We start from the raw sequence: 112,683 nt of genomic DNA, 5'->3' as shown, positions 1-112,683 counted from the left end.
ATGGAAGGTTGCATCTTGCGGACCACCAGGCCGGGACGAATTTTGAGGCAGAATCCCCGAATCTTCCAAATTCCCCTAGCCTCCCCAGTTTTTTATACATAAGAAACATATGATACACGTACGTCAACTTGTTTTTTATAGATAGATGATCATACCAGAGGTTGCTTCATGAGAACGGATACGACCTTCAAGCGAGCCTTCAACGATATGATCGATCTTCTTCGGACGCTCGATCTTGGAGCGGAACTGCCCTCCGAAAACGCACTGCGCGCCCAGCTTGGCGTGAGCAGAACGACGGTGCGGAAGGTGCTGGCGAGCATGTCCGCCCGTGGGGTCATCGTATCTGAAGTGCACAGGCGGATCATCCGTGAGCACCCGCAGCAGATAGAGCGCTATCCGAAGGAAGAGACCTTAGCCATTTCGGAACAGGTTGAGACGAGCTTCATGGAGTGGATGCTGCGCGACAATGCCTGTCCCGGCACTGAGATCAATGAGGCGGAACTCGCAAGGAAATTCGGGGTCGCCACAACGATCGTGCGTGAGTTTCTCAATCGATTTCAGAAATATGGGCTGATCGAGAAACGCCAGAATGCAGGCTGGGTTTTCAAAGGTTTCACCGCGAATTTCGCGCTCGAACTGTTCGAGATCAGGGAAATGTTCGAAATGCGCTCCGCGCGATTGTTCGCGAGCCTGCCCGACGGCTCGCCCATCTGGAAGCAGGTCCGTGCCATGCGGGCGGCACATTTGGAGCTGCTCGCGGATATCGACGCCCGTTTTCAGGATTTCTCGGAGCTCGACAGCCGATTCCATCGGCTCATTGCCGTGGTCGCGCCAAACCGCTTTATCGAAAGCTTCCAGGACGTGATAGCCATCATCTTCCACTATCACTATCAGTGGAACAAGCGCGATGAGCGGACGCGCAATGAGGTCGCCATCAGGGAGCATCTCGCCCTGATCGACGCCCTGGAAAGCCGCAATATCGCCTCGATCGATCAGGCTTGCCGCGCGCATCTCACCTCCGCCCGCGAAACGTTACTCCGCTCGATCGCGTGACGTCACCGCGTTTCGCAGCACTCGTTACAGCGGTTCAGCCTTGCGTGGAATGGCTTTATCGCCGGTCTTCATCTCCCGCAAACGCCGCTCGCGGCAGGCGACGATCGCCCGGTCGATGATCAGGCTCGGGGCCAGGTGATCCTCGAAGACCATGTCGACCTCGATCACCCGGCACTTTTCGGCGAGCTGTGCCGCCTTGCCGGGATGGCCGGAGAGGCGGACGAAATCCTTGGATGTCGTGACGATCAGCAGGCCCTGACGCTCGGCGGTCGTCAGGATGTCGTCGATCTCCTCCTCGGTCAGGTGCTCATGATCACCGAAAGTCTTGGCGACGGCGATCTCGGCGCCGCGCGATTCGACCGTGCGGAAGAATTTGGCGGGATCGGCGATGCCGGCGAAGGCGAGCACCTTCATGCCGGCAAGCGTGTTGTCGCCGCGCACTTTCAGCGATGCGGTGAAATAGGGCTTTGCGGCGCGCGCCGCCATGCGGACGATCCTGTCGGCGGCATTGCCGCCGCCGACCTTCAACAGCGCCGTCGCCGAACGCAGCTGCTGGCGGATCGGCGCGCGGATCGGGCCGCCCGGCACGATATGGCCGTTGCCGAGGCCGCGGGTCGCGTCGATGACCAGCAAGGCATAGTCGATCGCCAGCCGGGCGCTCTGGAAACCGTCGTCCATGATGATGAGATCGGCGCCCTCCGCCACGAGACGCTGCGCCCCGTCGACGCGCCGGCGGGAAATCACCGTCAGCGCCTCCTGGGCAAGCAGCAGCGGCTCATCGCCGACGGCGACCGCCCGGTGATGATCGCGGTCGACCACCGTCGTCACATCGAGCGAGCCGCCGTAACCCCGGCTGAGAAAGCCCGGTTTCAGCCCTTTCGCCTTGGCGGCGCGGGCGATCGTCAGCGCCGTCGGCGTCTTGCCGGCGCCGCCGACGGTGAAGTTGCCGATGCAGATGACCGGAATGGCAACGGAGGCGCGGCGCGCATGGGCCATGCGGTAGCCGGCGATACGACCGTAGAGAAAGGAAACCGGCGCCAGCAGCCAGGCCCGCCAATCGGCTTTCCTCCACCAGAACGGCGGCGCTTCGGATATCATCTTGCCGTTCCGCTCCCCTGCCCGCCTTGCGGCAGCCAGCCCCTTGCTTTTCGACCGGCCGGATTGAGAAGCCAAAATCAATGAAAATGCAAGCCCTTACCCCTCAGGCGGGCTGCAGATCCGGCAGCAGCGTCTCGATGGCGGTGATATCTTCGAGCACATGATCGGCGGCCGCGGCAAGCGAATCGCGCGAACCGGTGCCGGTCAGCACCGCAATCCTCAGTCCGGTGCCGGCATTCAGCCCCATGTGCAGATCGTGATTGTTGTCGCCGACCATCGCGACTTCCGCAGGCGAAAGACCGGTCGCGGCGCAGAAGCCGAGCACCATGCCCGGCTCCGGCTTGACGCCGAAACCGCTGTCGTAACCGGCGATATAATCGACATAGCCCGCGAAGCCGAAACGTTCCGCCGTCTGGCGGATCGACCGTTCATTGTCGCTGGAGGCGACACCGAGCTTGAAGCCGCGCTGATGCAGCCTGGCGAAGAAGCCGGCGAGGTCGGTCACCGGCACGGAAAATTCGGCAGCGTTGGAAAACAGCTCGTCGAGGCGTACCGTCAGTTCGCCGACATCGACCATCGAGCCCGCGGCAACCAGACCCTCGGCAATCTGTCGGGTATTGCCGGCGGCCAGCAGGCTGTCGGGAACGATATGGCCGGTCAAAGGATCCATGCCGCAGGCAGACAGCAGCCGGTCGGCGAGAAGCGGGTCCCCTTCAGCGGCAATGCGGGCAAGCTCACGGTTTACCGGTAGCCAGCTCTCGTCATAGTCGAGCAGCGTGCCGTCCTTGTCGAAGAGAATGCCTTTGATATGGGATGCTGCCGCCATGCTCTATCCTCAGACCTGGGCCACGGCCTTGGGCAGCAGCCGCGCCTTCACCGTCAGCGGATTAATATAGGGTTCCAGCCCCTTGACGGTCGCGGTCAGCGCGCCGCGCATCTCGTGCACGGCGGTGATACCGGCCTCGATCATGTTGCGGCGGGCTTCGTCGTTGATCAAAAGGTAATGCACGCCCTTGGCCAGCATTTCGGTATCTCGCACCATGCGGGCGCTGCCGCTGCGGGCAAGCTTCTGATAGGCGTCGCGGAAATTCTGCACATGGCCGCCGGAGAGAACGGCGCAGCCGAGCATGGCGGGCTCCAGCGGGTTCTGGCCGCCTTCGGCAAAGAGCGAGCGGCCGACGAAGGCGATTTCCGTCAGTCTCAAATAGAGGCCCATTTCGCCGATCGTATCGCCGAGGAAAATATCGACATCGGCCGACAAGACATCGTCGCGGGTGCGGCGGGCGACCTTCAGCCCCAGCTTGACCAGCGCCGCCTCAATCTCGTCGCAGCGCTCCGGGTGACGCGGCACGATGATCGTCAGCTGACGATCGCGCTCCCTCAGCGCCCGATGGACGATGGCAGCGGCATTCTCCTCGCCGTCGAAGGTCGAGATCGCCGCCCAAGTCTTGCGGTCGCCGATCTGCTTCTTGTAGCGGGCAAGGACAGCGCTGTCATAGGGCGGCGCGTCGGTATCGACCTTCAGATTTCCCGAGGTGATGACGGGAACGGCGCCGAGATCGCGGAAACGTTCGGCATCGATATCCGACTGGGCGATGACGAGGGCGAGATTCTCGAACAAGGCTTCGGCGATGGCCGGGCGGCGGCGCCAGCGGGCAAAGGAACGGTCCGACATGCGGGCATTGATCAGGATCTGCGGAATGCGGCGGCGGCCAAGCTCCAGTACCGTTGCCGGCCAGATTTCGGATTCGGCGATGATGGCGCAATCGGGCTGCCAGTAATCGAGGAAGCGGCTGACCGAGGGCTTCAGGTCGAGCGGCACATATTGGTGGATCGCGTCCTGACCGAGCCGCTCGGCGGCGAGCTTGGCGGAGGTGATGGTGCCTGTGGTCAAAATGACATGGATGTCGCGGCGGCGGATTTCGCGGATCAGCGGGATGACGGCATTGGTTTCACCGACGCTTGCGGCATGGAACCAGACGAGCGGGCCCTGCGGCCGGTTGGCGCTCGGATAGCCGAAGCGTTCCAGGCGGCGCGCCCGGTCTTCCTTGCCCTTGGCCGTGCGGTAGGTGATATAGAGGCCGACGACAGGAGAGGCCACGGTTCCCGCCAGACGGTATGCGCTCAGACCGAAGCGCGCCATCCGGGAGCTCATCGCGCCAGTCTCCGATCCAAGATCGATATCAAACCCATTCCCCCATTATCGTTGCGGCCGCAATGACCGATCAATTTGTTCAGAATGCGTCAAACGATCCGGATCGACCGGCGCCCGATGCACGAAAGGCCGCCCGCCGAGCGGTCGATCGGCCGACGGCACCTGCCAGGGTCAGTTGCCCTTGGCCTGCGGATCGAGCAAACGATGCATGTGGACGATGAAGTAGCGCATATGCGCATTGTCGACCGTCTGCTGCGCCTTCGACTTCCAGGCCGACAGCGCCGTGGCATAATCCGGGAAAATGCCGACGATATCGAGACCCTTCAGATCGCGGAACTGGACCTCATCGAGGCTTTCCAGTTCGCCGCCAAAAACGAGATGCAAAAGCTGCTTCTTGTCACCGGAGTCAGTCATTTTTTGTTCTCTTTCTGCTATTCTCCTCCGCCACCCCATCTGCGGGATTTTGACGGAAACGTCAACTGTCTCGTCGTCCCGCAAAGGCCGCGAGAAACTCGCTGATGCGGGGCGCGGGGGCTGCGCAGAGGACGTTGTGGGTCACGTCGGCACTGTTGTAGGCGATCGGGCTGCCTTCGAGATCGACGAGGCTACCGCCGGCGCGGCTAAGGATCAGATCGGCGGCGGCCAGATCCCAATCATGCGAATTGCTCTTGACGAAGGTGCCTTCAAGGCGACCGTCCGCCACCATGGCGATGCGATAGGCAAGCGAGGGAATGTGTTTCTGGCGGCTGACCCGGTCGCGAAATTCCGGTGGAAAGGTCTTCAACAGGTCCTCGCCGATCGCCAGGCGGCTCGTCTCCTCCGGTCCGGCAGCGGAGACGGTGAAGGGCACGCCATTCTTCGTCGCCAAGCCACCGTCGACCGCCTCATAGAGTTCCTCGAGCGCCGGCGCATAGAGCACGCCGGCGACCGGCCGACCGCGATGAACGACCGCGACGCTGACGCACCAGACCTTCTGCCCGCCGAGAAAGGCGCGCGTGCCGTCAATCGGGTCGACGATGAACAGCGTCTCATGCGAGAGGCGGCCGGCATCATCGTCGGTTTCTTCAGACAGCCAGCCATAATCCGGCCGGGCCTTGCGCAGAATGGTCTCGAGCGTCTTGTTGGCGGCGAAATCGGCGGCGCTGACGGGGGAGCGGTCGCCGTTTTTCCACCAGACCTCGGGAGACTGGTTGAAGAAGCCGAACGCGACCGCCCCAGCCTCTTTCGCAGCATCGGCGATCAGCGTGAGATCGCTCGGCCAAAGGGCCTTTTCCCTATCGCTCATTCCGTCAAATCCGTTTCCTGCCGTCCGTTTCTCACTGACCGTTTCGTACTGGCCGTTTCTTACTGGCCTGCCAGCGTCATGCCTTCGATGGCGAAGGTCGGGGCCGCGACGCCGAACTTGCGGTCGATGTCGTTGGCCGGCGTCAGGCGCATGAACATCTCCTTGAGGTTCGAGGCGATCGTCACCTCGGAGACCGGGAAGGTCAGTTCGCCGTTCTCGACCCAAAAGCCGGTGGCGCCACGGCTGTATTCGCCGGTGATCATGTTGACGCCGTGGCCGATCAGTTCGGTGACGTAAAAGCCGTTGCCGACGCTACGGATCAGTTCCTCGGGCGTGATGTCGCCGGGTTCGAGCGCAAGATTGGTGGAGGACGGCGAGACGGCGGTGCCGCCGCGCACGCCGCGGCCGTTGGTCTGAAGACCGAGTTCGCGCCCGGTCGAGGTCGACAGGAACCAGTGCTTGAGGACACCGTCCTCGATCATCACCAGCCGCTCGCCCGATACGCCCTCGCCGTCGAAGGGGCGCGAGGAGGGGCCGCGCACGACCAGCGGATCGTCGGTGATCGACAGGCCCGATTTCAGCACCTGCTGACCCATCCTGTCGCGCAGGAAACTCGACTTGCGGGCGACGGCGGCGCCATTGATCGCGCCGGCGATATGGCCGACGAAGCCGCGGGCGACGCGCGGGTCGAAGATGACGGTGACGTCCTTGCCGGTCGGCACCTGGCGCGGATTGATGCGCTTGACCACCCGTTCGCCGGCGCGGCGGCCGATCTCGGCAGGATTGTCGAGTTCGGCATAATAGAGCCGGCTGTCGTAGTCATAATCGCGCTCCATGCCGGTGCCTTCGCCAGCGATGACGCTGACGGAATGGCCGAAACGCGAGGCCATGTAGCTGCCTTCGAAACCGTGCGAGGTGGCGAGAACCAGGCCGCCCATGCCGGCCGAGGCGCCGGCACCAGAGGAATTGGTGACACCCTTGACCGCAAGGGCCGCGGTCTCGGCGGCAAGCCCCGCCTCGCGCAGCATCTCGGAGGAGACCGCGGTGGCATCGAGCAATTGCAGGTCGGGATAGGACTTCGAAAGGCTTGCCTCATCCGCGAGGCAGGCGAAGGGGTCTTCCGGCGAGACTTTGGCCATGGCGACCGCACGTTCGGCAAGCGCCTGCAGATCGAAGCCCGGATTGGCCGAAACGCTGGCGACGCGCTTGCCGATGAAGACGCGCAGCGAAAAATCGTCGCTTTCGGAGGATTCCGTGCCCTCGACCTTGCCGAGGCGAACGCTGACCGATTGCGAGCGCGACCGGACGACGACGGCATCGGCGGCATCGGCCCCCGCCTTCCTGGCCAGATCGATCAATTGACTTGCGCGGGAAAGAAGTGTCGAGGAATCGATTTCTGAGGACATGATTTGGCCTTTCCTTCGGCTTCCATTTATTGTGCACTCTCCCAAGCATCAAGGCCGCCGCCGCCGATTCTTTGTCGGGGCTGCCGGCCTGTTCCCCGCCGTCGAAAGAATTCGCCCTGATGTCCGCGCCCAATGCCTTTTTTTCCGAAACGATCCTGCTGCTCGGCGGAGCAGTGGTCGCCGCGCCGATCTTCAAGAAGCTCGGGCTCGGCACGGTGCTCGGCTATCTCGCAGCCGGCATCGTCATCGGTCCCGTCTTCCACGGCATCACCGACGGCGAACAGATCCTTGCCGTCGCCGAACTCGGCGTCGTCTTCCTGCTCTTCATCATCGGGTTGGAGCTGAAACCCAGCCGCCTGTGGCAGATGCGCCGTGACATTTTCGGCCTCGGCACGGCGCAGGTGGTGGTGACCGGGCTGGCGCTGACCGCACTCGCCTGGTTTTCTGAAGTGCTCGACTGGCGCGGCAGCATCGTCGCCGGCTTTGGCCTGGCGCTGTCTTCGACGGCCTTCGCCATGCAGATCCTCGAGGGCGACGGCGACGTCAACACCAGATACGGACAGCGCTCCTTCTCGATGCTTTTGTTCCAGGATCTGGCGATCGTGCCGCTCTTGGCGCTGATCACCGTGCTCGACGGCGGCGGCAAGAGCAGCCACGCGCCGCTTGCCGATTTCGCGGTCGCCGTCGGCGCGGTCGCGGCGATGGTCGTCATGGGGCGTTACCTGCTGACGCCGCTCTTCCAGGTGATCGCTAGGACCGGCGCGCGCGAGGCGATGATCGCCGCTGCCCTCTTCGTCGTCATGGGATCGGCGAGCCTGATGCAGCTTGCCGGGCTTTCGATGGCGATGGGCGCCTTCCTCTCCGGCGTGATGCTCGCCGAATCCTCCTACCGGCACGAGCTGGAGGCCGATATCGAGCCCTTCCGCGGCGTGCTGCTCGCCATCTTCTTCATCGCCGTCGGCCTGTCGCTGCAGCTCGACGTGCTTGCCGACAACGCGCTCTTCGTCATCGTCGCGGTGCCGATCATCATGGCGGTCAAGGCGATCGTCATCTACGGGCTCTGCCGGATCTCGGGGTCTCCGCACGATGATGCGATCCGCATTGCCTTCCTGCTGCCGCAGGGCGGCGAATTCGGCTTCGTGCTGTTTACCGCGGCGGCAACCGTCGGGCTGATGGCGGCGAGCACGGCATCGCTGCTGGTGGCGATCGTCACGCTGTCCATGGCGCTGACGCCGATCGGCGCGGCACTTTCGAAGCGGCTGTTGCGTGGCGACGAACATGAGGAGTTGGACGAGGACTTCGAAGGCGCCGGCGCCGACGTGCTGATGGTCGGCTTCTCGCGTTTCGGCCAGATCGCCGCCCAGATCCTGCTTGCCGGCGGGCGCAGCGTCACCGTCATCGATTTTTCGGCGGACCGCATCCGCCAGGCCTCCGCCTTCGGCTTCCGCATCTATTTCGGCGATGGCGCCCGCAAGGACGTGCTGCGCTCGGCCGGCATCGACCGGGCAAAGATCGTGCTCGTCTGCACGCAGAAGAAGGAGATCACCGACAAGGTGGTCGAACTGGTGCAGGCGGACTATCCGCACACACGGCTCTACGTTCGCTCCTACGACCGCATCCACTCGATCGAGCTGCGCAACAAGGGCGTCGATTACGAACTGCGCGAAACGCTGGAATCCGGGCTGCTCTTCGGGCGGCGGACGCTGGAGGCGCTCGGCGTTTCCGAAGTCGACGCCTATGAGATCGGCGAGGATATCCGCAAGCGCGACGAAGCGCGTCTGGTGCTGCAAGTGTCCGAAGGGCTGCAAGCCGGCCGCGACATGCTGTTTTCCCATCCCGTCCGCCCCGAACCGCTGGTCAAGCCGAAACGCGCCGCCGATCCCTTCGAAGACGATCCGCTGGCGGGCACCGTGGATGCGACGGCGGAGGCCTGATCGCCGCTGGGCCGGCTTGTTAATTTGACGCATTGAATATGAACCCGGCGGCGTTTATCAGCGGGCGATCGGAGAGGGACAGTTGATCAAACGGGCGAGACAGATCGAGCAATGGGCACTGCGCATCCTGTGCGCGGCCGCGCTCGTTTTTATCGCATTCGCCCATCAGGCTCCCAACGCCGCCGCCGGCCGGTCCGGTCCGGCTGAACTCGCCCAATATGTGCTGCCCGATGGAACGCTGCCGACGCTTTGCGTCACCGTCAGCGACAAGTCCGATCAAGGCCAGCACGACAAAACCCATTCGCATGGTTGCGAGGCCTGCCGGATCGGCGCCTCGACGCTGCTGCCGGCGCCGATGGATGTGGCAGGCGCTCCCGTAGGCTTTGCGGTCGCGGTCGAACTGCCGATCCGGGCCGAGGTCTTTCATCGCCAGCTTTTCCCGCCCAACTCAGGTCCCCGCGCTCCCCCTTCCGATCCGTTCCTGACCTGAACCTCGTGTTGCGGCAGGCGCCGTGACGCGCCTTCAACGCCGGCTGAACTGCGCTCCCGCAGCCTGTCGCCGATACGGATCCATCTTCATGTCGACTATCACTGCCGCCGAACCGGCGCAGCACGCCGCCAGCGGCGTTTCGCTCTACCGCGCCATCTGGCGCTGGCATTTCTTTGCCGGGCTTCTCGTCATACCCTTCATGCTCAATCTGGCCGTGACCGGGTCGCTCTATCTCTTCAAGGACGAGATCAACGCAACCATCTTCGGCTACCGCTACATCGTCCAGCCCTCCGGCCAGGCGCTGCCGGCCGAGCGGATCGCAGCGATCGCCGCTGCCGCGGTGCCGGGCTCGTCCGCAAGCTCCTACAAGGAACCGGCCCTGCCCGAGCGATCGGCCATCGTCACCGTCGCCGGCGATGCCGGCGCGACGCTGGTCTTCGTCAACCCCTATGACGGCAAGGTGCTCGATGTGGTCGGATCGACCGACGAGTTCAATCATGTCGTCAAGCGCATCCACAGCCTGGCCTATTTCGGCGGCATACCGAACCGGCTGATCGAGGTCACCGGCGGCTTTGCCATGGTGCTCGTCGTCACCGGCATCTATCTGTGGTGGCCGCGCCGCCAGACGGGCGGTGTCGTCAGCGTGCGGGGAACGCCCGGCCGCCGGGTTTTCTGGCGTGACCTGCATGCGGTCACAGGTGCCTTCGCCGGCGTCCTGATCTTCTTCCTGGCGATATCAGGCATGCCGTGGTCGGGCTATTGGGGGGCGAACGCCAATGCCTGGCTGACCGAACACGGCCTCGGCTATCCCGTTCAGCTCTGGGACGACGTGCCGAAGTCGCAGAAGGTCACCGAGGACATCCTGCCGAAGAGCGGCTGGATCGTCGCGAAGGCGCCGGTTCCGCTTTCGGATATCGCCGCTGCGCAATCGGCCGAGCCGATCGGCCTCGACAAAGCAGTGGCGATTGCCAAGCGGCTGGGCATGGCGCCGGGCTTCGACATGGCGATCCCCTCCGACGAGACCGGCGTCTATACCGCCTCGCTCTATCCCGACGATCTCGCCGACGAACGCACGATCCATATCGACCAGTATTCGGGCAAACCGTTGATCGATATCGGCTTCAATCAGTATCCGTTCCTCGGCAAGGCGATCGAGTGGGGCATCAATGTCCACCAGGGACAGGAATGGGGGCGTTTCAACCAGCTGCTGATGCTCGCGACCTGCCTCGCAATAATTCTGAGCTGCGTGACCGGTGTCATCATGTGGTGGAAACGGCGCCCGGCCGGCCGGCTCGGCGTGCCGACCATGCCGCCGAAGCGCTCGGTCTATTACGGCCTGTGGCTGATTACCGGGATCTTTGCCCTCGCCTTCCCGATGAGCGGCCTCGCCATCGTAGCCATGATCGCCTTCGACCAGATCGTCGTGCGGTTAATCCCCGTGTTGAAACGCGTTCTCGCCTGAGGAGACCAAAAGATGAAGACGATCGTTGCTCTTCTTGCCTGCGTGCTGCTCGCATCCATGGCCTCCGCAGACGACGATCCGCAGCAGGCGATCCCGGCCAGGCTGAAGCTGATGTTCGAAACGGTGGACAAGCCCCTGGACCTCACGCCGGTCGTCGCCGTTCAGGCCGATTGGGCGATCGTCGGCTGGCGGCAGGACGGACGCGGCGGACGCGCTCTGATGAAAAAGGCGCATCATGGCTGGAGCATCTATCTCTGCAGCGGCGACAGTCTGAAGGATGCCGGTACGCTGGAGAAGATCGGGCTTTCGGCGAATGACGCGACCGCGCTGGCTGCGAAACTGCGGGATGCCGAGGCAAACATCGATTCCTCCACGCTTGCACTGCTCTCGAGCTTCGAGGGCACGGTCATGATGATGAACGAGGCATCGAATGGCGCGGGCGGCGGCCATGAGGGCCACGCCCAATAGCGCTTCAGCGCTTCAGCCGCGCTTCGATTTCCCGGTCGAGGGCGAATTTCAGTTCGTCCTTGACGCCGGCGGACATGGCCAGGACTTCGCGGGCCTTGAGGAAATCCATGACGCCGGTGCGGCCGACGGCCGGGCGCAGGAAGATGTGCGGCTGGCAGAGCTTCAGCTTCAGCGTGATCGCCGTCTGCATCATCAATTGGCCGGAGCCGAAGATGCTCTCCATGCGGTTCGGAATATGCGTGCCGTCGCCTTCCGGCGCGCCGACGACATCGATGCCGACGACGATGTCGGCAAGATCCATCAGCGGTTCATAGGGTACCGGATTGCTGATGCCGCCGTCGATCATCACCCGGCCGCGCAGGCGCACCGGCATGAAGACGGCGGGAATGGCGGAAGAGGCGGCAAGCGCCGGAAACAGCTCGCCCTCTTCGATGATGACTTCGTTCTGCCCGTAATAATCCGTGGTGATGACCTTCATCGGCACCAGCAGATCCTCGAAGCGGGCCGGCAGCTCGGCCGGCAGAAAGGCTTTCAGGATCCGCTCCAGATTGAACTGGCCGATGCGGATACCCTTGGCCACCGCATCGCGCACCGTCGCCGGCCGCAGGCCCCAGATGCGGGCGACGACCGCCGTCTTGTTGCCGACCGTCGTCAGCGCATGTTCGCGGATTTCGGCCCCGGACATGCCGGCGGCCATGCCGGCCCCCATGATCGCGCCCATCGACGAACCCGATATCGCCACCGGGCGGATGCCGAGTTCGTCGAACGTCTCGATGATATGGATGTGGGCAAGTCCGCGCGCGCCGCCGCCGCCGAAAGCGACGGCGACCGTCGGAAGGTCGCTGATCGCAGGCAGTTTCGGGCTGATGATCTCTGCCTGCTGCACGCCCGCCCCCGCTTATTGCGGCTGATACCGGAAGAAATGCACCCTCGTATCGCCAAAGATGCGGTCTTCGAGGAAAACATAGGAAGGATGCACGGAAACGACAATATCGGCGCGTTCTTCGAGCACCGCGATCGCACCGGGCCTGAGCCAGCCGCCTGCGGCCGCGGCCGCCATCGCCTTTTCGCCGAGGCCTTTACCATAGGGCGGGTCGGCAAACAGCACGTCGAAGGCTTCGAGATTGCCGACGCTGCCGAGATCGGTCGCATCGCGGCGCAGGATACGCGTGCGGCCGTGCAGGCCGAGCGCATCGATGTTTTCCCAGAGCAGCGCCCTGCCTTCGACGCTGTTTTCAACGAAGAGCGCATGGCGACAGCCGCGTGACACGGCTTCGAGGCCAACGGCGCCGGTTCCGGCAAAAAGGTCGAGTATCCGGGTGCCGTCGACGCATTCCGGATAGGCATGGCTCAATATGTTGAACAGGCTCTCGCGCGTCCGGTCGGCAGTCGGCCGGATCTCGTTGGATTTTGGCACGGCGAGAGGCCGTCCGCGAAACTCACCGCCGACGATCCGCACCGCGCGTCATTCCCTTTCCTTTTGCACCACCTCTGGACGGGCCGCCCGCAGGCCTGTCGCCGCCCGGCCTGTCATTGCCCGACCTGTCACTGCCTGGCTTGGCGCCCTTCGGCTTACCGGAAAAACTCTTCGGCCCGCCCGGCTTGGCGCCAAAGCCCTTGCCGCGCGGCTTATCGCCCGAAGGCCGGCCACCCGCAGATTTGTCGCCGAAGGATTTTTCGCCACGCGGACGCTCGGAGCGGCCTTCGCCGGCAAAACTTCTGGCTGCGCGCGGGCGCTCGTCGCCGTCCTCGCGCGGTCTGCGATCACCACGCGGCTTGTCGCCGAAGGGGCGGTCGCCACGCGAGGGACGATCGCCGAAAGGCCGGTCGCTGCGCGGACGCTCCGAACGGGCCTCGCCTGTGGAGGCTCTGGCGGCACGCGGCCGCTCGTCACCATCCCGCGGCTTGCGATCACCACGCGGCTTGTCGCCGAACGGCCGATCGCCACGCGAGGGACGATCCCCGAAAGGCCGGTCGCCGCGCGGACGCTCCGAACGGGCCTCACCCGCGGAAGATCTGGCGGCACGAGGACGCTCGTCACCGTCTGCACGGGGTTTGCGATCACCACGCGGCTTGTCGCCGAACGGCCGATCGCCGCGCGAGGGACGATCACCGAAAGGCCGGTCACCGCGCGCCGGGCGGTCGCCATAACCGCGGTCTTCGCGGGCCGGACGATCCCCGAACGAGCGCTTGCGGCCGCGGCCCTCGCCCTCATCCTTGCGGTGGGGCTCCTCGCTCGAGCGGATCCATTCGCCGTCCTCCTCGCGCACGCGGTTGATCTGCGTGCGCGGGCGATCCTCGATATGGTGGAAACCGGCGCCCTTTGCCGGCGCCTGCTCGCCGCGCCGACGCGCGGTCTGCTCGTTCTTGGCGGCTTTCGCGGCCGCCTTTTCGCCGAGCGGCCGGGCGCCCGGCGCCATCCAGACATTGGCGCTGCGGCGCTGGCCGAGCGGCTGCGGCCGTTTCGGCTTATCGTCGTCGAAGCGGCCGCCATCGCGGCGGTCGTCATCCTTGCGCCCGCCACCGCGGCGATCGTCGCGCTTGGTGTCGAGGCGGCTCAGCGCCCGTTCGCGCTTGTCCTCGTCGCGGCGCGGACGCTGCTCGCGCTTTTCCGGGGCCGCGGCTTCAGCCTCTTCCTCGGCGGCAACGGCCGGCGCATTATAGATCGGCGCGTCGAAATTCGCCTTGGCTTCCTCGATCAGGCGCGGGCCGAGCTGGTCGCGCAATGTGCGGCCGCGCACCTCGATGACATGGCCTTCCGGCAGGTCGCCGAGCTGGAACGGGCCGTAGGAAATGCGGATCAGGCGGTTGACGTCAAGGCCGAGCGCGCCCATCACGTTCTTGATTTCGCGGTTCTTGCCTTCGCGAAGGCCCATGGTGATCCAGACGTTCGAGCCTTGCGTGCGGTCGAGCGTCGCCTCGATCGAGCCGTAGAGCACCCCGTCGACGGCGATGCCGTCCTTCAGCTTATCGAGCGCGTCCTGATCGATCTCGCCATGGGCGCGGACACGGTAGCGGCGCAGCCAGCCGGTCGCCGGCAGCTCGAGCGCGCGGGCAAGACCGCCGTCATTGGTCAGCAGCAGCAGGCCTTCGGTGTTGATATCGAGACGGCCGATCGACATGACGCGCGGCAGTTCTTCCGGCAGGTTGTCGAAGACGGTCGCGCGGCCTTCCGGATCGGCATTGGTGGTCACCAGCCCGGCCGGCTTGTGATAGAGCCACAGCCTGGTGCGCTCGATGCCGCGGATCGGCACGCCGTCGACCTCGATGCGGTCGGCGAGCGTGACGTTGACGACGGGGGTTTCGAGAACCCTGCCGTTCAGCGTCACCCGGCCTTCCATGATCATGCGTTCGATGTCGCGGCGGGAGGCGACGCCGGCGCGCGCCATCACCTTGGAAATGCGTTCGGCCTTGGCCTCGCCTTCGGTCTCGGCCGCGGTCGCAGCCTTTGCCGGCTTTACGCCGCCCGACTTCGCGCCGGCCTTCGGCCCGGTGTCGCGTGAAAAGGGCTTTGCGCCCGGGCGTTTTGGCTTGTCTTTGGGTGTCATTTGTTGTTTGCCTGCCTTTTGGGCCTGTCTATCAGGTCACGCATCTGCGGTTAAGTGGAAATTCGTGCGATCGTGAAGACAAATCGTTTCATGGAAATGGCGCTCGAAGAGGCGCGTGCCGCCGGAGAACGGGGCGAGGTGCCGATCGGCGCCGTCGTCGTCATCGACGATATCGCCGTTTCACGCTCGGGAAACCGCACGCGCGAGCGCAATGACGTGACCGCACATGCCGAAATCGCCGCGATCCGGCTGGCCTGCGAAGCGCTCGGACAGGAGCGTCTTGTTGGCGCCGATCTCTATGTGACGCTTGAGCCTTGCACCATGTGCGCGGCAGCCATCTCGTTTGCGCGTATCCGCAGGCTCTATTACGGCGCCGAAGACCCGAAGGGCGGCGGCGTCGACAATGGCGTGCGATTTTACGCGCAGCCGACCTGCCATCACGTCCCGGAGGTCTATTCCGGATTCAACGAGGTGCAATCGGCCGAGATCCTGCGGACGTTCTTTTCGCAAAAGAGAGAGGCGCCGTAGCCTGAGGCGCGTCGCCATCTTCGACTGTCGCGCCAATGGCTGCCCCTCACCCTCACCCTAACCCTCTCCCCGCTCGCGGGGAGAGGGGACGTGCCCTGCAGGAAGCTGGTGGGGAACGGAGAGGTTGCAACATGTCCCTTCGCCCCGCAGGCGGGGAGAAGGTGCCGGCAGGCGGATGAGGGGCTACCCTCCCCGATCCCTGAGGCTGCGTCTAAGCGCTGAAAGCCGCTATTGCAGGAAGTTCCACCACTGCTTGCCGCTGTTGGCGATCGCCGCATCCTTCTTGCGCTTCTTCTGCTTCTTGAGCTCGGGCTCGCCGACATCATCAAGCTTTGCCGGATCGTCGACAGTGCGGTAGCCGGGGGGCGGATCGGAAATATAGCGGCGCTGATCGATATAGGAGCCCTTCTGCAGGGCGCGGGCTTCACGATAGGCCTTGGTCTGGGCTTCCGTCGTGCGCCGGCCGCCTTCGATGGCGGAGCTTGCCAGCGGCGAGCGGTAGTTCGGATTGTCGGAATTGGCGTCGGCCTCGGAAACCAGGCGGGCGCGGGTTTCCTCAGGCGATTCAATCCATTGCGGATTGTCCTTGTTGGCGACCGTCGGCTGCGGCGCAACGAGGGTCTCCCTCTGCGCCTCGGCCGGCAGCACCAGCGTCGGGCGCGGCGTGTACTTGACGCCCTTGTTCTTCGGGTCGGGCCCGGTCAGCGAGACGGACTGGCCGAGGTCGTCGGTCAGCTGCTCCATGGCTGTTTTGTCGGTGCCGTAGGTCGGGCTGCTGGCGCAGCTGGATACCAGGGAGCATCCCGCCATGACAACAGACAGGCAGGCGCCCATACGGAACCAATGCGTTGCGAACATGAAAACCCTTCCAGCCACCGGTGCAATCGTTGCCCAACCGGACAACCGTCCCCCTGACGCAAAAATCCGGCCATTTTCAGGCAGCTTTTACCGGATGAACCGCGAAAGCGCAATTCACCCGGCAATATTCTTCACTTGTGCAGCGCAAGCTCGCGAAGGGCGGCAGCGTCACGGGCCGAGACATCGGGATATTCGGGATCGGAACCAACATCCCTGGTAATGCGCCAGGAGCGGGCGCATTTGACACCTTCGGCCAGCGTCGGCACGACCGCGACTTCGGGCACTTCGGCCAAGCGGAAGGCTTCCGCCGGACCGGCGTCCGCCTTGATGGTGATGCCCGAGGTGATGCAGACTTCGGTGAAGTCCTGGCCCTCGAGCGCCTTGATGAGCTCCGGATCGGCGATGTGGACAACCGGTGCTGCTTCCAGCGAGGAGCCGATGCGCTTGTCCTTGCGCTCGATTTCCAGAGCGCCGGTGACAACCGAGCGGACGGCGCGGATCTTCTTCCACTTCTCGGCCAGGGCATCGTTGCGCCATTCCTTGGCAACCGGGGCAAACTGCTCCAGATGCACGGAAACGGCGGCAGGGTTGCGCGACAGCCAAGCTTCCTCGGTGGTGAAGGGCAGCATCGGAGCAAGCCAGGTCACCATGCAATCGAAGATCCGGCGGATGACGTGCAGGCTGGCGCGCCGGCGCAGGCTCGACGGCGCGTCGCAATAGAGCGCATCCTTGCGGACATCGAAATAGAAGGCCGAAAGCTCGACATTGGCGAAGTCGATCAGCGCGCGGGCGATCTTCTTGAAGTCGAAGGCGTCGTAATTCTCGCGCACCAGCTCGTCGAGTTCGGCAAGCCGGTGCAGCATCAGCTGCTCCAGCTCCGGCAGATCGGCAAAGGCGATCTCCTCGCCCTTGTCGTGGGCAAGCGTGCCGAGCATCCAGCGAATGGTGTTGCGCAGCTTGCGATAGGCGTCGACATTGGTCTGGATGATCGTCTTGCCGACACGCAGGTCGTCGGCATAATCCGAGGTCATCACCCAGAGGCGCAGGATGTCGGCGCCTGCATCCTTCATCACTTCCTGAGGTGCCGTGACGTTGCCCTTCGACTTCGACATCTTCTCGCCCTTCTCGTCCATGGTGAAGCCATGGGTGAGGACGGCGTTGTAAGGCGCGCGGCCGCGAGTGGCGGCAGATTCCAGGAGCGACGAATGGAACCAGCCGCGATGCTGGTCGGAGCCCTCGAGATAAAGATCGGCCGGCCACTTCAGGTCCGGGCGGTCTTCGAGCGTGAAGGTGTGAGTCGAACCTGAATCGAACCAGACGTCGAGGATATCCATGACCTGCGACCACTTGGCCGGGTCATGCTCGTTGCCGAGGAACCGCTCCTTGGCGCCTTCGGCGAACCAGGCATCAGCGCCCTCGACGTCGAAGGCATCGAGGATGCGGCGGTTGACGGCCTCGTCCTGCAGCACGGCGCCATGTTCGTCGACGAAGACGCAGATCGGCACGCCCCAGGCGCGTTGACGAGAAAGCACCCAGTCCGGGCGCTGCTCGATCATGGCGCGCAGGCGGTTCTGGCCGGCAGCCGGCACGAAGCGGGTGTCGTCGATTGCGGTGAGCGCACGGGTGCGCAGCGTCGTTCCATCCGCCAGCGTCTTGTCCATATAGACGAACCACTGCGGCGTGTTGCGGAAGATGACCGGCTTCTTGGAGCGCCAGGAATGCGGATACTGGTGCTTCAGGCGGCCGCGGGCAAAAAGCGCGCCGCCTTCGATCAGCGCCTTGATGACGCGGTCGTTGGCGTCGCCCTTCTTGCCGTTGTCGTCGATGACGCGGGCGCCTTCGAGGCCGGGGGCGTCTGCCGTGTAGAAGCCGCCGTCGTCGACCGGGAACGGGATCTTGGTCTCGATGCCGCGCGCGTCGATCTCGCGGGCATGCGCCATCCAGACGTCAAAGTCTTCGCGGCCGTGGCTGGGCGCCGTATGCACGAAACCCGTACCGGCATCGTCGGTGACATGGTCGCCCTCGAGCAGCGGCACGGCAAATTCATAGCCGCCGCCGAGCCCCTTGAGCGGATGCGCGCAGGTGATCCCGGCAAGATCGGCAGCAGTAACGTCGGCAAGGCGCTTGTACTGCAGCTTCGCTTTGGCGAAGGATTCTTCGGCCAGTTGATCGGCAAAGATCAGCTTCTCACCCGGGCGCGGGCCAAAATCATTCTCGGCAGCCGTGACTTCATAGAGGCCGTAGGCAACCCGCGAGGAATAGGCGATCGCCCGGTTGCCGGGGATCGTCCAGGGCGTCGTCGTCCAGATGACGACTGAGGCATCCAGCAGATGGAACTTTGCTTCCGCGCCGTCACGCACGACGAATTTCACCGGGAACTTCACCCAGATCGTATCGCTTTCGTAATCGTGATATTCGACTTCGGCTTCCGCCAGCGCGGTGCGCTCGACCACCGACCACATGATCGGCTTGGAGCCGCGATAGAGCTGGCCGCTGGCGGCGATCTTCAACAACTCGCCGGCGATGCGGCTCTCCGCGTGAAAATTCATCGTCAGATACGGGTTGTCGAAATCGCCGACGATGCCGAGGCGCTGGAACTCGTCGCCCTGGACCTTGATCCATTTTTCGGCATAGGCGCGGCACTCGCGGCGGAATCCGATCATCGCCGCCGGCTCCTTGAGATCCGGCTTGGCCTTGCCCTTGGCGCGATAGTTCTCCTCTTCGATCTTCCATTCGATCGGCAGGCCGTGGCAATCCCAGCCGGGCACGTAATTGGCGTCGTAGCCGCGCATCTGGAACGAGCGGTTGATGACGTCCTTGAGGATCTTGTTCAGCGCGTGGCCGATATGGATGTTGCCGTTGGCATAGGGCGGGCCGTCGTGCAGCACGAACTTTTCGCGGCCGGCGGCCGAGGCGCGCAATTTCCTGTAGAGGCCCATCTCCTGCCAGCGCTTGACCAGCTCCGGCTCCTTCTGCGGCAGGCCGGCGCGCATAGGGAAATCGGTTTCGGGCAAATAGAGGGTTTTCGAATAGTCGATCTTTTCGGCGGTGTCGGTCATATCGGGACAATCGTTTCTGGCGGCCCAGGAAGGGGCGCAACGGCGTGAAAAAGCTGGTGACGGAAGCGCTTGTATCCAAGCGCCAAAAACCCGGACCTCCCGGCCGCTTAGCGCGCGCGGAAGGCCGGGCCGATAATTCGCATCGTCATCGCCAGCCGAAATTTCGTCATAGCGCCGGTTCATAGGCGTTTTTGCCCGGAAAAGGAAGAGCAGAATTCGTGGGGCCGCAATCGGCACCGATGGCTGGAATTACCGCCGATCCACCTCTCAAGAAAGTGGAGAGGCTGGAAAACCCTTGTCGCCTGTAGTATGATCTGACTATCTGACCAGCAGGCGGAGGCGCATGAAAAAAATCACGAAACAAAGCTGGAAGCTCGAAGAGGCGAAAGCGCGTTTCAGCGAGGTGGTTCGCCGGGCCCACAGCGAAGGACCGCAGCGGGTGACGGTGCGCGGCCACGACAGCGTCGTCGTCATCAGCGTCGAAGAGCTCGACCGGCTGACCAAGGCCGAACCGAAAATGCCTTTCGTCACTTTCATGGAGAGCCTCGATCTCAAGGATCTCGATCTCGAGCGGGAGGCCGATTACGGACGGGATGCCGAGCTGTGATCGGCTGGCTGCTGGATACGAATGTCATATCGGCGCTGATCAATCCGAACGGTGCACCCTCCGTCAAATCCTGGGCTGCGGCTCAAGACGAGGAGCGGATGTTCATCAGCATCCTCACTCTGGCGGAATATGACAAGGGCATCGAGAACCTGCCAGAGGATGACCAGAACCGCTATCGTTATGCGGCTGCGCGCGATACTTTGGAGGCGAGATTCTCTACGCGCATTCTCTCGTTGAACGATGCAGCCATTTGGCGCTGGGGCGTCATTTCGGGACGCGTGAAACTGAGGACCGGACATGCGCCGTCGGTGGTCGACACGATGCTCGCTGCCACCGCCATCGAGCACAATCTCTATCTGGTGACGCGAAACGTCAGGGATACGCGCTTCTCCGGCGCTGATGTCTTCGATCCGTGGACGAACGATTCCGCTCAATTTCCCTTGAGCCGGAGATAGCCGATCACAGCCACGCTGACGGCGACCTCAGGAAAAACAAAGCTTCCGGTCGAGTTCGCCGAGCGGCGTCACACCCGATAGCAGCGCCCTAGCCTCCTCCTCGTCGCGCTTGATCTGGGCGACGAGCGGATCGAGGCCGTCGAATTTCAGCTCGGGTCTGATATAGCCGAAGAAGGAGACGGCGCAGCGCTGGCCGTAGAGATCGCCGCTGAAATCGAAAAGATAGGTTTCGAGCAGCGGCGCGCCGTTTTCCGTCACCGTCGGACGGCGGCCGTAGCTCGCGACGGCGTCGTGCAGCGTGCCGTCCTGGCGGCGGAAGCGGACGGCGTAGATGCCGGCGGCGAGTTCCACCTCCGGCGGCAGGCGCATGTTGGCGGTGGGAAAACCGAGCTGCCGGCCGAGCTTCTCGCCGTCGATCACCTCGGCTTCGACAGTATAGCGGTAGCCGAGCATGCCGGCGACTTCGCTGACGCTGCCTTCCTTCAAAAGCGCGCGGATATGGCTCGAAGAGACGACATCGGCGTTTTCGTCGCGGAAGGCATCGATCAGGGTGACGCCGAAGCCGTAGGTCTGGCCGGCATTCATCAGGAAGGCCGGACCGCCCTCGCGGCCGCGGCCGAAATGGAAATCGAAGCCAGTGACGACCTCGGAGGCGCCGAGCCAGTCCTTGAGGATCGAATGGATGAAATCATCGGCCGAGCGCTGCGAAAACTCGTAGTCGAACGGATATTCGATGACGGCGCTGAAACCGAGCGTTTCCAGGATGCGGGCTTTCAGGGGCGCGGGCGTCAGGCGGAAAACCGGCGTCTCAGGCCGGAAGACCGTGCGCGGATGCGGCTCGAAGGTCAGCACCAGCGCGGGGATGCCGCGCGCCTTGGAGATTTCGAGCGCGCGGCTGAGCACCGACTGGTGGCCCCGATGCACGCCGTCGAAATTGCCGATGGCGATGACGCCGCCCTTGAGATGGGCGGGCAAGGGTTCCCGGGTTTCATTGCGATGGAAGACGGTCATCGGCTGGCTTCTCTTTATGCGAGGCGTGGCATCCACCACTTCGGCGTGGCTTTTTCGCGATCGAGATAGGCGTTGAGGATCGCCTCGTCGGTCTCGCCGTTCAAGGTGTATTCCTTGGCATGGATACCGCCGCTGATGTAGAGAAGGTCGAGGCCGTAATTCAAGGCGCCGCGCACATCGGTCGGCATGCCGTCGCCGATTGCCAGCACACGTTCGACAGGGAAATCGCCGCGAAGCTCGCGGGCAGCGGCGAGCGTCGCCTCATAGATCGGCTGGTGCGGTTTTCCGGCGATGCGGGTGCTGCCGCCAAGCTGCTCGTAATAGGCGGCCATGGCGCCGGCGCAGGGGATGATGCGATGGCCGCGCTCGACGACGAGGTCGGGATTGGCGCAGATCATCGGCACCTCGCGCGCCTGGAAATCCAGAAGCATCTCGGTGTAATCTTCCGGCTTCTCGGTCTCATCATCGAAAAAGCCGGTGCAGACCAGCGATCGCGCTTCGCCGGCCGGCACCCGCTCGACGCCGATGCCTTCGAGAAGCGCCTTGTCGCGCTCGGGGCCGAGCAGAAAGACCGTCTTCGGCCCTTCGGCAATCAGCCGGCGCGTGACGTCGCCCGAGGTGACGATCCGGTCATAGGCGCTGTCGGGAACGCCGATCTGGCGCAGCTGCTCGACCACCTGCCAGGAAAGGCGCGGCGAATTGGTGATGAGGACGACGGCGACGCCGCTTACGCGGGCCGCTTCAAGGGCAGCAGCGGCCTTCGGAAACGGCTCGACGCCGTTGTGAACGACGCCCCAGACATCGCAGAGCACCACGTCATAATGACCGGTTATCTCCGAGAAGTTTTCTATCCGCCTGGCCATTCCGATTTCCCGATTTGCTTCAGTCACCGGTGACATTGCAAAGGCGCAAGGCGATGGCAAGGCATTTTCTTCGCGGCCGGCCCGCGGCAGCGGGTTTCGGCGGCAATCTCCGCAATTCTCCGGCCTCTTCACAATTCCGGCACAAAAATTCGTGATGGCTCTCATTGACTCCTCTTGGAGCCATCCCTAAATGCTCGTCGCTAGCACTCACCGCAAGGGAGTGCTAACATCTATCCATGTGGGCCGCTCCGGTCCGCGAATGTCATTCGATCGAGGGATTAGACAATGGCAAGCACCAACTTCCGCCCCCTTCACGACCGCGTCGTTGTTCGCCGCGTTGAGTCCGAAGCCAAGACCAAGGGTGGCATCATCATTCCCGATACCGCCAAGGAAAAGCCGCAGGAAGGCGAAATCGTCGCCGTCGGTTCCGGCGCTCGTGACGAGTCCGGCAAGGTCGTCGCACTCGACGTCAAGGCTGGCGACCGCATCCTGTTCGGCAAGTGGTCCGGCACCGAAGTCAAGATCGACGGCGAAGACCTTCTGATCATGAAGGAAGCCGACATTATGGGCATCATCGGCTAATCAGCCGCTGGCCTTTCCGACGTAGCCGACGGGTCCCAGAACCCGGACACTCGAATTGAGGAGTTTCAATCATGGCATCTAAAGAAATCAAGTTTGGTCGCACCGCGCGCGAAAAGATGCTGCGTGGCGTCGACATTCTCGCCGATGCAGTCAAGGTAACGCTCGGCCCGAAGGGCCGTAACGTCATCATCGACAAGTCCTTCGGCGCTCCGCGCATCACCAAGGACGGCGTTTCCGTCGCCAAGGAAATCGAACTGGAAGACAAGTTCGAAAACATGGGCGCCCAGATGGTCCGCGAAGTTGCTTCGAAGACCAACGACATCGCCGGCGACGGCACCACGACCGCAACCGTTCTTGCCCAGGCGATCGTTCGCGAAGGCAACAAGGCCGTTGCAGCCGGCATGAACCCGATGGACCTGAAGCGCGGTATCGACCTCGCTGTTGCCGACGTCGTGAAGGATCTCCAGGCCAAGGCCAAGAAGATCTCCACATCTGAGGAAGTTGCACAGGTCGGCACGATCTCGGCAAACGGCGACAAGCAGGTCGGTCTCGACATTGCCGAAGCCATGCAGAAGGTCGGCAACGAAGGCGTCATCACGGTTGAAGAAGCCAAGACCGCCGAAACCGAACTCGAAGTCGTCGAAGGCATGCAGTTCGACCGCGGCTACCTCAGCCCTTACTTCGTGACCAACCCGGAAAAGATGATCGCCGACCTCGAAGACGTCTTCATTCTCCTTCACGAGAAGAAGCTCTCGAACCTGCAGTCGATGCTCCCGGTTCTCGAAGCCGTCGTCCAGACCGGCAAGCCGCTCCTCATCATCGCTGAAGACGTCGAAGGCGAAGCTCTTGCGACCCTCGTCGTCAACAAGCTGCGCGGCGGCCTCAAGATCGCTGCCGTCAAGGCGCCTGGCTTCGGCGACCGCCGCAAGGCCATGCTCGAAGACATCGCCATCCTGACCGGCGGCACCGTGATCTCCGAAGACCTCGGCATCAAGCTCGAGAGCGTCACGCTCGACATGCTCGGCCGTGCGAAGAAGGTTTCGATCTCCAAGGAAAACACCACGATCGTCGACGGTTCGGGCGCCAAGTCCGACATCGAAGGCCGTGTTGCCCAGATCAAGGCCCAGATCGAAGAAACCACCTCCGACTACGACCGCGAGAAGCTGCAGGAACGTCTTGCCAAGCTCGCCGGCGGCGTTGCCGTCATCCGCGTCGGCGGCTCGACGGAAGTCGAAGTGAAGGAAAAGAAGGACCGCATCGACGACGCGCTCAACGCGACGCGCGCTGCCGTTCAGGAAGGCATCGTACCCGGCGGCGGTATCGCTCTGCTGCGCTCCTCCACGAAGATCACCGTCAAGGGTGCAAACGACGACCAGGAAGCCGGCATCAACATCGTTCGCCGCGCCCTGCAGGCCCTCGTTCGCCAGATCGCTGAAAACGCAGGCGACGAAGCCTCGATCGTTGTCGGCAAGGTCCTCGACAAGAATGAAGACAACTTCGGCTACAACGCCCAGACGTCTGAATTCGGCGACATGATCTCCATGGGTATCGTCGACCCGCTCAAGGTCGTTCGTACCGCGCTGCAGAACGCTGCTTCTGTCGCATCGCTGCTGATCACCACCGAAGCCATGATCGCCGAACTGCCGAAGAAGGATGCCCCTGCCGGCATGCCTGGCGGCATGGGCGGCATGGGCGGTATGGACATGATGTGATAGGCCAACGGCCTTTCACAGCATCGTCCGTAAAACCGCCCATCATCTAAGATGGTTCAGCGCGTCAAGCGCGCTGAACTGGCGGTATGGACATGATGTGATAGGCGAAAGCCGTCACTGACATCCATTCCGGCACATCCGGATCCGGAAGGGCGGCCCTCGGGTCGCCCTTTTCTTTTGCGCCCATTTCTTGTCTCCGGCGATTCGCTCCGTTGTGCGCAATTTCATGGCGCATCGCCCGCTTCCCGGCTGAAGCTTTCGCGAAGCTTGCGTTGCCGCGCTTTCTCAGGCCATCGGTCTGCGTGAGAGATTGCAGCGTTGCCGCACCATTCTTCACCTCATATCGCGTAGAACCGTATCCAAAGCCCGCAAATTTGATGTTTCGGCGCTGCTTCCCCGCTGGATAGGCTGAGGACGCCGGCATCCCCGGAAAAATGCCGATCCGAACAACCCTTAAAAAGCCGTTGCCGTTTGTTCAAAAGCCCCTATAAATCCGCGCTGCAATTGAAGCGCGCCCACCAAACGGGCGCGAGAGACGTTCCGCCGGCCCGATGGCCGCGGCAACGATCGCCGGTAAAAGCACGGGCATCATGCCTGCTGCTGCGTGATCCTGTTTTTGTGTTTACCGAGCGTGCGGCGGAGGAGCTGCATGCGAACGGGGGAACGCCTTGTTTAAGATCGTCAAAGCCAATGCAGCCGTACCTTTGACACCCGGCTCGCTTGAGCACCACAATCAAAATGACGAGATGGTGGCTCAGTTTTCGATTTCCGAAACCTGGACCGGAGATTTGTCGAGCGGCATGCTCCGCCTCGGCGAATGGAGCGCGATGCTGCACGGCCTTTCCGCACGGGACTGCGGGCTCTTGAGCCTGATCCGCTGCTACGACAGCAAGGACCGCAGCCACGTCCTGGAGCTGTTCGAGCAGGCGGCCACGCTCTCCTCCTCCTTCTGTTTTTCGACGACGATCATCATGCCGAACGGCTTGCGCCAGCCGCTCTTCTGCATGGGCGAGTCGAACGGGCTCGAGGAAAAATACAGCGGCAGCATGGTCGGCGTCTTCATCTTTCCGCGCTTCAAGCTTGAAGGTTCCAGACAGATCACAAGCCCGCGATAAAACTGGCATTGCAGGGCAAAAGGCCGTCCCCGAAGACGGCCTTTGTATTTTCCGGCGGTCCGTTACTCCGGCTTGACCGGAATGTTCAGCCCCTTCTCGCTGGCCGGGCGGGCGATGCAGCGCTGCAGCCAGTCCATGACGGCGGGGAATTTTGCATAGTCGAGAACCTCGCGGCCGCCATAGAAGATGTCGGTGCCGCGAACCCAGGTGAAGGTGGTGATGTCGGCGATCGTATATTGATCACCCATGATCCACTGCCGGCCCTTCAGCCGGCCTTCGAGCACGCCGAGCAGCCGTTTGGACTCGTCGCGGTAGCGTTCCACCGGATAAGAATTGTTGGCGACCTTGTCGGCGGCGAATTTGTAGAAATGTCCGAACTGGCCGAACATCGGGCCGATGCCGGCCATCTGGAAAAACACCCACTGGATGCATTCGTAGCGGCCGGCGGCGTCCTCGGGGATGAGCCTGCCGGTCTTTTCCGCGAGATAAAGCAGGATGGCGCCGGATTCGAACAGGCCGATCGGCTTCCCGCCCGGGCCGTTCGGATCGATGATCGCCGGAATGCGGCCGTTCGGGTTGAGGGATTCGAATGCCGGCGACTTCTGCTCGTTGACGGCGAAGGAAATGTAATGCGGCTCATAGGCGAGCCCGAGTTCCTCAAGCGCGACCGATACCTTCACCCCGTTCGGGGTCTGCAGGGAATAGAGCTGGATGATGTCGGAATTTCTAGCCGGCCAGCGCGCCGTGATCGGAAATGCGGACAGATCTGCCATCGGATTCTCCTTATTGGGCGCCGACCATAAGAGACCGGACGCGCCAAAGGCAAGCGGCGGTCGGCAGCGCATCGTTCCATATTATTGAACAAACTGTCCGCATCTGTTTATCTTTCCATAACGCCGGAAAAGAGCGACATAGGAGGCATCCGAGGTCCACACGGTGCCGGGGCACCAAGATCTCCAGAGCCATTCAACGGAGACAGCATCCATGTCGAACGCCATTATCCTGATTGCCCGTATTCTTCTGTCTTTCATGTTCATCCTTTCCGGCTTCATGAAGCTCACCGATCCTGCCGGTACTGCGGGCATGATCGCCGGTGCCGGCCTGCCGGCAGCAACCCTGTTGGCCTATGTCGCAGGCCTTTTCGAACTGCTGGCCGGCCTTGCGGTTCTCACCGGCTTCCAGGTCCGTATCGCCGGCTGGCTGCTCGCCGCCTTCTGTGTCTTCACGGGCGTTGCCTTCCATCTGCCCTACGCAAGTGGCACGGAACTCGTGAATATTCTCAACCAGATCATGGTCATGAAGAACATCACGCTTGCCGGCGCGTATGTATTGCTCGCCACAGTCGGTGCCGGTGCCTATTCGATTGACGCCCGCCGCGGCGCCTATGCGGCTGCCTGATCCAGCAGACATCCTCCCAGACATGCAGAACCCGCCGTCATTGAATTGACGGCGGGTTCTCTTATGCATTGATGGCCGAAATCAGAGAGCCGCGCGCACCGCTTCGATAATTGCCTGCACGACGGGTTCGTCGGCATGGCTTTCCTTGCGGGCGCGCACCAGGCAGGCCTGCGAATGCAGGATGACACCGTCCTGGAGCACCTTCAGGCGGTTGGCGCGCAGCGTCGAGCCGGTGGAGGTGATATCGACGATGATATCGGCCGAGCCGGAGGCAGGCGCGCCCTCGGTGGCGCCGAGGCTCTCGACGATGCGATAGAGCTGGATGCCGTGCTGGCTCGAAAAGAACTGCTGGGTCAGCCGCCAGTATTTGGTGGCGATGGCCAGGCGCCTGGAATGACGGGCGCGGAAATCGGCGGCGACATCGCCGAGATCGGCCATGGTCTCAACATCCAGCCAGATCTCCGGCACGGCGACGACGACATCGGCATGGCCGAAGCCGAGGCGGGCACAGAAATCGACGCGCTTGTCGACTTCGGCAAAACCCTCCCGCATCAGATCCTCACCGGTAACGCCGAAATCGACGGTGCCGTTGCCGAGCTCGCGGGAAATTTCGGAGGCCGAGAGGAAGGCGACCTCAACATCGTCCCAGCCTTCGACGCGGCCGCGATAGGAGCGGTCGTTGCCGACGGCCGTGATCGGCATGCCGGCACGCTCGAAGATCGCCGAGGCGTCGTCCTTCATCCGGCCCTTGGAGGGAAGCGCGATGGTGATGGTCATGCGGCTGCCCTTTCGGTTTCGATGCGGTCGAGCCAGAAGGAGAAGCCGACGGCCGGAATGCGGTCCGTCGCGCCGAGGAAGGTCAAGAGCTTATCGTAGCGGCCGCCGCCGGCCAGAACCGCCGTCGAACCCTCAACCGTCACCTCGAAGACGAGGCCGGTATAATAATCGAGCGGTCGTCCGAAGGCGGCGCGATAATCCAGGCAAGACAGATCGACGCCGGCATCGGCAAGGGCGCCGACGCGACCGTTGAAACGGGAGAGTGCATTGCCGAGCTTCAGGCCGGCAGCATCGGCAAAACCGGCGAGCGCCGCCGACGCATTGACGAGCGGCACGTCGAGCGACAGGAACTCTTCCAGCACATGGAAGGCCGCATCGTCGAGGCGCGTCTCAGACAGGATGAGCTTTTCCTTGAGTCTTCGAGCGATCTCCAGCGGCGAGCGGCCGGCATTGGTCGAATAACCCGTCGTCTGCATTTCCTGCTCGATATGAGCGATGAGCGCCTGCTCGTCGCCCGATGCGACGAGCCTGGCGATATCGTCGTCGAGACCGGTGACGAATTGCGGGCTGACGAGGCCGGCCAGCAGCGCTTCCAGCTGCGTCATGTTGCCGAAGGCGTGGATCAGGCGCTTCTGCCAGCCGAGCGGCAGGCCGAGCGCCTGGACGACGGCTTCGAACACCGCTTGGTCGCCAAGCGTCACCGACAGGCGACGGCCCGGCAGCAGGCGGGCGAGAATGCCGGTGGCGTCGCCGATGGCGCGGGCATCGGCGCTCGGTATGTTGATATCGCCGAGATCTTCGATGCCGGCCTGGTAGAATTCATTGGCACCGTCGCGGCGCTGGCGGAAAACCTCGCCGAGATAGGCGTAACGCTTCGGCGTGCCGGTCGCCGTCTCGATGTGGCGCAGACAGACAGGGATGGTGAATTCGGGACGCAGGCAAAGGCTGGCGCCGGTTTCGCTCTCGGTCATGAAGATGCGCCGGCGCAGATCCTCGCCGGCGATGTCGAGGAACGGCTCGGCCGGCTGAATGACAGGCGTATCGATGCGCTCGACGTTGCGGGCGTCAAATTCGGCCAGCAGGTCGGCGGAGAATTCGGGGAGGTTGATCAGGGGCATTGCATCCCTCCTGAGAAAATTCCCCTCCCCAACCCCTCCCCACAGGGGGGAGGGACTAACCCGCTGCGACCGTCGAAACACATCAATAACATCGTCGGTGAAGCGAACGTTGAGTTGGGCAGAGCGGCGCCGCTTGAAGCCCCTCCCCCTTGTGGGGAGGGGTTGGGGAGGGGTCTATCACGCATCGCCTGCCCTCTTCCGATCCTCCGCCTGCGCCGCAAGGATCTCCCTCACTTTGGCGACGAGGTCGGCTTCCGGCACCGTTTCCTGTGCCACACGCGCTTCGCGCCAGCTGGCATTGTCCTCGATCTCGCCGGAAAGCCGCTTGCCCTCGATCAGATCCTTGATCTGCACGACGCCGGTTGCGCGTTCGTCGCCGCCCTGGATGATGGCGACGGGGCAGCCGCGGCGGTCGGCATATTTCAGCTGGTTGCCGAACTTCTTCCAGTTGCCCTGGAACATTTCGGCGCGGATGCCGGCGGCGCGCAACTGCTGCGTCATCTTCTGATAGCGGCCCATCGCCTCGACATCGCCATCCATGACGGTGACCAGCACCGGCTCGATCACTTCGCTGGCGCCGAGCTTGCCGAGGTTCTTCAGCGCCGTCATCAGCCTGGAGACGCCGATGGAAAAGCCGGTTGCCGGAACCGGCTGCCCCATGAAGCGGGAGACCAGGCCATCATAACGGCCGCCACCGCCGACCGAACCGAAGACGACCTTTTCACCCTTTTCGTTGGTGACGTCGAAGCCGAGTTCGGCCTCGTAGACCGGGCCGGTATAATATTCGAGGCCGCGCACGACCGAGGGATCGATCTTGATGCGGTCGGACTGATAGCCGGCGCTCTTGACCAGCGCGCCGATGAAGTTCAGTTCCTCGACGCCTTCAGCGCCCTTCGAGGTTCCGGCAACGAGTTCGGCCAGGCGCTCTGCACTTTCGGCATAGTTCTTGATGCCGACGAAGAATAGCACCTTGTCGATCTGCGCCTGGTCGAGGCCGGCGCCCTTGGTGAAGTCGCCGGACTCATCCTTGCGGCCGGCACCGAGCAGCAGGGCCACGCCCTCAGGCCCGAACTTGTCGAGCTTGTCGATGGCGCGCAGCACGCTGAGCCGCTGGCCTGCATTGTCGTCGCCGCCGAGACCGATCGCCTCGAGCACGCCGTCGAGGACCTTGCGGTTGTTGACGCGGATGACGTAGTCGCCGCGCTTGATGCCGAGGGCTTCGAGTGCATCGGCCATCATCATGCACATTTCGGCATCGGCCTGGACACCCGGCGCGCCGACCGTATCGGCGTCGAACTGCATGAACTGGCGGAAGCGGCCGGGGCCCGGCTTCTCGTTGCGGAAGACGTAACCGGCGCGATAGGTGCGGTAGGGCAGCTGGATCTCGTTGAAATTCTCGGCGACATGGCGGGCGAGCGGCGCCGTCAGGTCGTAACGCAGCGACATCCACTGCTCGTCGTCGTCCTGCAGCGAGAAGACGCCCTCGTTCGGCCGGTCGCTGTCGGGCAGGAATTTGCCCAGCGCATCGGTATATTCGAACAGCGGCGTTTCGTGCGGATCGAAACCATAATGCTCGTAGACTTCCCGGATCTTTGCCGTCATCTCGTTGACGGCGCGGATATCGCCGGCCGTCCGGTCGACGAAGCCGCGCGGCAGGCGGGCCTTGAGCTTTTGCGGTTTCTTCTGCTTGTCGTTCATTTCCGGGAATTCCGCTGACTGTGACAGTGGCGGTTTCCTAACCGATCGGGCCGGGAGCGGCAAGGGCGAAGGGTCTTGAAGCCGCAGGCAGAATCGATTGAAGCAGAGGCGTCCATCAGAAATGCGGAAATACTCATGATCACCGAGGCGCTTCTCTATGCGGCGACTTTGCCATTTACCGGCAAGCCCTATCGAAAGTTCATCCGCTATTCCGTCAATCTCTGGTCGCGGGCCGGGCGCTGTTCCAAGGACTGGGCCGAACATGAAGAGATGAGCCGGAATGCGATCCGCGCGGCGGCGGCCGGTCTCCGGCAGAAGCGGACCGCCGTCGTGCTCGGTTCCGGCCTGCTGCGCGACGTGCCGATCGAAGAGCTGGCGCGCGAGTTCGACACCGTCGTGCTGGTCGATCTGGTCCATCTCGCCTCGCTGCGTCTGTGGCTGACGGCCAAGGGCTATCGCAATGTCAGGCTGATCGAGCGCGATCTCTCCGGCTATGACGATCTCGCCGCCGGCAGAGCGCCCGAACCGCTCGGCTTCCTGCGCACCGTGCCCTATCTCGATTTCGTGGTTTCGGCCAACCTCCTGTCGCAGATCGGCCGCGGCGTGAAACGGCGCTACGAGGCCGAGGCCGGCGGCATGCCTGAAGACACGGTGGAAAGGCTGATTGCGGCGCATCTGGCCGGGCTTGCGGGGCTTGCCTGTCGCCATTGCCTGGTGAGCGACATCGCCTATGCCGTCATCGACCGCAACGGCCGCACGCACGAGGAGGCCGACCTGCTGCACGGCGTCCCGCCGCCGCCGTCAAAAGCAGCCTGGACATGGCCGGTGGCGCCGCTCGGCGAGGAGAGCCGGGATTACCGGATCGAGCACAAGGTGATTGCCGCCTGGTGAGAGGCAATGACGATGCGGTCACCGAATGTTCACCGCCAGCCGGATTGGCTTCCGGCCGGCATTCCCCTATATGAAGGACCATGCGCACGCTCGCCCTCGTCACGATGGTTCTCAGCTGGCTGGTCTACAGCGCCATGTCCGCTTGGGCGGGCTGTCCGACCTGCGCGTCGATGAACGCGCCTAGTGCCGCCGAGGCGGGCGGCATGCACCATCAAATGGCCGGCATGGCAATGCCCGATGCGAGCGGCAAGGCCGCTCCCATGAAGGATCCCTGCGCCACCGGCAACGCGGCGCATATGCCGCTTTGTGCCGCCTGCCTGCTGCTGCCGCCGGCGATGTTGGTCGCAGACAATGCAAAGCCTGTTTTCGCCTATCCTGCGCCGGCGCTTGCCCGTGCCCTGGATGATAACCGCCCGGCCCCGCAGGCGCCCCCTCCCCGATTGTCCTGACATCGCATCCCTCCATACGGAATGGGCGGCCTCGGCTGCCTGGAAAACCTATTGTCAGACAGAGGAAGGAACTCTCATGTCTTTGAAAATCATCACGCTTACCGCCATGCTCGCCATCGTCGCCGCCCCGTCTTTTGCCGAAGACATGTCCATGGACATGAGCAAGCCGATGGGCAGCCACGATGCATCCAGCCAGGCCTTCAGCAAGGCGAACGACAAGATGCACAAGGATATGATGATCGAATATAGCGGCAATGCCGACGCGGATTTCGTCCGCGGCATGATCCCGCACCATCAGGGCGCGATCGACATGGCGAAAGTCGAGCTTCAATACGGCAAGGATCCCGATATCCGCAAACTCGCCGAAGGGGTGATCAAGGCGCAGGAGGCCGAGATCGCCGAGATGAACGCCTGGCTGAAGGCCCACGGCAAGTAACAAGCCGTCCTTGATTGCCGATAAAGTCGTCCACTCCTCTTTCGTCATGCTCGGGCTTGTCCCGAGCATCTGCAACGAGTGCAGCAGATCCTCGGCACAAGGCCGAGGACGACGCCGAGTAAAGAGCGAGGTTTGCAAGAAATGTGAACGCCGGAATATCCGGCGTTCCGCAAGTTCACGGCGCTTTCAATCCTTCGGCTCGAAATCGACCGGCCGGCGGCCGGCTGCCTGTCGCGACAGCATCCAGCCCGGATATTCGGGGGCAAGGGCGCTCACCTCGTCGAGCCTCGACATATCGTCACCGTCGAGCTTCAACTTCACGGCCGCAAGGTTCTGGTCGAGCTGGTCGACATGCTTGGCGCCGATGATAACCGTGGTGACGAAAGGCTTGGCGAGGATATAGGCAAGCGCCACGGTGGCAACGCTGACGCCGTGCTTTTCGGCAACCTCGCGCATGACGGCGACGCAGGCCCAGGCCTTGTCCTTGTCGACCGGCGGAAAGTCGAAACTGGCGCGGCGGCCCTCGCCGTTACCGGGCGCGCCGGGACCGTATTTGCCCGACAAGAGACCGCCGGCGAGTGGCGACCAGACCATCAGCCCGAGCTTTTCCTCCTGCATCATCGGCACGATGTCGCGTTCGAGATCGCGGCCGGCGATGGAGTAATAGGCCTGCACCGTCTCGAAGCGGGCAAAGCTGCGGCGTTCGGAGAGGCCGAGCGCCTTGGAAATGCGCCAAGCCTGCCAGTTGGAGACGCCGATATAGCGCACGAGGCCGCGGAAAACCAAATCGTCAAGAGCTCGCAGCGTCTCCTCGATCGGCGTCACCGTATCGGTCGCGTGGATCTGATAGAGGTCGATATGATCGGTCTGCAGGCGCTTCAGGCTCGCCTCGACGGAATCCATGATATGGCCGCGCGAGGCGCCGCGGTCGTTCGGCTTGTCCCCCATGACGCCATAGACCTTGGTGGCGATGACGACGTCCTTGCGGGGGACGTCGAGGTTCTTCAGCGCCTGGCCGAGCAGCCTTTCGGACTCGCCGGCGGAGTAGACGTCGGCCGTATCGATGAAGTTGACGCCTGAGGCGAGCGAGCGCTCGACGATCCGGTCGGCGGCATTCTGGTCGACATCGGCGATGGCGCCCCACATGGTGCCCTGTTTGGCTTCGCCGAAGGTCATCGTGCCCAGGCAGATTTCCGAGACGAAAAGTCCCGTATTTCCGAGTTGATTGTAACGCATGGTCGAAAAAATCCTTTGTGTCTGCCGCAAGAGGGGCTTGCGAACTGAAGAACTTCATTTCTTGATTATTGGCCTGCGTGTGACAGGCACAGCCGTGGCTGGCTGCAAGGTGAGGCACAATCGATGTAGTGCGGCGGCGGCGCTTTTCAACGCCTGCCTTGCCGCGGCGGAGATGAGCGGCCTTGTCTCGACACAGCCCTTGTCTCGACACAGGCGAGCGATAGATTGCCGGCGATATTTCAAGAACAGGATGATTTTCGGCCGGGTCGGTCTAAAATCTGAATCCTGTTCTCAATTATAGAGTTAGAGCATGATGGCCGAAAACCGCCCAAACTGTTCGGCATCATGCTCAAAGGTACGCATATGACGACGCGACCCCTGACCACGATCGGCTTCGATGCCGACGACACGCTCTGGCAGAACGAACAATATTACCGGCTGACAGAAGCGCATTTCACCGGGCTTCTTGCCGATTTTGCCGAAGGGCCGAAGATTTCCGAGCGGCTGCTGGAGGCCGAAAAGCGCAATCTTCGCCATTACGGCTTCGGCATCAAGGGCTTTACGCTGTCGATGATCGAAACGGCGATCGAGATCACCGAAGGCAAGGTGCCCGCCGGCGTGATCGCCAAGATCCTCGATACCGGCCGCGATCTTCTTTCCCATCCCGTCGAAACCATGCCGCATGTGCGCGACACGCTGGAAGCGCTTTCCGGCAAATATCTGCTTGTAATGATCACCAAGGGCGATCTCTTCGACCAGGAGCGCAAGCTTGCCCAGTCCGGGCTCGGCGACTTCTTCGATGCCGTCGAGATCGTCTCCGACAAGACGGCCGTCACCTATCGCCGCATCTTCGCCAAGGTCGGCGACGGGCCGGAACGGGCGATGATGGTCGGCAATTCGCTGAAATCGGACATCGTGCCGGCGATCGCCGCCGGCAGCTACGGCGTCTTCGTGCCGCACGAACTCACCTGGGTGCTGGAACATGTGGACGAACCGACGGAGGCGCCGCGTTTCCGCAAGATCGGCCATCTCGGCGAATTGCGCGACCTGATCGACCGGCTGGCATAGCCGGACGCTCCCCCTATTGCTGTTTGGCAGGCGCCTTCGGAAAGAGCGACGGGCGCTCCGGCTCGGCCGGCGGCTGCGGCTGCTTCGGGGCAGCGGTCAAAGGCTCGATCAGGATGCTGAAGGGAGCGCCGAGGCCGCGGCGGGGCGAGACCTTGGAATAATAAGGACGCAGCAGCCAGGTGGTGTTTTCCTTGACCGTCGTCTCGAAGCTCAAGCCGTCCTCGTCGGTGCCGAAGAAGGCCTCGTCATCGGGTTTCGACAGGTCGAAGATCGCCAGGAAGGCAAATTTGCTCTTGGTGGCAAAGTCGATCTTCACATGCTGGCCGGCGCGCACCGGCAGCGTGTAGACATGGCCGTTGCCGAATTTCGTCCAGCCCTTGAGCTGCATGGTGACGGCCGGGAATTGCAGCTTCTCCAGCTTCTCGCCCGGATCGAGCTGCGGCGTCTGCGCCAGAGCGGGGACCATCAGGAGGAAAAGGGCAGCGGCTGCGATCAATGTTCTCACGGATGCATCTTCTTTCATGGTCGGACCAGCACGGCGCGCATCGCCTCGACCTCGGGCCGGCAGAAACAGCCCTCCAGATGATCATTGACGAGACCCATCGCCTGCATGAAAGCATAAACTGTGGTCGGGCCGACAAAGGTCCAGCCGCGTTTCTTCAGATCCTTGGAAATGATGACCGAGGTCGGCGTCGTCGGATTGGCGACGATATGCTCGCGGTCGACCACTCCAGGCCGCTCGTTATGACCGGGTTCGTAGCGCCAGAAATAATGGGCGAGCGAGCCGAATTCGTCCCTCAGCGCAATGGCGCGCCTGGCATTGTTGATGGTCGAGACGATCTTGCCGCGATGGCGGATGATACCGGCATCGGCAAGGCAGCGGGTGACATCCTCGTCGCCGAAAAGTGCAACCTTTTCGAAGTCGAAGCCTGAGAAGGCGGCGCGGAAATTCTCGCGCTTGCGCAGGATGGTCAGCCAGGAAAGACCGGACTGGAAACCTTCAAGGCAGATCTTCTCGAAGAGGCGGATGTCGTTGGTGACGGGGCGGCCCCATTCCTCGTCATGATAGCGAAGATAATCGGGCAGATTGGCGTGCCAGTGGCAGCGGCTCCTGCCGTCCTCGCCGATGATGATGCCTGTCTCGCTCATGTCCGCTTCATTCCCGGGTCCGTCTGTTTGCCGGTCCGCCTGGTTTTCCGGTCATGATTCCGGCTTTACCATTTGCAAACCGTCTTTCCAAACCGAACGGTAACCCTGACGAAAAGTTTATCCCACAGGTCGAGTTTTCATGAATCGATCTTTACCATTCGCTGGCGGATTGGGTGGCAGCGTCTTTCCCGGGCGTGAACATCTCCGCCCGGGCGGAACGTCTCCGCCAGCGCATTTTCGGCCATTTGTAGAGAGTCCGTCCGATGATGAAACAGCTTGTTCTTGCCGCAGCCGTCTTCGGCATTTTCTCCACGGCCGCCCTTGCAGACGACCGCTACGCCACGCGCCCGCCCGTCGTGCTCAGCCCCGATCTGACCGCGCCCTGGATCAACCAGCTCGGCGGCGGCGCGGTTCGTCCCGTCGTCTATCAGCGGCCGGTCGTCCGGCAGCCGCAGCGTGGGCTTTTCCAGCGCCGCGTGCTGCGCCAGGCGCCGCAAGTCGCACCGCAGACCGTCTCGGCGATCAATCCGGGCATACCGTCGATCCGTCATCCGATCGAGCCGCAATTCCTGCCGCAGATGGTCGATTACGACACCCAGGAAAAACCCGGCACGATCGTCATCGATACCAACAACCGCTTCCTCTATCTGGTGATGGACGGCGGCAAGGCGCGCCGTTACGGCGTCGGCGTCGGCAAGCCCGGCTTCGAATGGGCCGGCGCCCACAAGATCACCCGCAAGCAGGAATGGCCGGACTGGACGCCGCCTTCCGAAATGATCAGCCGTGAAGCCGCCAAGGGCCACTACCTGCCGGCGCGGATGGATGGCGGCGCGGAAAACCCGCTCGGCGCCCGCGCCATGTATCTCGGCTCGACGCTTTACCGCATCCACGGCACCAACGCGCCCTGGTCGATCGGCAGCGCCGTCTCCTCCGGTTGCATCCGGTTGCGCAACGAGGATGTCGTCGATCTCTATGACCGCGTCAGCGTCGGAACCCGCGTCGTCGTCATGTAACGGCACATACGATATCTTGGAAGCCGCAAGAACAGGCGGCTTCCTTTCCCGAAAATGCTTTATCCGGCCGGGCCGATCTTGAATCGGGCAGAAGTTCATGTAGCTTCAGGCGGATTTGCTTGAGGGGAATCGATCATGATCAAATTGATGCCAGGTCTGGCCGCGGCCGGACTTGTCCTGTCCTTGATGTCTACATCCGCCTTTGCCGCGCCTGCCGGCTCCGACAATACGCAGCGCCCGGCGCAAGTCGTGCGTGTGGCGCAGATGCCGAAATATGTGAAGCCGCAGTTCAAGCGCAAGAAAGTGCGGCTGGTGACGACGGAAGCGGCCGGCACCGTGATCATCGATACCAACAACAAATATCTCTACCTCGTCGAAGGCAGCAACCGGGCCACCCGCTATGGCATCGGCGTCGGCCGAGACGGCTTCGGCTGGTCGGGTATCGTCAAGATCGGCCGCAAGGCCGAATGGCCGAGCTGGACGCCGCCGGCCGAGATGCGCCGCCGCGAAGCCGCCAAGGGCCACATCATTCCCGCTTTCCAGGAAGGCGGCGAGGACAATCCGCTCGGTGCGCGGGCCATGTATCTCTACCAGGGCGGCCGCGACACCATCTTCCGCATCCACGGCACCAACCAGCCCTGGACGATCGGCCTCAACATGTCTTCCGGCTGTATCCGGATGATGAACCAGGACGTGACGCATCTTTACGATCGCGCCCCCGTCGGCACCAAGGTAATCGTCATCGGCCCCGGCAACAGGCAGGGCAAGGTGGCGTTCGAGGACAGGGGCATCGACGTGCTACGGACGATGTTCGGCGGCTGAGCAACACTTGCTAAAAAACGAAAGGCGCCTCTCGACGGCGCCTTTATTTCCCTTGGACTTTGCGGCGGAAAGCTGGCAGATGTGCCTAGGAGTCGACATATTTGCAATATTCGGGGCTATTCAATGACATATGCGCTGCGTTCCTCCGCCTCCCTGCTTGCGGGCATCGCGTTTTTCACCATCTGTTCGGCAGCCTCCGCCTCGGCGGAAGACCTGCAATTCTCCATCTACGGCGGCTATCAGACGGCACCGCACAGCGGCGTCGATCTCTCCGACGGCACGCATTTCACCGCCGGCTGGGAAGGCAAATCCTTCGGCGCCCCGCCTTACTACGGCGGCCGCGTCACCTGGTGGCTGGAGAATTTCAACAAGCCGAACTGGGGTATCTCGCTCGATTATACCCATGACAAGGTTTATGCGGACGACGATACACTCGCCAAGACCGGCTGGTCGCATTTCGAATTCACCGACGGCCTGAACCTGCTGACGGTGAACGGCCTCTATCGCTTCCAGGATCCGAGCCGCCGCTGGACGCCGTATCTCGGCGCCGGTGTCGGCGTGAACATTCCGCATGTCGAAGTGATTCGCCCCGAAGGCAAGACCTGGGCTTATGAATTCGGCGGCGTGACGCTGCAGGCCCAGGCCGGCGTCGACTTCAAGGTGACCGACCGCTGGTCGACCTTCGTCGAATACAAGGGCACCTATTCGCGCGTCGACGTTCCGATCGACAGCGGCGTGGACCTGAAGACCAACATCTTCACCAACGCCGTCAATGTCGGCGTGTCGTTCCACTGGTAATTGAATCGTTAGAGCGGTCCAGTTTTCAGGACCGCTCTATTTTGCCGTGGCGCAGTTCCTGAGGGAACGCCGCTTCGCACTTTTCCTGAAATTGTTTATTTTTCTGTGACGCAATTCCGGACGGAAAACCGCTTCGCACTTTTCCTGAAATTGCTCTATTTGGTGCCGCAGCTGACCTTGCCCTCGACGGCAAAGGGTTTTTCACCGCCTGCGATCGTCAGGGAATAGGTGCCGCTGAAATTTGCCGCCGGCTTGCCGCGTTCGCCGGCAACCACGACCAGATCCAGCGTTGCTCCGCCGGTGTCGTCTTCGCCGCCATCAAAGACCTCCAGCAGCAGATCACCATCGCGCGACCAATGGTTGGTCAGATGCTGCGATTCGAAAACACGCTTGCCGAACACGGTCGCCTGGGCCGGATCCTTGATAACAAGCGCGCCGCGGAAATGGTTGAGCTTGTGGCCGGCATCGCTTTCGAAGCCGCTCTCGAGCGTGAAGCGCGCTTCCTTGTCATCGGCAGAACAGAAGAAACGGCTGTCGGCATGGGCGGCGCCCGCCGCACCGAGCAGTCCCGCAAATACGATCATTCCCCGCCACATCGTCTAAACTCCCGAGACCGGCCCGACAGGCCTTTCACGTCAGCCTAACGGCAAATCTCTTAATTTTTCCGGCACAGCGCCGCCATAAGCCCAATCGAGCAGCTCGACCGTATGCAGGATCGGCATGCCGGTGCCGGTGGCGATCTGGGTGATGCAGCCGATATTGCCGGTGGCAATGATATCGGCCTTGGTGGCTTCGATGTTTTTGACCTTGCGTGCCTTCAGCGCCGCCGAAATCTCCGGCTGCATGATGTTATAAGTGCCGGCCGAGCCGCAGCAGAGATGGCCTTCGGCGGGATCGCGCACGGTAAAGCCCGCCGCTTTCAGCAATTGCTTCGGCGTCAGCGTGATGCGCTGGCCGTGCTGCATGGAACAGGCGGAGTGATAGGCGACCGTGATGCTCTTCGGCATGTGCGCCGGCAGGTCGAGGGTTGCGAGATATTCGGTGATGTCTTTCGCGAGCGCTGAGACCCTCGCCGCCTTGGCCGCATAGGCGGGATCGAGGCGCAGCATATGGCCGTAATCCTTGATCGTGGTGCCGCAGCCCGAGGCGGTGATGATGATCGCGTCGAGCCCCTGCCCGTCGATCTCGCGCGTCCACAGATCGACATTCGCCCGCGCACTGGCGAGCGCCTGTTCGGCGCGGCCCATGTGATGGACGAGCGACCCGCAGCAGACCTCGCCCTCCGGCAGCACGACCTCGACGCCGAGCCGCGTCAGCAGCCGGATCGCCGCCGCGTTGATGCCGGGGTCGAGCACCGGCTGAGCGCAGCCGGAAAGGATCGCCACCCGGCCGCGTCGTTCCGTCTCGGGTTTGTAGCTGCCGGGTTTTGCGAAGGCCGACGCTGCGGGCACGCGGCGCGGCGCAAGCGCCAGCATGGCGGCAAAGGGTTTCAGCGCGCTCCCTCGCATCAGGCCGGCAAAGGGTCGGCCGAGGCGGGCGAGATTGAGCGCCAGGCGGAAGCGGCCGGGATAGGGCAGCACCGCAGCAAGAATGGCACGCGTCAGCCGGTTCATCAACGGGCGCTTGTAGGTCTTTTCAATATGGGCGCGGGCGTGATCGACCAGATGCATGTAATCGACGCCGGAGGGACAGGTGGTGACGCAGGCCAGGCAGGAGAGACAACGGTCGATATGGGTGACGACCTCGGCATCGGCCGGCCGGCCGTTTTCCAGCATGTCCTTGATCAGGTAGATGCGGCCGCGCGGACTGTCGAGCTCGTTGCCGAGCGTCACATAGGTGGGACAGGTGGCGGTGCAGAAACCGCAATGGACGCACTTGCGCAGAATCTGTTCCGATTCGGCGACGTCGGGGTCGAGGAGCTGGGTGGGGGTGAAGTTGGTTTGCATTTACGCGGCCTCCCGTGCCCCCTTCGCCCCAGCGGGGGGCCGCACCCGGTTCGAGCCACTGGTCTCGACCCGTCCTTCGGACCCCCGCCGGGGCGAAGGGGAAGCAAGAGGCACCCTCGTGCAATCCATCGAGCGTGGGCAGTCGGCAACAAGCATCTTCACCACCCCATCTTCCCCGGATTGAAAATCCCGGCCGGATCGAACTTCTCCTTCACCCGCCGCGATAGCATCGCCACTGCCTCGGGCTCTGGATGAAACGCCGCAGTTGCCGCCCTCGCCTCGCCCGACGCGCGGATCAGCGTCGCATGGCCGCCACCGAGCGCCTTGATGTAGCGGCGGACCAGCTCGCCCTCGGGGCCGGCCTCCATGCGCATCCAGACAAGACCGCCCTGCCAATCATAGAAGGCGTCGACGCCGGCTTCGAGGCGGAGCGCGGCGACCAGCTGATGGCCGGTGCCGGGGGCGACCGAGACGCGCCAGACCGGCCTCGCCGTGCCGTCGGCATAGGGCAGCACCTCGCGGATTTCCCGCCAGAGCCTGCGGCTTTCCGGTTCATCCAGCCGTGTCACCGCTGCGAAGGCCGACATTACAGCCGCAAGCTTTTCGATGCGCACATCGACCGAACCGGCGAGGCCTTCGATGCGCAGAACCGTCGCCTCGCCTTCCGGCAGCTTGCCGGCAAGGAATTTCCAGGTCACCGTCAGCGGTAGATGCGCGGCACCCGAGACTTCGACCGGCAGCGCCATCGCCGCTGCCATGGCGCTGGCTGCCTCTGCGTCGTTGAGGCCTGACAGAAGCAGCGTTCGTTCAGTTTTCGGACGGGGCGGCACGCGGAAAGTGACTTCCGTCAGAAAACCGAGTGTTCCGTACGAGCCGGCGATCAGCTTGACCAGGTCGAGGCCGGTGACATTCTTCATCACCCGGCCGCCGGCCCTGATGATCTCGCCTTTGCCGTTGACGAAGCGAACACCGAGCAGGCTGTCGCGGGCAGCGCCCGCAATGATGCGACGCGGGCCAGAGACATTGGCGGCAAAGACGCCGCCAATCGTCGGCTCGCCCGACCTGGCCATAATGGGGCGATGATCCATCGGCTCGAAGGCAAGCATCTGGCCATTTTCGGTCAGCGCCGCCTCGACCTCGGCAAGCGGCGTACCCGAACGGGCTGTCATGACCATTTCGCCGGGATTGTAGGCGACGATGCCGGAAAGCCTGGTTGATCGCAGCCGGTCTTCTGATGCAACGGCATTGCCGAAACCCGAGCGCGTATCGCCGCCGCAGATCGCGAGTGGCCGGTTCATCTCCGCATGGGCGCGGACGATCGCCGCCGCCTGTTCCTCGCTTGTCGGCATCAGATCGATCATGCCGCGGGGCGCCCTTCGAGCGGGAAGACCTTCGACGGATTGAGAAGCCAGTCGGGATCGAAGGCGGCGCGCGCCGCCATCTGCTGGGCAAGGTCGGCCTCGGAATATTGATGCCGCATCAGGTCGCGCTTCTCGATGCCGACGCCATGTTCGCCGGTGAGGCAGCCGCCGGCGTCGACGCAGAGTTTGAGGATATCGTTGCCGGCCGCCTCGGCGCGGGCGGCATCCTCAGGATCGTTGGCGTTGAACAGGATCAGCGGGTGCATGTTGCCGTCGCCGGCATGGAAGACATTGGCGACCCGCAGGCCGTAATGATCGATGATCTCCGCGGTCTTCTTCAGCACATGGGACAGCTGGCTGAGCGGCACGGTGCCGTCCATGCAGATATAGTCGGCGATGCGGCCGGTGGCGCCGAAGGCGGATTTGCGGCCCTTCCAGATCAGCGCCGCTTCGGTCGCCGACTGGCATTCGCGCACCGTCTTGACGCCGTGCCGGCGGGCGATCTCGACGATGTCCTTCAAGGTCGCGTCCATTTCCGCTTCCGAGCCTTCGACCTCGACGATCAACAGCGCGCCGACATCGAGGGGATAACCGGCATGGGCAAAGGCTTCGCAGATCTCGATCGCCGGCTTGTCCATGAATTCGATCGCGACGGGAATGATGCCGGCGGCGATGACATCGGCGACACAGGCGCCGGCTTCTTCCGAAGCTTCGAAGCCGAAGAGCACCGGGCGCGCTCCTTCCGGCTTGGCAATCAGCCGCACGGTCGCCTCGGTGACGATGCCGAGCTGGCCTTCATGGCCGCAGACGAGGCCGAGCAGGTCATAACCAGCCGCATCCAGCGCCTTGCCGCCGAGTTCGATCACCGTGCCGTCGACCAGCACCATCCTGATGCCGAGCAGATTGTTGGTGGTGACGCCATATTTCAGGCAATGGGCGCCGCCGGAATTCATGCCGATATTGCCGCCGATGGTGCAGGCGAGCTGCGAGCTCGGATCCGGTGCGTAGAAAAATCCATCCGCCGAAACGGACTCGGAGATATTGAGATTGGTGACGCCGGCCTGAACGACGGCAGCGCGATTGGGCAGATCGATTTCGAGGATGCGGTTCATCTTCGACAGGCCGAGCACGACGGCATCCTCCTGCGGAATGGCGCCGCCGGAAAGCGAGGTGCCGGCGCCGCGCGGCACGACAGGAATGCCGTAGCGGTGGCAATAACGCATGATGGCCGAGACCTCGGCCGTCGTACGCGGCAGGGCAACGGCGAGCGGCAGGCGGCGGTAGGACACGAAAGCATCGGTCTCGAAGGGAACCAGCTCACGCGGCTCGTGCACCAGGCATTCCGGCGGCAGAAGATCTGTGAGATCGGCGACGATCTGGTCGCGGCGGGCCAGGACGTCGGCGCGGGGTTTGAGAAACGGAATGGCGTCGGACATGGCGCTCTCAGGCCTCTGACATCGTGACGACGGGAAATGACGGCCGCAAACCTCCTGCCGCCGATAAATCGGCTTAGCACTTTCCCGAAAGGGGCGCAAATGCTAAGCACTTATGCCAAAAGGGGAAATAATCGAAAACCGCATGACCAATCTGGGCGATCTCGAAATCTTTGCCAAGGTCGTTTCGACGGGCAGCATGTCGCTTGCCGGGCGGGCGCTCGGCTTCTCCCCAGCCGTCGTCTCCAAGCGGATCAAGCGGCTGGAGGACCGGCTCGGCACCCGGCTGTTGCAGCGCACGACACGGCAGATCTCGCTGACGGAAGCCGGACAGGGCTTCTACGACCGCGTTCTCGGCATTCTCGCCGGGCTGGAAGAGGCAGAATTCTATATTTCCGGCCGCTCGGCGCAGATGCACGGCACGCTGAAGATCTCTGCGCCGACCTCCTTCGGGCGCATGCACATCGCGCCGCATCTGAAGGCGTTCATGCAGGCGCATCCGGAACTGGCGATCAATCTGGTGCTGACCGACGAATTCAGCGACATCGTCGGCGGCGGCTTCGATCTGGCGATCCGCATCGCCGAACTCACCGATTCGAGCCTCGTCGCCCGCCGGCTGGCGCCGGTGCGCCGGCTGCTCTGCGCCTCGCCGGATTATCTCGCAGCCCACGGCAAGCCGAGGCACATCGACGAACTGAAACATCATCGCTGCCTGCCGGCGCATAATGGCGATACCTGGCGGCTGAACGGGCCGGACGGGATGCTCAGCCTGCGGCCGGAGGGCATGCTGATCAGCAATTCCAGCGAGGTGATCCGCGAGGCGGTCATCTCAGGCCTCGGGATCGCGCTGCGCTCCACCTGGGATATCGGCGAAGAGCTGAAGGCCGGCCGGCTGGTGCAGGTGCTGCCGGCCTATGAGGGCTCGCATAATGTCGCACTGTCGGCCGTCTATCCCAGCCGGCAATTCCTGCCGGCCAAGGTGCGGCTGTTCATCGACTATCTCGCCGAGCTTTATGGGCCTGTGCCCTATTGGGAGCGCTGACGGCACATAACCAAATGACGCGATGTCGCCTCAAAAAGCCGCTCACATGTTTCGGATCATGCTCCCCCGTCGGTTCAGCGCGCCAATCTCTCGATGACGAGATCCAGCAGGGCGCGCAGCCGCGCCAGGCGCTTCATGTCGCGGTGATAGCCGACCCAGGTGTCGCGGCCGGGCGGTGCCTCCCCAAGATCGACCAGTTCAATAGCAGCAAGGGAATCGCCGAGAGGCCGCGGCAGGACGGCGAACCCCGCTCCATTGGCACAGAGCGCCGCCTGCACATCGCGGCTGTTGCTGCGCATGACGATTTCGGCCCGCGGCAAGAGGCGCTGCAGCCAACCGACATCCGGCATGTCGCCGAAAGCCTCGTCCATGGTGACGAGGCGGGCGCCCGCTCCGTCAAATGCCCTCGGGTGCGGCGCGCCGCGCTGGCTGTAAAGGCCGTATTTGATATGGATAAGCTTGCGCGATATGATCTCCGCCTCTGTAAAAGGCTGAATACGAAATACGAGGTCGGCTTCTCGTCGCGGCAGGCTGAGAAGTCGGCTGTCGGTCAATAATTCGACTACCACTTTGGGATGGAGTTGCGAGAATTCCGTCAGCACCGGCGAAAGCACATGCGCGCCGAACCAGTCGGACGAGGACAGCCTGAGAAAACCACCGAGCTGGCGGCTGCCGCCGGCAAGGATGCGCTGCATAGCAAACGTCTCCTCCTCGATGCGTTCGGTACCGGCGAGCACGGCCGCGCCTTCCTCGGTCAGCACGAAGCCCTCGGTCGTGCGCTGAAATAACGTCTGCCCAACGGACGCTTCCAGGGCACGCAACCGCCGGCCCATCGTCGGCTGGGTCAGACCGAGGCTGCGGGCTGCGGCCCCCAGCGTTCCGAACCGCGCGATCGCCAGAAAAATCTTCAGGTCACTCCATTCCATCGCTCGTATCCGTCAAACAAAAATGCATGGGCTTCAGTCTTTCTCTTTTATTTTCATTCGCGTTTCAATGAGCGATCTTTTCTCCCAGAAAAGCCCGTTGTGACCGTAGACGCCGCACAGCAAACGAAGGAGAGTTGCATGTCGAGACAATCAACGATGAAAGTGATGCTGGCGGAATCGCCGAATTCGCCATTGCGGATCGCCGATGTTGCGAAGCCGGTGCCGGGTGAAGGCCAGGTCCTGGTGCGTATCTTGGCGAGCGGTGTCAATCCGCTCGACCTGAAGATCAGGGCCGGCAATGCGGCCCATGCACGCCACCCCCTTCCGACCGTGCTTGGCATCGATATGGCCGGCAATGTCGAAGAGATCGGACCTGGCGTCGGTGGTTTCCGTCGCGGCGAAGCGGTCTACGGCATGACCGGCGGCGTCGGCGGCGTTCAGGGATCGCTTGCCGAGTTCGCAGCCGTCGACGCCGCACTGTTGGCTCCAAAGCCGCAGAACCTTTCGATGCGCGAGGCGGCAGCATTGCCGCTGATCGCCATTACTGCCTGGGAAGGGCTCGTCGACCGCGCTGCGGTGAGTGCCGATCACAAGGTGCTCGTGCTGGGCGGCGGCGGTGTCGGCCATATCGTCGCGCAGATCGCCAAGGCCGTCGGGGCGGAGGTCTATGTCGTCGATGGCGCTTCGAAAGTGGACTATCTCGCCGGTCTTCGTGCAACGCCGATCGATCGTGCCGCAGAAACGGTGGAAACCTATGTCGCTAGATATACCGGTGGCAAGGGTTTCGATCTGGTCTACGACACGGTCGGTGGCCAGGGGCTCGATACGGCGTTCCAGGCCGTCAGCCGGTTCGGCCATGTCGTGAGCTGCCTTGGCTGGGGAAATCACGCTCTGGCGCCGCTCTCCTTTAAGGCGGCGACCTATTCCGGGGTTTTCACGCTGCTGCCGCTTCTGACCGGCGAAGGACGCCCCCATCACGGCGAGATTATGCGGGAAATGACGAAACTGGTGGAAGCCGGCAAGGTGATGCCGAGGCTCGACCCGCACCGCTTCACACTTAACGATACCGACGAGGCACATCGGCTGATCGAAAACCGGCAGGCGGACGGGAAAGTCGTCGTCGAGATCGACCGATCTCAGGGTACCGAATGACTGGAACAGGATGACTGAGGCCAGGGTCGGCCTTAAATCTAATCCTTTGCCAAATCAGAGAACTGCGCGTGGCGTCGTCCGAAAACACTCACATTTTTCGGCATCATCCTCAGCGCGCCAGAGCAAGATAAGCATTGGCCACCATCGCGTCGATATCGCCGGGCACAGGCACGACGCAGGATTCGGGGCCGGCCTCGCCCCTGGCGATGCGTTCCAGGCAGCGGGCCTGCAGGGTGAAGCCGAGATCCATCGATTCGACCGTGTTGCCGAGCGGGCGCGGGCCGGCGAGATTGGCCATGTGACCGCCGCCGAGCACATGGAAAGAGCGGCCGTCCCTGAGATGGAAGGTCTCGATATGATCGGCCTCGTAGCAATCGATGCCGATGACGTCGGGATGGCGGCGGAAGGCCTCGACATCGATCTCATGCGGGAAATGGCCGCCATTCATCTGGATCGCGCCGTCCTTGACGAGCGGCAGGTCGGCTGCTGTGACGATAGCGGCAAAGCCCGTGACGGTGACGATTATATCGGCCGAGCGGATCGCCGCTTCGCGCAGCGGCGTGACGAAACCATCGAGATGAGCTTCGAGGGTGGCCACCGCATCGATATCGACCACACTGACGGTGGAAAAAGCGTTGCGGAAACAGGCGGCCGTGCCCTTGCCACAGGCGCCGTAGCCGAAGACCGTCACGCGTTTGCCATTGGTCGAGCGGTTGGTGAAGCGCAAATAGCTTTCGAACAGGCTCTGTCCCACGGCATGCCTGTTTTCGGCGAACTGCTTGATCGGGCTGTCGTTGATGACGAGGATCGGCATGGCGAGGCGCTGGCGCAGCGGCAGCAGGCGTGTTCGGCCCGAGGTGGTTTCCTCGGTGCCGCCGCGCAGATCGGCATAGGGGTTTTCCGCCGCGATGGCGAAGAGATCGCCGCCATTGTCGAGCAGCAGATCCGGCCTTTCGGCAATCACCGCTTCGAGGCTGCCATGATGGGCGGCGGCATCGGTGGTCTGCGTGGCGAAGACCGTAATGCCCTGCGAACGCAGGAACTCGACCGTCGACGGCTGGGTGCTGTTGAGATTGCCGGTGCAGACGAGACGCGCGCCGCCGGCGCGAAGCGCCATCAGCAGCGCCACCGTCTTCGGCTCCAGGTGGATGCCGGTGCCGATCGACAGGCCTTCGAAGGGCCGCGTCCGCTCGAATTCGGCCGCCGTCGCCTTGAGCAGCCGGTAGCTGCCGCCGATCCAGTCGATGCGTGTCGCGGTTTTTTCCATCATCTCATCCCTGTTGCCGATTTCTCGACATTTCTAGCGAAGCCACAGGGCGGCGAATATGGAGGTTATTCTGACGACGGAGCAGAAAATCTGCCCTTTCCGCTCGGCTTCCCGGATTGGTGCAGCCAGCCGGACAAAGCGGCAAAACCCGGACGTTTGGCATCCGGCGTGCGGCAGCAGAGGCTGTAGCCGGACGGACGCGCGATGAAGCCATAGGGCGCGACCAGCTGCCCGCGCTGAAGATCGTCCTCGATCGAGGCGCGCGGCGCAACGGCGATGCCGAGCCCGGAGCGGGCGGCAGCGAGGGCCAGCAGCAGATCCTCGAATTCCTGACGGCGGGAAAAGGCAACCGGCGGCGTGCCGCTTTCGGCAAACCATTCGTCCCAGAGCTTGGGAACGCTGCGGCTGGCGAGCATGGTCAGCCGGCCCATCGCCGCCGGCTCTTCCGACAGCATTGCGGCAAGCGCCGGTGTGGCGACCGGGCCGAACTCGTCTTCCATGAAGCGCACCGCGGTCACGCCGGCGGCCGGCCGATATTCGCCGCCCATGATCACCGCGTCCAGTTCCGGGTGCATCTGCAGCGGTTCGACCACGCTCATCGGCACGATATCGATCGCCATATCGCCGAGGTTCGCCTGCATGGCGGCAACGCGCGGCATCAGCCACCAGACCGCAAAAGCCGAGGGCACGCCGAGCCGGATGCGGCCCGGCACGACGCCTTCGAGCTCACAAGCGGCGCGCTGCAGAATGTCGAAAGCCGCACCGCAAGCCTCGGCGAAAGCGCTCGCCTCTGCGGTCGGGACCAGCCTGCGTCCGTCGCGCAGAAAGAGCTTGCGGCCGAAGTGGCCTTCCAGCGTGGCGATCTGCTGGCGCACGGCGCCGCGCACGACGTTCAGCTCTTCCGCAGCCTTCAGAATGCTGCCATGACGGCAGACCGCCTCGAAGGCGCGGACGGCATTGAGCGGCGGAAGACGCATGATGACCACGATCACAAATGATAGTGGATCACTTGATCTTGCCATTGAAGGAAAGGCAAGACCACGCCATATTGTACAGCTGTGCAATGTGACGCATTCGAGACAGGACATGACGGATTTCTGAGCCTGCCCCAGCTCGATTTCCCTTAAGGAACGGCGATCCAGTCGCGTTTCGGAGCGTCCGCGGCTTTTGGATTGTGTAAGCTTTTCGTGATACACGTATATGAGTGATTCCTAACAACCACTGCGAAGGTGACCCGACCATTGACTCTTCTCGCCCGATTGGCATCCGATGTGCAGCTGATGTTCCGGCGTCCGCCGCGACAGCAATATGGTGCGATCTGCTATCGGGTGAAGAAGAAGAGCGGTGAGGTCGAGGTGCTGTTGATGACCAGCCGCGATACCGGCCGCTGGGTCATTCCCAAGGGCTGGCCGATGACGGGCAAATGCGCCCATGAGGTCGCCGCACAGGAAGCCTTCGAGGAAGCCGGCGTCCGCGGCGCGGTCGAGACGGAAACGCTCGGCGCTTACAGCTATTCGAAAGTCCTGCGCGACGGCGTGCAGGTGGCCTGCAAGGTGCAGGTCTATGCGCTCGAAGTCACCGACATCGCGAAGAATTTCAAGGAAAAGGGCGAACGCCGCATCGAATGGGTCTCCTTCGACGAGGCGGCCGGGCGCGTGCGCGAGCCGGAGCTGCGCGGCCTTTTGCTGGCCTTCAAGCGAAAGATGACCGAGAGGCTTTCGGCCAAAGCGATAAAGCAGGGACTGGCAGGAAAGCAAATTCCGGCGGAATGAATCCTGCCATCTTGCGCTGCTAGAAAAGTGGCGTAGAAGCAGATTTCATAGCCCGGGAAAAGAATGCCGCCACGTCCCACAGTCCTCACGAAACGCACGCTCGATAAGGACCTCGCCAAGATCACCCATGCCGAGGACGCGGCGAAGCATGTCCTGCGGCGGCTGGTGGCGCCCGGTCTCGGGCTGATCTTCGTCGGTCTCGCCATGCTTTTTGCCGGCGTCTATGTGTTCGACCGGCCGGGAGCGGTGCTCATCGTGGCGGCGGCAGCCCTTGCCGGCTACATGGCGATGAACATCGGCGCCAATGACGTGACCAACAATGTCGGCGCGGCCGTCGGCGCGCGCGCCATGACGATGGGCCAGGCGCTTGTTATCGCCGCGATTTTTGAGGTTCTCGGCGCGACGATCGCCGGCGGCGAGGTCGTCAGGACGATTTCCTCCAACATCGTCGACGCCGTCCAGGTGCCGCAGGCGGCACTCGGCTGGATCATGATGGCGGCGCTGATGGCGGCCGCCCTCTGGATCCATCTCGCGACCTGGATGAACGCCCCGGTGTCCACCACCCATGCGATCGTCGGCGCGGTGATCGGCGCCGGCATCGCAGCCGTCGGGCCGGAACCGGTGAATTGGCGGGTGATGGTGGAAATCACCTCGAGCTGGATCACCTCGCCGCTGATCGGCGGGCTGATCGCGGCCGGGCTGCTCTACCTCGTCAAGACGCTGATCATCTATCGCGACGACAAGATCGCGGCGGCTCGGCGCTGGGTGCCGGTGCTGGTCGCGGTGATGACCGGCAGCTTCATGGCCTATATGGTGCTGCAGCTGTCGCCCACCGGCAAATTTCCGTCTTTCACCATCATCCTCATCGGCATCGGCATCGGGCTTGTCAGCTGGCTTATCGCCCGGCCGCTCGTGCTCGCCCAGGCGCGCGATCTCGAAAACCGCAACAGCTCGCTGCGGGTGCTGTTCCGGCTGCCGCTCATCGGCTCGGCGGCACTGCTTTCCTTCGCGCATGGCGCAAACGATGTTTCGAACGCGGTCGGGCCGCTTTCGGCGATCGTCCACTCGGTCGGCGTCGGCGGCGGTGACGGCAGCGTCGGGCATCCGCCCCTCTGGGTGATGCTGATCGGCGCCTTCGGCATCTCCGTCGGCCTGCTGCTGTTCGGCCCGCGCCTCATCCGCCTCGTCGGCGAGGAAATCACCAAACTCAATCCGATGCGCGCCTATTGCGTCGCGCTGTCGACCGCCTTCACCGTCATCGTCGCCTCCTGGCTCGGCCTGCCGGTCAGCACCACGCATATCGCCGTCGGTTCCGTCTTCGGCGTCGGTTTCTTTCGCGAATGGTATACGCGCCATTCGAAGCGCCGCATCGCCTATATCAGGCGCAGGGTCGAGAGCTTCGATATCGACGAGCCGGAGGAGCCGAACGTCCACGAGACCCGGCGACGCTATCTCGTGCGCCGCTCGCATTTCATGACCATCGTCGCTGCCTGGATCGTCACGGTGCCGGTTTCGGCAGCGCTTGCGGCGGGGATTTATTGGGTTATGTTCGCGCTCTTCGTCTAGAACAGGATGCCGTCCGAAAACCGCTCACCGCTTTTCGGCATCGTGCTCTGAACCCCGTGAGTTTTAAATGCGCGCCAATTTCCGCATGCAACGGCTTTTCGTCGACGCGCCGCTTTCTGCCGGCGCCGCCCTTGAGGTGAATGCCGACCAGTTCAACTATCTCGCCAATGTGCTGAGGATGGAGGAAGGTGGAGAGGTTTTGCTGTTCAACGGCCGTGACGGCGAGTGGAAGGCGACCCTGACCTTCCCCACGCGCAAACGCATTCAACTGAGAGCAATCGAAGAGACGCGGCCGCAGCCGGCGCCCTGCGACCTCCATTATCTCTTTGCGCCGCTCAAGGTCGGCCGCATGGATTATCTGGTGCAGAAGGCAGTTGAAATGGGCGCCGGACTGCTGCAACCGGTCATGACCCAGCACGTCCAGGGCAAGATCACCAATCTCGACAAGCTGCGTGCCAATGTCGTCGAGGCGGCGGAGCAATGCGGCGTTCTCGGCATTCCCGAGGTGGCCGAGCCGGTGCGGCTTCTCGATCTGCTCGACCGCTGGCCGAAAGAGCGCCGCATCATCTATTGCGACGAGGGTGATGCCGGGCAAAACCCGCTGCCGGTGCTGTCGTCAATCAAGGAAAGGCATCTCGCGCTGCTAGTCGGGCCCGAAGGCGGCTTTTCGGAAGAGGAAAGGGCGCGGCTTCGAAGCCTCGATTTCGTCACCGCCATTCCGCTCGGACCGCGCATCCTGAGGGCCGATACGGCAGCCGTTGCGGCACTCGCCGTGGTCCAGGCGGCGATCGGCGACTGGAGCTGAAGAGCGAAACGGGTGGACACGGAAATTGCTGTTATTTTTTTGATGCGTCATTGAAAGAATTTCACTTGCAACATACGTGGCTTGGGTCCTAATCACCCTTCCAGCTGCCCGGCCCCCTGGGCGCCTTTTTCGAATGCAGGTACCCCGCATGGCCCGCGACACCACCGACCAGACGCCGCTCTCTTCGGTTCAGGATCTGACCGATTATATCGCCGCCGGCAACAAGCCGCGGGAGCGCTTCCGGATCGGCACCGAACACGAGAAATTTGCCTTCTTCCGTGCCGACAACAGTCCGGTTCCCTATTTCGGTGATGCCAGCATTTCGGCCCTTTTGACCGGCCTGCAGGCGAAAAGCGGCTGGGAGCCGATCATCGACGGCGGCAACATCATCGGCCTTGCCGAGCAGAACGGCATGGGGGCGATCTCGATCGAGCCCGGCGGCCAGTTCGAACTCTCAGGCGCGCCGCTCGAAACGATCCACGAAACTTGCAGGGAATCGAACCAGCACCTGACGACGGTGCGTGAAATCGCCGAACCGATGGGCATCCGCTTCCTCGGCATCGGCGGCAGTCCGAAATGGACCTATGCGGAAACCCCGCAAATGCCGAAATCGCGCTACGAGATCATGACCCGCTATATGCCGAAGGTCGGCAGCCAGGGTCTCGACATGATGTACCGCACCTGCACGATCCAGGTGAACCTCGATTTCTCCTCCGAAGCCGACATGCGCCAGAAGATGCGCGTCTCGATGAAGCTGCAATCGCTGGCGACCGCCCTCTTCGCATCCTCGCCCTTCACCGAGGGCAAGCCGAACGGGCTGCTCTCCTGGCGCGGCGATATCTGGCGCGATGTCGATAACCGGCGCGCCGGCCTGCTCGATTTCACCTTCCGCGACGACTTCGGTTTCCGCGACTATGCCGAATGGGCGCTCGACGCGCCGATGTATTTCATCGTCCGCGGCGGCCGCTATCACGACTGTACCCACGTCACCTTCCGTCAGTTCATGAATGGCGCATTGAAGGGCGAGGTCGCCGATCCGGCGCCGACGATGGGCGACTGGACGAACCATCTTTCGACGCTCTTCCCCGACGTCAGGCTGAAACGTTTCCTCGAAATGCGCGGCGCCGACGGCGGCCCATGGCGGCGCATCTGTGCGCTGCCGGCCTTCTGGGTCGGCCTGCTCTACGACGATGCCGCACTCGACGCCGCCGACGAACTGACGAAAGACTGGGGCTTTGCGGAGGTCGAGGCCCTGCGCAATGCCGTTCCGGCGCAAGGGCTGAAGGCCGAGTTCCGCGGGCATCCGCTCTTCGACACCGCGCGCGAAGTGATCGGCATATCAAAGGCCGGCCTCAAGGCGCGCGGCAAGCTCAATCGCGAAGGCCAGGACGAGACGATCTTCCTGGCGCCGCTCGACGAGGTGCTTGCCAAGAAGGCGACGCTCGCCGAGGATCTGCTGTCGCTCTATCACGGCCGCTGGAACGGCTCCGTCGAGCCGGTGTTCGAGGACTATCAGTACTGAGCCTGCGCCGATTTCGCTCCAATTCGGAAAACCGTCCGGCACTTTTGCCGGAAGGGCTTTAAGTTCTTATGGCAAAAAGCCGTTTGCACATTATCGTTTCCGGATATAGTGGCGTTACACGCGTCACGACTCGGGGAAAGGGACCTCCATGCTGCCACTCTTCGACATGATGATGCAGGCGCAGAACGGCGCGGCGATGGAGGCGATCGCCCGCCAGTTCAACCTCGCGCAGGAACAGGCGACCAAGGCGATGGCGGCGCTGATGCCGGCCTTCTCAGCCGGCCTGAAACGCAGCACCAGCAACCCTTACGATTTCGTCGGGCTGATGCAGGCCGTCTCCTCAGGCAATTATGCGCGCTATTTCGAGGATATGAGCCGGGCCTTCACGCCGGAGGGTATTTCCGACGGCAACAATATCCTTGCTCAGCTTTTCGGTTCGAAGGAGGTTTCGCGCGCGGTCGCCGCCCAGGCCGCACAGATGACCGGCATCGGCCAGGATATTTACAAGCGGATGCTGCCGGTGCTGGCCGATACGCTGATGGGCGGGCTCTTCAAGCAGACGACCGGCCAGATGGCCTCGCCGGTCAACCCCTTCGTCAACAAGGCAATGGGCGAGACCATCCAGCAATGGCTCGAAAGCACCGGCTTCGCACCGAAGCAGAAAGCCGCGCAGCCGAGCATCTTCGACAATCCCTTCACCCAGGCGATGCAGCAGATGTTTTCGGTACCGAAGGCCGCACCGGCTCCTCAGCCGAACCCCTTCCTCGACAATCCCTTCGCCAAGGCCTTCCAGGAAATGATGGCCGGGCTTGGGCAACCGCCGGCGGCCAAGCAGCCGGCTGCCAAGACGCCCGAGGCGCCGAAGGAAGAGACGAAGGTCAATGCCGACAGCTATACCGAGATACTGAACGCCATGTTCGATAGCGGGCTGGAAGTGCAGAAGACCTACCAGAGGAACCTGGAAGCGATCTTCGAAACCTATCGGCCGAAGCCGCCTGAAACCAAGGCATAAAAAAACCCGGAGATTGCTTGGGAAAGCCGATCACCGGGTCAAGCGGCAGGGCTATTGGCTATCACCCTGCGGGGAAACTCGACGCGCCTATTCGTTGTAGGAGCGGAAGAGCTGCAGGCGCCAGCGATTGCGCGCCGAGCGCGTCAGATGTTCCGAAGGGTCCTCGAAAAAGGTCGAGGCCAGGAACGCGGAGGTCAGGTCGGCCCTGCTCAGGCCGATATCTCTCAGCTGACTGTCATTCAGATCGTGCAGCGTGTTGATCTCCATGCGATTGCGGAACCCGCGAAAGAGGGAGACCAGCGGAGCGAGGCCTGCCGCCAGACGCTGGAAAAGCGTCGGGGTAAGCTTGCTGCAGTCGAGTTCTAGTGTTCGTTCTGTCGTGTGCATCGAACTCTCCTTTCTCGGGCACGCAACAACCCACCCCTCCCGCGAGGTCGTGCGGGAAGGGATAAGGCTGAATTCTGCTTGGACAGGCAGGGTGTCTGTCCTTCACTTTGCTTGATTTGCATCCCGAAGATGCCAAAGAGCTATTGATCAGTCCAACGAATGTTTCTAATGATTATCATCAGCTATCTTTATGGGTGACACCATGTCCGCGCCTCTTGATCTCGACCAGTTGCAGACTTTCATCGCCATCGTCGATTCCGGCAGCTTCACCAAGGCGGCCGACAGGGTCTACAAGACCCAATCGGCCGTCTCCATGCAGATGCGCCGTCTCGAAGAGCGCATCGGCAAGCAGCTGTTCATCAAGGATGGACGCGGCAACCGACTGACGGTCGAGGGTGAAAAACTTCTCAATTATGCCCGGCGCATCATCCGCCTCAACAATGAGGCGATCGCGGCCTTCGACGACAACAGGCTGGAGGGGACGCTGCGCATCGGCACGCCTGATGATTATGCCGACCGCTACATGCCCGAAATCATCGGCCGCTTCGCCAAGACGCATCCGAATGTCGAACTCTACATCGTCTGCGAGCCGTCGGTCGATCTGGCCGAGCGCATGCACAAGGGCGAGCTCGACATCGCCCTCGTTACCCACAATCCGCGCGAGCGCATGTCCGATGTGGTCAGAACCGAGCCGCTCTGCTGGGTGGGCTCGGCCAACCATCCGATCCGCGACGACGCGCCGGTGCCGCTTGCCGTCGGCCGGCGCGATTGCCAGTGGCGCCAGCTTGCCTGCTCGGCGCTCGATGCGGTGGGACGCGAACACCAGATCCTGTTCACCAGTTGGTCCTGCACCGTCGTTGCCGCCGCCGTGCTTGCCGGCATGGCGGTCTCGGTCATGCCTGAATCGGCGCTGCGTACCGGCATGAAGGTGCTGAGCCAGGCGGACGGCTTTCCGGCGCTGCCGCCTGTGCAGATCGGCATCATGAAGCGGCCGGGGGTTTCGCTCTCGTTGATGAACGCGATCACCGCGCATATCACCGCCTGCCTCGACAACATCACGCCTGCCGTCGTCGACGACACGCTGGAGGCCGATGTCAAATCCGCTCAGGCCCGCCTTTATCCGCGGCTGAAGGCCGCCAATATGGTGCCGAGCTGGTAAGAAGGAAGAGGTAAGCGCCCTCAGGCGGCGCGCTTCGCGGTCGCGGCAAAAAGGGAAGCGCGGATGACGCGTTTCCACTCATCGAGCATGCGTCGCGCCAGGGCTTCCTCGCTGACGGCGGCAAGCCGGATGACGGCGCCGATCAGGTGGCTGAACAGGTAAGTGCGCGCATACATCTCTTCGTCGCAAAGATCGGGCGCCAGCTTGCGCACGGCCTCATGAAAAATGCCGGCAACGCGGCCGCTATGCTCGATGTTCAGCTGAAGCAGATCCTGGTCGGTCTCTGTTCCCATCCAGACGCCGAGATAGACGGGATCATCGTGGTAGGACTCGTAATACCAATCGATCATGCCGCAGACGAGGTCGAGCGCCTGGTCGAGCGTCTGAACGTCGGCAAACATCGCCGCCGTCTTCGTCTGGATCGCCGAGGCGTGCTGGTCGAACAGGGCTTTGACGATCGCCGCCTTTTCGGGAAAATACTGGTAAACCGAGCCGATCGGCACTTTGGCGGCGACGGCAAGCTCCGTCATCCGCATGGCGCTGACGCCCTTTTCGGCAATGATCCTGGCGGCGGCAGCGAGAATGACGTCCAGCCTCTGGATACTGCGCTCCTGCTTCGGCTGCCTGCGCAAGCCGATCCGATCCATGCTCTCCACGCCCATGTCGTTCCCATTCTTATCGTTCGCGCGGGGCAGGCATCATGCCAAATCAGCGCGTCGGGCGGGTATGACATTGCAGGTCTTCATCAGTCGTAAATGAAAACGCCCGCATTTTAACGACCGGCAAAAGCGTATAAAAAACGGGACTCTAGGCGTGCTCCGCTGAGTTGCATTTACATCCCGAAGCGGTAAATGGTTGCGAAATTCCGGGCTGGAAAGGTGCAGACGTCGCTACCCTTCGTTGCGAAGGAATGACGGGTTCAGCCGATTTTAGAATTTCATCGACAAGGCCGCCCTGACCCCATGCTGCTGCGCATTATCGGCGACCTGGCCGGAATAGCCGATGCCAAGGGCAGAGCCCTCGCTGAGGTCGAAGTCGAGCCCGACATCGAGAACGAAGGCGTTCTCCGCCAGCGCCACGCCGGCGACGGTGAACGCCTCTCCACCTGCGAAAGCCTGCGTCGATACTGGAACGATGTCGCCGGCTGCATGCCGCCAGCCTGTCATGCCGCGCAGGGTGGCGTTCGTCCGGCCCAGGCGGATTTCCATTTCGGTATGCAGGCCGAGCGTTGTTATGGTGGTGCTGGTCGTGCGGCCGGCGCTGTCGAGCGCGGCGGCCCCGCCCTCTTCGGTAAAACCCGCCGTTCGAACACCGACATGAGCGAGATTGGCGAAGGGCTCGAAGGCGGCCGCCGCAGTCTCAAACCGGTAGCCGAGCTCCGCAAAGGCCTGCAACGTGCCGGCATCGTAGCTTGCTTCCAGCCTGTCCTCGAAGCTGCCGATGGCGACGCGGCGGCTGGTGTCGATCTGATGCCAGGTGTGCGCCAGGCCGGAGCGGAAGGTGAGATCGCCCCATTGCGTGCCGGCGTAAAGACCGAGGTGATAATCGTCGCTCGATCCCGAGGACGCGCGGTGGCGCGGGTCGAAGCCGGAATTGCTGTAACCGGCCATCAGGCCGAACCGGATGTCATCGAAGCCGGTGTCGACGCCGGCGAGAAAACCGCCGGTCTGGTGGTTGAGGGTGGCGGCATTGCCATCCGTGCGTATCTCGCTCCCGCCGCCGAAGGCCGTGCTCCAGAAAACCGGCGCGTCGGAAGCATCGGCGGCGGTGAGTTCCGGCGCGCCCGGCCAGAAGGCCTGGATCGGGACCGCGGTGGCGCCGGCATTGGCGAAAGCCGACCGCAGGCGTTCGTTGGCGGCCTCGCGGACAAACAGGCTCTGCGTGATCATCGCCGTTTTGATCGAGGCGTGGATTTCGCCGGAAAGCGCGTCGAAGCTCGCTTGGACCTGGGGCTCGTCGTCGGGCAAGCTGGCAATGGCATCATAGATGTCGTTGCCGAAGCCGAGCGCTTCGGCAGCCTGCGCCGCGGCAAACTGGTTGCGTGTCGCCGCCATGTCGCTGAAGCGCACATCGTTGCGTGCGATTTCCAGATAGACATTGTTCGGATCGTAGGAGAGGTCGGCATCCAGAAAGGCATAATTGGAGGTGACGGCGCCGAATGTCCCGCTGATCCCACCGCTCGCGGTGAGGATCGTATAGGTGGAGAACGGCTTGTAGTCACCATTCATGCCGATGTGGCTAACGGTGGCACCGTTCAGAAACGCGGTGCCGGTGACCGAGATCAAATCGCTGGCGGTGCCGGCTGGATCGACCTCGACCTCATAGGTGGCGCCCGCATCGAAAGTGAGGTTGCCGCCGACCGTCAAGGTCCCGATCGAGTTGCCGGGCGCAATGGTGACGCCGGCGCCGGCGCTCAGCGCACCGACATCACCAGACCCGCCCAGCCTGCCACCGGTCATCGTGAGGATGCCGCCAAGGCTGCCGTTGACGATGAGGCGGCCACCCGAAACCGTGGTCGTGCCTGTAAAGGCCGAACTGTTGCCGGTCAGGCGCAAGGTGCCGCTGCCGAGCTTGGTCAGGTCGCCGCTGCCGGAGAATATGCCGCCATAGATGCTGTCGCTCGCCTGGTCGATGGTCAAGTCGGCGCTGCCGATCGCGATCTCGCCGCCGCTTCCCGAAAGCTGCCCCGTGGTCAGGTCGAAGCCGCCGAGATCGAGGATACCGCCGTTGACCGCATAGGCGCCGTTCTGCACGAAGGCGCCGGCGCTGCCCGCCAGCAGGGTGCCGGCCTCGACCGTGGTCACCCCGGTGTAGATGTTGGTGCCGGAAAGCGTCAGGGTGCCGGCGCCCTGCTTGGTGAGGCCGCCGGTCCCCTGCAGATCCGTTGATATGCCGATGGCAAAGCCGTTGGTGTCGATAAAGGCACCGCCGGCATCGAAGATGACCTCGCCGGCGCTGAAACCGCCGAGGAAATTTGCCTCATTGCTCGTTGCGCGCAGAATACCGCCATCGAAGACGAGGCTGGCATCACCGGCGCCGCTGTCGATATAACCGGTCTCCAGGACGCCACGCCCGTTTCCGGCGCTTCCGGCGATGTTCACCGTTCCCGTCGCACCCGAATCGTCGGCGATGACGACCCCGGAAGCCGAAATCAGGCCGCCGTTCTCGATCGTCACGCTGCCCGAGCCGAATTCGCCCACAGATAGCTCATTGGAATTGATCCAGCTCGACCCCGCACCGGTCACGCTGGCCACGCCGCTGCCGTCCGTACTGAAGCCGACGTAAGCAAAGCTGCCGGTGACAGTGCCGCCGTTCGAAATGGTCAGCGATCCCGCGCCTACCTCACCTACCGAGACATCATCGGTATTGCTCCAGAGCGAGTTTGCTCCCGTGACGACCACCGCACCGACAGCCGTGATATCGTTGCCGATATAGCCGAATGTGCTGCTGACCGTCCCGCCATTTGAGATGGTCAGCGTGCCGGTGCCGCTGTCGCCGACAGTGAGTTCCTGAGAATTCGTCCAGGTCGAGCCGTTGCCTGTGACCGTCACCGTGCCGCTGGCGCCGGAGAAATAGCCGATGTGGCCGATTGTATTGTCGACGGCGCCGCCGTCGTCGATGGTCAGCGTGCCGGCGCCCTCATGGCCGACGTAAAGGTCGTTGGAATTGCTCCAGCTCGAGCCCGAGCCCGTGACCGTCGCCGTGCCGCTGGCGCCGGGATCGACGCCGAGCACGCCGGTGTCATTGCTGACCGTGCCACCGTTACGGATGATCAGGGTCGCATCGTCGCCGTTCTGATCGCCAATGACGAGATCGTCATTGATCGTCCATGGGCTCGGTTGCGTGCCCGGGCCGGTGCCGCCCGGGTCGTTGCCGTCGACGATCTCCGTGTCGCTGCCGCCGATGACCTGCTGCGCCGATCCCGGCTCTGCTGCCAGCATCAGCGCCAGCGCCGCGCTGCTCGCCGATCCCGCAAGTCGCAGCATGGCCCTCCGATGAGTTGCCGCTCCGCCTGTCTTCTCGTCCATCTTCGCTCGCAAATCGTCCCCGCCACTATTCGCTCGCGTAGAAATAGGCCAATCAATTTAAATATTGGTAACCATGTTCCTGACATTGTTCTTCGGGCGCAGAAGAAGAGCGGTTTTCCCAGCCTGTCCACCCTTGTGAACCGACGCTGTTGCGCATGACTACATTGTCGGCAGACTACAGCACGGCGGGTCTTTTCAGACGCGCGGGGGATGCTGTAACATTCTGAATTGCTGGATAATTTTGCCCTTGAACCGATTCCGATCCAAGGTTGCGCAATAGCGTGCTATCCCATTGCCATCCAGGCGGCGAGCCAGACCCACATGGCGGCGAGCACGAGATAGCCTGCGGCAAAGAGCGGGCTGCGGTAGCGGAGGTCGTTGCTGGTCACATGGACGGCGGCATGGGCATAACGCAGGGCGACGAAGAGCCAGGCGAGGCCGACGGCGACGATATTATCGGCCTCGGTGACATAGAGAAGAATACAGCAGGCATAGAAGAGCACCGGCAATTCGAACTGGTTGGCGAGGCAATTCTTGACGACGAGGCTTTCGGTCGGCTCGCCGCGATTTTCGCGATAATCCGATTTTGCGATGCTGCCGGCGCGGACCATTTTTGCGCGCCGCTGCCCAAGAAGCGCATAAAGACCGTAGACCAGCGCCACATGGGCAAGGAGTGGCCAGAAGATTTCATAGCCGGTCATTTCGGCACTTCCTTTCCGCTTTCGCATGTCGCGAGGAGCATTAGCGGAAAGGTTAAGCGGATGCCAGGGGCGGCTCGCCGCTGGCATCCTCAAACCCGATATTGTCTTTACACCTGGGCGCTGCCGCCATCGACGAAGAGTTCGGCCCCGGTAACGAAGCTGGAATCATCCGAGGCGAGGAAGAGTGCGGCAGCGGCAACTTCCTCGGCACGGCCAACCCTGCCCATTGGCACCTGAGCCGCCAGGGCATCGAGCAAACCCTGCTGTTGGGCTGGATCCTTACCCGCCAATTCGACCAGTCCGGTCGTTTCCGTGGGGCCAGGACTGAGCGTGTTGATCCGAATGCCGCGATCCTTCAAGTCGAGGATCCAGTTGCGCGCAAAGCTGCGCAAGGCGGCTTTCGATGCGGCGTAGACGCTGAAGGCGGGAGTGCCGCTCGAGCCTGCTGTTGATCCCGTCAAGATGATCGATGCTCCTCGAGAGAGCAGCGGCAAGGCCTTCTGCACCGTGAAGAGAACCCCCTTCACGTTTCGATCGAATGTGTCGTCATACTGCTCTTCCGTGATTTCGCCGAGGGGCAACATGGAGCCGCCGCCTGCGTTGACGAAGAGCACGTCAATTCCTCCTGCCTCGGCCTTGACCTTCTCATAGACGCGATCGAGGTCGGCGAGATTGGCTGAATCAGCCTGAATTCCCACAACTCCGCCGCCGATTTCAGCGATTGCTGCGTCGAGAACGTCCTTGCGACGGCCCGTGATGAAAACCCGTGCGCCCTCGACCACGAAGCGCTTCGCTGCTGCAAGGCCAATGCCGGAGGTGGCGCCGGTGATAACCGCAGTCTTCGCATTCAATCTTTGTGTCATTGTCGTCTCCTTTGGTTCGACCGAAGCTGAGATATGGACGAGGCTATCGTTTCGAAATAGAAAGAATTGAAAGCCATTGTTTCAGGAATGAAATGACTAAGTTTCCCGATTTCGAAGGCCTGGCGATGTTCGCAAAGGTCGCCGAGGAGCGTTCCTTCGTGCGGGCTGCGCAGACGCTCGGCGTGTCGGTGCCGACGGTTTCGCGAGCCGTGAGCCGCCTTGAGCAGAGGCTGGGCGCAAGGCTCTTCAACCGCACCTCTCGACAGCTCGCTTTGACCGATTTCGGCCTGCGACTGGTCGACAGCGCCGCACGGATCTATGCTGAGGCAGAGATGGCAGAGGACGCCGCCCGGGAGCTTGCGACCCGGCCGAAGGGGCTCATCAGGCTTGCCGCGCCGATGGACTTCGGGACACGCTGGCTGGCGCCGATCCTGCCTGACTTTTTCGAGCTCTTTCCGGAGATTTCCATCGACCTGCACATGAGCGATGCCGTCGTCGATATCGTGGGCGACGGCTTCGATGCGGCACTCAGAATCGCGGTCCTGCCGGATTCGTCATTGGTCGCGCGCAGGCTGGCGCCGGTGGATCGCTTCATTCTCGCGGCACCCGCATACCTGGAACAGTACGGCGTGCCGGAACATCCCCGCGAGCTAACGGCTCACCACTGCCTTGGATACGCCTACAGGGCGCGACAGGATGTCTGGCGCCTGCGCAATAGCGAAGGCAAGGAGGAGGTCATCGTGCCAAGCGGCTCTCTCAGGTCCACCAGTTCGCAAGCATTGGTGCCAATGGCGCTACGGGGCCTCGGGATCATCGAACTACCCGAATTTCTCGCGCATGACTATCTCGTCGACGGCCAACTGACGCCAATCCTTCCCGACTGGACGCTGGCGACCGGCGCACTGTATTTCGTCACACCTTCGGCTCGGAGCCGGCCAGCGAAGGTCGACGTCCTTGCCGATTTCATGATGGCGAGACTGTCAAATCCGGTTTGGCGGAGGAGGAGCTGACGCCGCTTCAATCCCGGCCTGGCGACAGCCAGCGGAGGATGGAAAGCCGGGCGATAAGGATGAAGCAGATGGCGAGACTTGCGAATTTCAGCCGTGTCATCCACGGCAGCAGCTCGGCTGCGAGATTTGCGGATCCACTGTCGCCGAAGGCGATCAGGCTGGCAATATTCTCACCATAGTCGGCAATGCCGTAGAGGAACGGCAGCAGGTAGGCCACCTTGGCGGCGAGCGGATGTTCCGATCGGCCGAACCACGCGCCTGCGGGACCAAGCTTGACGAAGGCGAGGAACAGCAGCGCCGTCAGCAGGGCCGGAAAGATCAGTTCCGGCCCGAAATACATGGCTCTGAGCAGCCGGGTCGCCGTCTCGTTCTCATCGAGCAGCTTCTGCATGTGGAAGACGGCCGCTTCGTCGTAACCGGCGAAATAGGTATCGAGCACCGCCTGCCCGGTCTCATGTTTGAACGGCACGACGAAGCCGAAGGTGGTCCAGGCGAGCACGGCAAGGCAGAGGGCTGCGAGCAGCGCGACGATCCAAAACGGAATTGCGCTGCCCGCTTTCATGATCAGAGGCCGGCGCCCGGATAGTTCGGGCTCTCGCGGGTGATCGTCACGTCATGGGCGTGGCTTTCGCGCAGACCGGCGCCGGAGATCCGCACGAAGGTGGCGCGCTCCTGGAAATCCTTCAGGTCCTTACCGCCGACATAACCCATGGCCGCCTTGAGGCCGCCGGCAAGCTGGTGGACGACGGCCGAGACCGGCCCCTTGTACGGCACCTGGCCCTCGATGCCTTCAGGCACGAGCTTCAGCGTGTCGCGCACTTCCGCCTGGAAATAGCGGTCGGCCGAGCCGCGGGCCATGGCGCCGACGGAGCCCATGCCGCGATAGGCCTTGAAGGAACGGCCCTGGTAGAGATAGACCTCGCCCGGGCTCTCATCGGTGCCGGCCAGCAGCGAGCCGATCATGACGGCGGAAGCGCCGGCGGCGATCGCCTTGGCAAGATCGCCGGAGAATTTGATGCCGCCATCGGCGATCACAGGCACGTCCTGAGCCTGCGCTGCCTGAACGGCCGACATGATGGCGGCGAGCTGGGGAACGCCGACGCCGGCGACGATGCGCGTCGTGCAGATCGAGCCCGGGCCGATGCCGACCTTGACGGCATCCGCACCCGCGTCGATCAGCGCTCGCGTGCCGTCATAGGTGGCGACGTTGCCGGCCATGATGCGCACCGAGTTGGACAGCTTCTTGACCCGGGTGACGGCATCCAGCACGCGCTGCGAATGGCCGTGGGCGGTATCGACGACCAGCAGGTCGACGCCGGCATCGATCAGCCGTTCGGCGCGCTCGAAGCCGTCATCGCCGACGCTGATGGCGGCGGCGGCGCGAAGCCTGCCCTGCGCATCCTTGGAGGCGTTCGGGTTCAGCTGCGACTTCTCGATGTCCTTGACGGTGATCAGGCCGACGCAGCGGCCTTCGGTATCGACGACCAGCAGCTTTTCGATGCGATGCGAATGCAGCAGGCGCTTGGCCTCCTGCTGATCGACGCTCTCCTTGACAGTGACCAGATTGTCCTTGGTCATCAGTTCGTGGATCTTCTGCTCCGGATCGGAGGCGAAGCGGACGTCGCGGTTGGTCAGGATGCCGACGAGGCGGCCCGACTTCTCGACGACGGGAATGCCGGAGATGCCGTGCGACTTCATCAAGGAGAGCGCTTCGGCAAGCTTTGCCTCCGGGCCGATGGTAACCGGATTGACGACCATGCCGCTTTCGAACTTCTTCACCTGGCGGACTTCTTCGGCCTGCTCGACCGGCGTCAGGTTGCGGTGGATGACGCCGAGGCCGCCGGCCTGGGCCATGGCGATCGCCAGACGGCTTTCGGTGACGGTATCCATGGCCGAAGACAGGATCGGGATGTTGAGATCGAAATCGCGGGCGATGCGGGTCGCGATGTTCGTCTGGCCGGGCATGACCTCGGAGTGGCCGGGCTGCAGCAGCACGTCGTCGAAGGTAAGCGCGTCCGCGCCGGTTGCCGTTTCAATGATGCGTGCCATGGCCAAATTCCTTCATTTAAGAAAATGCAACCTGGCCCGGAAACGAATCGTCCGCCCCGGCGGTGTGCATGAGATTGCTTGGAAGTTGGCGAGGGCTGGTAACACGTCTATGACAGGAAGGAAATAGCAAAAAGCCCGGCCTGTCCGCCGGGCTCGTCATGGGTGCCATGCATCTAAAGCGCATCGCGTCAAACTTGGTTGATGCGACGCGCTTTAGCTCTTTGTTTGCGCATGTCGTAATCCCGGAACCGCCGCACACTTCCGGGCGACATGCGGTAGATCAGATGTCGAACTGATAGGTCTTCGGAACGAAGCGATAGCCGCCATCCTGCCTCTCGGCAAAACCGACCGCCGGGAACGGCATGTGATAGCCGAGGAAGGCGATCTTCTCGGTCGCGATCATGTCGAAGACCTTGCGGCGGGCGATCGCTGCCTGCGCCTTGTCCATGTCGAAGCGCACTTCCCAATCCGGGCGCAGCAGCGACAGAATATAGTGATTGGCCGTATCGCCTGTGAGAACCAGGCGCTTTCCTTCCGATTCGACGTGGAACACCATGTGCCCCGGGCTGTGACCGGCTGCCAGCATCGCCGTCATGCCGGGCGCGACGCTGTCGCCATCCTTGATGAAGGTGGCTTTTTCGACGAGCGGCGTCACATTGGCGAGCACGGCCTTATGGCCGCCCTCGGCGGGCGTGCCCTCCCGCGCCTTGTTCGACCAGAAATCATATTCGGCCTGGCCGATGATATAACGGGCATTCTTGAAGGCGGGCGCGCCGTTTTCCATCAGCCCGCCGATATGGTCGCCATGCAGATGGGTGAGCGCGACGACGGTGACGTCGTCGGCCGAGTATCCCGCGGCCTTCAGGCCTTCGAGGAGCTTTCCGGCGCCGCGTGGACGACCGCCAGCGCCGAAGCCGGTATCGACGAGAATGACATCCGAACCGGTATCGATCAGAGCCGGCGCATAGCCGTTCACGAGCTTGTCGGCCGGCAGAAAGTTTGCGGTCAGCAATGCCCTGACCGCATCGGGGTCCTGATTTGTGCCATAGGTTTCATGAGGCTTTTCGGAAATGTTGATGCCGTCGCGGACGACGGTGAGCTTATAGGAGCCGAGCTTGAATTGATTGATTTCGGGCAAAGGCGTTAAATCCATTTTATTGCTTTCTCCAGTCGCGGCCGCTTCGGCCGTCTTTCTTAAAATGACCGGCGCTGCGAGCAGGCTGAGGCCTGCGGCAAAAAGGGTGCGCCGCTTTATTCCCGACGAAATTGCCATATGTCTATCCTCCCATGAGGTGCGGTGCGTCGCCGCACGGCCCCCGATGTCGGTTCCAGCCGGATTTATATCTCAATCTTGCCACCCGACGTTGTCGGACAACCCGTCTCACGCAGACGTGAAGCAAACCTGTCGTCGAGGCGGATTGAGGGATTGGCAGGCTTCTGAAGTGGGACTAAACAGCACGAGCCTTCCAGCTCTGCAGCCCATCAAGGCCTCCCGCCTATGAACCGCATCGTTCCGCTGATCCTCGCCGTCGCTCTTTTCATGGAGCAGATGGACTCCACCGTCATTGCAACCGCGCTGCCGGCAATCGCAGCGGATCTTAATGTCGGGCCGATCACGCTGAAGCTGGCGCTGACCTCCTATATGGTGGCGCTGGCGGTGTTCATCCCGGTCAGCGGCTGGATGGCCGACAGGTTCGGCGCCAAGAACATCTTCCGCCTTGCCATTTCCGTCTTCGTCATCGGCTCGATCTTCTGCGCCATCTCGTCCAACCTCGTCGAATTCGTCTTCGCCCGCTTCCTGCAGGGCATGGGCGGGGCGATGATGACGCCGGTCGGCCGTCTCGTGCTGGTGCGCACGACAAAACGCAGCGATCTGGTTTCGGCCATGGCGCTGCTCACCATCCCGGCGCTGGTCGGCCCGCTCACCGGCCCGCCGCTCGGCGGTTTCATCACCACCTATTTCAGCTGGCACTGGATCTTCCTGATCAACGTGCCGGTCGGCGTCATCGGCATCTGGCTGGCGACGATCTTCCTGCCGGAGGTCGAGGCGACGGCGCCGCCGAGGCTCGATTTCACCGGTTTCGTGCTCACTTCGTTTTCGGCCGCGGGCGTCGTCTTCGGTCTGTCGGTGGTCAGCCTGCCCGCCCTGCCGCCGATCATCGGCGTCACCGCCACCGTGATCGGCCTCGTCTGCAGCGTCCTCTATATCCGTCATGCCAGGCGCCACCCGGCGCCGATCCTCAACCTCGACCTGTTCAAGAACCCGACGTTCCGGGCCTCGACGCTCGGCGGCACACTGTTTCGCATCTGCGTCGGCGCCATGCCCTTCCTGACACCGCTGATGCTGCAGCTCGGTTTCGGGCTGACGCCGTTCCAATCCGGCATGATCACCTTTGCCGGGGCGATCGGGGCGATCACCACCAAATTCATGGCAAAGCGCGTCTTTGCGGCCGCCGGCTTCCGCACGACGCTGCTTTGCGCCGCCATGGTGACGACGCTCGTGACCGTCGTCACCGGCCTGTTCACGCCGGCAACGCCGCATCTGGTCATCATCGGCGTGCTGTTGCTCGGCGGCTTCTCCCGCTCCTTCATGTTCACCGGCGTCAATGCGCTTGCCTTCGCCGATATCGACGATGCGCAAGCGAGCCAAGCGACATCGATGAGTTCGGTGATGCAGCAGATCAGCCTGGCGCTCGGCGTTGCGGTCGCCGCGGCGATCCTGGAAAGTTCGATCTATATCAGGGGCGAAGCATTGCAGGTCGCCGATTTCCATCTCGCCTTCTACATCATCGCCGGACTGACCGTCATCGCCACCATTCCCTTCGTCAGAATGGACCGCAACGCCGGCGCACTCGTTTCCGGCCACCGCGCGAAGGCGGTGACGCAGTCTCCGATCGACACCGAGCAGCCGGCGGTGAAATAGGCTCAAGCCGCTACAGCGTCCCTCGCGCGCCTCAAAAGACGCGCGGCGCTGTAAGCTATTCGGGGTTTTCGCAGACGGCCGAGAGCTTGTTGCCGTCGAGATCCCTCACATAAGCGGCATAGAAATGGGCGTGGTAGGAGCGCAGGCCCGGCCCGCCTTCATCGATGGCGCCTGCGGCAATCGCAGCCGCGTGGAAGGCATCGACAGCGGCCCGCGTTTCGGCCGCGAACGCCACCATGGTGCCGTTACCGGCAGCCGCCCGGCGGCGATTGAAGGGCGTCACCACCCAGAAGCGGCAGCGCGTATCGCTTTCGGCGGAATAGCCGACCTCCTCTTCCGAATAATGCTGGCGGCGATAGCCGAGCAGAGGCAGCACGGCATCATAAAAATGTCCGGCGCGATAAAGATCATTGGTTCCGAGCGTGACGTAGAGAAGCATGGGACCAGCAGCTCAGCTCTTGATGTTGCCATCATCGGCCGGGACCGGCCCAAGATCAAGCTTGCTCTGCTTCACCTTCTGCCTTGCGGCCCTTGAAGCCCTTGGCCAGCAAAAACATCTCGACCGATTCGGCGCGCGACGCGTTCGGCTTGACGTGGACGACCTGGCGGAAGTTCTGTTTCAGCATGGCGAGCAGCTCACGTTCGGTGCCGCCCTGGAAGGTCTTGGTGAGGAAATGCCCGCCCTCCCCCAGCACCTCGACGGCGAATTGGGCCGCGACTTCGCAGAGATGCATGGTGCGCAAATGGTCGGTGCGGTGGTGGCCGGTGGTGGGTGCCGCCATATCGGAGATGACGAGATCGGGCGTGCCGCCGACGGCCTCCAGCAGCTTTTCCGGCGCACTGGGATCGAGGAAATCGAGTTGCAGGATCTTGACGCCGGGCAGCTGGGCCATTTCGAGAAAATCGATCGCGGCCACGCGGATGTCCTCATCGGTCGAGCCGGTGACCTTGGCGGCGATCTGCGACCAGCTGCCGGGGGCTGCCCCCAGATCGATGATGCGCTTGGCGCCGCGCAGGATATGGTGCTTCTCGTCGATCTCCAAAAGCTTGAAGGCGGCACGGGCGCGATAGCCCTCCAGCTGGGCGCGCTGGACATAGGGATCGTTGATGTGGCGCTGCAGCCATTGCCGGGAAGAGGCCTTCATCTTTTTGTTCTTGACGCGCTGGCCGAGCTTGCGGCCGGTGCGGTTTCCCGCGATCGGTGCTTTGGTCATGCCTTTTTCCCTATCTGGCTCGCTGGCCGCGGCGGTTGCGGTTGCGCCGCCACACGCCGTCATCGGCCATCATGTCGGTGAGCAGCCCTTCCCTCAAGCCGCGATCAGCAACGCGCATGCGCGGGCTCGGCCAGCGGCGGCGGATCGCCTCGAGGATGGCGCAGCCGGCGAGCACCAGATCGGCCCGATCCGGCCCGATGCAGGGATTGGCGGCGCGGCTTTCGAAATTCCAGGAGAGCAGTTTTGCCTGCATGGCGGAGACCTCGTCGTCGGACAGCCAGATGCCGTCGACCTTGCGCCGGTCATATCGCGGCAGGTCGAGATGGACGCCGGCAAGCGTCGTCACGGTGCCCGATGTGCCGATCAGATGGAAGTCGCCGGTCTGGGCGACCTCGATCTCCGGGCAATCGAAGCCTTCGAGCATGCCGCCGACTTCGCGGACCATGCCTTCGAAAGCTTCCGGCGTGACGTCACGCCCGCCATGACGCTCCGACAGCGTTACGACGCCGACCGGCAGCGAGGTCCAGTGGGTGATGTGATTGGCGAGGCGACTGTAACGATTGTCGCCGATGCGGATGACGGCGATCTCCGACGAGCCGCCGCCGATATCGAAAAGCACGACGGAGCGGGTCTCGCGCCCGACCAATGAGGAGCAGCCGGAGACGGCGAGCCGTGCTTCGGTCTCGCGATCGATGATCTCGAGCGCCAGGCCGGTTTCGGCAACGACGCGGGCGAGGAACTCCTCACCATTGACCGCCTGGCGGCAGGCCTCGGTCGCAATGAGCCGCATGCGGCGGATCTCGCGGTTTCTGAGCTTGGAGGCGCAGATCCTCAGCGCGTCGACTGCCCTCTCCATCGCCTCGTCGGACAGACGGCCGCTGGCCGCAAGGCCCTCACCAAGGCGCACGATGCGGGAAAAGGCGTCGACCACCCGAAACTGACCCGGGCGGGTCGGCTGGGCGATGAGCAGCCGGCAATTGTTGGTGCCGAGGTCGAGAGCGGCATAGAGTTCGTCGGGCCATGCGTGTTCGCCGGCCTGGCGATCGCCCTGATAACCGGAATGGGCGTGACCATCCTGGCGCCCCCTGCGGCCGGCATTGGCGCTGGTCTGCGCCTCCCGCGGCTCGGCGCGCTGCACCGTCTCTTCGGCGCGGCGCTCCTGCTGCGGCGGGGATGGTTTTGCCGTCGTCAGCGGCCGGCCCTGAAGACCGCGCTTGCCGCGATGTTTGCGGCGGTTGCGCCGGTTCGGCGTGGAATCACCTTCGGCCCGAGCAGCACTGCTCGCTGCCTGGGTCTGCTCCATTGCATGGGCTTGAAGGGAACCGTCCTGCGCAGCGCCTTGGCCGCCACGACGGCGACGCTTTCGCTTGCGGGCCGGATTTCCGGCCGCATCTTCCATCGGGCGCGCAGACTGCCCGGCATTGCCGGAAAGCTCATGCGAAGCGGGATGAGCCGCGTTGCGGGATTGCCCGCCACGCTTGCCCTTGCGGCGCCTGGACTTCTTGCCGTCCTTGCGCCCTGCCGCCGACGCCCCGTCAAATTGCGGCTTTGCGCCGCCTTCGGGGTCTTCCACGTTATCTTTCCATCGCGCCGCGCAAGTCCTGAGGTATGCAGCAGGCGCTCATTCGATTTTTGCGTTGCGGCAAGAATATCAGCGCCCGCCGAAATCGCCAAATTCTTTTTTGGACGGGGTTTTGCGGACCGTTTCACCTCTTCCGCGACAGCACTGAATTTTTTCAAAACGGGTATTTGCAATCCGCCCGCTTTTGGTTATAAGCGCCGCACAGCAGCCAAGCCATGCTTCGGCGGCAACTGCTGGGGAATAGTTCAATGGTAGAACGACGGACTCTGACTCCGTTAATCTTGGTTCGAGTCCAGGTTCCCCAGCCAACAATTTCACTGATCGAGCATTATTGAATCCAGGCGGCGAAGATTTCCCGGGCGGCTTGCCGTGTTCGAGCGGCTCTGGACAGGAAACGTGCTGCCGTCAATGGGCTGATGGATCCCTCCCGACATAGCGGCAATCTTCTCACCCCTATGCTGCCCGGGCGCCGGCCCGTCGACACCGTCTGTGTCGCGGAGATCGACCCAGGAATAAATACTGGTTCCCCCGGCCTGATATCAGACCGCCGGGTCGGATGTATTTTCGAATTCCAGAAACCAGGCGTAAGTGGCTGCAATGCCATCCTCGAGCGAGATGCGCGGCTTCCAGCCCATGTCCTGCAGTTTCTGATTGCTCATCAACTTGCGCGGCGTGCCGTCGGGCTTGGAAAGATCATGAATGATCTCCCCCTCGTAACCGACAACGCGGCAGACCAAACGCGTCAATTCGATAATTTCGAGATCTGTCCCCGAGCCGACATTGACGTGCTGCGAGCCCGAATATGTCTTGAGAAGAAACACCAGAGCGTCGGCGCAGTCGTCGACGTGCAGAAACTCGCGGCGCGGGGTTCCCGTGCCCCAGACCACCATGTGCGGGTCTTTGCGAAGTTTCGCAGCGTGCGCCTTGCGGATAAGCGCCGGCAGCACGTGGCTGGTATTCAGGTCGAAATTATCGCCCGGGCCATAAAGATTGGTCGGCATGGCCGAAATATAATCGCGACCATATTGCTTACGATAGGCTTCCGCGAGCTTGATACCGGCGATCTTGGCTATCGCGTACCATTCGTTGGTCGGCTCGAGCTCACCGGTCAACAGAGCTTCTTCGGGAATCGGCTGCGGGGCGAGCTTGGGATAAATGCAGCTCGACCCCAGGAACAGCAGCCGTTCCACTCCGCCCCGATGGGCAGCTTCGAAGATATTCGCTTCGATAATCAGATTGTCGTAGATGAATTCTGCGGGGTAGCTGTCATTGGCGAGGATACCGCCAACCTTGGCAGCGGCGAGAATGATCGCGTCGGGTCGGTTTGCTTCAACAAATTTCTCGACCTCGTCCTGCCGCTTCAAGTCGACCTCACGGCGCGTGGCCGTGATGACGTTGCAGTCTTCGGATTGAAGCCGGCGCACAAGAGCACTGCCGACCATACCGCGATGACCGGCAACCCAGATCTTCTTGTTGGGCAAATCGTACACTCAGATCTCTTTCCGGCCGGTTAGAGCCTTCCAGTGCTTGACATCCTCGCGCACCATTTCGGCGGCGAGTTCACGAACGGGGGTCTTGTGCTGCCAGCCCAGCTTCTGGCGTGCCTTGGTCGGATCACCCAGCAGAAGGTCAACTTCCGTCGGGCGGAAATAACGAGGATCGACTTCGACGAGGCACGCACCGGACGCGGAGTCATAACCCTTTTCGTCGACGCCGGACCCCTTCCATTCCAATGCAATGCCCACGTCGGCAAAAGCCCACTCGACAAACTGGCGGACGCTCGTGGTCTCACCCGTCGCCAAGACGTAGTCATCCGGCGTGTCCTGCTGCAGCATGCGCCACATGCCTTCGACATATTCACGCGCGTGGCCCCAGTCACGCTTGGCGTCGAGATTGCCGAGGAAAAGCTTATCCTGCCGACCCAGATGGATGGCAGCCACTGCCATCGTGATCTTGCGAGTGACGAAGGTTTCGCCACGAAGCGGGCTTTCGTGATTGAAAAGAATGCCGTTGGATGCGTGCATGCCATAGGCCTCGCGATAATTCACGACGATCCAATAGGCATAGAGCTTGGCTGCCGCATAGGGAGAACGCGGATAAAACGGCGTTTTTTCGCTCTGCGGCACTTCCTGCACAAGACCGTAGAGCTCCGAGGTCGATGCCTGGTAGAACCGAGTCTTTTCCTGCAGCCCCAGGATACGGATCGCTTCGAGCAACCTCAACGTCCCGACGCCATCGGCATCCGCCGTATATTCAGGCGTTTCGAAGCTGACACCCACATGGCTTTGTGCGGCAAGATTATAGATTTCGTCAGGCTGCGTCTGCTGCACGATCCGCAACAGGTTGGTCGAGTCGATCATATCGCCATAGTGGAGAATGAAGCGAGGATGTGTCTCATGCGGATCCTGATAGATGTGTTCGATGCGGCCGGTATTAAAAGACGAGGACCGCCGCTTGATACCGTGCACCGTATAGCCCTTGCTCAGAAGCAATTCGGCCAGATAGGCACCATCCTGACCAGTCACCCCAGTAATCAGCGCGGTTTTTGTCATTTTTTCACATCGTCTTTCGATACAATCTTTGGATCGTGTTTATGGAAACGGCCGAACGAGTGCAACCCCCATGTAACTTCGGCCGGGCCGGCGAAATGGGCATCGTCGATCTCTTCGGTTGACGTGAGACTGCGACAACGAGACTAAGCTCTCTCCCCCGCGCTCCGCCAGCCTGACTCCAGCAGCAGCGGCAAGGTATTTGTCAGAAGGTAATAGGCATTAGGCTACCTACTTCTGATAGATAAGCGGTGCGGAAGACCTTGATTTCCGATTATTTCAGTTGCGCTCGTTGCAGAAAGCGACAAGAAGGTGGTTGTCTGTAGATCTGCGAGACGCTGGTAAGCGATGCCCGAAAATTCTTCCTCTGAGACATCGCGCTCACGATGGTTGTTGGTGCCGATGCAAGCGCTCGTCGCCCCTTTGCTGGCGATGCCGCGGGTTGCCAAACGCGCTCTGGCTTTGCTGGTGGATTCCAGCTTTTGTGTTCTGACGATCTGGCTGGCCTATTGCTTCCGGCTGAACGAATGGACGGTGCTGACCGGCGTGCAGTGGCTGCCGGTTTTCGTTTCGCTGTGCATGGCCCTTCCCATCTTCATCGTCATGGGCATGTATCGGGCGATCTTCCGTTATGCCAATCTGGCTGCGTTCATTACTGTTTTAAAGGCGATTGCGATCTACGGCTTCGCCTTCATGACGATATTTACCGCTCTCAGCGTGCCGGGTGTTCCGAGAACCGTCGGCATTCTCCAGCCTTTCCTGCTGCTGATCGGGATCGGGCTGTCGCGGTTGGGTATCCGCTATTGGCTCGGGGATGCCTACCAGCGTATCCTTCACCAGAATATGCTCGCGAAGGTGCTGATCTATGGGGCCGGGAAGGCCGGGCGGCAACTGGCGGCTGCCCTGACGAACAGCGCCGAACTCAAAGTCGTCGGCTATCTGGATGATGATCCGCGCCTCAAGGGCGGCGTCATGGGTGGCTTGCCGATCTATGACCCCTCGGATCTTCCGGTGCTTGCCGAAGCCCTTGGCGTGCACAATGTGCTTCTGGCGCTGCCATCTGCCTCCCGGCAGCGGCGCAACGAAATCCTGGAGCATATCCGCAAGGCCAGGGTGAATGTTCGCACATTGCCGGATCTCACGGCGCTTGCTCAGGGACGGGTCGCCGTCTCCGACATTCGTGAGCTGGAGATCGAAGATCTGCTGGGCAGAGAAGCGGTGGCGCCGCGCCAGGAGCTGCTCGACAAGGCGATGCGCAACAAGGTGGTGATGGTCACCGGCGCCGGCGGCTCGATCGGTGGCGAGTTATGCCGCCAGATTCTGCGCAACGCGCCTTCCAGCCTGATCCTCATCGATCAGAACGAGTTTGCGCTTTATAATATCGATGCCGAATTGCGGAAGCTGGCCGAACTCTACGAGCATGAAAATCTGCAGATCGTTCCGATCCTCTGTTCCGTCCGCGATCAGGATCGCATGGAGCACATCATCCAGAGCTGGCGCCCGCAGACGCTTTATCATGCCGCCGCCTACAAGCATGTGCCGCTTGTCGAACACAATGCCGTCGAAGGCATCAAGAACAACGTCATGGGGACGCTTGTTGCGGCACGCGCGGCGCATAAATACGGCGTCTCGAATTTCGTGCTGATCAGTACGGATAAGGCTGTGCGTCCGACAAATGTAATGGGTGCCAGCAAGAGGCTGGCGGAGATGGTTCTGCAGGCGCTCGCGGCAGAATCGGCGACCGACAGAACGCGAACGAATTTTTCCATGGTCCGCTTCGGAAACGTCCTCGGCTCCTCCGGATCCGTCGTGCCGCTGTTCCGGCAGCAGATCAAGGAAGGCGGCCCCGTTACCCTGACACATCGCGAGATAACCCGCTATTTCATGACCATTTCGGAGGCCTCGCAGCTGGTCATCCAGGCCGGCGCGATGGGCGAGGGCGGCGATGTTTTCCTGCTCGATATGGGAGAACCGGTTCGCATTGCCGATCTCGCCCGCAAGATGGTGGAGCTGTCCGGATTGACCGTCCGCGACGAGAACAGTCCCGAAGGGGATATCGAGCTTTCCGTGACCGGTCTCAGGCCCGGCGAGAAGCTCTATGAAGAGCTGCTGATCGGCGATAATCCTGAGACAACCGAACATCCCCGGATCATGAAGGCACGTGAGGATTTCCTGTTCTGGCCGGAGCTTTTGAAAAAGCTCAACGCGCTCAATGCGGCATTGGATCGCAACGACATGATCGCTGCACGTGCAACATTGGCTGAGCTTGTTTCCGGCTATTCTTCGACAGGTGAGGTCTCGGATTTTGCTTTGGTCGGCGTAGAAACCAATACGGCGGCGTGAACGTGGCTGCGGAGTCCGTAAAATCACCGCGACGAGGCCGGCGAAGATCTGCATAGCCGTGCGGTTAACGGGATCCCATCAGGCATCGTGATAAGCCCAGGTTGCAGTCTTTTGACGATTGACATTGAAGGTCCGATAGGATTGAAGCGTCATTAGGCTCCCAGCTGCTATGAAATTCTTTGCTAAATTGGAGCCTATGGCGGATTCTGAAAGCTGCGATCATGGAAAAAAGATTATTTGACGAGGAAATTAATCTATTCTCTGTTGTTTCCTTTCTAAGACGTGGCATGGCCATCATAATTGTGTGCTGCTCCATTGGAGTTGCACTGGCAGGCGTGTTCCTCTGGCGTAGCCAACCTTACTATCAAGCCTCAGCGCAACTAGTGCTCGCAACCACGTCGGCTCCGACACAGCTCGATCCTGATGCCGTCGCTCTTGTGGAGCCTCGTGAGCATGTTACTTTTCGTCTGCGATCTCCATCAGCTTTCGATCAGCAGATCGTCTCCGCGTGCTCCGACGGCGGCCCGGTAACCGCCGAACAGATTTCGCAAAATGTGAGGGTGACGGCACCATCAGTTCCCAATGACATCATCGCAATTTCCTTTACTGCCCCAACCGCTGAATTGGCGCGGCAGTGCGTCGCCGCGATCGTGCGGGGGGTTCAAGAACAGCAGACGTTGGTTGCCTCCACCAGCTCGGAACATCTGAAATCTCAAATCAAGTCACTGCAGGATCAACTCGTGGAAAATTCGAAGCTCCTGAAGGAGGCGCAGGATTCCGGATGGCAGCAGGCAATATATCTCGCGACACGCGACGATGCGATCGCATTGCGTAAGGACATTGCCGACTTGACGGGTAAACTAGAATTAAGCAAGTCTGCAACTCTGCTTACCCCAATTTACGCTCCATCAAATGCCGTCTCCCCGACCAAGATAACTATTCTGACTGCAGGTCTCTTTGTCGGGTTCGTTATCGGCGTTCTGGTCAACATCCTTAAAAGCGCATACCTCATGCAGCGAAATCGCCGTAGCCGGTCGAACGGCTAATGCGTTAGCGCACCCTGAGCAAGGCCGCACGAAGTACCTGCATGCCCCGCGATACAAGCTTCTTAGAGAAGAAATGTACTGGGCTGGCTCTCAACCCGTGAGTTTCAAGCGCAAGTAGAATTTCTTTGTTTTGCTGCAGGATATTCTTCCAGCTGCGATTTGTCGTGCCGCCCATTCGCATCTTCACCATAATGCCGGGCAGGTATTTCGACTTGATACGGTGGCGTTCCAGAAAGCGCATCATTAATTCTACATCAGCAGCAATCCCATAACGGAGGTCAAATGACCCAAGGCGCTTGTAGACCTCGCGCCGAACAAAGAAGGTCGGATGAGGCGGGCACCAGCCTTCTTCGAAAGCCCGAGGTACAAAAGGCGAAGAGCGCCAGTCGCGCACGATCTTTGAGGTATCGTCTTGCCGAACATAGCAGAGATCCCCGTAACATGCGTCCAAGGCCGGATCCCGGAACGCCTCCGCGACCTTTGCCACAGCGCCCGGCATGTAGAAGTCGTCTCCATTGATGAAGCCGATAACATCGCCGGTCGCAAGACTTATTCCTTTATTCATAGCATCATAGATGCCGAAGTCCTCTTCGGAAACCAGGCGCGTGATAACATCGCGGCGTTCGTTGATCCGATCAAGCGTGCGGTCCTTTGAGAGTCCGTCGACGACGATATACTCCATATTCGGATAGTTTTGAGCGCGAACGGATTCGATCGTATCAGCAATCGTGGCTTCGTTATTGAAGACAACGGTGATGATTGAAATTTTCGGTTCGCGCATTCACACTTACTTTCATAGCTGGTGGGTAGAGGCGAGGTCCCCCGGCCTTCTACTGTGGTTTGCTACCGGCGTTCGGTGGCAGCCCGTTGAACAAGCGCATGGAAATCAGTGATGAAGCGGTCGACGCGTTCATTCGCGATGGCCTGTGCCTTCGCCGCCCGTTCGAACAGAATATCCGGCGAAGACAGATTTGCCGAAGCAAGTGCGTCTGCAAGCGCCTGCGCGTCATGGCGGTCGAAAAATACGGCCACTTCGCCCGCCTGTTCCCTGTTGACGTCCAAATCCGACAAAATCAACGGCACGCCCCACGACAGGGCCTCTTCGACCGTCGTGCTCCATCCTTCGAAGAGAGATGGATTCAGCAAGGCCATACTAGCGGTTGCGAGTGGAGCAAGATCGCCATATGGGATAAGACCGAGAAGAATGAAGTTTGAGGAGAGACCGGAACCGTCGATAGCAGCCTTCACACGCGGAAAATAAGAGGGGTCGCGCGGATCAGACTGGCTGCCACATGCTACGATAGTAACGTCTTGACCGCGGCGGCGGAGGATCGTCAATGCCTCCACGACAAGAAGATGGTTCTTGTGCTGCCAGAACTGGTTGGGAAGGAAGATATATCGCTCAGGCAGTCCATATTTGTCGGCAAGAGCACGAGCAGCCGCAGGAACAATCACTACCTTGGGCGGCACCGCAAACCTGACGACGTGTGTGCGCCCCCGGGAGGACGGATAGAAAACTTCGCACGAGACGCGCGAGTCTTCACTGCTCAACATGATCTCGCGTTTTCCCAGGACCTGAATTCTAAACCCTATATCGCGTTTCCAGTAGCCAAGCTTACTGAAGAGATGGGGGAGGAAGCGGTGCTGGAAATCTGGGATCCAGGCAATAGCGGGGATGCCGAGATTGAAACCAAAAAATTGTGCCACCTCAAACACGACATCTATCCGGTGAGTTCTAAACAGCTTACGCACACGCCAGTCGGCGCCGGTGACAAGACCGGTGAGCAGAGATCTAAAGCTCCTGGATCTGTTAAAGAGCGGGCTACGGACCACCTCAACGCAATTGAGAGCCGCAAATGGAGTTATATCTTCTTCATCGACGTCGGTTCCAAAGAACATAACCGGCGTAAGAGCTCTGCTCTGATCAGCGGACAGCAGCCTGGCGAGATTTATCAGATAGTTATAACCGCCGGTCCAGTTTTTCCCGCCGATCATCGTAAAGGCAATACGGGTCATGATCTCACACCGGATTCCGATCGAAACCACCTGACATAGCCTGAGAGGCCTTCCATCAAATCCTTTTGCCACTCGAACCCGAGGGCTGCGAGCTGCTCGGACTGGGCTATCAGGCTTTGAGGGTCGCCAGCTCTTGCTTTACCCGAAAATTCAATCCTGGCTTCCAAATTGGTATCGACCGCCCATGCTTGGGCAATACCTTCAACGATCGCACGAACATTGGTGCCGCGGCCGGTGCCGATATTGATAACTTTTGGCGAGGGGCTCGCCTCGGTGTGGATAAGCGACAGCGCGCGCGCGACGTCGGTCACCGCCGTCCAGTCTCTAAGCTCGTTGCCACTGCCACCGAGAAGGAGTCGCTCAGGATGAACCTCGAGCTGGGAGCAAACGTCCCAGAGCAATTGCTTGCGTAATCCCTCCCCATAAACTGAAAACAGACGACCGATCACGACCTTTAACTCGTAACTCTCGCAATAGGAGATGCAGAGAGATTCCATTATATGCTTGTGATGACCGTAGGGAGAGAAGGGGTTGGGTTTCGCCGTTTCAGCTATCTGACCTGTGTGCCCTGCCCCGTAAACAGCAGCACTAGAAACCGCCACTAAGCTGCTTTTAGGGGCCTCCAGTCTCATCCATTCAAGCAGTTCAATGCTCGAGCTGACCGTGCGGTGGAAATCTTCGCGAGGATTTGCGATTGCTGCTCCGACCGACGAGCCCCCCGCAAGATGGTACACAATGTCCACCGTCCCAAACTGCTGTTGAATCAACCGGAGATTGGGGATATCGACCTCGCCGTTATGCCAAGAGACTAGCCCCCAGCGCTGGGCGTGAAGTGGTGACCAGGTACCGTGCCCAAGGCCGAAAACGGAGTTCCCGGCAAGTGCAAGCGACTTTGCCAGATATCTTCCGATAAATCCGTGAGCACCTGTGATGAGTATACGAGCCATTCTTTTTCTTTATTGGGGTCGCGTGGCGACGAACGAATATAGCCGGCCCGGCCGCCGATCGAACTTTGCTGCGATATGCGAGAAGATCGTCCAGACCGACCGAGAATTCAAAAGCGCTGGAACGGCTCTTGCGAAGAGCGGCAATCGCTTGGCAATCTGCGCCTTCAACTCCGCCCGAGTGTAGGGGGCGAAGTTGATCTCGCTCTCCAGCGGCATAAGGAGCTTGTCCATCGTGAAACCGGCCGAAACAATAGAGTTCTGATACTCCTTCAGAAGAAAGGCGTTTTCCCCTCCATAGAGTTTGTGCAGGGGATGGCGATCCAGAAAGATCGGCAAATCGCGTTCGCTCGATATCACATGTTCGCGAACTGCGATGAAGCGCCCGCCGGGCTTGAGCACTCGAAAGAATTCGCGGCACGCGGCCGACAGATCGGAGGTGTGATGCAGAACGGCTCTGGCAAAGACCACATCGAAGGCATTGTCGGAGAATGGGAGCTTTTCGGAAAACTCCTCGGCGATCGAAATGGGAAGATGAACTTCATTGAAAAGGGCACGAATTGCACCAGCACCCACGAGGTCGCTCGCGTCGGGCTCCAGTGCCGTTACTTCAAAACCTTCCTTTGCCAGAGCATAGCTGGCAATACCACGACCGGCGCCGATATCGACTGCAGTTCCTGGCGCCTGCGGGAGAAATTCGCGAATGGCACCCCACTCGCCGCTCCGCCAATACCGCTCGGCCGCCTGCAGAATCGGATCGTCGTAGTAGGCATCGAGCACCAGCTTTTGCTGGTCAGGCTGTTGCCGAAGCCACTGGACGGCTGCTTCCCACGTGTCCAACTTTGTTGCCGTCATGGTTGACCTTCTGTCTCTTTTTGCGTCCGCTTGAGATTCCGAATTATGCGAGCGGGGTTACCGGCGACGACGGTGTAAGGGGGGACATCGCGCGTGACAACAGCATGGGCTCCAATAACTGCCCCTTCGCCGACTGTCACCCCCTTCAGGACACTCACGCCAAAACCAATCCACACCTTCTCCTGAATAAACACCGGCTTGATGGAAACCCCCGTCCAATCCTTCCTTCCCAAGCCCCAATCGGTCACATCGCTCTTGCGCAATTCCCAGTCGAGAGAATGAGAATCATGATCGACGATTGTCACTCCCCATGAGATGATGACATCGTTTCCAATCGTAATTCCGGAATGGCATACCAGGTGACTGGCACCAATATAGCAGCGATCACCAATGCTGATGCGGCCGCGGGGATCATCGAAGCTGATATTGCAATTGATGATACAGTTCTCGCCGACCTTCACATTGCCTCCGCGAATGGATCGCAACGCCAGCCAACGGACATTGCTACCACTCCCGACGAGAAATTTGCTCCGCTTGCGGGCCAACCATCCCGCCGCCATGTTTGCGATCGTGGTCAGGCTAAGCTTCATGCGCTTGCAGCCAGCCGCTGGAAGTTGAGCCATTGGGCACGCTTGTTGTACACGGTTCGCACAGTACGGGTTCCCTCGTTGGCTAACGCCTGGAGGCGCCCCGGTTCCCGAAGCAGATTTACAATTGTCCGCGCCGCGGATTCCGCATCTTCATATGTTACCATGCTGATATTATTGACCATCCCCTCGGGATAAACACCGGAGTCCGAGACCATTAGCGCACCGCATCCTAGCGCCTCCCAGCATCGCATATTTCCCCTGTCCGTTCCCGCCATATCCACGGCGCCGTTTAGAACAATTTTCGCCTGCGAAATCGCTTCATAAAGCTCGCGTCCGAAAAGAGGGGTACGGGACACTGCGCGAATATTCTTCGGACGTCTGTGCTTCCCAAGCGGCAGAAGCCAGCCAATCGGGCTCTCAGCAAGCCTAGTCAATCGCGACCGATCAAGATGGTAACGAACTTTAAAATCCCTTCGAATAGCCGACACGGCTTGCAGTATCTCTGCACGCCGACGATGGTGACGGCTATAGCCTCCGACAAAAAGCACATCGATTGGCCGGTCTCGATTTTCGGCATAGCTATCCATTGCCGGATCATGGGCTGGTGCAAAATATTCCGCGCGCCAGCCAAGCTTCCGATAACCTTCCAATATGGTAGGAAAGTTGCAGACGATCAAATCGTAGGCGCCGAAGTCGGTATTGCCGGAAGGCGCCGCTCGCCACATGATTGACTTCCGCACGCAGCCAGGAAGTTTGCGGACGAAATCGTTCCCGTATCGCATCGGATCCGAATTATAAAATATCTCGGTGCGGTGATGTTCGATCTGGCTCAGCAAGATCTGCTCCATGTCGGAGGTGGCGGGCAAACCGTTTTCTACCGCCCAGTATCGTTGAAGTATCTCGTCATCGCCGTTCGTAAAGAAGGTATCTGGAGAGGCCTCCATCACCGGGTTCAGTATGTGGCAAGCGCCATAGCGATCATCCAGAAAATGAGACAATCTGTCTGAAAAACTTCTCGCATCAACTGCGAGTATATCAAGCCGCCGCATATAAGCAGCATATACCCCGGAATTTTGAAAAACGCGCATATTGGATTCTATACCCGTCCGAGCTGGACAAGATGCTCTTGTCCACCGTCGTTCTTATCTGGCACCCATTTCAGCGAGCTGGACAGCGCCAGCACTAATGGAACAATCAAAAACAAACCGCCGGTCATCATCGCAGTTTGAAGTGCGGTCGAAAGCATCACGAATATTCCATAGTGGCCGAGAGCCAGCCCCGCAATCGTTGCGACGGTCTTCCCTCGTTTCACTATTAGCTGGATATCCAGCAAGCGGATAAAAAATCCGGCGAATAGCGAAAATAGAAACACACCCACCCAAGAGAAGTCGGCCCAGGCATCGGCGATAAACATCGCTGTCGAGGTGGAACCCTCCATGCCGCGATGGACGGCGCCGACCAGTACATAGGTAGGTTGACTGGGTTGACCGGTCAGAGAGCCTACCAGCCAACTGAACTTACTACCCCAACCATAGGGGAGAACACTTGGAATTGCGGCATAATACTCAAGCAAACTTTCGTTTGCGATCATGAATACACGATAAAATAGAAAATCGAGCGCGTCGCCGACACCATGCAATTCACGAATGGCAACAAGTACCATCGCACCAAACAAAAGAACACAAAACGAAATAAACCTAATCGCCATCCCCAATGGCAGATCCAAAGATTTTCGAAGATGTTCCACGACTATCAACTGCAGTACAAATATCGCCAATGGCGCCTTGCTCAAAGTCGAGGCCTTGGCCACCATGACGGCAACGATAAAAGCCCACGCGATCGCTGGCAGTTTCATTGACCGCTGTCTTAAAGCTATAAAACAGCAAAAAGCAGAGAAGGGAAATAGGTTGGAGACCAGGAGATTGAAGAGATAAAAGCGGCTTCCACCCGACTCGCGCCGCATCGCAATCTTCGCGACTTCGCTTGCGTCGGAAATGAAGTAGACAATAATTTGGGGGATTTTGTTTTCGACAATAATAAAGGCGAGAATGATAAAGAAGCCGATGGCCGAGATTATTTTGAGTCGTTGAGCGACACCACTGGCTATCCGGACAGGCTGAGTGCGCCAGGAATGCAGTGCCGCCTGGATCTGTTGATGGTTAACACCGAACGCGAAATCCGCTCCTGCTATGCCGATAGTGATGCAAACAAATGAAAGGGCAAGGGAGAGATCCAGTGCGCCGATAGCATCGGTATAAGGAGCAGAAGACAAAATTGTCTCAAAAAACTTAGTCTGTATACCCCATATTCGAGTGTAATAGAGATACATGGGCCCATGAAGCGCGAGCATGAGACCTAAAAAAACTGACGAAAGCGTCAGATTGATCCCCACCCTCCAGATGTAGAACGCCACCGACCATGTAACAGCCATGGCAAAGACGAGGCTAGTCGACATCTGCTGCCTCTGCGGCTGCGTTACGTGTCGGCAGGAGTGTCCGTGTCATGTTACGCAGGCGCAAAAGCGCTTTATGAAGCCACATGCCGTTCGGATAATTGCTGTGCGGTACTGGCGGTGCCTCGATATACGATTGGAGCTCTTCCGGCTTCAATCCCAGTTTTTTGGCCACGAACTTTGTTTCCCTGCGGGCATCCTGAACGGAGATGATGGGCTTTGAAATTTCGCGCAGCGCCTCCTCCCGTGTCATTTGTCCAGCAACAATCAAACTTGAAAGGTGAAGCCGTCTTTTGTCAAAGTTAAATTTTTTCGGAAGATAGATATCCTGATAGAATTTTGTGAATCTGGATTCACTGTGTTTGCCACCGTAGTCACGCCACCCATATTCGCGCTGAAGCTCAGTGCGCGCCTCTTCCTTATTGTAGTCGATGTAGTTGAGCGGACGGTGAATGGTGAGTTGCCGGCGGACGCGGGTAAGCCAAATATACTCAAGAGGGCTCATGAAGGGGTAGGTCGTGAGCTTCAAGGAGCCGAAGCGTTTTTGAATCGCGCTCGCATGCGTTCCGTCAATCGAGGGATAGCCAAAGCCGCGGGGTATCACCGATTCTGACGCGAAGTTTACGCCGCTGAGGAAGTGACGAATGCCGAATTTAGCTGCTGTCCTATAGAGGGTGGAAAAGAATGCATGATCTTGCGGGATGTCCTGATTGAGGACAGAAGCCTTCATAAACGCGATCTGCAGATCGCGCATCTCCTGCCACTCGATTACATAGGTGTGAAGGTCGAGATCGAGTTTTCGGACAAGAATTTCAATATTGTGGACGGCGGGCTCGGAATTCCAACCGCCGTCAACATGGACCGCCAGAAGACGAAGACCATGCTTTCGGGCGGCGAGATGCGCAAGAAACGCGCTGTCAATTCCACCGCTAAGCCCGACCATCGCATCGTATGGCTTACCTGCGCCTTCTTCCTTCAATGTGGCGATCAATCGCCGCATTCGAATATCGCCTTCCGGGCCAGTCCACCACTCGTGCGGTTTGCGATTCAGCGCATCCCGACAGCAGTTACATTGGCCGTTTGCGTCAAACACGATCGACGGGTTGGAATTGTCCATGGCGCAAAATGAGCAAACTCGCGACGCGTTATCCATGAGCACCTTGCTCCGCCTCCTCCAAAATTTCTGGTGCAGGGTAGCTTATGAGGACTGCCCTTAGCCGACCGATAAAGGTGAAGGCGCTCCCCGAGGCCGCGGCGGAAGCGCCAGCATGAAGGCCTTCCTCCAGGTGGGCGACGTTTCCGGCGCCACCCAAGGCAACGACCGGAATGCTCAGCTGTCGGCTAATCGACTGGATCAACTCAAGATCATACCCGTTGCGCGTGCCGTCGAGAGTTTTCGACTGAAGAATTATTTCGCCAACACCGGCATCCTGCAGCCTCAGGCAGAATTCTATCGGCTCTTGCCTCACACCACTTGAAGCGTAGCAGCTCGCCGCCGCACCGCGACCGTCAACGTCGACACAGGCAACCAGAGCCTGGCTGCCCATATCGGCAGCGATCGCTCCCACCAGTTGCGAATTGCGCGCGCCTTGACCGAGTACAAACTTCTCGACGCCAGAGCGGTTAAGTTCCTCGCACTGCTTAAGCTCGGTGATGCCGCCGCCATATGCCAAAGGCATGAAACATTCGGTTGCGAGTTCGCGAACGAAGCCGAGGTCAGGACCTCGCCCCGTACGCGTGGCGTCGATATCGAGAATGCAGATCTCGTCGACTTCCTTTTCGTTGAACAGGCGCACAACATTGAAGGGATCGCCGACGTAGGTGCGCTCACCAAACTCTATCGTTTTCACCAGCCGACGCTTCTGATCGACCAGCAGGACGGGTATAAGCCTTTTTCTCATCAAAGCTTTCCGAATGCTTCAAGAACCCGCATCCCGAAGCGGTGGCTTTTTTCAGGATGAAATTGTACGCCGCTGACATTGTTCGAACTCATTGCGCAACATAGCTCCTCGCCGTAGTCGATGACGGCGGTAACGTCATTCGGATCATCGCAATCGACAAAATAGCTGTGGTCGAAATAAAAGCGCTCCCTCCGGTTGGACCTGTCGAACAGAGCGCTTTCTCGGCGCGGCCTTATCTCAAGCCAGCCGATATGAGGAACTTTAAGGGATGATGTTGCCGGCAGCCTGATGCGCTTCACATCCGCATTTATCCAGCCGAGTCCCGGTTCCGAGCCTTCCTCGCTGGATCGCGCCAACAACTGCATACCGAGACATATGCCGAGAACAGGAACCCTCCGTTCGCGCACTGCGTGATTCAGTGGATCGACTAATTTTCTGTTTCTCAACGTGGCCATTGCTTTGTCAAACGCACCGACCCCTGGAAGAATGAGCTTCGCGGCACTTTCGATCTCCTTGGGATCACCGCTTGGCCGAGCATCGATCCCCAGATACTCCGCCATATTGGTAATTGCGCCGATATTCCCGACGCCATAGTCTACCACAGTGATCACTCAAAACCCTCTCTTGCGTTTCACAAGATGGTTATTCCATCCAATCAGGCGTCTCTCGGACAAAGCCGTTCTAACGGACCCATAGATACGGGACAAGATAATGCTCCCGGTTTTCGTCGTCATCGCCACGCCTGCGATCGCGGCGGAGACAACGCAGACAGAACAGACATACGCGAGAGCGAGGGACAGCCAGCCATTGATCCAGGTGAAATTCAGGCCCAGAGATCCGACAACAATGCAGATGCCAACCAAGATAGGAGCAACTGTACAGGCAAACATTTGCTCCGCGCTGAAAGTGCGAAAGAAGCAATTGCGTGTCACCAAAAGCGCCAGAGGTACTCTTACAAGGCTGGCAGCAAGCAAACCTGCTCCAGCAGCGTAGGGACCGTAAAACCAAATGGAAACGAAAGAAAAAACAACAGTCATCACCGAATACGCAAGCGAAGTATATGCGGCCGGCGCGTTTCTGCCCATTCCCATGGCGTAATACTGGAATACATTCGAACCGCACCCGACGATGCCGCCGAGAATGAGTATCTGGAGCAGATGCGTGCCGCCTGCAGCGGTTTCTTCGCCGACCCAAACCGTCAACAGCGGCCTAGAGAGAACCGCGATTGGCGAGAGTACGATGGCTCCGAAAGCCGAATTGCCCCATGAAGCGAGCATGAAGAAATCATGCCGCTCCTCTTCGCGGCTGTTCGACATGTTGCCAAATCGAGGAAACAGGACTTCACAAATACGTATGACCGCGATGTAAGCGGCCTCCTGGAGGCGATTGCACACGTTATATTGGCCGACAACGGCAGACGGCGCGAGCGAAGCCAGAACGTAGCGGTCAATCTGGTTGCCAAAGATTCCGGCAAGCTGAGAGAGGCTTTGCCATTTTCCAAAATGAAGCAATGATTTCAGTTCGTCGGGAGACGACGAGATCAATCTGCCGCTCTCACGGAATTCCGAGGATGTAACCCATATCCATCCTGCAGTCGAGAATACAAGACTTCCAGCAAATCCGAGCAAATAGCCATTCAGCACTGGAAAGGACCACGTGCATCCCAAGGTCACGATGATGGTTGCGAATGAACTCCACGCTGATGCTTTGGCCACCAATCGAAAATTTTGCTTTCCCACGCAAATACCTTGCAGGACAAACGAGAACTGCTGCGCCACGATGCCGGTTGCGACAATGAGGAAGGAGACGGTGAGATTCTGTAATGGAAGAGACGCACCGGCGATGCCGGTCATGATCCATGGACCGGCAAGCACGATCCCTAGCCAAGCCACCGCCGAAGCGATCAGGCAGATTTTCAATCCGACGATAGCAATACGGGCGGCGGCATGCTCCTCGCCACGTCCAATCCGCGCGGAAATTTCCCTGACAACGGCCTGCCCGAGCACCGTGCCGATCAGCGTCACGGGAGCTGCGATAGCGATCACTATGCCTGCGCTTCCCAGTGCCTGCAGTCCAATCCAGCGCACGACGAACGGCACCGTGGCAAGATTAGCAATCAGCGTAAAAAGGAAACCCGCAAAATTCCAGCCTGAGTTTCCAAGAAGATTGCTGCGCCTTCCATGGCTCTCCGGGCGTTCGTCACTCACTCGGCGAAGCCCCTGATCATATCTGCGACGTACAGGAGTTGAGCTTCTGTCATTTCAGGGAAAATCGGAATTGAAAGAATCCTGGATTGATTTCCAAACGCGTTGGGAAAATCTTCCAGCCGATGCCCAAGGCGTTCGTAAGCCGGCAGGAACGGCAGCGATATCGGATAGTTGACCACGGTTTGGATGCCGGCATGATTGAGGTGGGCGGCCAGGGCATCGCGCCGCTCGTGCTTGATCACAAACAGGTGATAGACGTGATTTCGCCCGGCTGCCGTTTCAGGCAGTTCCAGCCCACCAATATCTTCGAGGGCGCGCACATAGCGTCTCGCCCATTCCTGCCGCTTTGCAGTCCATTCAGGCAGACGCGGCAGCTTCACCGACAGGATCGCGGCCTGCAGTCCGTCGAGGCGGCTATTTATGCCTTCGATCTGGTGGTCGCCCTTTGAAAGTCCGCCATGCCGCGCAAACATTGCCATCCGATCAGCAAGTGATTTGTCCTTGCAGGTAATGGCGCCTGCGTCGCCCATCGCGCCAAGGTTCTTTCCCGGGTAGAAAGAATAGGAAGCGACATCCCCGAAACTCCCGACGACCTGCCCATCAACCTCAGCCAGATGGGATTGGGCACAATCCTCTATGACCCAGAGACCGTGCTTCCGGGCGATAGCCATGATCGCAGTCATATCGGCCGGTTGGCCATAGAGATGAACCGGGATGATGCCAACCGTTCTAGGCGTGATCTTCGCTTCGATTTGAACAGGATCGATGGTGTATGTCGAAGCGTCGGTGTCGCAGAAGACAACATTGCCGCCGGCCTGTGAAATGGTCTCGGTAGTTGAAATCCACGAATGGGCAGTCGTAATAACTTCATCCCCGGGTTTGACGCCTAGCGCGCGCATGGCGATGAAGAGCGAATCCGTTCCATTCGCACATGAGATGCAATAAGGGGCGCCGACGGCGGCGGCAAATTCGTCCTCGAACTTCTGGACGAATGGCCCCCTGATAAACGAGGAAGAGCGGATGACCGAAGCAATTGCAGCATCGATCTCCTCCTTTAGCGAGAGATATTGGAGATGAAGATCGGCGAAAGGAACTTTCATGAAACCTGCTCTCGGTAAATTGCGATGATTTCCGTATGCGCCGGCGCCGCCATATGCGCCAACTAAAAATGAAATTCAGCCAAGCATCGGCTCAACGCTGAACAACCCTTCGCGAAAGGCTAAGGCCAACACCCCTTCCCAAGGGGGGCTGACGGCGAGAAGCTGCAAAGCCTGGGGCATGTACCGACGTTGTCCTCCAACGACGACCTTCCCGGGACAAACCTAAACCTCATTCCTTGCCGAACGAGTTAAAGGCCGGGCGGGGTTGCCGGCATAGGTGCCAGAAACGGTGATATCCCGGGTTACAACCGCGCCTGCGCCGATGACAACATCGTCGCATATCCGAACTGCCAGGACCGTAGCGTTTGAGCCGATCGAAACTCGGTTGCCGATCCGGGTCTCCTTCCAGAGCGCGCGGTTTCCCCGCGCAGGTCCACCTCCCGAAAAAAGGTCGTTCACAAAAACAACCCCATGTCCGATGAAACAATCCTCACCAATCTCCACAAGTTCGCATATGAAACTGTGTGACTGTATCTTTGTGCGCGGCCCGATCTTCACGCCCTTCTGGATTTCGACGAACGGACCGACGAAACAATCATCCGCAAGTTCGCATTCATAGACATTGGCGGGCTCAACGATTTTCACCCGAGCGCCGCAAACGACGTCTCTGACCTGCGCCTTCCAGAGCGTGGGGGAGCCGTCGGTCACTGCGAAGATCGTCCCAGTTTCGAATGTTTCACTTCCAAAGGCAATTTCACTTCCTGATTGGAAGCGATTGATTCGTAAAGCGCGGAGATCAGCTCAAGACTCTGGCGCCCCTCATGACCATCAACGATGGCTTTTGTATCGTTCACTAGGCAATCGACGACATGTTCGTAATAAGCCTGATGACCAAAACCATAAACGTTCGGAGGATTAACAGAGTACTTCTCCATAACTTGCTCATCGCCTAAGTCATGGTCGCCGAACTGCCAGGTGCGGATCTTGTTCACCGCAAAGCCCGCAATCTCAACAGAGCCCCCAGCTCCAAGTATCGAAATCGATCCTTCAATGTCCTTGGGTCGCGTTGCTGCGGTGGCTTCTATAATGCCGAGAGCACCGTTGCGGAACTTCAGTGTGGCTACGGCAGTGTCTTCCGCCTCGATATCCACCAACGCTGTCGCCGCCCGCGCGTGAACACTTTCGACATCACCCATGAACCAAGTTAACATGTCGATATGATGACTTGCCTGATTGGCAAGGACACCGCCGTCATATTGCCAGGTGCCGCGCCAGTTATCCTGATCATAGTAACTCTGATCGCGGCACCATCGTACCCTGACCGTCCCGAGCACAAGCTTACCGAAGCGGCCCGCATCAAGAGCTTCGCGCGCTTTCAGGACCGGGACGTTAAACCGGTTTTGTTTGACGACAAAAAGGCGAATGTTGTTGTCATCACACGCCTTGATCATCGCTTCAGCGTCGGTCAAAGTCAGCGCCATTGGCTTTTCAACCACGATGTGCCGTTTGTATTTTGCAGCAGTTATGACGTGCTCTGCATGCATGCCACTTGGCGTCAATATCGATACGACGTCGGCGTCCGTGTTCTGGAGCATTTCGTCGATGGACTGATAGTGAGGAACGCCGAACCTTTCTCCGAACTCCTTTGCCCTTTCCTCCACCACGTCACAAACTGCGACTAGCGACGCCCCGTTTATCTGTGACAAGCCCAACAGTTCGGAATGTCTTTTAGCAATGCGTCCGCACCCAACAATAGCGAATTTTATCAAGAGCTTCTCCCCGCGCGACAGTATCCGCCGCCCAAAATCATTTGGCGGTTCACATTGACATCCCCTGAGCTAGCCGGACACTCTTCCGCGATCAAGCGTCGTTCAACGGTCGAACCCACTATACCGGTATGGCCAGCAATGATTTTTTTTGGAAGACTTCTCATATTTGCTTGTGCACCCGTGGCATGACCGGAGGCACCCGGTTTTATCGGCGACCGCACAATTGCCATGTGGGACTCGCGCGGACAGGAATGATTAGGCCTCATTGGGTGTTCTCGCCAAAAAAGTCAATCTTCATCACTGGCAGCAAACCCACGTACTCTTAGTTTTCCAAACCCACGCGGCCACGCTGACACGGGGTGGAATTGAAAGCGCTAGTCTACATGGGATGATATTTTTGCGGCTCTCCTTTGATGGACTCTCGAAAGTCGCGACCGTGCGATGAGGTGAGCCACCCCGATCGAAATGACGAAAAAATATAATGGAAGCGATGGTACTGAATAGCGTGGGTTTCCGAGAGGAAACGCATACGCGACAGCAAAGGCTGTCGCCAACGAACAAAGAAACAATATTGTTACCTCCTTCGCTTGTACCGTCAAAAATGCAGCAGCCAGCAAAGCCAACAAAAGCCAAAGGTCGGGCGGCAGAACACCTATATTTATTGGGTCACGAAGCGCCACTCCGAAGGTCGAAATGTACGGATGGAATGCTGCATAGATCTTAGCGTTTGATAGAACCGCGAACGGAAAAACTGCCGCGTCTGAGGCTGCTTGCGGCCCAAAAAAACGGTCGAATGCAGACCGATAGTCCTCCGATGATGCCCAGCTTTGCCAACGATAATAGCCGTAAAGATGATCGAGAAAATTCCTGGGAGAGTATCCCGGAAAGACTTCATGTGTTTGCGGAACTACGGCCGACGGCAAGATCGCTCCGATTGAGGCCATGGCATATAAGAACCGGTTCAATTGAACACTCGCCCCATCCGAGCGTAGCGCACTGGCGAGTTCCTCTGCCTTTTCGTTGATCTCGCTATTGGAGCGTCCTTCAGCTCTCCACTTTTCAGCGATTAATAGCGCGTCGGACATTGTGATACCGCTATGCGTCAAAGTATCCGGAAACCCTGCCACGTTAAGGAGCGTATTCACTGTCGACGAGGGGTGTGGATTAGCCTGCGACGCCGATATTAGAAGGTTGATACCGCCAGCTGGAAGAAAAAATTGCCCGTCCTGCAGATATCTGTATGTCGGAAACGCTAGGGCCGAGCTAGCCGACACCGCAAAAAGGACAACCATCCATCTAGAAATAAGAAATGTGCGGGAAATAAGTGCGTAGAATAACATTAACGCGACTATAACTCCCCAGTAACTTCTAAACTGGGTCACGCACGCGATCACTATAAGCGCCCCAACAACACAACTACCGACAGACCGATTCCCCCGCGCTATCCTTAAACAACACGAAAACCCAATCAGAACGAAAGATGAAGTGCACGATTCGGTCAGAAGTGAATTATGAAATGCCTGATACGCTGGCAGCAGTAACAGCAACAGCACAAAAATCATGTGCACGGGCGATGGCCAAAGGCGATAAACCGTCCGAAATGCGAAAATGAGTGCCCCTGCAGCCACCATGTGCTGGAATATTGCGAGCGCCGGCCATTGCCAGGAGACCGGCAACTCGCTGAGCAAGAGCCAGGCTCCCGGCACGCCAGGCCCGAGATGGCTAAATATCCATTGACCTGTTGTTTGGTAAAACAGCTGCAACCCGCTAGGCGAAGACATGGCAGTGGCCAATGATACATAGTCGCGTGAATCGATCCAATACGTCGCCCCGAAGACTACTAAGGCATAGGCATGGATACAAATAATGAGAGGGTAAGTGAACAACTCAACTCGCGACAATCGATCCACCTTAATTGTTAGGCTGCTTGTCATTCGGTTCCGCGAGAACATTCATGCCTCCACCTTCTGGAATTGCCTTACAGACCAATTCCAGGCTCTGAGGCAGCAACTTCTTAAACTCGATCGACCGAACTGTGACGCTCAAAATCTGATCGAATTTCCCTGGTTTTCCGAATACACGTAGGGAGCCAACTCAAGCAATGATTTTGGGTCGAAATGTTGAGATCATATTCGTCGCGCCGAGAAGCACATCCAGTTCATTTCCCATCGACTACCCACGGTAGACACAATGTCGACCGCGGATCTGCGAGGGTTTGATGCATCAGGTTGGTCTCTAACGACCCCCTATCGGGGCTAGTCTGCCCTGCCATCCGTTCGCCCGTTCACGAGAGGCAGCACCTGATGGACGAGGCGATCGAACTCCAGCCATAGCGGAGGAACTCTCAGCTCCCACACCTCATTTGTGATTGGGTCGGCATGCCCAGCAGCGATGATCATCTTATCGCCCACAACATAAGCCGATTGTTCATGCCTTGGTCGCCAGCTGTCAGATACTGGCAATCGCCTCCAATCAATGCCGTTGTCCGTGAACCAAATTCCGCCGACGTTGAGCGTGTCTTTGCTCCAGCCACCAATCACCCACATGCGGTCTTGGTACTCTGACGCCGAGAACCAGATCCGTCCGCTCCACGGCGCATTGGATACTTTTTTCCAATTGATACCATCTTCAGAGTTCCAAACGTCGTTCAAGGCGATGTAGTCTGGATGATATGATCCGCCGCCAAGAACCCACAGTTTTCCGTGATAAGCGACCGCTGCGTGATACGCGCGTGGCTGCCATGCCGCGTGCTCTGTCACTTTAGTCCAATTGATACCATCGCTGGAGTTCCACACGTCGTTCTTAAGGGTCTGCTTGCCATCAACCCACTCAAGCCCCCCGAGAATCCACAGCTTGCCATTTAGCATCACAATTGGCGTAGCTGTTCTTGGGCTCCATGAAGCCGTTGCTTGCACGTTGTTCCAGTGAATCCCGTCATCGGAGTTCCACACGGAATTGGTGGCAGGATGATCTGGATCCGAGAGTGTGGTCCCACCCATTACCCATATTCGATCCTTGAACACGATCGTCATTGGCAAGTCGGTATAATGGAAGGGTAGCTCCGGCTGGACTAGATCCCACTTGACGCCATCCGTTGAGTTCCAGACATCCCTAAGCAACTCTGTCGGCTTTGTTTTCCAGCCACCTAGGAGCCAAAGCTTGTCGTGATACACGAGTTCTCCAGCCGAGTCGCGCGGTTGCCAAGGAGCGACAGCTATCCGCTTCAAGCTGGGTGCGGGAAACCCCGGTGCTCCACTATAAATCCATCCGACAACAAGACAAAAAGCGGCCAATGGCAATACGCAGAAAAACAAAAGCCGTTTGACGTTTAAATTCATGAGTTCATCCCGTATCACCGAATGGAGAGGAGGCGCTTGTGGCCGTACAAGCACCTCATGCGCACAATCGCCGATTGTCAAAAATTGCTCAAAGCCGCAAGCAATGGCACGGGCCACTGCGAGGCGCTGGTGTTTGATATTTTTTTCTGCGGATCAGCCAAATTAAGTTTCATCACCGGGCTCGATCCCACCAGCGACGGAGGGCAGAGCCAAATCTTGATCACCTCAATTGCCGGAAAAAATGGTGCAGTTCAATCCCCTTGCTTCGTCCTCAAAGCTGCACCCTCTCCCTCACCCCATCCGCAATCGCCGTCATCCTGTCGGCCGCCGCATGGCCGATCAGCATGAAGGCGTGTGTGCCGTTCGACCAGTAGACGACGTTCATGCCCTTGCGGCTTTCGAGGTCCGGCGCCTTGGGGCCGGCATCGGAACGGACGATGCAGAGCGCCATCGGGCCGGTTTCGGGATCGAGATAGGCGATCTGGGCGAGCGGTTTGCCGTCATATTGCAGCAGCAAAGCGCGTTTGAAATCGATGGCCGGAAGCGCGACGGCTTCGGGGGAAAGCGACAGGCCGAGCTTTTCGTCGAGCGAGCCGAGCTGGGCGGCCTGGACGTCTCTTGCGGGCACGGGGCCGGCCAGCGTTTCCGGCGTATAGAGCGAGATATAGTCGGCGACCACGGCGCGCCATTCACTGTTTTCGTCCTTCGCCCAAAAGCCTTTGGTGATGCCGAGCACGGCGCGGTCGATCGCGATGCCGGCAACCAGCGAGGCGGCCAGCGCGCCGAGGAGGCGGCGGCGGCTGGTAAATACAGGCGTCGAGCGCGATTTAGCGTCCTCACGCGCCGGGATGGCGGCGAGCATCGTCTCCAGTTTTTCGCGCGGGGCCCGCGACAGCAGCGGGGCAAAGGCTTGTTCGAACGGCAGGCTGGCGCGCGCCAGGAATTCCAGCCGTTCGGCGACAGCCTTGTCCTGGTTCACCAGGGTTTCGATGCGCGCGGCCTCTTCAGCCGTCAGTTCGCCGTCGATGAAGGCGGTGAGGTCCTCGTCGGAGGGAATGGTGTGCTTCGTGTTCATTGCCGTCCCCCTTCCCGCTCGTCACTGGCGAGCTTGGCGCGGGCAGCCGCCAGCCGGCTCATCACGGTTCCGATCGGAATATCCAGTATGCCCGCAACCTCGCGGTAGGAAAGTCCTTCGACATAGGCGAGGAAGACCACCGTCCTCTGCGCTTCGGGCAGCGCATTCACCCGTTTGAGCACCTGGCTCGCCATCACATGCGTTTCAGTGTCGTGCGCGCCATCGAAGGTCAGCGCCTCCCCGGCGTCGACGAAACCCCGGCCTTCACGCACCCGGCGGGAGCGGATCTCGTTCAGCCAGATCGAATACAGGATCGAAAACAGCCAGCGGTCGAGCCGGGTGCCGGCGAGGAACTGATCGGCACGTTCAAGCGCGCGAAGGCAGGTCGCCTGCACCAGATCGTCGGCGACATCGCGCTGATGCGAGAGAACGAGACCATAACGCCAGAGCCTTGCCAGATTTTCCGTCAGGCCGCTCCTGATATCCGCTGCGCTCGCGATGGCCGCCTCCGACGATCCTGCATTTTTCGGAACCGCCGGATGAACCGGCGATTCCTTTCCCGCGCGACTATAGGCAGGAAAGGGAGCGCGCGCGACCGACATTCTCATATCCCTTTCGTGCTTCCATCTTCCCGCCCATGCCGGTCAATCAGATCTTCGACGGATCGAGGATGGCCGCGTTCAGGTCCTGATATTCCTCGCAGGCGGTACCGCAGATCGCCTTGATTGACTTCAACTGGTCCTTGGCGAGATCGAGCCGACCCTTGATGACATAGGCTTCGCCGAGATACTCACGGACCTTGGCATAGTGCGGATCCGTCTTCACCGACTGGAGGTAATAGGAGATGCCCTCGTCGGTGCGGCCGAGCTTGCGTGTGGCGTAACCGCGATAATTCAGCACCTCGGCGGCGTTCTGGTCCTTGACCGTGTCGAGCATGGCAAGCGCCTCCTCATAGCGGCCGGCTTTGGCCAGCGAATAGGCATAATCAGTGCGGTTCTCGTCCGAGACGTTGGCGCTCTGCTGCTTGACACATTTCTTGGTTTTCTGGTCGTAGATCTCGCCCTTCTTGCAGGTCGGCATCGTGCTGTTGTCATTGCCGACCGCAAAGACCGGGCCGGAGAAGAGGGAAGCGGCAAGGCAGCCGCCGAGAAGGATGGAGGCAAAACGGACTGTCATGATCGTCATCGGAAAACTCCTCGAAGGTGACGTTGCGAGGAGAAAACACCGCTGGGCCGAGCTTTATTCGGCAGGCTCTCTATTTTCGTCATCACGGCTTCGTGAAGCCACCGAGGCCGAATAGATCGTCGAAACCGAGTGTTCTCAACGTTACGCCGGGAACGACAAGGAGAATTTCGTGACAGATAGCGTCAAACTCGTCAGCCTCGCCGTCGCCGCACCCGAACATGTCATTTTCCAGAAAGAGGCGATCGAAGCCTCCGGCCGGCTGTTTGCCGACCGTTTCGAGGATTTCCGCCATCTTGCCCGCGTCTTCGACAGCGCCGGCATCCAAAAGCGCCATGCGGCGCGGCCGCTGGCCTGGTTCGACGAGCCGCATGGCTGGCAGGATCGGATGCAGGCCTATGCGGAAGTGGCAGGCGCGCTCTTCGTCGAGACCGCAACCTCTGCCCTTCGCCAGGCAGGGCTTGATGCCGGCGATGTCGATTGCGTCGTGACGGTGTCGTCGACCGGTTTTACGACGCCGAGCCTCGATGCACAGATGGCCCGCCGGATGGGCTTCCGGGCCGATATCGAGCGTGTGCCGGTTTTCGGGCTCGGCTGTGCGGCCGGGGTCTCGGGCTTTGCGATCGCCTCGCGGCTGGCGCGAAGCCGGCCGGGCGCCGTCGTGCTCTTCGTCTCGATCGAGCTCTGCACGCTGGCCTTCCGGCTGGACGAGCTAACGCGGCCGAACATCATCGCGACGGCGCTTTTCGGCGATGGCGCTGCCGCCTGCGTGCTGCGATCGGGCGAAGGCGGGCTGGCGGAAGTGGAATCGACCGGCGAGCATCTCTTTGCCGACACGCTCGATATCATGGGCTGGAAGATCGACGACGGCGGCTTCGGCATCGTGCTGGCGCAATCGCTGCCGCCCTTTGCCGAAAAGGAGCTCGGCCCGGCGGTGACGGCCATTCTGGCGCGAAACGGACTGACACCTGACGATATCGGCCGCTTCATCTGCCATCCCGGCGGCACGAAAGTGCTGGCCGCGATGGAAAGCGCGCTGTCGCTGACGCCGGGCTCCCTCGATCACGAGCGCGGCGTGCTGGCCGACTACGGCAACATGTCCTCACCGACCATACTGTTCGTGCTGGAGCGGGCGATCCGTGCCGGGTTGCCGGAGCGCTCGGCGATGGTCGCCATGGGGCCGGGTTTTTCGGCGAGCTGCGTGACGCTCCGGAGGCTGGTATGATGTGGCCGTCGATCGCGCTTCTTACCTTCGTGACGCTGCAGCGGCTTGGCGAACTCGTGCTTGCCCGGCGCAACACCGCTGCCCTTCTTGCCAGAGGCGCCAGGGAAGTGGCACCGGAGCACTATCCCACCATGGTAGCGCTGCATGCCGGATGGATCATCGGCCTGTGGCTGCTGGCGCCCGGCAGGCCGGTCGAGCCCTTCTGGTTTGCCGTCTTCCTCGGGCTGCAGGCGTTGCGGCTTTGGGTGCTGGCGACGCTGAAAGACCGCTGGACGACGCGCATCATCATCCTGCCCGGCGCGCCGCTGGTCACATCGGGTCCCTATCGCTTCCTCCGGCACCCGAACTACGCGATCGTCGTCGGCGAGATCGCCGCCCTTCCTCTCGCCTTCGGCCTCCCCCTTTACGCGATCGGCTTTTCGCTGCTCAACGCCTGCGTCCTCTACGTCCGCATGAAGGCCGAAAATGCCGCACTGAAAAGCGCAATGATTTTGAAATGAGCGCGATTTTTCGTTTGCGCCGCGGTATCGGCAGGGGCATTTTCACCTCGATAACAAAGCGGAATGCAGGGGAATGACGAAAAACGCAATCGTGCTCGGCGCTGGCATCGTCGGCGTGTCGGTGGCTATCCATCTTCAGCGGCGCGGCCGGCAGGTGACGCTGATCGACCGCAAGGATCCGGGCAACGAAACCTCCTTCGGCAATGCCGGCCTGATCCAGCGCGAAGGTGTTGCGCCCTACGGCTTTCCCCAGCAGCTCGGTCTTCTCATGCGCTATGCGCTGAATAACCGCATCGACGCGCATTACCACCTGCGCGCGCTGCCAAGCCAGCTCGCCTTTCTCGCCCGCTACTGGTGGAATTCCAATGCGCGGCGCCACACGCTCATCACCCGGGCCTATGCACCGCTGATCGAAAATTCGATTGCCGAACACAAGGATCTGATCGAGGCCGCGCAGGCGCAAGCACTGATCCGCAGGGATGGCTGGATGAAGATCTTCCGCACGGAAGCCAAGCGCGATCAGGCCTTAGCAGAGGCCGCACTCTGGCAGAGTGAATTCGGGGTGGACTATGACAGCCTGACGTCGGCCGATATCGCCCGCATCGAGCCCGACATGACAGGCGATTTTGCCGGCGGTATCCGCTGGCGCGATCCTTGGTCGGTGCTCGACCCGCATGCGCTGACCTCAGCCTATCGCGGCTATTTCGAAAGCCTCGGCGGCCGCTTCGTCACAGGCGACGCCGCCTCATTCGGCCCATTCGGTTCGGGCTGGAAGATCATGACTGCGGAAGGCGCGCTCGAAGCCGACGACGCGGTTCTGGCGCTCGGCCCCTGGGCGGCGCTCGCAACGCGCCGGCTCGGCTATTCCTTGCCGCTCGGCGTCAAGCGCGGCTATCACATGCATTATGCCGCCAAGGGCGATGCCGTGCTCAACAACTGGATGCTCGATGCCGAACGCGGCTATCTCCTGGCGCCGATGCGCCGTGGGATCCGGCTGACGACAGGAGCGGAGTTCGCAACGCTCGATGCGCCGAAGACGCCGGTCCAGCTCGACCGGGCCGAGGCCGTGGCCCGGACGATCTTCCCGCTCGGCGACAGGCTCGATCCCGAACCGTGGATGGGCGCGCGTCCCTGCACACCCGACATGATGCCTGTTATCGGCAAGGCACCGCGCCACCAAGGCCTGTGGTTTGCCTTCGGCCATGCTCATCACGGACTGACGCTCGGGCCGGTGACCGGCCGCGTGCTGGCCGAGCTCATCACCGGCGAAAAACCGTTTATCGATATTGCGGCCTATTCGCCTGAGCGTTTCAACCCGTGACGCCGAGCGAGGCAAGGCTCTTGAGCGCCGTTGCCGCAATACCGTCGATCGTATCGTCGATATCGACGGTGACGACGCCCGCCTCGCCTGTCGGCACCTCCAGCGTCGCCAGCTGGCTTTCGAGCAGCGAGATCGGCATGAAATGGCCCTTGCGCTCGCCCATGCGCCGTGTCAGGAGCGCCTTCGAACCTTCGAGATAGACGAAGAACAGACTACCGCCGGCAGCAGCCCGCAGCCTGTCGCGATAGGCGCGTTTCAGCGCCGAGCAGGAGACGATGATGCCCTCGCCTTTCTCCAGCGAGGCCTTGATGTCTTCGCCGATGCGATCCAGCCAAGGCATCCGGTCCTCGTCGGTCAGTGGAATGCCCTTCGACATCTTCTCGACATTGGCGGCCGGATGCAGCGCATCGCCTTCGACGAAGGCAAGGTGCAGGGCTGCCGCGAGCGTCTCGCCGACGGAGGATTTGCCGCAGCCGCTAACCCCCATGACGATGATCGCATGGGCTTCCTTCATCCGCTCGCCCGGCATGGCTTCTCCTAACGCTTGATGTTCCCGCTCAATCGAGCGGGAAGTGACAGGCATATTGCTGCGCGCCCTCTCCCCGTAATTCGGGAGAGACTTCGCGGCAATGGTCCTGCGCCTTCCAGCAGCGCGGATTGAAGTGACAGCCGGACGGCGGCTTCAGCGGCGACGGCAGTTCACCCTGAAGGCGGATGCGGTTCTTGGCGCGCTCCGGATCGGCAATCGGCGTCGCCGACAGCAGGGCGGCGGTATAGGGATGGCGCGGCCGGGCGAAGACCTCTGCCGCCGGACCGGTTTCGACGGGACGGCCGAGATACATCACCATCACCTCGTCGGCGATATGGTGGACGACGGAAAGGCCGTGCGAGATGAAGAGATAGGCAAGCCCCATCTCCTTCTGCAGGTCCATCAACAGGTTCAACACCTGCGCCTGGATCGACAGGTCGAGGGCGGAAACCGGCTCGTCGAGCACCAGCACCTTCGGCCGTAGCATCAAAGCGCGGGCAATGGCGATGCGCTGGCGCTGGCCGCCGGAGAACATATGGGGATAGCGGCCATGATGCTCAGGACGCAACCCGACGCGGGCCATCATCTCCTCCACCTTGCGGCGGCGAGCGGCGGCGTTGAGATCGGTGTTGATCTTCAGCGGCTCTTCGAGGATCGCGCCGACCTTCTGGCGCGGGTTGAGCGAGCCGTAAGGATTCTGGAAGACGATCTGCACCTGGCTGCGCAGGCTGCGGTCGCCGACATGGGCGGGCTTGCCGTCGATCAGCAATTCTCCCGACGTCGGGTTCTCGATCATGGTGACCAGGCGGGCGAGCGTCGACTTGCCGCAACCGGATTCGCCGACGACGGCAAGCGTCTTGCCGGAATGAAGGCTGAAGCTGACGCCGTTCAGCGCCTTGACGGTGGCATCGGCTTTGAAGAGGCCACGGTTGACGGTGTAGAAGCGGGCGAGATCCCTGCCCTCGAGAACAGCGCCCGTCATACCAGGTCTCCTGCAGTTTCAACGGCCATGACACCGGGATGCCCGAGCGGCTTGCCGTCCTTCAAAGGATAGTTGCACAGCGCCAGCCCAAGCTCCGGCCCCTGGCGAACAACGCCGCGGTCGCATTCGACCGTGGCGTAGCCGCAGCGCGGCGCGAAAAGACAGCCCGTCGGGCGGCCGTGCTGGCCGGGAACGACACCGGCGATCGAAGGAAGACGCTGACCGACCTCAGCGCGTTCCGGCAGGGCGGCGAGCAGGGCTGCGGTATAAGGGTGATGCGGATCGCGGAACAGCGCCTTCACCGGCTGCTCCTCGACCTTCTGGCCGGCATATTGCACCTGCACGCGCTCGGCGGTTTCGGCGACGACACCCATGTCATGGGTGATCAGCACCAGCGCCATGCCCTGCTCTTTCTGCAGGCGCACGAGCAGATCGAGAATCTGCGCCTGGATCGTCACGTCGAGCGCAGTCGTCGGCTCGTCGGCGATCAGGAGCTTCGGATTGCAGGCGAGCGCCATGGCGATCATGACGCGCTGGCTCATGCCGCCCGACATCTGATGCGGGAAATTCGACAGCCGGTCTTCCGGCGCCGGGATGCCGACGAGGTTCAAGAGTTCGATCGAACGCTCGCGGCGCTCCTTGCGGTTGAGACCCATATGGACACGCAGGGTCTCGCCGAGCTGGAAGCCGACGGTGAAGCACGGATTGAGGCTCGACATCGGCTCCTGGAATATCATCGCCATATCCTTGCCGACGATCCTGCGGCGCTGGCGTCCGGAGATCCCCCGCAGATCCTGGCCGTCGAACTGCAGGCGGTCGGCGGTGATCTTCGCCGTCCAGGGCAGGAGCCCCATCAGCGCCAGCATGGCAACGGATTTGCCCGAGCCGGATTCGCCGACGACCGACAGGATCTCACCCTTGTCGCAGGCAAGTGATACGCGGTCGACGGCGCGGAAGAGACCGGAAGAGGTCTGGAATTCGACCGTCAGATTTTCGATTTCGAGGAGCGGCATCACGACCTCTTCAGCTTGGGGTCAAGCGCATCGCGCAGGCCGTCACCCATCAGGTTGATGGCGAGAACGGTGATGAGGATAGCAAGACCCGGGAATGTTACGACCCACCAGGCGCGCGAGATGAACTCGCGGGATTCGGCGAGCATCGTGCCCCATTCGGGTGTCGGCGGCTGAGCGCCCATGCCGAGGAAGCCGAGGGCGGCGGCATCGAGGATCGCCGCCGAGAAGGCGAGCGTTGCCTGGACGATCAACGGCCCAAGACAGTTCGGCAGGATGGTCTTGAACATCAGGCGGAAGGTGCCGGCACCGGCGACACGCGAGGCGATCACATATTCCTTCTCGCGCTCCGTGATGACGGAGGCGCGGGTCAGCCGGACGAAATGCGGCTGGTTGACCAGCGAGATCGCAATCATTGCATTGGTAAGTCCGGGGCCAAGCACCGCCACCAGCACGAGAGCGAGCAGCAGCGACGGGAAGGCCAGGATGATGTCCATCAGTCGCATGATCGCCGTATCGATCTTGCCGCGGAAATAGCCGGCGACGAGGCCGATCAGGACGCCGCATACGACCGAAAGCGTGACGACGACGACGCCGATGAAGAGCGAGAAGCGCGCGCCGTAGATCAGGCGCGAGAGGATATCGCGGCCGACGGCATCCGTTCCGAGCGGAAACGCGATGCTGCCGCCCTCCATCCAGGATGGCACGGCCAGCAGCGCCTGGCGGTTCTGCTCGTTCGGCGCATGCGGCGCAAAGATCGGCGCGAAGACTGCGACGACCAGGATGACGATGAAAACGACGAGGCCGATAACGGCGCCCTTGTTGCGGGAGAAATAGTGCCAGAATTCCGCAGCGGCGGATGGCTGGCCAGTCTTGACGGTGACGGTGCTCATGAACCGCTCCTAGTGACGAATGCGCGGATTGATGAAGCCATAGAGGACATCAACAATCAGGTTGACCATCATGATCACGCCGGCGATCAGCAGAAGCCCGCCCTGGACCACGGCGTAATCGCGCTTGAAGACCGAATCGACCATCCATTTGCCGATGCCCGGCCAGGAGAAGATCGTCTCGGTGAGGATGGCGCCGGCCAGAAGAACGCCGATCTGCAGGCCGATGGTGGTGATGACGGGGATCATCGCATTTCGCAGTGCATGCACGCCAACGACGCGCAGCGGCTTCAGCCCTTTCGAGCGCGCGGTGCGGACATAATCCTCGCCCAGAACCTCGAGCATCGCCGAACGCGTCTGACGGGCGATGACGGCAAGCGGGATGGTCGCCAGCACGATGGTCGGCAGGATGAGATAGCTGACGGCGGAGGAAAACGCGCCCTTCTGGCCGGACAGCAGGCTGTCGATCAGCATGAAGCCGGTGACCGGCTTGAAGAAATACATCAGCGAGATGCGGCCGGAAACCGGCGTCCAGCCGAGATAGCCGGAGAAGAAGATGATCAGCAGCAGGCCCCACCAGAAAATCGGCATGGAATAGCCGATCAGGGCGACACCCATCACGCTTTGATCGAACCAGGTGCCTCGCTTGACGGCAGCAAAGATGCCGGCGGGCACGCCAAGACAGACCGCGAGGATGATGGCACAGAAGGAAAGTTCCAGCGTCGCCGGAAACAGCGTCAGGAATTCGCCGAGAACGGGCCGCTTGGTGACGATCGAGGTGCCGAGATCGCCCTGCAGTACTTTTCCGAGATAATCGAAATACTGCACATACATCGGCCGGTCGAAACCGAGATCGTGCATGATCTGGGCGTGCCGTTCCGGCGCCATCACGCGCTCACCCGACAGGAGCATGACGGGATCGCCGGGAAGCATGCGGATGAACGAGAAGGCAATAAGGGAAACGCCGAGGAATGTCGGGATCAGCACCGCGAGGCGGCCGATGAAAAAACGCAACATGGCAGATATCCAATAGTTTCCGGCGGTCAGGGGGTGCCTGACCGCCGGCTGCGCCCAGCTCTGCCGGGCATTCTTACATTTTTCTTGTTATTCGGATACGTCGACGCCGTCGAAGCGGTGAATGCCGAGCGGATCCATGAAGAAGCCGGAGACCTTCTTGCTCATCGGAACGAAGACGAGCGAGTGATCGAGGGTCGCCCAGGGGGCTTCCTTTTTGAAGATCAGCTGCGCCTGCTCATAGGCCTTGGTGCGCTCGCCGACATCGGCGGTCAGCTTGGCCTTGGTCATCAGGTCGTCATATTCCTTGTTGCACCACTGGGCGCGGTTGTTGCCGCCGACGGCATCGCAGCCGAGCAGCGTATCCATGAAGTTATCCGGATCGCCGTTGTCGCCGGTCCAGCCGAGGATGACGGCGCCGTCGCGCTTCACGTCGGAGGAGAGCTTCAGATATTCGGCCCATTCATGGGTGACGATCTCGACCTTGACGCCGGCCTTGGCGAAATCGGCCTGGATCAGTTCGGCGGCACGGCGCGCGTTCAGCATGTAGGGACGCGACACCGGCATCGCCCAGACCTTCATGCTGAGATCCTTGACGCCGGCATCGGCGAGAGCCTTCTTGGCGGCATCCGGATCGTACTTGTCGTCCTGAACGGCGTCGTTATAGGACCACATCGTCGGCGGGATCGGGTTCTTGGCAACGGCCGCGGCACCCTGGAAGACGGCGTCGATGATCGCCTGCTTGTTGATCGCCATGTTGAGCGCGCGGCGAACTTCCGGCTTGTCGAACGGGGCCATCTGCGTGTTGTAGGCGAGGAAGCCGACATTGAGGCCGGCCTGTTCCATCACCGTCAGATTGCCGTCCTTCTTCAGTTCGGGAACGTCGGCCGCATTCGGATAGGGGATCAGGTGGCATTCGCCGGCCTTCAGCTTCTGAGCGCGAACGGCGGCATCAGAAGTGATGGCGAAAACCAGATCGTCGATCTTTTCCTTGCCCTTGAAATAGGTTTCGTTGGCCTTGTAGCGGATGACGGCATCCGGCTGGTACGCGACGAAGGTGAACGGGCCGGTGCCGAGCGGCTGCTGGTTGAGCTGCGCCATCTTGCCGTCGGCGGCGAGCTTATCGGCATATTCCTTGGAGACGATCGAGGCGAAGTCCATCGCAAGATCGGCGAGGAACGGCGCTTCGGGATGGTTGAGCGTGAACTTGACGGTGAGGTCGTCGACCTTCTCGATCGACTTGATCAGATCCGGGAAGCCCATGCCGGCGGCGTATTCGTAGGAACCGCCCTCGACATATTTGTTCCACGGATTGTCGGCCTTCAGCTGGCGCTCGAAGGAGAACACGACGTCGTCGGCGTTGAAATCGCGCGTCGGCGTGAAGAAGTCGGTGGTCTGATACTTGACGCCGGGATGAAGCTTGAAGGTGTATTCCGTCCCATCGGCCGAAACGCTCCAGCTGTCGGCGAGGCCGGGTTCGATCTCGGTGCCGCCATGCTTGAATTCGACCAGGCGGCTATAGACCGTGCGCGACGAGGCGTCGAAGGTCGTGCCTGCCGTATAGAGGCTCGGGTCGAAGCCTTCCGGCGAGCCCTCGGAGCAATAAACAAGGGTCTTGGACCAGGCCGACGTCGCCATGACCGAAATCAGGGCCGTCGCTGCCAGCATGACAGAGATCTTTTTCATAATATTGTTTCCCGGTTGTTCTTTTTTGATGTCTGGAGACCGCAGATATGCATCCCGATCGACGGTCGATGGAACGACATTTATCTACTGAAAGCAACGGGCTACGGAGAAAATTTTTCCAGTTGGACAATTTTAGAAATTTTCAGTCAAAAATCGGCCTCAATCGGACATATTTGGATAAAAATGACCGGGATTTCGTCGTATTTTGGATAATTGCGCCTCTTAAGCGTGTCGCGATCGATCGGATTCGCTTGCTGCGCGTGGGATGTTTGTCTCTTGCCGAGCCGGGGAGACGCCGCACAAAACAAAAACCGCGATTGCCGGGGCAACCGCGGTTTCACAAGTCTGTGCTGCTCGTTAAATTCAGGCGGCAGGCGCAACGATCGCGGGTTTACGATAGGGCTGCTCGCCGGTAATTCCGAGAAGGAAATTGATCTGCGGACGCGCCTTGACGAGGTCGTCGATCGAATATTCGGACAGCACCGCGAAGAAGGCGTTGAGCGCCTTGCGCAGCGCCGAATTCAGGCCGCAGCTGTCAACCAGCGGGCATTCGACCACGCCGTCATCCTCGAAGCATTCGGCCATGGCGAAACTGTCTTCCGTCACCCGGACGACGTCGAAGAGCGTGATGTCGGCCGCCGGCTTGCCGAGCCGCACGCCGCCATTGCGACCGCGCACGGTTTCGACAAGGCCCGCCTTGTTCAGCGGCTGGAGGATCTTGAAAAGAAACAGCTCGGAAACGCCGTAAGCCTTGGCGATTTCCGGAATCCGGCTCAGGTGCCCGTCGTTGGCAGCACAATACATCAACATGCGAACCGCATAGTTGGTCTGCTTCGTCAACCGCATGCCATTCTCCTGACTCGTGCCTGTTCAGACCTATATAGGCGGTTTGGTAGTTTTGAACAATTCCAAAATATGAAATTCGCATTCAGCTTATGAGGCCAAATGCCGCGACGTCAATCTTGCTGCAGAGCGCCGGCATAATCCAGGATCGCCTGCTTGCGCTCGGGCGTGCCCGGATGGGTGGAGAGCATGCTGGTGCTGGAATGATCGCCGAGCTTGGCTTCCAGGACATCGAAAAAACGGGCGATCGCAACAGGATCCATGCCGGCCTTGCGCATCAGTTCCACCGAGCGTCGGTCGGCCTCGGCCTCTGCACTGCGTGAATAGGACAATGCCAGCAGGCCGCCACCCTGCGTCAGGATATCCTCGACGCCAGAGCCGATATCACCGGCAATCAGCATGACGAGGCCGGCGACACCTGCGGCGCGATAAAGCTGCCGGAGGCTGTGCTTGTATTCGACATGGCCCACCTCGTGGGCGAGAACCCCGGTTATCATCTCATCGTCGCCGCCCGCCAGTTCCACCAGCTGGTCGGTGATGACGATATTGCCGTCGGGAAGCGCGAAAGCGTTGGGACCGATCACGCCGCCATCGCGGAAATTCAGCACATAACGGCCGGCGCCGCCTTCGGCATTGGCAGCGACCTGGCGGAAGCGATCGGCGATTTCGGCTTGCCGGGCTTCGTCCAATTGGCTGGCGGACAGCGCAGTCCTGTCGAGCGTGTTGAGAGCGCTGTAGGACATTGCCTCGGAAACAACAGGCGGCGTCACGAAGACGGCAACTTCGACGAGCGCCGGCAGCGCGTAACGATAGATTCCGACGGCGAGCAGAACGACCGCGACCGCGAAGACGAAGATGCGGGGGTGAAATTCCTCCAGCCGATGTACCCAGCCGCTTCTGCCGCCGCCGCGAAGAAAGGCATCGATTGCATCATTGTCGCTGCTCTCGAAGACCGAGCCGTCGGCAAAGACGGCGCGTCGGGGGATCGACCCGACGCGCGGCGTGAAGGAGAGCTCTCCGGCAGCGCTATCCGAAAGGGCGACATCCTCGTCGGTTACGGCGAGCAGGCGCCCGCCGCGCGACAGCAGGCGTGCGGGAACGGAGCCGCTCGAATGCGGCGGATACCATTCCCCTTTGGCGATGGTCTCTGCGTCAGAAACCAAAATCGATCCCTTCCATGCTCATATATTCCGCACCGACGGCGGCGCCAGTCGTTTGAAACTGCGTAAAAACCTCGCCGATTTCGCCTTCGATGCGGATCGCCGTGTGCTCGGCCACATAGCGTGCCAGACGAACCGCCGCCCAGGGGCGCATCAAGCCGAGGGTAAGCATCGTCACCACGACGTTCGATATGGCGATCCAGGCATAGCGTGCACGGGAAAGATCGCTGCGCAGGAGATGCTGGCCGTCGATGCGGGTCGACGACCAGACGATGTTATGGACGGCGGCCCGATATATGAGGCCTGCAAGGCCATAGACGATGATCAGGCCGAAAACGACAAGATACATTCCCCACACTATCATCAACATAGCGGCATCATGCTCGAATGCGCCGGGGTCATTGGCCTGCATCCCGACGACCGCGATCGCAACCAACCCGGCGAGAACGACCAGGCCCAGCACGACCATCAGGGCCGGGATGAGAAGCGCGCGGTAGAGCGTGCCAATCTTGGGATCGGTATCGAAAGGCCGATTGCCGTAGCGGAGATTGTTGAAGATATAGCGGTTGAGCCAACGGCTGGCCAAGGGCGCAAGCAGACCCAGCGACAGGAAAGCGACGAGACCTCCAAGCATCACGCAGACGAAGGCGCCGCCGGCCGTGCCGGTGAAATCAAATCGCACATTTCGATAGCTGGTCACGCGAGTGTTGAAACGAAGGCCTCTGACGATCAGCCACGGAAGAGCGATGAGCACCAGGACCGTGGTCACCAGCGAGAACAGCGGATGGATCGCCGCTAGAATGTTGGCCACGACAAGGAAGGCGAAGACGATCAGGCGGCCGATGAAAATCTGCTTGCCGGTGGCGTGATATTCGAAAGCACGGCCGAGCAGGACGGTGTTGCCATAAAAATAGCGATTGCGCCGCACTTTCGCCCAGGCGGAATAGATGCCGAGCGTTACGATCGTCAAAAGGACATTGACGATCCAGATACCGAAATATTCCGATGCCGTGCCGGTGAACCGGGCACGTTCAAACGCGTTCGCCGCGGAGCCCGCGGACACTCTGTTATCCATGATCTCTGCTTCCCCCAGCACATTGCCCGACAGCATGATGAGAATCACGCGTCGAGCGCACCGACAGAAAAGCAAAACGCGAAGAAATCGACAACCTGAAATCGAAAACGGGGGCCACAAGGCCCCCGAATTGCAGATCGATCTGTCGTGAAAATCACTTCATCGTCGGCATGACGAATTCGGCGCCGCTCTTGATGCCTGAGGGCCAGCGGGCGGTGACGGTCTTGGTCTTCGTCCAGAACTTGATCGAATCCGTGCCGTGCTGGTTGAGGTCGCCGAAGCTCGAGGCCTTCCAGCCGCCGAAGGAGTGGTAGGCGAGCGGAACCGGGATCGGAACGTTGATACCGATCATGCCGATATTGATGCGCGAGGCGAAATCGCGGGCCGCATCGCCGTCACGGGTGTAGATCGCAACGCCGTTGCCATATTCGTGCTTCATCGGCAGCGACAGCGCCTCTTCGTAATTCTCGGCGCGAACGACGGAAAGGACAGGTCCGAAGATCTCGGTCTTGTAGATATCCATCTCGGGTGTGACGTGATCGAACAGGCAGCCGCCGACGAAATAGCCGTCTTCATAGCCCTGGAGCTTGAAGTCGCGGCCGTCGACGAGCAGCTTGGCGCCTTCCTCGACGCCGCGGTCGATCAGGCTGCGAACACGGGTATAGGCGTCCTTGGTGACCAGCGGGCCCATATCGGCCTGATCGTCGGTGTAGGGGCCGATGCGCAGCGATTCGATCTTCGGGATCAGCTTCTCGACGAGGCGGTTGGCGGTGTCCTCGCCGACCGGAACGGCAACCGAGATCGCCATGCAGCGCTCGCCGGCCGAGCCGTAGCCTGCGCCCATCAGCGCATTGACGGCCTGATCCATATCGGCATCCGGCATGATGATCATGTGGTTCTTGGCGCCGCCGAAGCACTGGGCGCGCTTGCCGTTCATCGCCGCAGTACCATAGACGTAACGGGCGATCGGCGTCGAACCGACGAAGGAGACGGCACCGATATCGGGATCGGTGAGGATCGCATCGACGGCGCCCTTGTCGCCATTGACGACATTGAGGATGCCGGCGGGAAGACCGGCCTCGATCATCAGTTCGGCAAGACGGATCGGCAGGGAAGGATCGCGCTCGGAGGGCTTCAGGATGAAGGCGTTGCCGCAGGCGATTGCCGGCGCGAACATCCACATCGGGATCATGCCGGGGAAGTTGAAGGGGGTGATGCCGGCGCCGATGCCGACCGGCTGGCGGATCGAATACATGTCGATCGCCGGGCCCGCGCCCTCGGTGAACTCGCCCTTGGCGAGATGCGGAATGCCGCAGACGAATTCGCAGACTTCGAGGCCGCGGATGACGTCACCCTTGGCATCCTCGATCGTCTTGCCGTGCTCCTTGGAGAGCATTTCGGCAAGCTCGTCCATGTGCTTGTTCAGGAGTTCGACAAACTTGAAGAAGACGCGGGCGCGGCGCTGCGGATTGGTGGCGGCCCATTTCGGCTGCGCTGCCTTGGCGTTCTCGACGGCGGCGCGCAGTTCTTCGACGCTTGCGAGCGCGACCGTCGCCTGCACTTCGCCGGTTGCCGGATTATAGACATTGCTCACGCGGCCGCTGGTGCCGGCGACTTGCTTGCCGCCGATGAAATGACCGATCTCACGCATGGATGCTCCTCCTGTTTTTTGGATGGCCTACAATCGCACTTCAATTTGCACAAATCAATGCGCTGATATAAGTAACGGTTGTGCGTAAATTATAGCGCTGCCATTGCGTCAGGCGTTGCTGCTGCTCCCAAACTTGGAACGGCACGCGGACAAGTCAAATCCCGGAGAGGTCAAGCCGATGAGCCGCAAACCTGTCGTCAGAATGGCGGAGCTGGAGATCGATCCGGATAGGCTCGACGCCTATCGCGCATTGCTCACTGAGGAAATCGAGGCATCCGTCAGGCTGGAAGTCGGCGTCCTTTCTCTGAGTGCTGTTTCCATCAGGGACGCCCCCAACCGGATCCGCATTCTTGAGGTCTATGCCGACAAGGGGGCCTACGAAGCCCATCTGCGGACACCGCATTTCCTCAAATACAAGAGCGAGACGGCCGGCATGGTGACATCGCTGACGCTGATTGAGGTCGATCCGATCTCAATGCGGGCCAAGCCATGAACTGGGACGACGTCCGGATTTTCCTTGCCGTCGCCCGTACCGGGCAGATTCTTGCCGCCTCGAAGCGGCTGGGGCTCAATCACGCCACACTCTCGCGCCGGCTGACCTCGCTGGAGGAGGCGCTGAAGACGCGGCTTTTCATCCGCCGCACCAATGGCTGCGAGTTGACTGCCGAAGGCGAAGTGTTCCTGGCATCCGCCGAGCGGATGGAAACGGAAATGCTCGCAGCACAGGCCAGCCTCGGCCACACCGATACGGCGATTGCCGGGACGGTGCGCGTCGGCGCGCCTGACGGCTTCGGCGTTTCCTTTCTTGCGCCGCGCATGGGCCGGCTGATCGAGCGCCATCCGGCGCTGAAAATCCAGCTTGTCCCGGTGCCGCGCTCGTTTTCGCTGTCGCAGCGCGAGGCGGATATCGCCATTACGCTGGAACGGCCCGAACAGGGCCGGCTCGTGTCCTCCAAGCTCACCGACTATACGCTCGGTCTCTATGCCTCGCGCGATTATCTCACCTCCCGGGGCACACCCTGTGATATCGAGGCGCTGAAGGCGCATCCGCGCATCGGCTATGTCGAAGACCTGATCTTCACCGCCTCGCTGAATTTCTCCGGCGAGGTGATGCGAAGCTGGGATGCAAGCTTCGAGATTTCGACCGCGATCGGGCAGACTGAAGCGGTGCGATCGGGCGCCGGCATCGGCATTCTGCACGATTATATCGCCCGGCAATATCCGGAGCTCCAGCGCATTCTGCCGGAGGTTTCGATCCGGCGTGCCTACTGGACGACCTATCACGAAACGGCGCGCGACCTCGTACGCGTCAGGAGCGTCGTCGATTTCCTGCAGGAACTCGTCAGCGCCGAACGGCAGATCTTCCTTTAATTTTCGGAGACGTGCTTCGCTGGCTCGTCGTTCTCGTCTGGATTGGGAACCGGCGCCTCGTCGGGGAGCCTGTCCGGCTCCGGTTCGGTAATCGGCGGCACCGGCTTCCAGCCGGGCGCCGGCATCGGCGGCTGATCGGGAATGGGTTCGTTGGGCACGGACATGACCGCCTCCCTTTCATGATGCTGGAACAAACTGACGTTGGGCCGGGGTTACTTGTCCGGCTTCAGCGATTCGGCAGCGCGCCTCGGCATGCTGTCGATGATGGCGAAAAGCTCGCCATCGGTGATCGGCTCGCTGACCTTGAGCTTCACCGTGCCGTCCTTGCCGACAAGGAAGGCGGCGAATTCCCCAATCTCCAACGCCTCGAGATCGCGGCGGATCGCTTCGCCGTCAAGACCGTCCGCCGCACCGAAGAGCGGCCGGACAGTTGCACCTGAGATTTTGAGCACAACCAGATCACGCTCGTCGAGGGCTGAACGGTCTGTCAAAAGCTGATTTTCCTGGCGGGCGGCGCGGGCATTGTCCCTGTCGGCAAACACGACGAAGACGCGGTTCTTCCACTGGAAGGCCGCCAGGCTTTCGACCGGCGCATAGGCGCTGTTCGTCTCGTCAATCTTGGTCGCGCCGTAGAGAAGGGTTTTCGACATGCATATTCTCCCGTTAACTTGGAGAACGGCGCGAGACGGCATGGGTTCCATCCAATCGATAGGATCCCGGCTTTCATTGCTGCAGTGGGAGGTCGCACGTGCGTTTCCCGATCTCGGACTCGCGGCAAAAAATATGCCGAGAGTCCGAGCAAAAATTATGCAAACAGGAAGTCCCAAGATTGAAGGCTTGAAACAGCAACATTCGTAAGCGTTATGGTGTTGTCGGAATCGGCTGTAATAATTGTATCATTCCCGGACTGCGCGGTTGCCGCAAAAAGCGATTCCCAGTCGGCGAAAATGCTGTGATCGATCGAGATCGCGTCATGTGCCGAGCCGGCTGCCACGAAGTTTGTGATCGTATCATGGCCCCAGTTCGTCAAATAAACGAAGACGTCGGCTGCCGCTCCACCAGTGATCGTATCATTGCCGCCGCCACCCGTTAGCGTATTGGAACCACTGCCGCCGACGATAACGTTGTTCAGCGCATTCCCCGTTCCGGCAAACGTCCCAGTGCCGGCAAAGCTCAGGTTCTCGACATTGCCGGCAAGCGTATAGCTCGCCAGGTTCGTGCGAACCGTGTCGATCCCCTCATTGGCGGCTTCGGTGACGAGGTCGCCGGCATTATCGACGATGTAGGTGTCGTTGCCCGCACCACCGATCAAGGTATCCGCACCTGCCCCGCCGTTCAGCGTGTCATTGCCGGCGCCGCCGGTGATCGTGTTGGCCAGCGCATTGCCGGCGCCGCTGAAGCTGGCGGATCCCGTGTAGGTCAGGTTCTCGACATTGTTGCCGAGCGTATAGCTTGCAAGCGCCGTCCGGACCGTGTCCGTCCCTTCGTTCACATTCTCGATCACCAGATCGGTCGCGATGTCGACGACGTAGACGTCGTCGCCTATCCCACCTGACATCTTGTCGGAGCCACCCCCGCCGATCAAAGTGTCGTTGCCCGCAGCCCCCGTGAGGGTGTCAGCGCCAACACCACCTGTGATAACGTTGTCGAGCAAATTCCCGGTCCCGGCAAAGGCTGCCGTGCCGATGTAGGTGAGGTTCTCGACATTGGCCGCCAATGTGTGGGCCGCCAATGTCGTCTGCACCGTGTCGGTCCCCTCATTGGCGGCCTCGGTGACGAGGTCGCCGGCATGGTCGA

General features: G+C 61.0%; 109 protein-coding genes, 1 tRNA gene and 1 pseudogene (1 of these 111 only partly in view). 37 read left to right on the top strand and 74 right to left on the bottom strand.

The annotated features are described in order from the left end of the window. Window positions 1–69: the start of an ABC transporter permease gene (locus AF337_RS36605; protein ID WP_193393698.1), read on the bottom strand. It extends 990 nt beyond the left edge of the window; the window shows 69 of its 1,059 coding nt (coding positions 1–69); the start codon lies at window positions 67–69; its stop codon lies off the left edge, out of view. 99 nt (window positions 70–168) lie between these two features. On the opposite strand from AF337_RS36605, the gene AF337_RS36600 reads away from it, so the two are divergent. After that, window positions 169–1,053, top strand: a complete 885-nt coding sequence (locus AF337_RS36600; protein WP_049735952.1) for a GntR family transcriptional regulator — start codon at window positions 169–171, stop codon at window positions 1,051–1,053. Window positions 1,054–1,077: 24 nt separating this feature from the next. On the opposite strand, the gene lpxK is transcribed toward AF337_RS36600, so the two are convergent. The 6 genes from lpxK to AF337_RS36570 form a co-directional block, all read right to left on the bottom strand. After that, window positions 1,078–2,151, bottom strand: a complete 1,074-nt coding sequence (gene lpxK, locus AF337_RS36595) for a tetraacyldisaccharide 4'-kinase (protein ID WP_049735951.1) — start codon at window positions 2,149–2,151, stop codon at window positions 1,078–1,080. 103 nt (window positions 2,152–2,254) lie between these two features. Next, entirely contained in the window at window positions 2,255–2,977 is a 723-nt protein-coding gene (locus AF337_RS36590) for an HAD family hydrolase (protein WP_049735950.1), read from the bottom strand. Window positions 2,978–2,986: 9 nt separating this feature from the next. After that, window positions 2,987–4,306, bottom strand: coding sequence for a lipid IV(A) 3-deoxy-D-manno-octulosonic acid transferase (waaA, locus tag AF337_RS36585; protein ID WP_049735949.1), 1,320 nt, complete (start codon window positions 4,304–4,306; stop codon window positions 2,987–2,989). A 171-nt stretch (window positions 4,307–4,477) separates the two neighbouring features. Further along, entirely contained in the window at window positions 4,478–4,720 is a 243-nt protein-coding gene (locus AF337_RS36580; protein ID WP_049735948.1) for a DUF4170 domain-containing protein, read from the bottom strand. Between the two features lie 61 nt (window positions 4,721–4,781). Beyond that, window positions 4,782–5,591 (bottom strand): 3'(2'),5'-bisphosphate nucleotidase CysQ, encoded by an 810-nt coding sequence (locus tag AF337_RS36575; RefSeq protein ID WP_049735947.1) that lies wholly within the window; start codon window positions 5,589–5,591, stop codon window positions 4,782–4,784. Between the two features lie 59 nt (window positions 5,592–5,650). After that, window positions 5,651–6,997: a TldD/PmbA family protein gene (locus tag AF337_RS36570; protein ID WP_049735946.1), complete on the bottom strand. Its 1,347-nt coding sequence runs from the start codon at window positions 6,995–6,997 to the stop codon at window positions 5,651–5,653. A 119-nt stretch (window positions 6,998–7,116) separates the two neighbouring features. Here AF337_RS36570 and AF337_RS36565 point away from each other — a divergent pair, with 119 nt between their 5' ends. The 4 genes from AF337_RS36565 (at window position 7,117) to AF337_RS36550 (ending at window position 11,351) form a co-directional block, all read left to right on the top strand. Further along, window positions 7,117–8,931, top strand: a complete 1,815-nt coding sequence (locus tag AF337_RS36565) for a monovalent cation:proton antiporter-2 (CPA2) family protein (RefSeq protein WP_049736041.1) — start codon at window positions 7,117–7,119, stop codon at window positions 8,929–8,931. A gap of 82 nt (window positions 8,932–9,013) precedes the next feature. Beyond that, on the top strand, window positions 9,014–9,421 hold the full coding sequence (locus tag AF337_RS36560) for a hypothetical protein (RefSeq protein WP_049735945.1): 408 nt from the start codon (window positions 9,014–9,016) through the stop codon (window positions 9,419–9,421). A gap of 88 nt (window positions 9,422–9,509) precedes the next feature. Beyond that, window positions 9,510–10,883: a PepSY-associated TM helix domain-containing protein gene (locus AF337_RS36555; protein ID WP_049735944.1), complete on the top strand. Its 1,374-nt coding sequence runs from the start codon at window positions 9,510–9,512 to the stop codon at window positions 10,881–10,883. Window positions 10,884–10,895: 12 nt separating this feature from the next. Then, complete coding sequence (locus tag AF337_RS36550; RefSeq protein ID WP_049735943.1) at window positions 10,896–11,351, top strand: copper uptake system-associated protein; 456 nt, start codon at window positions 10,896–10,898, stop codon at window positions 11,349–11,351. Between the two features lie 4 nt (window positions 11,352–11,355). Here AF337_RS36550 and AF337_RS36545 read toward each other — a convergent pair whose 3' ends face one another. The 3 genes from AF337_RS36545 to AF337_RS36535 are packed head-to-tail and all read right to left on the bottom strand — an operon-like array spanning window position 11,356 to window position 14,899. Beyond that, the gene (locus AF337_RS36545) at window positions 11,356–12,237 is read right to left on the bottom strand and encodes a patatin-like phospholipase family protein (protein WP_049735942.1); all 882 of its coding nucleotides are present in this window, start codon (window positions 12,235–12,237) and stop codon (window positions 11,356–11,358) included. Window positions 12,238–12,249: 12 nt separating this feature from the next. Continuing rightward, a complete protein-coding gene (gene rsmD / locus AF337_RS36540) occupies window positions 12,250–12,810 on the bottom strand; it encodes a 16S rRNA (guanine(966)-N(2))-methyltransferase RsmD (protein ID WP_049735941.1) in 561 nt (186 codons plus the stop codon). Continuing rightward, window positions 12,791–14,899, bottom strand: coding sequence for a pseudouridine synthase (locus AF337_RS36535; protein ID WP_049735940.1), 2,109 nt, complete (start codon window positions 14,897–14,899; stop codon window positions 12,791–12,793). The genes rsmD and AF337_RS36535 overlap by 20 nt, the downstream gene beginning before the upstream one ends. Window positions 14,900–14,989: 90 nt before the next feature. Here AF337_RS36535 and AF337_RS36530 point away from each other — a divergent pair, with 90 nt between their 5' ends. Then, window positions 14,990–15,427: a nucleoside deaminase gene (locus tag AF337_RS36530; RefSeq protein WP_049735939.1), complete on the top strand. Its 438-nt coding sequence runs from the start codon at window positions 14,990–14,992 to the stop codon at window positions 15,425–15,427. Between the two features lie 228 nt (window positions 15,428–15,655). Here the strand turns inward: AF337_RS36530 and AF337_RS36525 are convergent, their stop codons facing one another. Continuing rightward, window positions 15,656–16,285 (bottom strand): hypothetical protein, encoded by a 630-nt coding sequence (locus AF337_RS36525; protein ID WP_049735938.1) that lies wholly within the window; start codon window positions 16,283–16,285, stop codon window positions 15,656–15,658. Window positions 16,286–16,416: 131 nt separating this feature from the next. After that, window positions 16,417–19,344, bottom strand: coding sequence for an isoleucine--tRNA ligase (gene ileS / locus AF337_RS36520; RefSeq protein WP_049736040.1), 2,928 nt, complete (start codon window positions 19,342–19,344; stop codon window positions 16,417–16,419). A gap of 343 nt (window positions 19,345–19,687) precedes the next feature. On the opposite strand from ileS, the gene AF337_RS36515 reads away from it, so the two are divergent. Both AF337_RS36515 and AF337_RS36510 read left to right on the top strand, forming a co-directional pair. Continuing rightward, window positions 19,688–19,951: a type II toxin-antitoxin system Phd/YefM family antitoxin gene (locus AF337_RS36515; protein WP_049735937.1), complete on the top strand. Its 264-nt coding sequence runs from the start codon at window positions 19,688–19,690 to the stop codon at window positions 19,949–19,951. Next, on the top strand, window positions 19,948–20,406 hold the full coding sequence (locus AF337_RS36510; protein WP_049735936.1) for a type II toxin-antitoxin system VapC family toxin: 459 nt from the start codon (window positions 19,948–19,950) through the stop codon (window positions 20,404–20,406). Before AF337_RS36515 ends, AF337_RS36510 begins: the two co-directional genes overlap by 4 nt. A gap of 27 nt (window positions 20,407–20,433) precedes the next feature. On the opposite strand, the gene AF337_RS36505 is transcribed toward AF337_RS36510, so the two are convergent. Both AF337_RS36505 and AF337_RS36500 read right to left on the bottom strand, forming a co-directional pair. Beyond that, the gene (locus AF337_RS36505) at window positions 20,434–21,417 is read right to left on the bottom strand and encodes a bifunctional riboflavin kinase/FAD synthetase (RefSeq protein WP_049735935.1); all 984 of its coding nucleotides are present in this window, start codon (window positions 21,415–21,417) and stop codon (window positions 20,434–20,436) included. 14 nt (window positions 21,418–21,431) lie between these two features. Beyond that, window positions 21,432–22,280 (bottom strand): TIGR01459 family HAD-type hydrolase, encoded by an 849-nt coding sequence (locus AF337_RS36500; RefSeq protein ID WP_049735934.1) that lies wholly within the window; start codon window positions 22,278–22,280, stop codon window positions 21,432–21,434. Window positions 22,281–22,565: 285 nt separating this feature from the next. Here AF337_RS36500 and groES point away from each other — a divergent pair, with 285 nt between their 5' ends. Beyond that, on the top strand, window positions 22,566–22,862 hold the full coding sequence (gene groES, locus AF337_RS36495; protein ID WP_003545797.1) for a co-chaperone GroES: 297 nt from the start codon (window positions 22,566–22,568) through the stop codon (window positions 22,860–22,862). Between the two features lie 71 nt (window positions 22,863–22,933). Then, complete coding sequence (gene groL / locus AF337_RS36490; protein WP_049735933.1) at window positions 22,934–24,574, top strand: chaperonin GroEL; 1,641 nt, start codon at window positions 22,934–22,936, stop codon at window positions 24,572–24,574. A gap of 64 nt (window positions 24,575–24,638) precedes the next feature. On the opposite strand, the gene AF337_RS36485 is transcribed toward groL, so the two are convergent. After that, a complete protein-coding gene (locus AF337_RS36485) occupies window positions 24,639–24,911 on the bottom strand; it encodes a hypothetical protein (RefSeq protein ID WP_049735932.1) in 273 nt (90 codons plus the stop codon). A gap of 331 nt (window positions 24,912–25,242) precedes the next feature. Here AF337_RS36485 and AF337_RS36480 point away from each other — a divergent pair, with 331 nt between their 5' ends. After that, entirely contained in the window at window positions 25,243–25,689 is a 447-nt protein-coding gene (locus AF337_RS36480; protein WP_049735931.1) for a hypothetical protein, read from the top strand. 62 nt (window positions 25,690–25,751) lie between these two features. Here the strand turns inward: AF337_RS36480 and AF337_RS36475 are convergent, their stop codons facing one another. Beyond that, window positions 25,752–26,462: a glutathione binding-like protein gene (locus tag AF337_RS36475; RefSeq protein WP_049735930.1), complete on the bottom strand. Its 711-nt coding sequence runs from the start codon at window positions 26,460–26,462 to the stop codon at window positions 25,752–25,754. A gap of 211 nt (window positions 26,463–26,673) precedes the next feature. Between AF337_RS36475 and AF337_RS36470 the strand changes: the two genes are divergently transcribed. Continuing rightward, complete coding sequence (locus AF337_RS36470; RefSeq protein WP_049735929.1) at window positions 26,674–27,087, top strand: DoxX family protein; 414 nt, start codon at window positions 26,674–26,676, stop codon at window positions 27,085–27,087. 81 nt (window positions 27,088–27,168) lie between these two features. Here the strand turns inward: AF337_RS36470 and hisG are convergent, their stop codons facing one another. From hisG to hisS, 3 genes are all read right to left on the bottom strand, one after another. Beyond that, window positions 27,169–27,864 (bottom strand): ATP phosphoribosyltransferase, encoded by a 696-nt coding sequence (gene hisG / locus AF337_RS36465; RefSeq protein ID WP_049735928.1) that lies wholly within the window; start codon window positions 27,862–27,864, stop codon window positions 27,169–27,171. Next, a complete protein-coding gene (locus tag AF337_RS36460; protein WP_049735927.1) occupies window positions 27,861–28,982 on the bottom strand; it encodes an ATP phosphoribosyltransferase regulatory subunit in 1,122 nt (373 codons plus the stop codon). The genes hisG and AF337_RS36460 overlap by 4 nt, the downstream gene beginning before the upstream one ends. A gap of 177 nt (window positions 28,983–29,159) precedes the next feature. After that, complete coding sequence (hisS, locus tag AF337_RS36455) at window positions 29,160–30,680, bottom strand: histidine--tRNA ligase (RefSeq protein ID WP_049735926.1); 1,521 nt, start codon at window positions 30,678–30,680, stop codon at window positions 29,160–29,162. 135 nt (window positions 30,681–30,815) lie between these two features. Here hisS and AF337_RS36450 point away from each other — a divergent pair, with 135 nt between their 5' ends. The 3 genes from AF337_RS36450 to copM all read left to right on the top strand — a co-directional run bounded on the left by AF337_RS36450 (window position 30,816) and on the right by copM (window position 32,456). Continuing rightward, on the top strand, window positions 30,816–31,571 hold the full coding sequence (locus tag AF337_RS36450) for a hypothetical protein (RefSeq protein ID WP_049736039.1): 756 nt from the start codon (window positions 30,816–30,818) through the stop codon (window positions 31,569–31,571). 80 nt (window positions 31,572–31,651) lie between these two features. After that, on the top strand, window positions 31,652–32,020 hold the full coding sequence (locus AF337_RS36445; RefSeq protein ID WP_049735925.1) for a hypothetical protein: 369 nt from the start codon (window positions 31,652–31,654) through the stop codon (window positions 32,018–32,020). A 76-nt stretch (window positions 32,021–32,096) separates the two neighbouring features. Then, window positions 32,097–32,456, top strand: a complete 360-nt coding sequence (gene copM, locus AF337_RS36440; RefSeq protein WP_049735924.1) for a CopM family metallochaperone — start codon at window positions 32,097–32,099, stop codon at window positions 32,454–32,456. Window positions 32,457–32,642: 186 nt separating this feature from the next. On the opposite strand, the gene AF337_RS36435 is transcribed toward copM, so the two are convergent. Further along, entirely contained in the window at window positions 32,643–33,692 is a 1,050-nt protein-coding gene (locus AF337_RS36435; protein WP_049735923.1) for an aldo/keto reductase, read from the bottom strand. 363 nt (window positions 33,693–34,055) lie between these two features. Here AF337_RS36435 and AF337_RS36430 point away from each other — a divergent pair, with 363 nt between their 5' ends. Then, entirely contained in the window at window positions 34,056–34,760 is a 705-nt protein-coding gene (locus AF337_RS36430) for an HAD family hydrolase (protein WP_003588314.1), read from the top strand. A gap of 13 nt (window positions 34,761–34,773) precedes the next feature. Here AF337_RS36430 and AF337_RS36425 read toward each other — a convergent pair whose 3' ends face one another. After that, window positions 34,774–35,283, bottom strand: coding sequence for a hypothetical protein (locus tag AF337_RS36425; RefSeq protein ID WP_049735922.1), 510 nt, complete (start codon window positions 35,281–35,283; stop codon window positions 34,774–34,776). Beyond that, window positions 35,280–35,909, bottom strand: coding sequence for a DNA-3-methyladenine glycosylase I (locus AF337_RS36420; protein WP_049735921.1), 630 nt, complete (start codon window positions 35,907–35,909; stop codon window positions 35,280–35,282). Before AF337_RS36420 ends, AF337_RS36425 begins: the two co-directional genes overlap by 4 nt. A 263-nt stretch (window positions 35,910–36,172) precedes the next feature. On the opposite strand from AF337_RS36420, the gene AF337_RS36415 reads away from it, so the two are divergent. The 3 genes from AF337_RS36415 to AF337_RS36405 all read left to right on the top strand — a co-directional run bounded on the left by AF337_RS36415 (window position 36,173) and on the right by AF337_RS36405 (window position 38,542). Beyond that, window positions 36,173–36,922 carry a L,D-transpeptidase gene (locus AF337_RS36415; RefSeq protein ID WP_049735920.1) on the top strand — a complete coding sequence of 250 codons (750 nt, stop codon included), beginning with the start codon at window positions 36,173–36,175 and terminating at the stop codon, window positions 36,920–36,922. A gap of 135 nt (window positions 36,923–37,057) precedes the next feature. Next, complete coding sequence (locus tag AF337_RS36410) at window positions 37,058–37,744, top strand: L,D-transpeptidase (protein WP_049735919.1); 687 nt, start codon at window positions 37,058–37,060, stop codon at window positions 37,742–37,744. A gap of 123 nt (window positions 37,745–37,867) precedes the next feature. Beyond that, a complete protein-coding gene (locus tag AF337_RS36405; protein ID WP_049735918.1) occupies window positions 37,868–38,542 on the top strand; it encodes an outer membrane protein in 675 nt (224 codons plus the stop codon). Window positions 38,543–38,697: 155 nt separating this feature from the next. On the opposite strand, the gene AF337_RS36400 is transcribed toward AF337_RS36405, so the two are convergent. The 4 genes from AF337_RS36400 to AF337_RS36385 form a co-directional block, all read right to left on the bottom strand. Further along, window positions 38,698–39,138, bottom strand: coding sequence for a hypothetical protein (locus AF337_RS36400; protein WP_049735917.1), 441 nt, complete (start codon window positions 39,136–39,138; stop codon window positions 38,698–38,700). Window positions 39,139–39,177: 39 nt separating this feature from the next. Next, window positions 39,178–40,488 carry a glycolate oxidase subunit GlcF gene (gene glcF, locus AF337_RS36395; protein WP_049735916.1) on the bottom strand — a complete coding sequence of 437 codons (1,311 nt, stop codon included), beginning with the start codon at window positions 40,486–40,488 and terminating at the stop codon, window positions 39,178–39,180. A gap of 158 nt (window positions 40,489–40,646) precedes the next feature. Beyond that, a complete protein-coding gene (gene glcE, locus AF337_RS36390) occupies window positions 40,647–41,849 on the bottom strand; it encodes a glycolate oxidase subunit GlcE (RefSeq protein ID WP_049735915.1) in 1,203 nt (400 codons plus the stop codon). Further along, window positions 41,846–43,285, bottom strand: coding sequence for an FAD-linked oxidase C-terminal domain-containing protein (locus AF337_RS36385; protein ID WP_049735914.1), 1,440 nt, complete (start codon window positions 43,283–43,285; stop codon window positions 41,846–41,848). Before AF337_RS36385 ends, glcE begins: the two co-directional genes overlap by 4 nt. Before the next feature lie 142 nt (window positions 43,286–43,427). On the opposite strand from AF337_RS36385, the gene AF337_RS36380 reads away from it, so the two are divergent. Then, complete coding sequence (locus AF337_RS36380) at window positions 43,428–44,324, top strand: LysR family transcriptional regulator (RefSeq protein ID WP_049735913.1); 897 nt, start codon at window positions 43,428–43,430, stop codon at window positions 44,322–44,324. 74 nt (window positions 44,325–44,398) lie between these two features. On the opposite strand, the gene AF337_RS36375 is transcribed toward AF337_RS36380, so the two are convergent. Continuing rightward, the gene (locus AF337_RS36375; RefSeq protein ID WP_049735912.1) at window positions 44,399–45,250 is read right to left on the bottom strand and encodes a LysR family transcriptional regulator; all 852 of its coding nucleotides are present in this window, start codon (window positions 45,248–45,250) and stop codon (window positions 44,399–44,401) included. 138 nt (window positions 45,251–45,388) lie between these two features. Between AF337_RS36375 and AF337_RS36370 the strand changes: the two genes are divergently transcribed. Beyond that, window positions 45,389–46,402, top strand: a complete 1,014-nt coding sequence (locus AF337_RS36370) for a zinc-dependent alcohol dehydrogenase family protein (RefSeq protein ID WP_049735911.1) — start codon at window positions 45,389–45,391, stop codon at window positions 46,400–46,402. A gap of 109 nt (window positions 46,403–46,511) precedes the next feature. Here AF337_RS36370 and AF337_RS36365 read toward each other — a convergent pair whose 3' ends face one another. Continuing rightward, window positions 46,512–47,669, bottom strand: coding sequence for an adenosylhomocysteinase (locus tag AF337_RS36365; protein WP_049735910.1), 1,158 nt, complete (start codon window positions 47,667–47,669; stop codon window positions 46,512–46,514). A gap of 65 nt (window positions 47,670–47,734) precedes the next feature. Further along, window positions 47,735–48,646, bottom strand: coding sequence for a LysR substrate-binding domain-containing protein (locus tag AF337_RS36360; RefSeq protein WP_190238028.1), 912 nt, complete (start codon window positions 48,644–48,646; stop codon window positions 47,735–47,737). 264 nt (window positions 48,647–48,910) lie between these two features. On the opposite strand from AF337_RS36360, the gene AF337_RS36355 reads away from it, so the two are divergent. From AF337_RS36355 to AF337_RS36335, 5 genes are all read left to right on the top strand, one after another. Next, window positions 48,911–49,441, top strand: a complete 531-nt coding sequence (locus AF337_RS36355) for an NUDIX hydrolase (RefSeq protein WP_049735908.1) — start codon at window positions 48,911–48,913, stop codon at window positions 49,439–49,441. Between the two features lie 63 nt (window positions 49,442–49,504). After that, window positions 49,505–51,007 carry an inorganic phosphate transporter gene (locus AF337_RS36350; protein ID WP_049735907.1) on the top strand — a complete coding sequence of 501 codons (1,503 nt, stop codon included), beginning with the start codon at window positions 49,505–49,507 and terminating at the stop codon, window positions 51,005–51,007. A gap of 67 nt (window positions 51,008–51,074) precedes the next feature. Then, window positions 51,075–51,812 (top strand): 16S rRNA (uracil(1498)-N(3))-methyltransferase, encoded by a 738-nt coding sequence (locus tag AF337_RS36345; RefSeq protein WP_049735906.1) that lies wholly within the window; start codon window positions 51,075–51,077, stop codon window positions 51,810–51,812. 148 nt (window positions 51,813–51,960) lie between these two features. Beyond that, entirely contained in the window at window positions 51,961–53,334 is a 1,374-nt protein-coding gene (locus tag AF337_RS36340) for a glutamate--cysteine ligase (RefSeq protein ID WP_049735905.1), read from the top strand. A 148-nt stretch (window positions 53,335–53,482) separates the two neighbouring features. Beyond that, a complete protein-coding gene (locus AF337_RS36335) occupies window positions 53,483–54,346 on the top strand; it encodes a DUF937 domain-containing protein (protein WP_049735904.1) in 864 nt (287 codons plus the stop codon). Window positions 54,347–54,433: 87 nt separating this feature from the next. Here AF337_RS36335 and AF337_RS36330 read toward each other — a convergent pair whose 3' ends face one another. Further along, window positions 54,434–54,733, bottom strand: coding sequence for a DUF1127 domain-containing protein (locus AF337_RS36330; protein ID WP_049735903.1), 300 nt, complete (start codon window positions 54,731–54,733; stop codon window positions 54,434–54,436). Between the two features lie 202 nt (window positions 54,734–54,935). Between AF337_RS36330 and AF337_RS36325 the strand changes: the two genes are divergently transcribed. Next, a complete protein-coding gene (locus AF337_RS36325; RefSeq protein ID WP_003588350.1) occupies window positions 54,936–55,892 on the top strand; it encodes a LysR substrate-binding domain-containing protein in 957 nt (318 codons plus the stop codon). 20 nt (window positions 55,893–55,912) lie between these two features. Here the strand turns inward: AF337_RS36325 and AF337_RS36320 are convergent, their stop codons facing one another. The 4 genes from AF337_RS36320 to AF337_RS36305 form a co-directional block, all read right to left on the bottom strand. Next, window positions 55,913–56,554 carry a TetR family transcriptional regulator gene (locus tag AF337_RS36320; RefSeq protein WP_049735902.1) on the bottom strand — a complete coding sequence of 214 codons (642 nt, stop codon included), beginning with the start codon at window positions 56,552–56,554 and terminating at the stop codon, window positions 55,913–55,915. A 267-nt stretch (window positions 56,555–56,821) separates the two neighbouring features. Next, window positions 56,822–59,878, bottom strand: a complete 3,057-nt coding sequence (locus AF337_RS36315; RefSeq protein WP_244471379.1) for an autotransporter outer membrane beta-barrel domain-containing protein — start codon at window positions 59,876–59,878, stop codon at window positions 56,822–56,824. A 326-nt stretch (window positions 59,879–60,204) separates the two neighbouring features. Continuing rightward, a complete protein-coding gene (locus tag AF337_RS36310; protein ID WP_049735900.1) occupies window positions 60,205–60,621 on the bottom strand; it encodes an MAPEG family protein in 417 nt (138 codons plus the stop codon). Window positions 60,622–60,728: 107 nt separating this feature from the next. After that, complete coding sequence (locus AF337_RS36305) at window positions 60,729–61,484, bottom strand: SDR family oxidoreductase (protein ID WP_049735899.1); 756 nt, start codon at window positions 61,482–61,484, stop codon at window positions 60,729–60,731. Window positions 61,485–61,576: 92 nt separating this feature from the next. On the opposite strand from AF337_RS36305, the gene AF337_RS36300 reads away from it, so the two are divergent. Continuing rightward, a complete protein-coding gene (locus tag AF337_RS36300; protein ID WP_049735898.1) occupies window positions 61,577–62,494 on the top strand; it encodes a LysR family transcriptional regulator in 918 nt (305 codons plus the stop codon). Window positions 62,495–62,501: 7 nt separating this feature from the next. Here AF337_RS36300 and AF337_RS36295 read toward each other — a convergent pair whose 3' ends face one another. The 3 genes from AF337_RS36295 to AF337_RS36285 form a co-directional block, all read right to left on the bottom strand. Beyond that, window positions 62,502–63,056 (bottom strand): hypothetical protein, encoded by a 555-nt coding sequence (locus tag AF337_RS36295; protein ID WP_049735897.1) that lies wholly within the window; start codon window positions 63,054–63,056, stop codon window positions 62,502–62,504. A gap of 2 nt (window positions 63,057–63,058) precedes the next feature. Next, window positions 63,059–64,543 (bottom strand): IMP dehydrogenase, encoded by a 1,485-nt coding sequence (gene guaB / locus AF337_RS36290; protein ID WP_049735896.1) that lies wholly within the window; start codon window positions 64,541–64,543, stop codon window positions 63,059–63,061. Between the two features lie 280 nt (window positions 64,544–64,823). Then, entirely contained in the window at window positions 64,824–65,816 is a 993-nt protein-coding gene (locus tag AF337_RS36285; RefSeq protein WP_049735895.1) for an MBL fold metallo-hydrolase, read from the bottom strand. A 225-nt stretch (window positions 65,817–66,041) separates the two neighbouring features. Here AF337_RS36285 and AF337_RS36280 point away from each other — a divergent pair, with 225 nt between their 5' ends. Further along, complete coding sequence (locus AF337_RS36280; RefSeq protein ID WP_049735894.1) at window positions 66,042–67,466, top strand: DHA2 family efflux MFS transporter permease subunit; 1,425 nt, start codon at window positions 66,042–66,044, stop codon at window positions 67,464–67,466. A gap of 55 nt (window positions 67,467–67,521) precedes the next feature. On the opposite strand, the gene AF337_RS36275 is transcribed toward AF337_RS36280, so the two are convergent. The 3 genes from AF337_RS36275 to AF337_RS36265 are packed head-to-tail and all read right to left on the bottom strand — an operon-like array spanning window position 67,522 to window position 70,253. Then, the gene (locus tag AF337_RS36275) at window positions 67,522–67,905 is read right to left on the bottom strand and encodes a VOC family protein (RefSeq protein ID WP_049735893.1); all 384 of its coding nucleotides are present in this window, start codon (window positions 67,903–67,905) and stop codon (window positions 67,522–67,524) included. A 55-nt stretch (window positions 67,906–67,960) separates the two neighbouring features. Beyond that, a complete protein-coding gene (locus AF337_RS36270; protein WP_049735892.1) occupies window positions 67,961–68,680 on the bottom strand; it encodes an RlmE family RNA methyltransferase in 720 nt (239 codons plus the stop codon). Window positions 68,681–68,690: 10 nt separating this feature from the next. Beyond that, window positions 68,691–70,253 (bottom strand): Ppx/GppA phosphatase family protein, encoded by a 1,563-nt coding sequence (locus tag AF337_RS36265; RefSeq protein WP_049735891.1) that lies wholly within the window; start codon window positions 70,251–70,253, stop codon window positions 68,691–68,693. Window positions 70,254–70,496: 243 nt separating this feature from the next. On the opposite strand from AF337_RS36265, the gene AF337_RS36260 reads away from it, so the two are divergent. Then, window positions 70,497–70,570 (top strand) — tRNA-Gln (locus tag AF337_RS36260). 231 nt (window positions 70,571–70,801) lie between these two features. On the opposite strand, the gene fcl is transcribed toward AF337_RS36260, so the two are convergent. Together fcl and gmd are read right to left on the bottom strand one after the other, a co-directional pair. Then, complete coding sequence (fcl, locus tag AF337_RS36255; RefSeq protein ID WP_049735890.1) at window positions 70,802–71,752, bottom strand: GDP-L-fucose synthase; 951 nt, start codon at window positions 71,750–71,752, stop codon at window positions 70,802–70,804. Then, the gene (gene gmd, locus AF337_RS36250; RefSeq protein WP_049735889.1) at window positions 71,753–72,814 is read right to left on the bottom strand and encodes a GDP-mannose 4,6-dehydratase; all 1,062 of its coding nucleotides are present in this window, start codon (window positions 72,812–72,814) and stop codon (window positions 71,753–71,755) included. 345 nt (window positions 72,815–73,159) lie between these two features. On the opposite strand from gmd, the gene AF337_RS36245 reads away from it, so the two are divergent. Beyond that, entirely contained in the window at window positions 73,160–75,154 is a 1,995-nt protein-coding gene (locus AF337_RS36245) for a polysaccharide biosynthesis protein (protein ID WP_049735888.1), read from the top strand. A gap of 221 nt (window positions 75,155–75,375) precedes the next feature. After that, a complete protein-coding gene (locus AF337_RS36240; protein WP_210293539.1) occupies window positions 75,376–76,200 on the top strand; it encodes a Wzz/FepE/Etk N-terminal domain-containing protein in 825 nt (274 codons plus the stop codon). A 4-nt stretch (window positions 76,201–76,204) separates the two neighbouring features. Here the strand turns inward: AF337_RS36240 and AF337_RS36235 are convergent, their stop codons facing one another. The 19 genes from AF337_RS36235 to AF337_RS36145 form a co-directional block, all read right to left on the bottom strand. Then, complete coding sequence (locus tag AF337_RS36235; protein ID WP_049735887.1) at window positions 76,205–76,981, bottom strand: glycosyltransferase family 2 protein; 777 nt, start codon at window positions 76,979–76,981, stop codon at window positions 76,205–76,207. Window positions 76,982–77,043: 62 nt separating this feature from the next. Next, complete coding sequence (locus AF337_RS36230; protein WP_049735886.1) at window positions 77,044–78,216, bottom strand: glycosyltransferase; 1,173 nt, start codon at window positions 78,214–78,216, stop codon at window positions 77,044–77,046. Continuing rightward, a complete protein-coding gene (locus tag AF337_RS36225) occupies window positions 78,213–79,163 on the bottom strand; it encodes an NAD-dependent epimerase/dehydratase family protein (protein ID WP_049735885.1) in 951 nt (316 codons plus the stop codon). Before AF337_RS36225 ends, AF337_RS36230 begins: the two co-directional genes overlap by 4 nt. A gap of 9 nt (window positions 79,164–79,172) precedes the next feature. After that, window positions 79,173–80,015, bottom strand: coding sequence for a class I SAM-dependent methyltransferase (locus AF337_RS36220; protein ID WP_049735884.1), 843 nt, complete (start codon window positions 80,013–80,015; stop codon window positions 79,173–79,175). Further along, complete coding sequence (locus AF337_RS36215; RefSeq protein WP_049735883.1) at window positions 80,012–80,605, bottom strand: acyltransferase; 594 nt, start codon at window positions 80,603–80,605, stop codon at window positions 80,012–80,014. Before AF337_RS36215 ends, AF337_RS36220 begins: the two co-directional genes overlap by 4 nt. Further along, complete coding sequence (locus AF337_RS36210) at window positions 80,602–81,693, bottom strand: glycosyltransferase family protein (RefSeq protein ID WP_049735882.1); 1,092 nt, start codon at window positions 81,691–81,693, stop codon at window positions 80,602–80,604. Before AF337_RS36210 ends, AF337_RS36215 begins: the two co-directional genes overlap by 4 nt. 8 nt (window positions 81,694–81,701) lie before the next feature. Continuing rightward, complete coding sequence (locus tag AF337_RS36205) at window positions 81,702–83,060, bottom strand: oligosaccharide repeat unit polymerase (protein ID WP_049735881.1); 1,359 nt, start codon at window positions 83,058–83,060, stop codon at window positions 81,702–81,704. Beyond that, complete coding sequence (locus tag AF337_RS36200) at window positions 83,050–84,210, bottom strand: N-acetyl sugar amidotransferase (protein ID WP_049735880.1); 1,161 nt, start codon at window positions 84,208–84,210, stop codon at window positions 83,050–83,052. Before AF337_RS36200 ends, AF337_RS36205 begins: the two co-directional genes overlap by 11 nt. Then, window positions 84,203–84,958, bottom strand: a complete 756-nt coding sequence (locus AF337_RS36195) for a HisA/HisF-related TIM barrel protein (protein WP_225881176.1) — start codon at window positions 84,956–84,958, stop codon at window positions 84,203–84,205. The genes AF337_RS36200 and AF337_RS36195 overlap by 8 nt, the downstream gene beginning before the upstream one ends. Beyond that, window positions 84,958–85,569 carry an imidazole glycerol phosphate synthase subunit HisH gene (gene hisH, locus AF337_RS36190; RefSeq protein ID WP_049735878.1) on the bottom strand — a complete coding sequence of 204 codons (612 nt, stop codon included), beginning with the start codon at window positions 85,567–85,569 and terminating at the stop codon, window positions 84,958–84,960. The genes AF337_RS36195 and hisH overlap by 1 nt, the downstream gene beginning before the upstream one ends. After that, window positions 85,570–87,165: an oligosaccharide flippase family protein gene (locus AF337_RS36185; protein WP_049735877.1), complete on the bottom strand. Its 1,596-nt coding sequence runs from the start codon at window positions 87,163–87,165 to the stop codon at window positions 85,570–85,572. It abuts the gene before it with no gap. After that, window positions 87,162–88,265: a DegT/DnrJ/EryC1/StrS family aminotransferase gene (locus AF337_RS36180; protein WP_049735876.1), complete on the bottom strand. Its 1,104-nt coding sequence runs from the start codon at window positions 88,263–88,265 to the stop codon at window positions 87,162–87,164. Before AF337_RS36180 ends, AF337_RS36185 begins: the two co-directional genes overlap by 4 nt. 222 nt (window positions 88,266–88,487) lie before the next feature. After that, entirely contained in the window at window positions 88,488–88,973 is a 486-nt protein-coding gene (locus tag AF337_RS36175; protein ID WP_049735875.1) for an acyltransferase, read from the bottom strand. Continuing rightward, window positions 88,970–90,034, bottom strand: coding sequence for a Gfo/Idh/MocA family protein (locus AF337_RS36170; protein WP_049735874.1), 1,065 nt, complete (start codon window positions 90,032–90,034; stop codon window positions 88,970–88,972). The genes AF337_RS36175 and AF337_RS36170 overlap by 4 nt, the downstream gene beginning before the upstream one ends. A gap of 374 nt (window positions 90,035–90,408) precedes the next feature. After that, window positions 90,409–91,119, bottom strand: coding sequence for a hypothetical protein (locus AF337_RS43000; RefSeq protein ID WP_152971348.1), 711 nt, complete (start codon window positions 91,117–91,119; stop codon window positions 90,409–90,411). Between the two features lie 1,170 nt (window positions 91,120–92,289). Next, the gene (locus AF337_RS36160; protein WP_152971347.1) at window positions 92,290–93,372 is read right to left on the bottom strand and encodes a Kelch repeat-containing protein; all 1,083 of its coding nucleotides are present in this window, start codon (window positions 93,370–93,372) and stop codon (window positions 92,290–92,292) included. Window positions 93,373–93,643: 271 nt separating this feature from the next. Continuing rightward, on the bottom strand, window positions 93,644–94,447 hold the full coding sequence (locus AF337_RS36155; RefSeq protein WP_049735871.1) for an anti-sigma factor family protein: 804 nt from the start codon (window positions 94,445–94,447) through the stop codon (window positions 93,644–93,646). Further along, window positions 94,444–95,049 (bottom strand): RNA polymerase sigma factor, encoded by a 606-nt coding sequence (locus AF337_RS36150; RefSeq protein WP_049735870.1) that lies wholly within the window; start codon window positions 95,047–95,049, stop codon window positions 94,444–94,446. Before AF337_RS36150 ends, AF337_RS36155 begins: the two co-directional genes overlap by 4 nt. 46 nt (window positions 95,050–95,095) lie before the next feature. Continuing rightward, window positions 95,096–95,632, bottom strand: coding sequence for a tetratricopeptide repeat protein (locus tag AF337_RS36145; protein ID WP_049735869.1), 537 nt, complete (start codon window positions 95,630–95,632; stop codon window positions 95,096–95,098). Window positions 95,633–95,801: 169 nt separating this feature from the next. Between AF337_RS36145 and AF337_RS36140 the strand changes: the two genes are divergently transcribed. The 3 genes from AF337_RS36140 to AF337_RS36130 all read left to right on the top strand — a co-directional run bounded on the left by AF337_RS36140 (window position 95,802) and on the right by AF337_RS36130 (window position 98,675). Next, window positions 95,802–96,854, top strand: a complete 1,053-nt coding sequence (locus AF337_RS36140; RefSeq protein WP_049735868.1) for a type III polyketide synthase — start codon at window positions 95,802–95,804, stop codon at window positions 96,852–96,854. Then, window positions 96,851–97,354, top strand: coding sequence for an isoprenylcysteine carboxyl methyltransferase family protein (locus AF337_RS36135; protein ID WP_049735867.1), 504 nt, complete (start codon window positions 96,851–96,853; stop codon window positions 97,352–97,354). The genes AF337_RS36140 and AF337_RS36135 overlap by 4 nt, the downstream gene beginning before the upstream one ends. Window positions 97,355–97,427: 73 nt before the next feature. After that, window positions 97,428–98,675 carry an NAD(P)/FAD-dependent oxidoreductase gene (locus tag AF337_RS36130; protein WP_049735866.1) on the top strand — a complete coding sequence of 416 codons (1,248 nt, stop codon included), beginning with the start codon at window positions 97,428–97,430 and terminating at the stop codon, window positions 98,673–98,675. Here AF337_RS36130 and AF337_RS36125 read toward each other — a convergent pair. The 10 genes from AF337_RS36125 to AF337_RS36080 form a co-directional block, all read right to left on the bottom strand. Next, window positions 98,665–99,204, bottom strand: a complete 540-nt coding sequence (locus tag AF337_RS36125) for a gluconokinase (protein WP_049735865.1) — start codon at window positions 99,202–99,204, stop codon at window positions 98,665–98,667. The two genes, AF337_RS36130 and AF337_RS36125, sit on opposite strands and share 11 nt — an antisense overlap. A 28-nt stretch (window positions 99,205–99,232) precedes the next feature. Then, entirely contained in the window at window positions 99,233–100,186 is a 954-nt protein-coding gene (locus AF337_RS36120; RefSeq protein ID WP_049735864.1) for a peptide ABC transporter ATP-binding protein, read from the bottom strand. Next, a complete protein-coding gene (locus AF337_RS36115; RefSeq protein WP_049735863.1) occupies window positions 100,183–101,199 on the bottom strand; it encodes an ABC transporter ATP-binding protein in 1,017 nt (338 codons plus the stop codon). The genes AF337_RS36120 and AF337_RS36115 overlap by 4 nt, the downstream gene beginning before the upstream one ends. Further along, complete coding sequence (locus AF337_RS36110; protein ID WP_049735862.1) at window positions 101,199–102,089, bottom strand: ABC transporter permease subunit; 891 nt, start codon at window positions 102,087–102,089, stop codon at window positions 101,199–101,201. The genes AF337_RS36115 and AF337_RS36110 overlap by 1 nt, the downstream gene beginning before the upstream one ends. A 9-nt stretch (window positions 102,090–102,098) precedes the next feature. Next, entirely contained in the window at window positions 102,099–103,103 is a 1,005-nt protein-coding gene (locus tag AF337_RS36105) for an ABC transporter permease subunit (protein ID WP_049735861.1), read from the bottom strand. An 87-nt stretch (window positions 103,104–103,190) separates the two neighbouring features. Continuing rightward, a complete protein-coding gene (locus AF337_RS36100; protein ID WP_003588419.1) occupies window positions 103,191–104,786 on the bottom strand; it encodes an ABC transporter substrate-binding protein in 1,596 nt (531 codons plus the stop codon). 363 nt (window positions 104,787–105,149) lie between these two features. Next, the gene (gene rirA, locus AF337_RS36095) at window positions 105,150–105,632 is read right to left on the bottom strand and encodes an iron-responsive transcriptional regulator RirA (protein WP_049735860.1); all 483 of its coding nucleotides are present in this window, start codon (window positions 105,630–105,632) and stop codon (window positions 105,150–105,152) included. A 110-nt stretch (window positions 105,633–105,742) separates the two neighbouring features. Further along, window positions 105,743–106,792, bottom strand: a complete 1,050-nt coding sequence (locus AF337_RS36090; RefSeq protein WP_049735859.1) for a M48 family metallopeptidase — start codon at window positions 106,790–106,792, stop codon at window positions 105,743–105,745. After that, window positions 106,782–107,864, bottom strand: a complete 1,083-nt coding sequence (locus tag AF337_RS36085) for a YjgN family protein (protein ID WP_049736037.1) — start codon at window positions 107,862–107,864, stop codon at window positions 106,782–106,784. Before AF337_RS36085 ends, AF337_RS36090 begins: the two co-directional genes overlap by 11 nt. Window positions 107,865–108,018: 154 nt before the next feature. Continuing rightward, window positions 108,019–109,515 (bottom strand): CoA-acylating methylmalonate-semialdehyde dehydrogenase, encoded by a 1,497-nt coding sequence (locus AF337_RS36080; RefSeq protein WP_049735858.1) that lies wholly within the window; start codon window positions 109,513–109,515, stop codon window positions 108,019–108,021. 178 nt (window positions 109,516–109,693) lie between these two features. Between AF337_RS36080 and AF337_RS36075 the strand changes: the two genes are divergently transcribed. Together AF337_RS36075 and AF337_RS36070 are read left to right on the top strand one after the other, a co-directional pair. After that, complete coding sequence (locus tag AF337_RS36075; RefSeq protein ID WP_049735857.1) at window positions 109,694–110,008, top strand: putative quinol monooxygenase; 315 nt, start codon at window positions 109,694–109,696, stop codon at window positions 110,006–110,008. Next, window positions 110,005–110,886, top strand: coding sequence for a LysR family transcriptional regulator (locus tag AF337_RS36070; protein ID WP_049735856.1), 882 nt, complete (start codon window positions 110,005–110,007; stop codon window positions 110,884–110,886). The genes AF337_RS36075 and AF337_RS36070 overlap by 4 nt, the downstream gene beginning before the upstream one ends. Here AF337_RS36070 and AF337_RS43910 read toward each other — a convergent pair. The 3 genes and pseudogenes from AF337_RS43910 to AF337_RS36060 all read right to left on the bottom strand — a co-directional run. Continuing rightward, window positions 110,883–111,050 (bottom strand): hypothetical protein, encoded by a 168-nt coding sequence (locus tag AF337_RS43910; RefSeq protein ID WP_016734737.1) that lies wholly within the window; start codon window positions 111,048–111,050, stop codon window positions 110,883–110,885. The two genes, AF337_RS36070 and AF337_RS43910, sit on opposite strands and share 4 nt — an antisense overlap. A gap of 48 nt (window positions 111,051–111,098) precedes the next feature. Continuing rightward, window positions 111,099–111,536 carry a DUF4174 domain-containing protein gene (locus AF337_RS36065; protein ID WP_049735855.1) on the bottom strand — a complete coding sequence of 146 codons (438 nt, stop codon included), beginning with the start codon at window positions 111,534–111,536 and terminating at the stop codon, window positions 111,099–111,101. Window positions 111,537–111,691: 155 nt separating this feature from the next. Then, window positions 111,692–112,683, bottom strand: a pseudogene (locus AF337_RS36060) (calcium-binding protein); the annotation flags it as partial.

Source organism: Rhizobium ecuadorense (assembly GCF_001187535.1).
Classification (GTDB): Bacteria; Pseudomonadota; Alphaproteobacteria; order Rhizobiales; family Rhizobiaceae; genus Rhizobium; species Rhizobium ecuadorense.
This window is presented reverse-complemented; position numbering and strand designations above follow the sequence as displayed.

What these genes read in the sequence shown, in the direction of transcription:
- AF337_RS36085 (WP_049736037.1), bottom strand. Translation starts at nt 107,864, where the DNA reads ATGGATAACAGAGTGTCCGCGGGCTCCGCGGCGAACGCGTTTGAACGT.
- AF337_RS36505 (WP_049735935.1), bottom strand. Translation starts at nt 21,417, where the DNA reads ATGACCGTCTTCCATCGCAATGAAACCCGGGAACCCTTGCCCGCCCAT.
- AF337_RS36200 (WP_049735880.1), bottom strand. Translation starts at nt 84,210, where the DNA reads ATGGATAACGCGTCGCGAGTTTGCTCATTTTGCGCCATGGACAATTCC.
- AF337_RS36300 (WP_049735898.1), top strand. Translation starts at nt 61,577, where the DNA reads ATGACTAAGTTTCCCGATTTCGAAGGCCTGGCGATGTTCGCAAAGGTC.
- AF337_RS36215 (WP_049735883.1), bottom strand. Translation starts at nt 80,605, where the DNA reads ATGAAGCTTAGCCTGACCACGATCGCAAACATGGCGGCGGGATGGTTG.
- AF337_RS36270 (WP_049735892.1), bottom strand. Translation starts at nt 68,680, where the DNA reads ATGACCAAAGCACCGATCGCGGGAAACCGCACCGGCCGCAAGCTCGGC.
- AF337_RS36330 (WP_049735903.1), bottom strand. Translation starts at nt 54,733, where the DNA reads ATGCACACGACAGAACGAACACTAGAACTCGACTGCAGCAAGCTTACC.
- AF337_RS36220 (WP_049735884.1), bottom strand. Translation starts at nt 80,015, where the DNA reads ATGACGGCAACAAAGTTGGACACGTGGGAAGCAGCCGTCCAGTGGCTT.
- waaA (WP_049735949.1), bottom strand. Translation starts at nt 4,306, where the DNA reads ATGAGCTCCCGGATGGCGCGCTTCGGTCTGAGCGCATACCGTCTGGCG.
- AF337_RS36320 (WP_049735902.1), bottom strand. Translation starts at nt 56,554, where the DNA reads ATGGGCGTGGAGAGCATGGATCGGATCGGCTTGCGCAGGCAGCCGAAG.
- glcE (WP_049735915.1), bottom strand. Translation starts at nt 41,849, where the DNA reads ATGATCGATCTGATGCCGACAAGCGAGGAACAGGCGGCGGCGATCGTC.
- AF337_RS36450 (WP_049736039.1), top strand. Translation starts at nt 30,816, where the DNA reads ATGATCACCGAGGCGCTTCTCTATGCGGCGACTTTGCCATTTACCGGC.
- AF337_RS36135 (WP_049735867.1), top strand. Translation starts at nt 96,851, where the DNA reads ATGATGTGGCCGTCGATCGCGCTTCTTACCTTCGTGACGCTGCAGCGG.
- AF337_RS36285 (WP_049735895.1), bottom strand. Translation starts at nt 65,816, where the DNA reads ATGGCAATTTCGTCGGGAATAAAGCGGCGCACCCTTTTTGCCGCAGGC.
- AF337_RS36430 (WP_003588314.1), top strand. Translation starts at nt 34,056, where the DNA reads ATGACGACGCGACCCCTGACCACGATCGGCTTCGATGCCGACGACACG.
- hisS (WP_049735926.1), bottom strand. Translation starts at nt 30,680, where the DNA reads ATGAACGACAAGCAGAAGAAACCGCAAAAGCTCAAGGCCCGCCTGCCG.
- AF337_RS36400 (WP_049735917.1), bottom strand. Translation starts at nt 39,138, where the DNA reads ATGTGGCGGGGAATGATCGTATTTGCGGGACTGCTCGGTGCGGCGGGC.
- AF337_RS36570 (WP_049735946.1), bottom strand. Translation starts at nt 6,997, where the DNA reads ATGTCCTCAGAAATCGATTCCTCGACACTTCTTTCCCGCGCAAGTCAA.
- AF337_RS36075 (WP_049735857.1), top strand. Translation starts at nt 109,694, where the DNA reads ATGAGCCGCAAACCTGTCGTCAGAATGGCGGAGCTGGAGATCGATCCG.
- AF337_RS36590 (WP_049735950.1), bottom strand. Translation starts at nt 2,977, where the DNA reads ATGGCGGCAGCATCCCATATCAAAGGCATTCTCTTCGACAAGGACGGC.
- AF337_RS36340 (WP_049735905.1), top strand. Translation starts at nt 51,961, where the DNA reads ATGGCCCGCGACACCACCGACCAGACGCCGCTCTCTTCGGTTCAGGAT.
- AF337_RS36460 (WP_049735927.1), bottom strand. Translation starts at nt 28,982, where the DNA reads ATGCCCCTGATCAACCTCCCCGAATTCTCCGCCGACCTGCTGGCCGAA.
- AF337_RS36235 (WP_049735887.1), bottom strand. Translation starts at nt 76,981, where the DNA reads ATGCGCGAACCGAAAATTTCAATCATCACCGTTGTCTTCAATAACGAA.
- AF337_RS36385 (WP_049735914.1), bottom strand. Translation starts at nt 43,285, where the DNA reads ATGTCCGACGCCATTCCGTTTCTCAAACCCCGCGCCGACGTCCTGGCC.
- AF337_RS36225 (WP_049735885.1), bottom strand. Translation starts at nt 79,163, where the DNA reads ATGGCTCGTATACTCATCACAGGTGCTCACGGATTTATCGGAAGATAT.
- AF337_RS36150 (WP_049735870.1), bottom strand. Translation starts at nt 95,049, where the DNA reads ATGTCGGTCGCGCGCGCTCCCTTTCCTGCCTATAGTCGCGCGGGAAAG.
- AF337_RS36550 (WP_049735943.1), top strand. Translation starts at nt 10,896, where the DNA reads ATGAAGACGATCGTTGCTCTTCTTGCCTGCGTGCTGCTCGCATCCATG.
- AF337_RS36240 (WP_210293539.1), top strand. Translation starts at nt 75,376, where the DNA reads ATGGAAAAAAGATTATTTGACGAGGAAATTAATCTATTCTCTGTTGTT.
- AF337_RS36210 (WP_049735882.1), bottom strand. Translation starts at nt 81,693, where the DNA reads ATGCGCGTTTTTCAAAATTCCGGGGTATATGCTGCTTATATGCGGCGG.
- AF337_RS36535 (WP_049735940.1), bottom strand. Translation starts at nt 14,899, where the DNA reads ATGACACCCAAAGACAAGCCAAAACGCCCGGGCGCAAAGCCCTTTTCA.
- guaB (WP_049735896.1), bottom strand. Translation starts at nt 64,543, where the DNA reads ATGGCACGCATCATTGAAACGGCAACCGGCGCGGACGCGCTTACCTTC.
- AF337_RS36375 (WP_049735912.1), bottom strand. Translation starts at nt 45,250, where the DNA reads ATGGAATGGAGTGACCTGAAGATTTTTCTGGCGATCGCGCGGTTCGGA.
- AF337_RS36335 (WP_049735904.1), top strand. Translation starts at nt 53,483, where the DNA reads ATGCTGCCACTCTTCGACATGATGATGCAGGCGCAGAACGGCGCGGCG.
- AF337_RS36360 (WP_190238028.1), bottom strand. Translation starts at nt 48,646, where the DNA reads ATGCGTCTTCCGCCGCTCAATGCCGTCCGCGCCTTCGAGGCGGTCTGC.
- AF337_RS36145 (WP_049735869.1), bottom strand. Translation starts at nt 95,632, where the DNA reads ATGACGATCATGACAGTCCGTTTTGCCTCCATCCTTCTCGGCGGCTGC.
- AF337_RS36405 (WP_049735918.1), top strand. Translation starts at nt 37,868, where the DNA reads ATGACATATGCGCTGCGTTCCTCCGCCTCCCTGCTTGCGGGCATCGCG.
- lpxK (WP_049735951.1), bottom strand. Translation starts at nt 2,151, where the DNA reads ATGATATCCGAAGCGCCGCCGTTCTGGTGGAGGAAAGCCGATTGGCGG.
- AF337_RS36600 (WP_049735952.1), top strand. Translation starts at nt 169, where the DNA reads ATGAGAACGGATACGACCTTCAAGCGAGCCTTCAACGATATGATCGAT.
- AF337_RS36110 (WP_049735862.1), bottom strand. Translation starts at nt 102,089, where the DNA reads ATGAGCACCGTCACCGTCAAGACTGGCCAGCCATCCGCCGCTGCGGAA.
- AF337_RS36435 (WP_049735923.1), bottom strand. Translation starts at nt 33,692, where the DNA reads ATGCGTTACAATCAACTCGGAAATACGGGACTTTTCGTCTCGGAAATC.
- AF337_RS36180 (WP_049735876.1), bottom strand. Translation starts at nt 88,265, where the DNA reads ATGAAAGTTCCTTTCGCCGATCTTCATCTCCAATATCTCTCGCTAAAG.
- AF337_RS36370 (WP_049735911.1), top strand. Translation starts at nt 45,389, where the DNA reads ATGTCGAGACAATCAACGATGAAAGTGATGCTGGCGGAATCGCCGAAT.
- AF337_RS36580 (WP_049735948.1), bottom strand. Translation starts at nt 4,720, where the DNA reads ATGACTGACTCCGGTGACAAGAAGCAGCTTTTGCATCTCGTTTTTGGC.
- AF337_RS36565 (WP_049736041.1), top strand. Translation starts at nt 7,117, where the DNA reads ATGTCCGCGCCCAATGCCTTTTTTTCCGAAACGATCCTGCTGCTCGGC.
- AF337_RS36420 (WP_049735921.1), bottom strand. Translation starts at nt 35,909, where the DNA reads ATGAGCGAGACAGGCATCATCATCGGCGAGGACGGCAGGAGCCGCTGC.
- AF337_RS36100 (WP_003588419.1), bottom strand. Translation starts at nt 104,786, where the DNA reads ATGAAAAAGATCTCTGTCATGCTGGCAGCGACGGCCCTGATTTCGGTC.
- groL (WP_049735933.1), top strand. Translation starts at nt 22,934, where the DNA reads ATGGCATCTAAAGAAATCAAGTTTGGTCGCACCGCGCGCGAAAAGATG.
- AF337_RS36365 (WP_049735910.1), bottom strand. Translation starts at nt 47,669, where the DNA reads ATGGAAAAAACCGCGACACGCATCGACTGGATCGGCGGCAGCTACCGG.
- rirA (WP_049735860.1), bottom strand. Translation starts at nt 105,632, where the DNA reads ATGCGGTTGACGAAGCAGACCAACTATGCGGTTCGCATGTTGATGTAT.
- AF337_RS36345 (WP_049735906.1), top strand. Translation starts at nt 51,075, where the DNA reads ATGCGCGCCAATTTCCGCATGCAACGGCTTTTCGTCGACGCGCCGCTT.
- glcF (WP_049735916.1), bottom strand. Translation starts at nt 40,488, where the DNA reads ATGCAAACCAACTTCACCCCCACCCAGCTCCTCGACCCCGACGTCGCC.
- AF337_RS36380 (WP_049735913.1), top strand. Translation starts at nt 43,428, where the DNA reads ATGACCAATCTGGGCGATCTCGAAATCTTTGCCAAGGTCGTTTCGACG.
- AF337_RS36445 (WP_049735925.1), top strand. Translation starts at nt 31,652, where the DNA reads ATGCGCACGCTCGCCCTCGTCACGATGGTTCTCAGCTGGCTGGTCTAC.
- AF337_RS36305 (WP_049735899.1), bottom strand. Translation starts at nt 61,484, where the DNA reads ATGACACAAAGATTGAATGCGAAGACTGCGGTTATCACCGGCGCCACC.
- AF337_RS43910 (WP_016734737.1), bottom strand. Translation starts at nt 111,050, where the DNA reads ATGTCCGTGCCCAACGAACCCATTCCCGATCAGCCGCCGATGCCGGCG.
- AF337_RS36280 (WP_049735894.1), top strand. Translation starts at nt 66,042, where the DNA reads ATGAACCGCATCGTTCCGCTGATCCTCGCCGTCGCTCTTTTCATGGAG.
- AF337_RS36315 (WP_244471379.1), bottom strand. Translation starts at nt 59,878, where the DNA reads ATGCTGCGACTTGCGGGATCGGCGAGCAGCGCGGCGCTGGCGCTGATG.
- AF337_RS36125 (WP_049735865.1), bottom strand. Translation starts at nt 99,204, where the DNA reads ATGCCGGGCGAGCGGATGAAGGAAGCCCATGCGATCATCGTCATGGGG.
- AF337_RS36155 (WP_049735871.1), bottom strand. Translation starts at nt 94,447, where the DNA reads ATGAACACGAAGCACACCATTCCCTCCGACGAGGACCTCACCGCCTTC.
- AF337_RS36230 (WP_049735886.1), bottom strand. Translation starts at nt 78,216, where the DNA reads ATGACCCGTATTGCCTTTACGATGATCGGCGGGAAAAACTGGACCGGC.
- ileS (WP_049736040.1), bottom strand. Translation starts at nt 19,344, where the DNA reads ATGACCGACACCGCCGAAAAGATCGACTATTCGAAAACCCTCTATTTG.
- hisG (WP_049735928.1), bottom strand. Translation starts at nt 27,864, where the DNA reads ATGACCATCACCATCGCGCTTCCCTCCAAGGGCCGGATGAAGGACGAC.
- AF337_RS36130 (WP_049735866.1), top strand. Translation starts at nt 97,428, where the DNA reads ATGACGAAAAACGCAATCGTGCTCGGCGCTGGCATCGTCGGCGTGTCG.
- AF337_RS36475 (WP_049735930.1), bottom strand. Translation starts at nt 26,462, where the DNA reads ATGGCAGATCTGTCCGCATTTCCGATCACGGCGCGCTGGCCGGCTAGA.
- AF337_RS36530 (WP_049735939.1), top strand. Translation starts at nt 14,990, where the DNA reads ATGGAAATGGCGCTCGAAGAGGCGCGTGCCGCCGGAGAACGGGGCGAG.
- AF337_RS36310 (WP_049735900.1), bottom strand. Translation starts at nt 60,621, where the DNA reads ATGACCGGCTATGAAATCTTCTGGCCACTCCTTGCCCATGTGGCGCTG.
- AF337_RS36555 (WP_049735944.1), top strand. Translation starts at nt 9,510, where the DNA reads ATGTCGACTATCACTGCCGCCGAACCGGCGCAGCACGCCGCCAGCGGC.
- AF337_RS36575 (WP_049735947.1), bottom strand. Translation starts at nt 5,591, where the DNA reads ATGAGCGATAGGGAAAAGGCCCTTTGGCCGAGCGATCTCACGCTGATC.
- AF337_RS36115 (WP_049735863.1), bottom strand. Translation starts at nt 101,199, where the DNA reads ATGCCGCTCCTCGAAATCGAAAATCTGACGGTCGAATTCCAGACCTCT.
- AF337_RS36195 (WP_225881176.1), bottom strand. Translation starts at nt 84,958, where the DNA reads ATGAGAAAAAGGCTTATACCCGTCCTGCTGGTCGATCAGAAGCGTCGG.
- AF337_RS36350 (WP_049735907.1), top strand. Translation starts at nt 49,505, where the DNA reads ATGCCGCCACGTCCCACAGTCCTCACGAAACGCACGCTCGATAAGGAC.
- AF337_RS36080 (WP_049735858.1), bottom strand. Translation starts at nt 109,515, where the DNA reads ATGCGTGAGATCGGTCATTTCATCGGCGGCAAGCAAGTCGCCGGCACC.
- groES (WP_003545797.1), top strand. Translation starts at nt 22,566, where the DNA reads ATGGCAAGCACCAACTTCCGCCCCCTTCACGACCGCGTCGTTGTTCGC.
- AF337_RS36275 (WP_049735893.1), bottom strand. Translation starts at nt 67,905, where the DNA reads ATGCTTCTCTACGTCACGCTCGGAACCAATGATCTTTATCGCGCCGGA.
- AF337_RS36120 (WP_049735864.1), bottom strand. Translation starts at nt 100,186, where the DNA reads ATGACGGGCGCTGTTCTCGAGGGCAGGGATCTCGCCCGCTTCTACACC.
- AF337_RS36070 (WP_049735856.1), top strand. Translation starts at nt 110,005, where the DNA reads ATGAACTGGGACGACGTCCGGATTTTCCTTGCCGTCGCCCGTACCGGG.
- AF337_RS36245 (WP_049735888.1), top strand. Translation starts at nt 73,160, where the DNA reads ATGCCCGAAAATTCTTCCTCTGAGACATCGCGCTCACGATGGTTGTTG.
- AF337_RS36415 (WP_049735920.1), top strand. Translation starts at nt 36,173, where the DNA reads ATGATGAAACAGCTTGTTCTTGCCGCAGCCGTCTTCGGCATTTTCTCC.
- AF337_RS36295 (WP_049735897.1), bottom strand. Translation starts at nt 63,056, where the DNA reads ATGAAAGCGGGCAGCGCAATTCCGTTTTGGATCGTCGCGCTGCTCGCA.
- AF337_RS36205 (WP_049735881.1), bottom strand. Translation starts at nt 83,060, where the DNA reads ATGTCGACTAGCCTCGTCTTTGCCATGGCTGTTACATGGTCGGTGGCG.
- AF337_RS43000 (WP_152971348.1), bottom strand. Translation starts at nt 91,119, where the DNA reads ATGTCCGACGCGCTATTAATCGCTGAAAAGTGGAGAGCTGAAGGACGC.
- AF337_RS36470 (WP_049735929.1), top strand. Translation starts at nt 26,674, where the DNA reads ATGTCGAACGCCATTATCCTGATTGCCCGTATTCTTCTGTCTTTCATG.
- AF337_RS36065 (WP_049735855.1), bottom strand. Translation starts at nt 111,536, where the DNA reads ATGTCGAAAACCCTTCTCTACGGCGCGACCAAGATTGACGAGACGAAC.
- gmd (WP_049735889.1), bottom strand. Translation starts at nt 72,814, where the DNA reads ATGACAAAAACCGCGCTGATTACTGGGGTGACTGGTCAGGATGGTGCC.
- AF337_RS36500 (WP_049735934.1), bottom strand. Translation starts at nt 22,280, where the DNA reads ATGGCCAGGCGGATAGAAAACTTCTCGGAGATAACCGGTCATTATGAC.
- AF337_RS36160 (WP_152971347.1), bottom strand. Translation starts at nt 93,372, where the DNA reads ATGAATTTAAACGTCAAACGGCTTTTGTTTTTCTGCGTATTGCCATTG.
- AF337_RS36105 (WP_049735861.1), bottom strand. Translation starts at nt 103,103, where the DNA reads ATGTTGCGTTTTTTCATCGGCCGCCTCGCGGTGCTGATCCCGACATTC.
- AF337_RS36525 (WP_049735938.1), bottom strand. Translation starts at nt 16,285, where the DNA reads ATGTTCGCAACGCATTGGTTCCGTATGGGCGCCTGCCTGTCTGTTGTC.
- AF337_RS36410 (WP_049735919.1), top strand. Translation starts at nt 37,058, where the DNA reads ATGATCAAATTGATGCCAGGTCTGGCCGCGGCCGGACTTGTCCTGTCC.
- copM (WP_049735924.1), top strand. Translation starts at nt 32,097, where the DNA reads ATGTCTTTGAAAATCATCACGCTTACCGCCATGCTCGCCATCGTCGCC.
- AF337_RS36325 (WP_003588350.1), top strand. Translation starts at nt 54,936, where the DNA reads ATGTCCGCGCCTCTTGATCTCGACCAGTTGCAGACTTTCATCGCCATC.
- AF337_RS36425 (WP_049735922.1), bottom strand. Translation starts at nt 35,283, where the DNA reads ATGAAAGAAGATGCATCCGTGAGAACATTGATCGCAGCCGCTGCCCTT.
- AF337_RS36515 (WP_049735937.1), top strand. Translation starts at nt 19,688, where the DNA reads ATGAAAAAAATCACGAAACAAAGCTGGAAGCTCGAAGAGGCGAAAGCG.